The following is a 115,343-nucleotide window of genomic DNA, read 5'->3' as shown; positions in this document are numbered from 1 at the left end:
CCGAAAGCCATTAATGGAATCACCTTGGCTAAATTTTTTAATTAGCACTCTTATAATAGCACTGAGATAAAGTCCAAATCCCAAACTAAGCAAGACTAATGCAGCCAATGTTAACCAGTGATGAGCAAGAACAAAACTTAGCATCAAAGTAATAACACCAGCACAATATAAAACGTGGCTAGTGGTAGCGATGAGTCTAGGTTTGGCTATACCGATCCCGCCTATGACTGGCAATAATTGTAATAATGCCCCCATCATGACCATAGTCAAAAAACCTAAGGTAAAGCCATGAGTTAGCGCCAGCATATTCGGCTGCCACCGACTTAACCACAATGGCTCGCCAGAAAATAAAACTAACAACGCACATGCAATGATAAAAAGGGGCGCTGTTAAGAAAAAACGAAAAGGTAAATCGATAGGAGGTAATGCGTTAAATGACAAGCCAGACATGGAAAGCCCTTAATTTGATTGAAACATTTGACCGTCAAAAGCTTGCTCAAACAAGAGTTGTTCAGCCTGTCGGTAGATAAACAGTGAAATATGGTCATCATCATGAACTTGACAATGATACGCCCAACCCGCTTGAGCCAGTTTTTCATACAAAGGAAATGGTTGTCGTCGATGAGTAACTAATAAACAATAGCCTAATTTTAATCGGGCTAGGGCAGTTAATATCACTGTCATTGGCTCGGGAGGAGCAAGTTCACTAACATTAACAACCACAAGTTCCATAGCAGCTTAAACTACTGCGCTAGCTTTAAAACCCTCGATAAGCTGCTCGCCATCGCTGAGGTGTTGCGCCATCATAGGGTAAAGCATCATTTCTTCTTTCATATTATGCTGCTGCATCATTACCATCAAAGTTTCAGATAAACCTAAATATTCATCTTTTTCATTCGCGGCAAGGGCATTATCTAATGATTGTACTAAAGCACGCATTTGCTGGTGTTCCATACGCATCACTTGTGTTGGCCCTGCCGTCATGCCAGTAGCTTGTTCGAACTGAGGAAATAAAATCTCTTCTTCTTGCGCTAGGTGCTCAGTTAATTCACGAGCAAATACTTGCCATTTAGCTAAGGCTAATGGCCAGTTTTTATCGACAACAGCGGCTTCGGCTTCAGAAAAAAACTCATCACATTCTCTATGCTTTGCTGTCATGTACTCTGGGATTGAACTCATACCACTTCCTATTCTCTATTATCAATAGTGCTATAATAAAGTAGCTTCTTAGCATGAGTTTTGACCTACATTAATAAAAGCGCGACAAAGTAATATTTATCCAAGACAAATGATGAATAAAAAGTAGCCGCTCAACAGCAAGGTTCACAATTTAGCTACCAGTTTTCACCATTGATAACAGTTCGACTCTAACCTTTGAGGTAGGCTGAAGTCTTTCTATTATTCTACATGGTCCAAATTTATGACATTCAAGAAAACTTTATTAACACTATCGTTAACCTGCTCATCATTTTACAGTGTTGGCGCAGCCTTTCAGTTGGCTGAACACAGTGCTGCGGGTTTAGGGCGAGCCTTTGCTGGTGAAGCTGCAATTGCAGATGACGCTTCTGTTGTCGCGCGCAACCCTGCCCTTATGGCGCAATTTGATCAAATAGAATTATCAGTCACTGGCACTTATGTTATGCCAGATGTCAGCTTAACGGGCATTGATGCACCGACGGGCATTGACCCGGTAGCACTCAATGATAACAGTATTGCGCCAAGTGCCATTATTCCGGCCATGTACCTCGTTGTACCACTTAATGACAAGTTTGCGCTAGGTTTTGGCACCTTCTCTAATTTTGGTTTAGCGACAGAGTTTGATGATGATTATGCCGCAGGACAATTAGCGGGTGAAACATCAATTACAACCGTCAATTTTAACTCCAGCCTTTCTTATAAAGTGAATGATAACTTTGCCATAGCGGGTGGTTTTAATGTTATTTTTGCCGATGCTGCATTAGTCCGTAATTTTGGTGATAGTTCTATGCCTTTGCCGCCTCAAACTGAGGCAGCAAATTTGGCTGGTGATGATATCACTTACGGTTGGAATATCGGTTTATCGTATGATTTTGATAAAAACAATCGTTTAGGCTTTAGTTACCGTAGCGAAGTAAAATTAGAACTTGAAGGTGATTATAGTAATGATTTACCTACGGGACTTGGTTTAGATGGAGAAGTTGTCCCCGGAGCTATGGATATCAACCTACCCGCGATGATGGAGTTTTCCGGTCTGCATCAATTAAATGATAAACTCGCCGTGCATTACTCGGCCATGTGGACTGGTTGGAGTAGTTTCGATGAACTATCCGCCTATACCGATGGAGATGATCCTGTATTTTCAAAGCAAGAAAACTTTTCAGATTCTATGCGTTATGCCTTTGGCGCAACCTACCAGCTAAGCAGTAATATAAAGTTGAGAACCGGTATTGCTTACGACCAAACACCAACCGATGAAGACCATCGTTCTATCTCAATTCCTGATAGTGACCGACTTTGGATAAGTGGTGGCTTAAACTATAGTTTTGACAATCAATCATCCGTAGATTTTGGCGTTAGTATTATTCAAGGTCATACTGAAACCTTCACTGAAGCTGATGATTTAGGCCAACAGTGGACATTTGAATCACAAGGCGATGCTTATATCGTATCAGCACAATACAACCATGTTTTCTAATAGTTAGAGAAATGTATTAATACCAATTTGATTAAATTTCTTCCCAACTCAGAGCTCTGCTCGATGTTCAATAACAAGGCAAATTTGTTTCGGTTTAGTCATTCTAAATCAAATAAACTTAACGATGTTAATGAACATCGAGAAAGCTCCCAGAGGGCGAGTTTAAAAGGTTTACATGCTGCGTTATTGATTTTGAAAAGGGAATAACCATTCTCTTCAATCAATGCCTTGCCTCTAAGCCTTTTAATTCTCGCTGAGTGGGAAAGAACTTAATCAACTTGGTATAATACTCGTTGGCTAAGCATAACGGAGTAATTTATTGAAGAGAATCCTCGCTCAGTTTAGCGAGGATTTTATACCCGTTTCATTAAGTTTGTGAACGTGTTGTGCAGAGGGAAAATAAATCAGGTCAAGGTGCTCGATTGAACAATAGCTGACTATTGGGATTGAGGGTAACGCTGATATGGCGTATTTTAACCCGCACAAGTGAGCAATCATTTAATGAAATAGGTATTAACTTAACCATTAATTTAAAATAGCAAAGGTTAAGTCGGCAAGCGTTATGCTTACCGTTAAGATTTAAGGCTACTCTTTTACCGCTAACAAGTTACGAATTGAAATAGTAATTTCTTCAATTCTATTAACATTAACTGGCGCAATGAAAATAGTATCATCGCCAGCAAGTGTGCCTAAAATTCCGGCCGACTCACCCATACTATCTAACATACGAGAAATTAAGGGCGCTGCGCCAATACCTGTTTTTAATATGATTTGCATATTATTATGCTTAACACTCAATACTACGGATTCGATTGATTGCTTAGATTTTGGTACTGCCAACTCATCTGGCAAAATATAAATCATTTCACTATTAGTATTACGCGTTTTAACGGCGCCGAGTTTAGATAATAAGCGAGAGATTTTCGCTTGTGACATATCTTCGAAACCCTGTGCAGCAAGAGCTTCAGCTAACTGCCCCTGAGAGCCATAACATTGCTCTTTTAATAATTTTTTAAATGCATGAACTAATAAGGATTCTTTCTCTTTACGACTGCTAGTCATTTAGCTTCTTCATATAAGTAATTGGTATATACTAATTCTACACTATTGATACTGGCTTAGTGAATATTTATTCATTAATTAACGTGATTTTTAACCTAAAACAACCGTCATATCATCATCCCAACATAAATAATTTAAATCTGCCTTAACTTGATAACGTTTTAGTCAATTTTCAACCTAAATAATACGTGTCCGCCCTGTCGGTAAAATAAAGCTATCGGTAATTAACAGCACTCCTGTCACACCTTTAAGCTTATGGCTAAAGGCAATTAATGGGCTATAAGGCCGATTAATTGCCAATAAGTGTAATTTTTTACAGCCACTACAGTGACATAACAAAATCTAATAGTGCTTGCCTATCTGCTGGTGGCATAGCCATGAAGTCTTCTTTACTTTGATGCGCTTCGCCACCGTGCCATAAAATAGCTTCTTCAACTGTTGCTGCACGGCCATCATGTAAAAATCCTGCTGCAGGGTTCACCGTTTTAGTTAGCCCTATGCCCCATAAAGGCCTAGTTTTCCATTCAACTCCGGTAGCAGTGAAATCACGACGGTTATCAGCTAACCCTTCTCCTAAGTCATGTAATAACATATCCGTAAATGGATATATGTGCTGACCTTTCAGGCCTTCAGGCGCAGGTAAACCACCCACTAATAGCTCCCCCGTTGCGGTGGTAAAGTCAGGTTGATGACAGCCAGTACAATTGACTTGATCAAAAAATTGAGCTCCGGCAATCACAGATTCATTGTCAACGTTTCGTCTTGCTGGCACGGCTAACGTTTCAGCATAAAACACTACCTCATCTGAAAATTCCTGTGACGCTTCAGTATTGCCTTGTTCATCAACACCGGTATCAACAAAATTTGTTCGTGTTAAGTAACTTTCATGCAATGGCGTATTCGCAATACTTTCATCAGGAAATAATGGATTAGTCACCCCCATATCACCGCGTAAAGCACCAAGAGATTGCACACGTACACTTGGTGTACTGGCTTTCCAACCAAAGCGACCTAAAGATACCGGAATAGCATCATTACTTTGTGCCTTTACCGGATCAAATACCCAATTAGGACGCCCTGAGATACCATCATTATTTGAATCCTTTTCATCCATATTAGCCAAAATATCCGCGTCACTGATAAGTTCAAGTAAACCTAAACCGAAAACTGGCATACCGTTTCTCGGACTATATCGAACATCTGCTTGTAAAATAGCGCTATCTAAACGGTTTTCAGCACTAACATCATAAGGTTGTTCAATCGAAAATATCGGTTTTTTAAGTTTCACTGAACTGCCATCGGCATATTCCACCGTTGAATACTGATAAGCCAGATAAACATCCGCTTGACCAATGAAAGGCTTTTCTTGCCAATCTGCTCTGGCTTTTAATACCCCACGATGAAATAACTGCGTGCCAAAACCATCAACGCCAGCATTTTTACAGTAATTGTTCTCTACTGTTGGATAAGAGCATTCGCCGTCATCAATACTCATGCGTAAGAAAATTCCGGCTTCTGACCCCAATAAGATACGTTCTTGATCTTGTGCCAAGGTAATTGTTGAAGACCTGCCATCACGTTGATGACAAGAATTACAATCTTGGTTATTAAAAACAGGCCCTAAACCATCGAGTTCTGGATGTTCATTATTTGGTGCCGTAGTAAATGCTGTTTCAAAATGCGCATCACCAGCTAAATGTTTGTCTAACTGCTCATTAGTAAGATTAGGCATAGGTGTTGAAAAACCATGGCCCGAATCGCTCGCGCTGATCGCAGTGGCATCACCACCTAATTGACTTACGTGGGTATAAGCAACTTGAGATACTTCTTCTTTTTTATCTGAACTGCTTGAGTTACAACCAGAAATAATTATCGAACTCGCGATAACTAATCTGATACAAGGGTTGGTCAAGCTTGACCACTTTGCTCTGCTTAATTTTTTCATTGAGAATACTTCCAGGACATTACCCATCATACCCCAAGGTTCAGTTTCAGAACTAAGCTAGGAAGTCAGTTCAAGGCGCGTTACGCAGATAATGGTTGTTCCCTTATCAAGTATCGCAACGCTGAACTGATGATCTAGCTTAACTCCCTACGGGCAATGCAATAAAGGGTCATTTACGGCGTTATTGATTTAGGTAATAGAGTAACTATTTCCTTCAATCAATTCCTTGTACCTAACCCTTTCTCGACTTGCTGAAGTCTGCATATTGAGGTGTGATGGGTATATAAATAGGTGTGCATCCTTGCACTACATTCATCCTTGAAAAACACTCCTATTCGCTAGCTAAAAACTACTGCTGCCAATTTTTCAACAGCGTTAAAACATCATTATTTAATGAGGCTTGTAATGTTGATAACGCATCAATTGCCGCTTGAATTCTCACGCGAGCATCAGCATTATTAATCGCTTGCCTAAAAGGTAGATTATTGTCACCTGCAATGGCTTTAATGGCAGCAATAGCATCAACTATTTCAGTGTCTACGCGCGTTGCGATAGTTGCATCAGCAGCGCTAACAAAATCAATAATCCCTGCTTTATCTGCTTGCCCTAGGAACTCGCCACGATAAACATTTTGAACACCTTGAATATTGTCCGTAAAATCAGCGAGAGAGTTCCAGCTATATTGAGACTCTACTTTTGTCGTATCGATGTTATCGATACTGCTGCCAAAAGGTTCTGCAATTTTACCATTACCTACTTCATCCACTATACCAATCATGCCGTTAATTAATTCTTCTACTACACCTAACTGAGAAGCGTAAACCGCATTATCTGCAGTCAGTAATAAGTCTTTATAGGCTGGGGAATTGGCATCGTTTGCATCATTAGCAACAGTCCATGCATCAAACAGAGTTTGCGTATGCGTTTTAAATACTTCTGCAGCCGCAGATAAGTATTCACGCTCTAAAACGGTCATTTCATCAATAGCTTTTTCATTGTCGGCAACACCATTACCAAACAATAAAAATTCCATGGTATGGAAACCCTGTACATCGTCATTAAAGGCTTTTAACTCTGTAGCGTTAAAGCCTGATTGAGAGTCTAATAATGCTTGTAAGTCACTGGTATTTAATGGCCAAGTATCTAAATGAGGGTCAATAGAAAGTGCATCAACGGGACCGAATATATGAGACTCTCCTTGCTCCCAATGGACACGAACATCTTTCCAAGCTTGCTGAGCTAAGACTAAGTTTTCTTCAGTAGGCGTATTGACTAAGTTCTGAGTGGCTAAGAAGAAGATTGCCGCCTCATCATTAAGGTTTTTATAACCCGTTACAATCACATCATTAGTTAAATTGGTGATCATTTCAGTTGCCGAAAAAGTAAAACCTGTCGGTTCGATAACCGCAGAAGTATCTGATGAACTACTACCACAGCCAGTAAGAAATAAGCTAGAGATGGCTAAAGCCAGAAGTGATTTTGTTAACATTTTAAAGCGTTCCTTGTTTAAATATTTTATTGATTAATTGTTGCTAAACTTTTTATATTGAGAAGAAATAACCCATAGATAAGCTAAAGCTACTGCTGTTATTTAAATTACTTTGTGCATACATTTGTTGTGCTACTTGTGCTTTTAGGACGATATTTTTGATAGGAAAATAATTAATACCAAAAGCAACAGATTCTTTATTAAAACGATCGGTTGCATTGCCCTGATCGACTTTTTTAATTGGATTGGCATATTCATAAGTTGTATATAAATACAGAGGATTTTTTAAATTTAAAAGCGCTTGGCTGTTATAGGCTAACTCAACAAATGATGATTCAGCTTCACTGCCCAGCTGGGCGAAATTGCCTGGTTTAAGGCCTGGTGTGGTTTTATTGGCATTAGTGATCGCTTCACTATCATCTAAAGTACCAAAGAGGTATTGCCCCCTGACTTGCCAGTTTTCATAACTATAAGCGCCATGAAGTCCGAAAATTGTGAGATTTCCATCACCGACAACTTTAGTACTATTATTACGGTTTCCTGAGGTATTGCCGGTATAAAAACTAACACCAAACCCTTTACCCGCTTTGATATCGCCGTAATCTAAACGTAACGTTAGTGCTAAATCGTCAGCATTAACTTGCTCAAATCTTTTTTGATGTCCCGTAGCGACCCATTGATAAGTTCGAAAATATTCTGAATTAAGGCCTGTAGTTATCAGTGTTTGTGCGGTAAAACCTTGCCAAGAACTAATAAGGTTAATACCTGTTTCGTGCCACACTTGTGGAATAAGCGTCGCTTCACTCCAATAACGTTCCGTAGAAAAATACTGACCTGGTTTATGTAAATCAGTACCTAAACCAACAGGAACAAAGATATGGCCCATTTTAACGGTGAAATAATCATTCGCTTTATATTTTGCTTGTAGCTTTTCAACAATAACCTCGCCACCCGCTTCAATTTCTGTCTCAAATTCTCCAAACTCTTCAAAACCATCATATTCCAGCGTTGAACCCACACCACCATGTTCATATTCAAGTTCTATTTCTACTTGCCATTTAGCATCAAAATCGTAAACAAACTCTAAAACGACTCGCTCCAAATCAGTGGTCGCTTTTCGCTCAGGATTTGTGTCTTGGATATTACGGTAAACCTCTTCATTCTTATAAAGTACGCTACCGTAAGAGTTAATCTGCCAATTTTTAGCTTTAGCATGACTGCTTAATTTGTCACCTTGTCGCTGCTCTTCAGCTGTAATTAGGGTTGTTTTTAATTCAGCTAATTGTTTTTCAATCAGCTGAAGTTGATCTTTCTGCTTTAATATTTCTGCCTCTAACTCCACATCGCTCGCAGCAACGCTTTGATGATGAACGAAAAGAAGGACATTTACTGCTATAAATTTTACGATATTATTCATGAAATCACTCAAATAGAAACGAGAATCAATATTATTTATATGAATGATAATAACACTCAGTTACAATTACAAGTGAGAATTGTTTTTATTTGCAATTACTATGTACTAGCTTAATTTTGGTATGGATTTACCTCGCTTGCCAATTGACTTTAATCTTGGAGACATTATTAGATGATAATGGTGATTATTAGCGGGGACTTTTTAAAGCTATCTTTACAATTAACATTCATAATTTTCATTGTTTTTTTTGACTAAGACTTGTCGCTAGCGCACACTCTCCTGTCGACATTTTTCGTCAAAAAAATTAACAACTGAATAACATCAAAATTGCCTTCTAAAAAGCAATTCAATTCAGTTCAAAACTACATGAGAAAAGTAGGAAGCTATGAATAAAATAAAACAATTACTGAGCTTGTCGGTAATACTGCCAACTTTGGCTCTTAGCGCTGGCTCAGCAGTAGCTGATGAAGGTATGTGGCAACCAAACCAATTACCAACAATCGCTAAAGAATTAACGAAAGCGGGTTTAAAATTAAATCCAAATGATTTAACCGACCTCACTGGTTTCCCTATGGGTGCCATTGTTAGTCTTGGTGGCTGTACAGCTTCATTTGTGTCTGACCAAGGCTTAGTTGCCACTAACCATCACTGTGTCTATGGTTCAGTTCAATACAACTCAACCGCAGAAAACAACTTACTTAAAAATGGTTTTTTAGCTAAAAATTTCGCTGAAGAATTACCTGCAACACCAGGTAGCCGTATTTATGTAACCGAAGAAATTACCGAAGTAACGAAATTGGTAAAATCAGGCGTTTCGAGCAAAATGTCAGGGAGTGATCGTTATAAAGCCGTTGATACTAATTCAAAAAAATTAGTCGCTGAATGTGAAAATGATGATAGATACCGCTGTAGTGTGGTTAATTTTCACGGCGGTTTAGAATATTACTTATTCAAACAGCTTACCATTCGTGATGTACGTTTAGTCCATGCACCAGCAAGCAGTATTGGTAAATACGGCGGCGATATCGATAACTGGATGTGGCCACGTCACACTGGCGATTACGGTTTTTATCGTGCCTATGTTGGTAAAGATGGTCAACCTGCTGATTTTAGCAAAGACAATGTGCCATACAAGCCTAAGCATCATTTAAAAGTAAACAAAAGCAGTGTTGATGACGGTGATTACATCATGGTTCTTGGCTACCCAGGCAGAACTAACCGCTACCGCACCGCTTATGAAGTTGAAAATACGTTCTCTTGGACTTATCCACACGAGAAAGCTTACCGTGAAGAGATTATTGATTTAATCCATAGCCATTCTGAAGTCGGCAGTGAAGCGCGTATTAAATACGAAAGCACGTTAGCTGGTCTTGCTAACTATGCTAAAAACTATGGTTCAATGATCCACAGTTACAACAATGGCTCTTTTTTACAGCGTAAGCAAGAACTTGAAACAAACTTAACAACATGGTTAAACAGCAGTTCAAAGCGTAAAAGCCAGTACGGTGAAGCGTTATCTGGTTTAAACAACTTAGTTAAACAAGATGATAAGCAACAAGCTCGTGATTTAATTTTGGGTTACATGCGTTACAGTAAAATGTTATCAACCGCGAAATCACTACATCGTTTAGCCGTGGAAAATACCAAGCCAAACATTGAACGTGAACATGGTTATCAAGAACGTGATATCGCCCGTTTTGAACAAAGCATGAAGTCTGTTGATCGTCGTTATGATGAGAAAATTGATAACGAAATTCTTGTTGCTATGTTAACGCACTATGTTGCTTTACCTAAAGCTGAGCGACTTAAGTCATTTGACAAATACTTTGGTTTAACTAACACCACAGCTAAAAACTTTAACGAGAAAAAGCTACGTAAACAGTTAAAAAGAATGTACAAAAGCACTAAGCTTAATTCACAAGAGCAGCGTTTAGCCCTGATGAATAAATCAGTAGATGATTTTAACAAAAGCAAAGACCCGTTTATTCAATTAGCGGTTACTAGCTTTGAAGAGCGTAAAGTCATTGAAGATAAGTCAAAAGAGTTAGCGGGTGATATCCAAGCTTTCCGTCCTAAGTACATGGAAGCGCTTATTGCTTACTTCAACGATAACGACTTACCTGTATATGCCGATGCTAACAGCACCTTGCGTATTACTTACGGTAATGTAAAAGGTTATTCTCCTCAAGATGGTTTAACGGCTACACCTTATACTACCCTTGAAGGTATTGTTGCTAAAGATACTGGTGTTGCACCTTTTGATGCACCGCAAAAGCAATTAGACTTAATCAATAAAAAGCATTACGGCACGTACGCGAAAAAAGCACTTGGCTCAGTACCTGTAAACTACTTAGGTACGCTTGATATTACTGGCGGTAACTCAGGTTCACCAACACTTAACGACAAAGCCGAATTTGTTGGTTTAGTGTTTGACGGTGTTTATGAAAGCATTATTGGTGATTGGGATTACGATACTAAGTTAAATCGCTCAATTCACGTTGATGTTCGTTACATGCTTTGGGTTATGGAGCACGTAGATGGCGCCACTAACTTAATTGAAGAAATGGATATAGTTGAGTAAGTTTAGCTAACTAAACACTTACTCATTGATACTTTAAAATCCGGCCATGTGCCGGATTTTTTTATTTTGAAAATCACAGCAGAATCACACCTACCCATACACTTCACTCAATAATTTGCCAATTCCCCTTGAAAAATAAACTTCTGACCTTATCTCATAAGTAGCTGAAGATACCATTTACTCTACATGGCACATGGATTAATAAAGATAATAAAGGGAGGCATCATGCATAATTCTTTGACTAGTTTTTTGATTAAATTTTTATTATTACTTAGCGCTTCCCTGTCTTTACATTCAGCACTGGCAGTACCTTTATCCTCTCTATTAGCAAGCAAATACCACGCGGTCGCAGAGAGTACAGACCTTACCAACACATTAAACAATCATACTGATTCTATTGAGGACTATAATAGGCAAGCTGCACTATCAAAACGCAAAATAAGCCTACTGACCTTATTGCAACAAGACGATAACGACAACGACAACCTTGCTAGCACACTTTTTATCGCGACAATAAATGAACTTACTACAGACTTAGTTCTCTACGATGCACAATCACTCGCGCGACAATCTTATCAAGAACAACTCACCACCCACACACATATCCAAGGTACACAAAACGCTTTGTATGCCCAAAAGCCTTGTTACCAAGCAAAGTTACAATACCAACAAAACCTTTCTTAATTTTACTTTTACTCTATCGCCAAATTTAATGGTTATAGGAGCGATTAATTGTTTATTTTAGGAAAATCACATGGAAAACTTATTTTATACAATGCTAGCCCCGTGGTTAGTGTTTGTTGTACTCGCCATTATTGCTTGTTTGTTATTGAAATTCGCCAGAAAACGTAAAGGTATTGCCATTGCTTTTGGCATTTTTGTGCAGATGTTTACGCCTGACCCTCTAGTAGATCAAACCATTAAAATGGTGCAAGTTGATAAGCGCATAGTGACGCAAAAACAAAAGGAAAATCAGATGGGTAAAGGGAAATACAACATCAATTAGCGTTTTAGATCCACGCTTGATCAGAAGATGCCACCGTCACTTCACTAATATTTTCACCGGTATGAGCAGTGCTGGCTGGCTCTACCATTAAAAAGTGTGTATCTGGTAATGCTTTTGGGCAATGTTCTACTCCCTTGGGAACGATATACATTTCTCCGGGGTTTAGAATAATATCACCGGTTTTTAGCTGTAAGGTCAGCTGACCGGTAAAGACAATAAATAATTCATCTTCATTATCATGTTTATGCCAAACGAGTTCGCCATCGCCTTTCGCTATTTTTACTAATTGGCCATTAGACTCGGCAATCACTTTAGGTGACCATTTATCATCAAATAGTGTGAATTTTTCATTGATATTAATTTTAGTCATTATGTTTTCTTTAGTTAAGTATGGTGGGTAGTAGCTAGTTTTTATCCGGTTTTTTTCTGCTAATGCTAAAGCCAATGGCAATCAATAGTGCCGACAAAATAAGAAGGATACCAACATTAAGAAAATTTTCTTTTATTAAATTAAACACTACGCCAAATGAGATGAAAATTGAGGCCCAGTAATAATTTTTGGCCGTTGTTAATAACTTTGTCATACTGTCTCCTTTGATAAAATTACCGTGTAGCCTATAAATTTAAACTAAACGATAAACTGATTAAAGTAACTATAGCTAAGTTTTATGATCACATTCACTATGCTGTTTTTTTATTTCAGCTTTTAACTTGATGGTATTGATAAAAGCGCTACTATCATCAAGAGCCGCCATGGTACTTTTGCTGGGCAAACAATCGTCACTGACAAATTCAATAATGCTTGGCTCTGACGGACAAAACAAAATATCGAATGCTAAACGATCCATGCCATACAAACCTCGGTGGATCATATTGGCTGAGAATATCAACAAGTCGCCAGCGCACAGTTTTATGGTTTTTCCTTTGGAAAGTGGCTGATTATTCTTCCCGCCATTTTGTTCTAAACGCACATCAAACTCTTCAGCTGAATCCCAACGTTTATGGGTACCAGGAATCAATTCAACACCTGGTTCATCCAATGCAGGCAAACGAAAGTGAATAACATCAAAAGATGCTAAAGCCGCCTTTTGTTGCTCTATAGACAGATGATATTGTGGATCTCTATGCCAATAGTTACACTGTTTTTCATTTACTGGATTAAAGAATAACTGAGTATTTAAAAAGCATGGCTGCTGAGGGATCAACTCGTTGACAAGAGTCATCACTTTTTCTGAACCAATAAAGCGGAACAATCGATTTCGTTGCTCGTTATTTAAAAATTTGTTACTCGTTAGATAAGCCGAATTAACTGCTTTATCAGCATAAAAACTAGCATTTTCTTGCTGCCATAAATGATGAAATTCATTCAATATCGTACGTAGTTCAAGCACTTCATTATCACTAAGGAAGTGTCGAATAAGTACATAACCTTGTTTCTGATAACTTTCTTTCATCACTGCTCACTGATTACTGATTACTGACTTTACTTTTCACTCCGACTCTTCCCCCTACTTCTACTCTTACTTAGGCTTAGACTTAGACTTAGCCATAGAATCAGTTGAAGCGTTGCTATTACGCGTTAGCATTTTCTTCTCGCCTGCATAGTATTGATAAAAATTCAGATGTGCTGCTTTTGAGAAAGTATCGTTTCTTTGTTCATATTGTGAAATCCACGCTATCAACATCGCTAAATTAGCATCCTGCGCGCTTTTAGAGTCATATTTATGTGGCTCCCACGGACGATTTTTTGCATTGCTAATGCACTCATTCGTCGGTAAGTTCATAAATATAACCTCTGATGATTGTAACTCCGCAATAGTCAATAAGTCAGTGTAGCAACCTTCGATAACCCAGCTAGTATGCTGCTGCATAAAGTGTCCAATAGCTTGACTACATTCGCATAGAGGCGTTCTTGTCGGCGGATTAGTCGCTTGCCACGCTAACAAATCAAGATCTAAATGCGCTAGCTTTTCTGACTTAGCTAACTGTTTAGCGAGTGTAGACTTACCACTAGCCGAGTTACCAAAAATTAATATCTTTCTCAATATGCTACCTATTGCTCAAAAGTGTGTTGTTAACAAAATGGTTAATATCCCACACTTTCAAACTAATAAAAACGTTACTCAACATATTATTAAAAAACTACCTGGTTAATTTTTGCCATGCTTTTACAGCTTCAGTTTGACCATTTTGAGCTTTAATATAAAGGTTCAGTAGTTTCAATTCATTACTTTGTCTTGCTTCTATCGGCTTAGCAAGCACTTCAATTAAGGATATCCCCGTTTGCTGACTGCATGCTTTAAAATACGCTTTAAAGTCACTAACGCTAGTACATGTTTCGCTATGACCTTGATAAGCTTTAACTAAACTGTGCACATCAAATTCTGTATCATTACAGTGATAAATAGCGCCATCACCACTTTTCCCTAAATGAAAGACATTATTACGCATGTAAATGATGGTGACGTCTGATTTATCCTTTAAAAAATGGATGAGTTCATTTAACTGAAAATGAAAGCCACCGTCGCCAATGATTACCACTGCACGCTCGGCTATTTTTTGTGACTTTATCCGTTGAGCAACCACTCGAGCATAAGGCAATGCAGTGCCCATAGCGCCATACCAAGGATTAGTAAGCCATGAACGCCCCAGCGCGGATTGACGAACTTTCAAACTGTAACTGGCAAAGTATGAATTACCTACTTCAGGCAAATAAACGTAAGTGCTTTCATCTTGCCCTTGTAAATCATTGAGTGTTTGTGCCAAATTATTAAAATCAATGTCATCATCACCTTTAGCTAATGACTCATCGATCAAGTTCACTTCTGACGGCTCTGTAAACGTAAAAGCGGTGATATCTTGTTCCAATAAACGTTCAAAGATAACGAGAAGATCCTTTTCTAACAGTGATCCTCCTTTTAATAAGGTTTTATTATCAAAGCACTCAATTTTATGAGTACCCGTGCCAAAGGCAATATTACTGTCTTGCGGAAAAATACTGGTCGCCACATCAATAACATAATCAACTTGTTGCTCAATATATTCACGGCCAGCGGTTTGCGTGAAAATACCATTATAAGCACCTAAACACAGTGGTTTATATTCATCAAACAAGCCTTTAGCAAACCAAGTAGTGGCATAAGGAATATTAAATTTTTCAGCGAAGCTAATAATTAAGTCTTTAAGTTTTTCATTGTGCTTTAAGCGATCGCCTAAGTAGAGCAATGGAGCCTTAGCTTGGGCCAATTTATCCAGAATATTATCAACAATTAACTCGGTACCCGCTAAAATATTACTACCGCAACAAATATTATCTAAGGTTTTTGGTAACTTGATAGGTTGGGTTTTAGCAAAAACTTGATCCCGTGGTACTTCAATAAATACGGGCTGCTTATTCTTATAAGCTTCACTAACAATTTGATAGAAACGTTGTCCGGCAATATTAGGGTGACCTTCTACTCGCTGACCTTGTAGACGTTCTACTCGCATACCCAAGGCAGAAAAAGCTTCTAAAGCATTATCATACTCAGTTTTCCATGAAGCATTAGGGTGAATGGTATGGTGAATAGCAACTTGATTCACTTCGCTTTCAGCAGGAGCACCTGAAATAAAAACTACCGGTAAACCTTCAGTTACCGCCAATGCCGCAGCACTGGTACAAGGTAAACTACCAACCATATAAGTGGTTAAACAAAAACCCATGCCGTCGACTTCTGCCTGAGCACACGCTGAAAATCCTGCATGCATTTCATTACTTGAAGGGTTAATTTGAATACCTTCGCCTTGATCATTAGCACCAAGAGCAGCAATTAAATTTGCCGCAAAATCGCCACCAACACCATAAAGATGTTGCCCGCCAAAAAAGCGAATAACATCTTTCATGGTTTCGCCTAAGGTAGGTAATTGTTCATTGTAAGCTTTGCCAAAATTCATTTCATACGACATGTTGTTCTCTCCCTTAAAGTTTATCGCACTACTTTAAAGGGGCAGAAAACAAGCAACATGATTAAGATCATATTTTATGAGCTTTGGATCAAATCACTATCGAATCGTGTGTGCAGGCTTGTGTACAGTTTTTGTAAAGCTGTAATGTTGAGTGGTTATTAACTAAATTCAGATGAGGTCTCAGCGGGTAAATTGACACTGATGTAGGATGAAGAACAGCTAATAAGCATAAGAATGGGCAGTGATTAAATATAGCTTATTCACTAGGTAATCACTGCAACCATTATAATGTGCCGCGAGACTAAATTTTCTCAAACAGCATGACAAAGCGATCAGTCTTACGACGTAACTCGGGTATAAAAACTATCTTAGAATGATCATCGTTATGGTTTTCTAACAATTTGGAGGTTTTAATTAATTTAAAGCCACGCTTTTCTAGATCAGCTTTAACAAATGCACTATCAATTCTATGCAGTGATTTAACATCACGAATACCACTATTGTCAGCCGCATCATGATCAATAACTAATAATTTCCCGCCAGACTTTAGTGATTTAAACACTTGTGGCATCACTTCATCCGCGGTGAAATCCCAGCCTTCTTCTTTGAAGAACATGTCATGAAAACCTAATACCAAGAAAGCACTATCATAAGTATTTTCGCTAAGTTTTAAGTTCTCAGCTTCACTGAGTAAATAAGTCACATTTTTTAGTCTGTCATTAGCAAGTCTTACTTCCAACGATTTCTCTGCATATTTAAGGTAGGCTTTAGGAATTTGTAAGGTTACTGCGCCTTTATCACCTACTGCGCGCGATAATAATTCTGAGTAATAGCCACCGCCGGCTAATAAATCAAGTACCTTATCACCTTTTTTAACACCGACGAAGTCGATAACTTGTGCCGGTTTTCTTGTGCTATCTTGCTGACTATCGTCATCACTTCTACCTGATAAATCGAGCGAAGCAGCTAAAAGTGGCGCACTAAAAGCTAATAAACTAATGGCAGAAAGTGCCGCTAATTTAGCGGTAACTTTACCTTGAAAGGTCTTCATGATCATTGTTCTATCCCCTACGGTTATTAAAGCGTTTACCTTGCCTAAATTACTTATTTACAATTGCATAATTTGTGCAAATATCATTATTAGCTGAATGTATAACACTTAAAGTAAAGAGACAGTCTATAACAGAGTTAGCTTAGGGCAATAAGTAACTTGTTTCAAAATATGTAACAAGTCTGTAAGCGGTATTGTTGTGGGGATTACTTTAGTGCAGATTAGGAGCAGGAATAACTTCAATGCGATTGCGACCATTTTCCTTGGCTAGATACATAGCTTTATCAGCATCATTAATTAATTGGTCTAAGCTTTTGTGTCGTTCACTGAGCATAGAAATGCCAATACTTAAGGTCACACAGATTTCTTTACTGTCCACTTTCAAACAATTATTAGCTAATGAATGCTGTATTCGATTAGCCGTTTCAATACCGCCTGTTATATCGCAGTTTGGTAAAATAAGAATAAACTCTTCACCGCCATATCTTGCTAAAAAATCAATATCACGTATCTCTTGACGACAAATGTTGCAAATGTGTATTAATAACTCATCGCCAAATAAGTGCCCGTATTGGTCATTCACCTTTTTAAAGAAATCGCAATCTATCAGTAGTAATGTCAGTTTACTGTGACTTCTTATTGCGCGAGAAAACTCCATATCGGCTCGCTCAAACAGCGCGCGTCGATTAGCTACTTTAGTCAGCGGGTCAGTATTTGATAACTGCTCTAATACATGTGTTCTTTCCTCAACAATTTTTTCCATAGCCGTTAGGGATATAGTAGATTCACTGAGTTTTTTATTCATCGTATTGAATGCATCGGCAATACTATCAAACTCTTGAGAGTGATGAGAAAGCTTTATTTTTTGGAAGTGGCCACTATGATTTTTCTCAAAAGCACACTTAATTTCATTAAGTGATTTCCTGACGATGTAGGTCAAACTAAAAGCACCGAAGAACAAAGCGAGTATGCTGACTACCGAGACTACAATGAACATAAAAGCCTGATTTTTAATGGTGTTGTATATATCTTGTTGCGCAATGGCTGACAGCTGTAATGAATCAGAACGAATAGCCTCAAGCTGAATCATCAACCTTGCTTTTAGGTGGTTTTTTATTGTTTCACTGGCATTTTTTAGTTTATTTTGATTGATTAGGGTGAAAAGGCTTTTTAAGCTTTCATTTTGACTTTGAATACTAATTTGGATGATTTCTTGTTGCGCCGTTAATTTAGGCGATGATTTGAGCAGACGGGTTAATTTCACCTGTAAATTTTGCCAATCACTAAGACTGTAATCACTGTCATAAATATTATCATTCGCGACAAGTTGTTTTAGTGAGTTTGTTTGATTGGTTAGCTGTTCTGCGTAATTATCACGACTCAAAGCAAGCTCTATCGCTTGTGATGACCAAATGACGCTCGCGAATAACAGACCAAATAAAAAACAGCAGCTTAGCGTAAAAAATAATATCCTTTGTAAAAGGCTTATGTTCATATCAATGTCCTTATTTAGGGATATTCACTGCATTGGGCATAACTTGCAGCATGGCTCTGCTATCAATAAAATGTTCAACATTAGGTACTTCATTAAACTGGCTCATTTGAGTCGAAATAGCCCACATAGCCTGTGACTCAACACTTAATACTAAAGACTGATTTAATCCTAATTTGAAAATATAATCAGGCCAAACCCAGTCAATAAATTCTGCCGAAAGATTAAGCTCATTGATCACAATTTTTTTAGACTGAGTTGGATAGGATGCAATGTAGTCAATCGCAATACTCAAGCCCTGAATAAGACACTTTGCTTTTTCGACCAGTAAAGTATCTGCTGTTGCTGAAATTAAATTAAAAACCAAGGTATTCAAACCTTTAGTTTGATGTACTTTAACTTTATCTGCCAGTAATTGAATACTTTCAAATCCAAAGGGCTCCCAAGGAACAAACGCATCAATTTCATTGTTTATAAAACCATTCATTAACTGCTCTGGCTTGTAATGATAAAGTTTTACATCTTCAGTAGTTAAGCCTTCAAGTGCTAATAAATTACTTAAAAAGTATTCACTTGCGGTACCTTTAGTGACCCCTATTTTTTTACCTTGTAGGTCGATGGCTGAGTTGACTTTAGCTGAAGCTCTGCTAATGAGTTTGACATCGTTATCTGATTGAACAAACATAGCGTGGGTGACAAATGCTCTACCTGCGAGGCTTTTAAAAGCAATGACAGAGTCCGAACTGGTACCAAAATCAGCATCTCCATTCATTACCTTAGCAAAGGCCCTTTGCCCACCAAGCACTTCGTCAAACTCAACATCGACACAAGTACCATCAAAGGCGCCTATCGCCTTAGCAACATAAAATGGAGTTGATAACGGGGTTTTTGAAACAGCAATAACTACTGGGTATTTCGGTTGTTGCCAACGGGATTCAAAATTTAAATATAGCAGAATTGCACTGATACAAACTAGCAGTGTTACCAAAGACAAAATGAGCACGTTTTTAATTAAAATAATTAATACAACATAATATGATCCATTTAGTCTAGTATAGAAAAATTTAGAGTTTTTGGATCATTGTACTGCTATTTAATTTTTATCAAAGCCTCACTTAACAAAGTAATAACAAAATAACTTAGCCCATAACTAGAAAAATGCCTGTATACCCGTTTGTGCTCGACCTAATATAAGTGCATGCACATCATGAGTTCCCTCGTAGGTATTAACCGCTTCAAGGTTCATTACATGTCGAATGATATGAAACTCATCACTAATACCGTTACCGCCATGCATGTCACGCGCTTGCCTAGCAATATCGAGCGCTTTGCCGCAAGAATTCCGTTTAATCAAAGAGATAGCTTCAGGCGCTAGGTTATGACTGTCCATTAAGCGTCCTGCTTGCAAACAAGCCAACAACCCCAGGGTAATCTCTGTTTGCATATCAGCGAGCTTCTTTTGAATTAATTGAGTCGCCGCTAAAGGTTTACCAAATTGCTCTCGATCTAAAGTATATTGGCGAGCGCCATGCCAACAAAATTCAGCAGCACCTAATGCGCCCCAAGCAATACCATAGCGTGCCTTATTCAAGCAACCAAAAGGTCCTGACAAGCCACTCGCCTTGGGTAGCATATTTTCTGTTGGCACAAAAACATCTTCCATCACTATCTCACCGGTAATAGAGGCACGAAGCGAGAATTTACCTTCAATTTTTGGCGCTGATAAACCGGCCATGCCTTTTTCAAGAATAAATCCTTTAATAACACCTTCAAGTTTTGCCCAAACGATAAACACATCTGCTATGGGAGAATTGGTGATCCACATTTTACTGCCATTAAGCTGGTAACCACCAGCAACCACAACCGCTTTAGTCGCCATACTGGCGGGATCTGAACCTGAGTTTGGCTCAGTCAAACCAAAGCAACCTATGTACTCTCCTGTTGCAAGCTTAGGTAAATATTTCATTTTTTGTGCTTCACTGCCATAAGCATGAATGGGATGCATTACCAAGGAAGATTGCACACTCATGGCGCTGCGATAACCGCTATCAACCCTTTCTACTTCGCGAGCAATTAGACCGTAGCTAACATAATTAATACCCGCACAGCCGTATTTCTCTTCAATGGTTGCGCCGAGTAAACCTAAGGCGCCAAACTCCTTCATAATTTCAACATCAAAATTCTCATGGCGATTGGCTAATAGAATACGCGGCATGAGTTTTTCTTGGCAATATTGATGCGCCGTATCACGCAGTAAGCGTTCTTCTTCAGATAATAGAGAATCAAGCATTAAAGGATCTTGCCAATTGAAATGTACTTTGTTTACTTGGCCTGTTTTCAGTGGAGTACTGACGTTGTAATTTGACATGAAAATTTACCTGAAATGACTGTTCGATTTTATATATTGTCAAATAGTAATAGAAAGACTTCACAAGTCAATTTAATGCAAGCAGGAGTATGAGGTAGAACAATAAAATGCCTCAAATAGCCCCTTTATTAAGTCATTTTTCAGTACGTATGAAATGAAGAATTAAATAGAACTTACACTTTCTGACAGCTAGCAGACAGTTTTTCGACACTTAGGTTACTGATTTACACAACCGTGTGCGGCAAAATCAGTTCATATCAATAGCGGTTTAGACGCTACACAGAGAAAACAGACAGGGATCGCCCAAAATGAAAAAATCATCCGCCACTTGCATGGCCAGCTCACTTTTACTGTTAGTAACGGCAATGCCTATAACAGTATTCGCAGAAGAAAAGTCAGAAAAAAGTGATGCAGGTGCGACAAACAAAAAAGCAACAGAGCAAAATATCGAGGTGATTGAAGTTACCTCAAAACGTAATCAAGCTAATAGTGAGATGACCGAACAAACCGAACAGTTAATGAGTGTTGCCGGCATAGGTAATGACCCGTTAAGTGCCGTATATAGCTTACCTGGTATTGTTTATGCTGGCGGCGATACTGGCTCGCCGGCAGTGCGTGGCTCTTCTCCTGATGATAACGCTTTTTATATTGATGACATACAGGTTGGTTATATTTTCCACTTGTTTGGCGATAGTATTTTTAATGAAAACCTCATCCAAGACTTTAGCTTGCACCCTGCTGCTTTTGGCAGTGAATACGGCAATGCTACCGGTGGTGTTTTTGACGTGCAATTACGCGATCCTCGCCAGCAAGATATTGAAACAACCATTGACTTAAGCATGCTTAAAAGTGGCATTATGGTAGAGGGTGAAACCTTTGAAGATCAAGCGTTTTACTTGTCTTATCGTCGTAGTCAAATTCATTTGTTTTTACCTGAAGATGAAGAAGATGAGGGTTATACAATATTTAAAGCACCAATAAGTGAGGATTATCAAGGTAAATACCAGTGGCTAATAGGTGATGCTCACAAGCTTACCTTTAGCGCCTCTGGTGCTAGTGATACTGGCGGAGTTAATATTTCTGAAAATTCAGAAGAAGGTAAAATAGATCCCGATAGTGTCGGTGATCTAAAAATAACAACCAAGTTTGATAGCCAAAGCCTTTCTTGGCAGTATTATGGTGAGGAAGAAAAAATTATGCAGTTGGTTGCTGGTCATACGGTCAATAAAACCGATCAAATTTTTGGCCAAGGGCAATTCCTCAAAGTGGATGAAGAATTATACCACCTGCGTTTTTCATCTCAAATCACCTGGCTTGAAGGTCATAAATTAGGATTTGGCATTGATTACACTAAGGCAGACATTGATTACAGTTTTGATATTATTCCTTATTATTGCACTGAAAATGATGCCGATTGTAGCGAAAACAAAGGTGAACGTATTCAAGATGTTGCCAAGCTAACCGATGAAGATATTGCCATTTATATTCATGACATTTGGCAATTGAGTGATAGTTGGCAGTTAACCGCTGGTCTTCGAGGCGAACGTAATGATTATACTGACCAAGAGTTCATTCACCCTAGACTAGCCCTTGACTGGTTTGTTGCTGATGGCTTAACCATTAAAGCCAAAGCTGGTACCTATAGCCGTTTCCCTGATACAGATACCGCATTAAACAAATTGGGTAATCCAAAGATCAAATCCCCCCAAGCAACTCACTACTCATTAGGGGTTGATTATGATTTAAACGGTATTTGGTTTACCTCACTGGATGTCTATCATAAAGAGCTAACTGAATTGCCTCGCTCGGTTGATGAAAAATCGGCCGAGGAAGATTTTGATACTCACTACACCAATGATACTTCAGGTGATGCGCAGGGTGTTGAGTGGTTAGTGAGGCATGAACGTAATAATGGCTGGTTTGGTTGGGCATCGTTAAGTTGGTCGCAAAGCCAACGTACTGATGATTTAACTCATATTACTACTGACTACTACCTAGATACGCCTTTGGTGGCAAACGTTGTCGTTAACTATGAGCTAAACGAGCGCTGGGATTTTGGTTTACGTTTCACCCTGCGCAGTGGCGCAAAATATACGCCTATCGTTGGCTTACGTGAAAACCCGGACTATGAAGATCACTTCTTGCCTGATTACGGTGAGCTTAATGCGAAAACCTTACCTGTTTATCATCGTTTAGATTTAGAGGCTAATTACAAGACGACTTATTGGGGCTACGACGCAAAATGGACATGGGCTATTATCAACGCGATGGCGCAAAAAAATGTCTCAGGTTATTATTATGAGCCAAGTGATAATGATAGCTTAACTGAATATAATATTTCGGGTGAAGAAGATATTGGCGTATTCCCCTATGTCGGTTTAAAGATGACTTTTTAGTAAAATCTTAACTTAACATTAAGTTTACTTACACTTTTTAAACAATAAAAATGAGCGCCTAAGCACAAGTATCATTTACACCGTGGTAACATATAGTTACTTTTTGTAATGATTCTTTGTGCTCTGCTATGCCCTTTAAAAAAAATAATATCAGACGAATACACAATAAAAGCTTTTCTTGGTTACTTGTCCTGAGTTTATTGTTATTTAGTTCCTTAAGTTACGGGCAAGATACCAGCGAGATCCAAGACCATAATGACAACAAACCAGTCATTAAAGATGAATTTGAATGGCAATTTCTACTCGATCTCTCTTTTGTCTATGATCCTAAAATCATAGCAGGCATTGAGCAGGAAGAATTATTACATTATTTTATCCCTGGTTTGTTGATCGATATTTCTTATAAAGGTTTTTTTTTACAAACGAACCAAAGACGTTCTAGTGTTTTATTGGGTAGTACTGAATTTGGTTATCAGCTAGTTGTTGAAGATAACTGGCAACTTGATCTAATAGCCAAAGCTTACATGCAAGGTTACGATTCGGAATCACTCATTGAATATGGCGGTGGTGATGATGAGTTACTTAAAGGCTTAAGAGAACGTGACGCCACTATCGGCATTGCAGTACGTTACTCACACTATTTACAAGATTCATTATTCACCATTGATTTTGCTTATGGTAGTTCCAGCGATGATGTTAATGGCGACCATGTTGGTGGCCTAATCATTGATAGTTTCTACAGCTATTTATTACCCTATAAAAATTGGGATATTTATTTTGGCGCTGGTTTAACCTATTTTAATCAAGATATTGTTAATCACTATATTGGTGTTGGCAGTGATGAAGTCACTGACATTAGACCCGCATATACTGCAAGTGCCGGTTTTAGAGGACAAGCTGAACTTTATGCGCAATATCCTTTATCGGCAAGTTGGTCTTTTCAAGCTGGGATGACTCACAGCATTTTTTCAAATGATGTGAAAAAAAGTCCACTAGTAAACACCAACCAAGTAACCCAAGTTATGCTTGGAGTACTTTATGTATTCTAGTGTTGGCAAAGGAATTGCCATAGTACCGCTATTATTACTTTATAGCTTATTCGCTTGTCAGCACGTTAAAGCAAATGAGCTTAAAATAATTAAGGCTGAAGTAGCGTTTACCGCCCTACCCGAGCAATGTGTGACCTTAAGACAGGGTCGTGACTGTTTTGCAACGGTAGAGTTAGCATGGCAATCCCCTTCAAAGCAAAGTTTTTGTTTATACCAAGAAGGTAAAAAACAGCAGTTAGGCTGTTGGCAAGACAATGATAACGTTCAAATTAAAATTGAATTCGAATCAAACAAAAGTATTAAATATCAATTGCGTGCCGTGAGTGATAATAAAATAATAGCCGAAACTCAGGTCGAAGTAAGTTGGCAACATAAAAACACCACGCGCAAACGCCGGTGGCGATTATTTTAATTAATAACTATGTTGCCCCCAGAGACATTGTAGGAATAAAGAACATGCACAATATTTTATTAGTTGAAGATGATATTAGCCTTGCTGATTGGGTATGTGAATACTTAAGCGAACAAGGGTTTAATGTTACTCATGTTGCGCGAGGTGATCTCGTACTGGATGTAATCAAAAAAAACACCACTGATATTGTCTTGCTTGACGTTATGCTGCCAGGATTAAATGGCATCGAAGTATGCCGTCTTATTCGCCAACATGAAGCCAGTAAAACGGTTCCTATTATTATGTTAACCGCTCGCGCTGATGAGTTTGATGAAGTGATAGGCTTAGAAGCGGGCGCTGATGACTATGTAATAAAGCCTGTTCGCCCAAGAGCCTTATTAGCAAGAATTAACCGTCAACTAAGCCATAATGATAAAACGGATAACAGCCAAAATAATCATCTTGTGTTTGGTGATCTCACTATTAACCAAGAAGCAAAGCGCGTGCTTTATCAAGGTAAAGAGGTTGAGCTCTCAACAAGCTTATTTGCATTTCTCACCTATTTAGCGCAACACGCTGGCAATGTTGTCGATAGAGATTCAGTTTTTAAAGCGTTGAAAAAACGTGAGTATGATGGCCAAGATAGACGGTTTGACGTGATGTTATCTAGTTTACGTAAACTCTTTAATGATGATCCGCAAAAGCCACAAAAATTTAAAACAATATGGGGTAAAGGTTACTTATTTGTTAGTGATGCTTGGCAAGAAGATTCAACGCGAGACATTGAGTAACCAGCATGCGCAGTCTATTTATTAGCATTATATTTACTGTATTAGGCTCGCTATTTTTTATTGGTTGGGGATTAGATAAACTTGTCGAGTACTCAACCGAAGATAAAGTTACTGAAACACAAGGCACTACAGTTTATCGACATTTACTCGACGGTCTGTCGAGTGAACTAAGCTCACTTAACCGCTCGCAGTTAAGTGATAAAGTTGAACACTTTAAACAGAATTATCAAATAAACACCAGCCTAGCGTCGAGTAAAAAAATCGCCTTACCGAGTTCTTTGGTTGCAGAGTTAAAGCAACAAGGGGGGTTACTACTTGCCTCAAGCACCAATCAATACTTATTAAAGAACATTGCTAATCACCCCGACTTTCTCTTGCGTATTGAACTACCCGTTGAAACCGCAGAAGATAATAATTTTAATTTTATCCTCACCTTAATACTCTATGTAAGCATCTGCGGCATCTTGATTTTATGGCTAATTCCCTTAACAAGGCGTTTATACCTACTAAACAATGCCGCAGCAAAAATTGGCTCAGGACAGCTGGATGCACGTATCGCCAGCAGTAAGTTGTCCTATATAAAAGTGTTAGAGCAAAGCTTTAACACCATGGCCAGTAAAATAGAAAAACTCGTTGCCGATAATAAAATTTTGGCTCGCAGTTTATCTCATGATATTCGTACACCCATGGCCTGTTTACGTTTTGGCATAGAAGCCGCTCTTGATAGTAAATCTATTGAAAAAAAGAACAGCTATTTGACCCGTATGGATAATGAGTTAACGCGTATGGAAGAGATGACATCGCTATTCCTTGATTACGCATCAATGGAGCGACAAGCATTAAATCTAAAAAAACAACCCACCAATGTTCTGGCATTAATAACCTCCGCAATGACCGATTGCCAAGTGCTTGCCAAACAAAAAAACATTGAGATTAGTATCATTCATTCAGATGATTCATTTAGCTATAGACTAGATTATCATTGGTGCTATCGCGCTATAGTAAACTTAATTAGTAATGCCATCGGTTATGCCGAGAACCAAGTAAAAATCCAGCTAAAAGTTGACCAAAACTCAATGACGATTACCGTCGCTGATGATGGTAAAGGTATCAGTGAAGATAAGCTCGATATAATTTTCAGCCCCTTTGTAAAACTTGATGCAGATAGAACACGAGAGCAGGGTCACTTTGGTTTAGGGTTAGCGATTTGCAGTAAGGTGATGGATTGGCATCAAGGCAGTATTAGCGTTGATAACGGCACACAACTTTGTGGCGCTAATTTTACTTTGAAGTTCCCTTTAGATTAATCATTATCAATAGAGAAAAATAACGTTTTTATAGTTATCTCTTCACTATTTTTTAGCTGCCGATAGTAAGTGGGGAAATAGATACCACTTCTAATCAGAATAATTTTCCTATTCAATAATGGCTATATCCCTCCCATTTTACAGTTATCTCCTTTGCTATATAATAGCAAACTATCAATATTTTCAGCTCGTTTAACTTGGGCTGTTATTACACACTGTAGGAATATCAAATTAGATGACTAACCTGGTAATTTTAGCTGCAGGATTGGGATCCCGCTTTGGCGGAAATAAGCAACTAGCTGAGTTTGGCCCTCAGCAGTTAACCCTAATGGAGTACAACTTAATTAATGCTGTCGCTGCCGGATTTACCCGCGTAATTTTTGTTATTCGCCCAGAACTAGAACTGCTATTAAGGCAGCAAGTTATCACTAGATTGCCTGAAAATATTGATTATGCTTTTACCTATCAGTCATTTGACGATTTACCACAAAATTATAAGGTACCCACGCAACGTAGCAAACCACTTGGTACAGCGCATGCACTTTGGTGTTGTCGCAATTTACTCAAAGAGAGTTTTGCCGTGATCAACGCTGATGACTTCTATGGTAAACAAGTATTTAGTTTATTATTGCAACAAGCAAAAAAAACACCTCTAGACTATTTGATGGTGGCTTATCAATTACAAAATACCTTGTCAGATTTCGGCGGTGTCAATCGAGGTTTATGCCAGTTTGATAAACAAAAGTATTTAACGAGCATTGAGGAATGCGAGCAAATAAAGGCTGATAAACAGAAAATAACTGGCATCCTCAGTGCGAGCCAACAACAAATAGAGCTAGACGCTGAATGTTTAATATCGATGAACTGCTGGTTTTTCACTATCGATATATTTCAGGCATTAGAACATGCCGTTATAAACACAATTTCACTCGCAAATGAACAAGAAAGTGAGCTAAATAAAGAATGTTATTTACCCGCTGTGGTCATGCAGCAAATCCAACAAAACAACAAAAAGGTAAAAGTACTCAGTACTAATGACAGTTGGTTTGGCTTAACCTACCCGCAGGACAGCAAGCAAGTACATAAAAAAGTTACTGCACTATTTGCTAAAAAAGAGTAACATCTTGCGCTTATTTGTCACAGGTTAATTTGTCACAGGTTAAGGTATTAGCATAAGCCCGCTGGTAAGTACTTACTAGAAACACCACATTGCTAACAAGATAGTCACTACAATATAAGTAATAAAAGCAATGGATAATAAAAAAGCATCACTACACACTGATATTGATACGGTCCTAAATAACTACGACTTTGACTTTTCTAAAGCTGAGATTAATGTTTTAGGTAATGGTCACATTAACAATACCTACAAATTAACCACCCCTGAAGCTGAGTTTGTCTTACAGCAAATCAACCATGACATATTTACTAAAACTGTAGAGTTGAGCAGTAATGCCCAAAAAATCAATCAGCATTTATTACAGCAAAAAAACAACGGCAATTATCCATTAGCAGTACCACAACAACTACATACTAAAGCCGGTGAAACCTGCATTAAAATTGGCAATAATTACTGGCGTTTAATGGAGTTTATCAGCAACTCTTACACCCTAGAAGAAGTTGAATCTCCAGAGCAAGCTGCACTTGTTGCCACAGCCTTCGCTCAGTTCAGTTGTGCGTTGGCCGATTTCCCTGCAAATGACATCGCTGTCATTATCGAGGATTTTCATGATATTAGTTTTCGCATGCTACAACTTAAAGAAGCGGTAACTAATGATCTGCAAGATCGCTTAGCGGACTGCCAAGCCTTAGTCAATTTTTGCTTTGATCAACAAAGCTTTATTAATCATGTGGTCGACATCAGTAAGCAGTTACCGCTGCATGTAACTCACAACGATACTAAAATAAACAATCTCTTATTTACCTCAGGTGATAAGCCGTGTGCAGTTATCGACCTTGATACCTGTATGCCTGGGTTACTAATGCATGACTTTGGCGACATGGTTAGAACGTGTTGCAGTAACCTTGCAGAAGACGATACCAGCACAGATAAAATGGTTCTCAAGCTTGATATATTTGCAGCGCTTATTCAAAGCTATCAAAATGCTTTTGGCGATAAAATGACAAGACTTGAAAAAGAGAGTTTAATTGTTGGCGCTAAATTATTACCATTTATTATCGGCACACGTTTTTTAACAGATCATTTAAATGGCGATAACTATTTCCAAGTAAGCCGTGAAAATCACAACTTAGATCGTGCAATCAGCCAAGTTCAATTGTTTAGCCTAGTATGTGAAGCTGAGCCTGAGCTAGTAAAACTAGCTAAGTAATCATTGTTACTAGTAAGCCATCTAGTAACAAGTGCTCTATTGTAAAATACCTACTATCAATAAAACGTAAAGACGACATTCACTTTTCTGTTAGTAAGCTTTCAGATAAGTGGATGTAAAACCCCCTATAAGCACTTTCTATATTTCACGCTACTTCCTCCATACTTTATTAGCACCCTTATCTTTACCTCTTTGTCATTATTCTTTCTTGTGATACTTCTGTGATTAATTCTTCAACAAAATGTGATAAACATGTGATCTCCCAGCGATAATTCCACTTCATACTCTCTTTTAGTTAAACAAAACAACATAAATCTACCTACAAAGGAAAGTATCATGAAAGTAATCAAGCAATCGCCAATCAAGTCGGTATTAACTGTACTAGCACTCTCTCTTGCAAGTTCAACGACTATGGCACAAGAATTATCCATTACTGTCACAAACTTAACGCAAGGTTTGCATTTTACCCCTGTTATTACAGCAGCGCATGCTAGCGACAATCACATTTTTATGGCGAGTGAAATGGCCAGTACTGAACTACAAGCAATGGCCGAAGGTGGTGATATTTCAGGCTTAGTAAGTATGTTAAACAATGCCGACGCTAATATTAATGAAAATCCCGCTGCAGGTTTATTAGCTCCTGCGATGTCAACAAGTTTTACTTTAACCAATGACAGCACCAATACACATTTATCACTTGCCGCTATGGTATTACCTTCTAATGATGGTTTTGTCGGTTTAGATAGCTGGGTAATACCTGAAGCAGCCGGCACTTATACCGTATTTTTAAACGCTTATGATGCGGGTACTGAAGCGAATAATGAACTACGCGGCAGTGGCGCCCCTGGCGAAGCTGGCATGCCTGTACCACCACCGTTAGAAGCGGTCATCGGCATGAATGGTACCGGAGTTACCGATATGGAGTCTAACAGTAAAGTACATATTCACCGTGGCAGCTTAGGCGATAGTGATATGTCTGCCGGTACAAGTGATATTAACAATAGCGTGCAACGTTGGTTAAACCCTGTTGCTAAACTTACTATTACCGTGCAATAAGGGGGCAGCATGTTAACTTTTATCACTCAAAAAAAGAGTACCAACAAACTAACTGTGCAACTGCTTATAGCTGGCGTATTTACATTAGGGCTAGCCGCTTGTAATGATAACGACAATGTCGCTAAAGAAGTAGTGGTTGTGCCTGTCGTACCAGTAACGCCCGCTATGGAATATAGCTATTCAGTAACGCTAACTAATCTAACCTATGCACAACCTTTATCGCCTGTTGCGATAGCTTTGCACGGTGATGCTAAAATGTGGCAAGTGGGTCAATCTGCTTCTGTTGCTTTAGAAAAATTAGCCGAAGGTGGCGACAATGCTGACTTCATTGCATTGACAAGCAATATGGCGACGATGACCAGTGAAGGTGCAGTTCCGCCGGGTGCTAGCGTCACGTTAGACATCAGTACCACCGAGCCGATGGCAACTTATTTAACGGTTGCGACCATGTTAGTGAATACAAATGATGCTTTCTCGGGTCTTACTGGTGTAGACCTATCAACATTGACGCTTAACCAAGAAAAATCATGGCGATTAAATGTCTATGATGCAGGAACCGAGCAAAATAGCGAAGCCGTCGGTACTATTCCTGGCCCTGCTGATGGTGGGGTTGGTTATGATGCAACACGAAATGATATCGACCTAGTCGGCTATCACTCCGGTGTGGTTAGCAAAGATGATGGTCTATCAAGTTCAGTATTAACTCAGGCTCATCGTTTTGATAACCCTGCGGTTAAATTAACCATTACTCGAACTAAGTAGTACTAAGCCAATGGGTGGACTTAGTATTACTAAGCTCACTCATTGGCCAAAATATGAAAGATAAGATTCTAATTATTGAAGATGAAATTGATATTGCTAAGCTTATTAAAGTGCATTTATCCGAACTAGATTTACATTGCGATATTTGTACTCAAGGTAACGAAGCTTTACAACAGGCTTTGACAAAAGACTACCAACTTATTTTACTTGATGTGATGCTGCCCGGTATTAGCGGTTTAGATATTTGTCGACAAGTTAGACAAGAAAAACCCTTACAATCCATTATTATGCTGACTTCAAAAACGTCAGAAATAGACCGAATATTGGGACTTGAGTTAGGTGCTGACGACTATATGACTAAGCCATTTAGTATTCGAGAATTACAAGCCCGTGTAAGAAGTCAATTACGCAGGGTTCATGCGGTCATAGCTAAAAACTCAAGTGAAGTTAAGAGTCTAGCTGATGAAGAAAAAACACTTGAGAAATCCGAGATATTAGAGCAAACAGGCACATCAATAGGAGAGTTGCAGGTTGATCATAGATATCATCAGGTGACCTATAAAAATAAAGCGATTAACTTAACCGCTACCGAGTTTGAATTGATTGATTTTTTCTGTAAACACCCTGATCAGGTATTTTCACGGGCTCAATTACTTGATGGTGTGTGGGGTTATCATCACAATGGCTATGAACATACCGTTAATTCTCATATTAATCGTCTTAGAAATAAACTTGAAGAAAATTGTACCGAACCAAAGATAATCCAAACCGTTTGGGGAGTGGGTTATAAACTTAACTCCGCCGGCGTAATGCCCTCTGTAGCATTATAATTTAAAAAATAGTAAGGCTTTCTTTAATGAAAATATCACTTTACCAACGTTTAGCATTAACACTCTGTGCTGCTTTCATAATTATGGCCTCATTACTCGTTGCTTGGAGTAACTCTTTGGTACAGCAATCAAAGTACCAAGCCGAGCAAAAATTACACCTAAACCTCGCTGAACATTTAGCCCATGATAACCCCTTATTACAAGACGGTGTTTATGATAAAGCCGCCTTAGAAAACCTTTTTCATACTCTGATGTTACTAGGTCCTGCTTTTGAATTTTATTTTTTAGATGCTCAAGGTAATATTTTAACTTACTCCGCCGATCCGGCTAAAATCAAACGTAAGACTGTTTCATTAACACCACTCAAACAGTTAATTGCTAACCCACAAAAAGTCCCTGTTTTTGGTGATGATCCACGTGGATTTAGTAATAAAAAAATATTTTCAGCTTCCCCCGTTTATCAAGGTGATCTGCTACAGGGCTATTTATATATTATTATTGGCGGCGAAATTTATGATTCTATTTTTAGCCAAGTACAAGGGGATAAAGATTTACAGAAATACGGTGCCTTTGTTATCGCCAGCTTGTTATTACTTCTATTGGTTCTATTAGCGGTATTTCACTATTTTACTAACCCTGTAAGAGAGCTAGCAAAACAAATGCAAGCGCTTAAAGCTGTACAATTTGACCAAACAAAAATTCAATTAAAGGAATGGGGTACGGCCTCTAATCACAGTATTAATCATAATGAAGTACATTTCCTTGGTGCTACGTTTAACGACATGGTGGTACAAATTAATCAGCAATTTTCTTTATTGACTGAAAACGACCGAATACGTCGCGAGTTATTAGCTCATTTATCTCACGACCTACGTACACCGTTAGCGACAATGCAAGGTTATGTTGAAACACTAGTAATCAAAGCTGACTCAATTACAGATATTGAGCGTACACAATACTTAGCAACAGTACAGCGTAGTATCGCGCAATTAAAACGCCTAATTGACCAAATATTTGAATTAGCCCACTTAGAAAATGGTCAGGTAACCGTCAACCTAGAAGCTTTTGCCATAGGAGAGTTATTACATGACATCATGGCAAAGTTTGTACTCAAAGCGGATCAGAAGAATATTTCATTAACGTTGCAACCACCACAATGTCGTTTTATGGTTTATTCTGATATAGCCAAACTTGAGCGCATTATGACTAATTTAATTGAAAATGCGATTCGTCATACTAACGAGGGCGGGGAAATAATAATTAACGTCAGTCAAAGTGACACTAAGCAGAATAATAGGCAAAACGATAAGCAAAGTAGTAAAGTCCAAATTGAAGTTATTGATAATGGCAGCGGCATAAGTAAAGCGGATATAGCCTATATATTTGACGCTAGATATCGCGCAAGTAATGCTATTGAGGATAGTACCCATCATGCTGGTTTAGGTTTAGCTATTAGCCAAAAACTGACCTTGATTTTAAATTCAGAGTTGATGGTCAGCAGTGAATTAGGACATGGTTGTAAGTTTTCATTATCATTGAAAACCATATAATTAAACAATGTAATCTTGTAAAAGGAAGAGGTAAGCTTCGTTGGAAATCATTAACTATCGTTAACGGATTATATTTAAAAAATATTATCCGTTAACGATGAATAACTACTCTCGAAGATAACGACTAGTAATCCTTTTATATAACATCTACAAGGTTAAATAATTATCTTACAATCATTTCGATACCCAGCTTAAGCGCTGTATTTTCTAATACTTCCCCCCTACCGATATATAAATAATACAATAAGTAGTAATGAAATATATTGACCTTCAAAACTATCCAAGCTAAATTGAAAGCGCTTCCAGTTTCACGCAGGGGATTTTGGAAGCGCTACCAACAAAACTTAAACTACAGCAAATAAGTATTATAAATAACCATGAAAATATCTTTACCAAATGATTCCAAATTAACCTCCAAAGACTTTCTCTTCGGAGTCGCTACTGCTTCCTTTCAAATTGAAGGTGGAATAGCTCAGCGATTACCCTGCATTTGGGATTCGTTTTGTGCGGATGAAGGAAATATCGCCGATAATTCAAACGGGGACATTGCCTGCGATCATTATCACCTTTGGAAAAATGATATAGCAATGATCAAATCTTTAAATGTTGATGCTTATCGTCTTTCTATCTCGTGGGGTAGAGTAATTAATCAAGATGGTAGCCCTAATAATGAAGGCATTACGTTTTATATTAATTTATTAGATGAGTTAAAGGCCGCTAACATAAAAGCATTTGTTACCCTTTATCATTGGGACCTTCCTCAACATCTTGAGGATAAAGGTGGTTGGTTAAATAGAGAAACGGCTTATAAGTTTCAAGAATATACCGAAATAGTGGTGAAAGCATTTGGTGACCGTGTACATTCTTACGCAACACTCAACGAACCTTTTTGTAGTGCCTATTTAGGCTATGAAATAGGCATTCATGCGCCAGGTATTAAAGGTAAACAATTTGGTAAAAAAGCGGCTCATCACTTATTACTTGCCCATGGTTTAGCGATGCAAGTATTAAAAAAACACAGTCCAAACACCTTAAACGGCATAGTGCTTAACTTTACCCCTTGTTATCCGCTTTCTGAAAATTTAGCCGATATCAATGCTGCAAAATATGCAGATGACTATTTTAATCAATGGTATATAAAACCTATTATCGATGGCCAATACCCTGAAATATTATCACAACTGCCAGTTTCTCATCATCCAGAAATTCATCAAGGCGATTTACAAATAATATCTCACCCAATTGATTACTTGGGTGTAAATTATTACAGTAGAGCTGTTTATCAAGCCGATGAAAAAGATATATTTAGCGAAGTTGAGCCCAAAAATGTGCCATTGACCGATATGGGCTGGGAAATATATCCGCAAGGTTTTACTGACTTATTAGTCTCTTTAAATAAAACCTATACATTACCACCGGTTTATATCACCGAAAATGGCGCGGCGATGCCAGATACCATAGAAAATGATATCGTCGATGATCAACACAGAATTAATTACTATAACAGCCATTTAAATGCTGTTGATATGGCGATTAAAGCTGGGGTTGATATTCGAGGTTACTTCGCTTGGAGTTTAATGGACAATTTTGAATGGGCACTAGGTTACATGAAAAGGTTTGGTATTGTTTATGTCGATTATCAAACTCAAAAACGCACCATTAAAGCAAGTGGTTATGCTTATAGAGACTTTATTAATCAACGAAAATAATTTAGGTTAGATTAAAGAATATAAAAGAACAGCCTAACAGATGAGATATAAATGCTTAAAATAAAAGAAAAAATTGCCTACGGCTTAGGCGATACGGCTAGTAATATCATCTTCCAAACGGTGATGATGTTTCTGCTTATCTATTATACAGATGTCGTTGGTCTATCTCCGGCGTTAGTGGGTACTCTTTTTCTGGTTGTACGAATATTTGATGCAATAACCGACCCTTTAATGGGGGCTATGGCTGATCGCACCAAAACTAAATGGGGGCAATTTAGACCCTATTTACTTTGGTTAGCCATTCCTTTTGGTCTCATTAGTGTTTTAGCTTTTTCAACCTTTGATTTATCAGAAAATGGTAAAATCATCTACGCCTTTGCTACCTATAGTTTATTAATGATTGTTTATACTGCCATCAATATTCCATACTCGGCTTTGGGTGGCGTGCTAACCGCAGATCCAAAAGAACGCGTCAGTGTACAATCTTATCGATTTGTTTTTGGTATGCTCGGCGGCTTAATTGTTGCCGCAGGTACTATGCCATTAGTTGAATGGTTTGGCGCTGGTGACAAAGCGTTAGGTTATCAATACACGATGATCGCCATGAGTAGCTTAGGCGTTATACTTTTTCTACTTTGTTTTGCTGGAACAAAAGAAAGAGTCAGTCCCCCAGAAGATCAAGCTTCAACATTTAAAGAGAATTTTTCTCATCTGTGGCAAAACGATCAATGGCGAATACTGTGTGTTGCTGGTTTATTCCTATTAAGCGGTCAAGTTTTACGAGGAACCCTTGCGGTTTATTATGTGAAATACTACCTTGGTCAACCAGACCAAATTACCTTATTTATGACCTTAGGCATGATCGGCAGTATTCTTGGCGCCGGTTTATCACAAACGTTAGCGAAAAAAGTGTGCAAAATTAAAGCCTATATCGCTCTACAATCCATCGCTGCATTCATTTGTATTCTTAGCTACTTTGTCGGTAAAGAGCAAATCTTCATGGCTTTCACCCTATTTTTCTTCTGGAACTTTTTCTTACAAATGGCAACGCCACTGTTGTGGGCAAAAATGGCCGATACCATCGATTACGGTCACTGGAAAACAGGTATTCGTATTACTGGCATGATTTATTCGGCCGTAGTATTTTTTATCAAACTAGGGGTCGCTGTCGGCGGAGCATTAGCCGGTTGGTCATTAGCTTATTATGGTTATCAAGCGGATGTAGAACAAACAGAACTTACCCAACAGGGTATACTGCTATCATTTACTGTCTTTCCAGCCTTAGGCTCAATCTTAGTTGCCTGGGTAATGCGTTGGTACACCTTAGATGATAAAAAAGTTGATGAAATCCATCAAGCACTACAAAAACAAGCCTTATAATCCACTGATATAATGTCTATTTCAAAAGACTAATCACGTTCATATGTGATTAGTCTTCACTTGTTCAGTTTCAAAACACACCTTTCCTTGTACAAACATACATCAATATGTGCGCATTATATAAACACAGCTAATTCAATAATGTAGCATTTAAAACACAAAAAAATGAGTAGAAGCTCTAAATAATTTTTACATTATTTAACAAGTTTGTATTGACCTTGTAATGAAACTGCTTTAATTTGTGGAAGCGCTTCCAGATTACCATCATATTTTTTTTAAACTAAAGTGGAAGCGCTTCCAGAAAATATAAATATTATAAAATGAAATGCCTAGGGGAGATACATGAAGAAATCAAATTTTAAAAAGACTCAACTTGCTAAAAGCTTATCAATAATTTTAGGAGTAACGGCGATAGCACCCGTTTTTGCTGCTGAAGAAGAAAAAGAAAATAACATTGAAGTGATTGAAGTTACGGGGATCCGTAGCAGTATGATCAAGTCAATGGATATTAAACGCTCTTCAAGTGGTATTGTGGATGCGATTAATGCAGAGGACATAGGTAAATTTCCAGACTCTAACTTAGCAGAATCATTACAACGTATTACTGGTGTTTCAATTGACCGCTCTAATGGTGAAGGAAGTAAAGTATCTGTTCGTGGCTTTAGTGCAGACCGTAATTTAATCTTGTTAAATGGCCGTCAAATGCCTAATACAACAGGTGATCGTTCTTTTGACTTCTCAAACGTTGCAGCGGAAGGCATCAGTGGTGTTGAAGTTTACAAAACATCGATGGCAAGAATGTCTACAGGTGGCATTGGTGCAACAATTAATGTTAAAACGAATAGACCACTAGATAACCCTGGCATGCACGCAGTTGTTAGTGCACAAGCTTTACATGATACCTCAGCACAGACCGGTGGTACGACTCCTGAATTATCAGGTTTGTATTCAAATACGTTTGCTGATGATACTTTTGGTATTTCTCTTTCGGCAAGTTATTCAGAACGTGAAAGTGGTAATCAACAAGCAGGTGTAAGTACTGGTTGGAGAAGTTATGACCCTGATGGTCAAGACATCAACGGCAATAATCGTTTTGGTCCTATAGAAAACGGTCGAAGTGATCAGTTTAACCGTAATGAAAACCCAGGCGTTTATTCTGTTCCACAAACCACTTTTTATACTTTTGAAGAAGTACAACGTGAAAGAACTAACGCTCAGTTAGTATTACAGTACAGCCCGATGGAAAACATCACGGCGACATTAGATTATACCTACATTCAAAAAGAACAAGATACACAAGTAGCGAATGTTTCAGCTTGGTATGCCTCTCCTGGAAATGCTGTTGATGTATGGACATCAGGCAATGTAGCCTCACCATTATTACATTCTGAAGTTTATGATGATCCAACAGATTTAGCGATGGGCTCTGGTGATTATGGTATACGTGATAAAACCTCTTCAATAGGTTTTAACCTTGATTGGCAAGTTAACGATAGCTTGAACCTCTCGTACGATTATCATGATTCAGACGCTGAAAACACACCAAATAATGAGTATGGATCTAATAACAACTTAGCGGCACGAGCGCTTATTCGTACGGCATCAGCTACTGACTTTACAGGTGTTTTACCGACGCTTGCAGTACGTGGTGGTAATGCGGTAGTGGCGTCAGATATGCAAGTAACAGGTAGTGCTTTTAGTAATGAGCAAGATCATTCTCACATTGAGCAACATCAGTTTAATGGTGTTTTTGTCTTTGAAGAAGCGGGCAGTATAGACTTTGGCATAGCCATGACAACAGCTGAAAATCGTGACCAAAGAAGAACGGTACAACGTAATAACTGGGGTGGTGAAGGTGAACCTGGATCGTTTGGAGATGAAAACTTTACACGTAGAACTATTTTAGATCAGTTTGACGAAAGTGGTGGGGATTTCAGTGATTTTGTAGACGTTACTGGCACTGATTGGGCGCCGGATATTTTAAATACCTATTTTGAATTTGACTTTCTTGACGTAAGACAAATTGCTGAAGATACGTTATCCATACAACCGGGTATTATTGGTGATTGTGGTTCATCTTTTTGTCCTTCAACCGATTATGCACTTGGTACAGATCAATATACCAAAGAAGAAATGACCGCTGTTTACTTCCAATATAATTATGATGGTGAAATAGGATCCATGCCATTTGATGTACATTTAGGTGTACGTTATGAAGAAACAGAAATTGCAACCACATCAAATGTTCCTGGTTTTAACGCAACAACTTGGGTTGGCGATACTGAATTACCGTTAACTCTATCCGGTGGAACTGAATTTCAAACCAAAACTGGTAAATATGATCATGTATTACCAAGCATTAACTTCAATTTAGAAGTAACCGACGACATTATACTTCGTGCTGCTTTTAGTGAAACGATTGGTCGCCCAAGTTATGGTCAAATGATTGGCGGTACATCACTAGGTGGATTAGCGCGAGTAAATAGTCCTGGTGCTGGTAACTCAGGTGATGCAGGCTTATTACCCCTTGAAGCTACAAATTTCGACCTCTCGGCAGAATGGTATTATGGCGAAGGTAGCTATATTTCATTAGGTTATTTCCAAAAAGATATTACTAACGAAAGTATCCGTACAGAGACTGTTTATACCCAAGATAATCTTACTAACCCTGGCGCGCTGACCAGTCCGTTTGTACAACAGGCTATTGCAGCTGGTGTTGAAGCTGACGATCGTCCGGCTCAACGCTTGTGGATTTCTGAAAACATTACTGACCCATCGGTAAATGTTGTTGGTGGTAATGTAGAAATAAACGGTCGTCCGGAAGATCCATTAGTACAATTTAATATTGCATCATTTGCTAACTCTACCGAAAAATCAGGTTTTGACGGTGTTGAATTTGCCGTACAACATTTATTCGGTGATACAGGTTTTGGTACGATTGTTAACTATACCTTAGTTAACTCTGATAATTCGTATGATAATGCTTCTATTGGTAGCTCCGTTAATGAGAATGGCGTTAACTATGACTCTGATCAAGTCGCTGAAACTGGCATTAGTGATACGGCTAACGTGGTAGCTTTCTACGAGAAATATGGTTTTTCTATACGTATTGCCTACAACTGGCGTGATGAATACCTAACATCTCATTTCCAAGGAGATGTAGGGGCTTCTCCAGTGTATGTAGAAGAGTACAACCAAATTGATTTAGCGGTCAATTACGATGTATCGCTAGTTGAAGGCTTAACTTTATTCTTCAACGGTATTAACGTTACTGACGAAAAGAGACGTACACGCGGTCGTAGTAGCTATGAAGTATTAAATTACACTCAAACGGGTGCTCGTTTTGCTTTAGGCGCTCGCTATACGTTCTAATAATAACGTTGGTAATTTAGGAATAATAAAGCCGCTAAATTAATAATTTATGCGGCTTTTATTTTTATTACAAACAGGAATAAATTTTTCACAAAAAACTTAGGTGCATATATTGGCTATATTAACTATATTTGAAAATATTCAGCTATCTCAATATCATCTAAATAGCAGTAGTTAGACACATTAAGGCACGATATAGTTTAGTAAATCAAACCTAATTTTTAGTGAGCAATTTAAGAAACAAAATTTATGAATGAACCCTTAAAAAAAATAGTAATTGTTGGTGGTGGCTCTGCAGGTTGGCTAACAGCGGGTGTTATCGCTGCTGAACATTCTACTAACCAAGATTCAGGGATCGAGATTATACTAGTTGAATCGGCAGATGTTGCACCTCTAGGTGTTGGTGAAGGTACCTGGCCATCAATGCGTAGTACGTTGCAAAAAATGGGGATTTCTGAAACTGAATTTTTACTAGAATGCGATGCAAGCTTTAAACAAGGTTCGAAATTCACTAACTGGATGAACAATACTAACGAGCACTATTACCACCCTTTCACCTTGCCAAATGGTTTTAATGAGATAAATCTTTCATCATATTGGCAACCTTTCAGTGATAAAATTAGTTTTGCAGATGCCGTTTGTGAGCAAAGTCATTTAGGTGCTCATGGTTTAGCGCCAAAACAAATAACGACCGCTGAATATTCCTTTGCATCCAATTATGGCTACCATTTAGATGCAGGTAAATTTGGTCAATTTTTACAAAAACATTGCACCGTTAAGTTAGGTGTAAAACACGTTATTGATCATGTCACTAAAATAAACTCATCTGCAACAGGTGATATAGCGTCGATTACCACAAAAATGCAAGGGGATATATTCGGCGATCTGTTTATCGACTGCACTGGGACATCATCATTATTATTAGCTCAACATTATAAAATTCCCTTTATTAGTAAAAAACATATTTTATTTAATGATTCTGCAATGGCCGTACATGTGCCTTACGAAAATAGTGACAGTCCTATTGCATCATTTACTTCATCTACAGCCCAAACCGCAGGTTGGGTTTGGGATATAGGACTGCCATCACGACGAGGTGTTGGATATACCTATTCCAGTGTACATATATCACATGATAAAGCAGAACAAGAGTTACGTAATTATTTAGTCCCCTCAATGGGAGAAGATACTGCTAATTCAGTGATGATACGAAGAATACCTTTGAATCCGGGGCACAGAGAAAAATTTTGGCATAAAAACTGTGTCGCAATTGGTATGGCTGCGGGTTTCATTGAACCCTTAGAAGCCTCTGCTTTAGCATTAATTGAACTTTCGGCAAAAATGATCAGTGAGCAGTTGCCTGCAAATCGCCAGACCATGGATATTATAGCCAAACGTTTTAATGACAAGTTTTTGCATCGTTGGGAAAACGTAGTCGATTTTTTAAAGTTACATTATGTATTAAGTCAACGAACTGATTCAGCTTATTGGCTAGATAATAAAAATGAAAACAGTATACCTAAAAGTTTACAAGAACTTATAAAACTATGGCGTTATCAACCACCTTATAATTATGACGCAACGCACACTGAAGAAATGTTTCCGCCAGCTAGTTTTCAATACATTTTATATGGTATGAACTTCGTCACTGACCCATTAGGACACAAAAAAAGGGTGAGTCATGCTGAAAAAGCAGATAAATTATTTAATGATAATATAAAAAAAACACAGAAACTTTTATCCATTTTACCAACAAACCGTGAACTCATTAACAAAATTAAAAAGTATGGTTTACCCAAAATTTAGCATGACAAAAATACAGTAACTTTCTTTAACTGAAATAAATATAACCAATGTGTGGAATTAAAAATGACAAATTCTGTTTTACTAAATAACATCGATCACCAAAACTTAAAAATAATCACTGAACGGTCTGCATCCTATGGTGACAATCTATGGTATGTACAAACTTTTCCGATGGAGTTTAAAAGTGTACAAGCTTATTACCCCATTTTTTTTAATAAGAACCCAGATACAGGTAAATTCTTCCCACTTGCTTTGTTTGGCTTTGAACATAAAGAGAACTTATTCCTCTCTGACAATAAGTGGTCTGCGGATTATATTCCAGCGATGGTTGCTAGACAGCCGTTTTTAATCGGTATACAAACCCTAAATGAAGAAGGTGTTGAAAAGCAGCAAAGGATGCTAAATATTGATCTTGATAACCCCCGTGTTAATCAAGAACAAGGTGAATCTATATTTTTAGAACATGGTGGCAATAGTCCTTATTTAGATAAAGTTGCAGATCTACTTGAAGCTATTCACCATGGGGTCAACGATAGTAATGATTTTATTGATACTTTAAATGAACATCAATTGTTGGAATCAGTGACTTTAGATATCACTCTTAATGATCAATCAAAAAACCAAATGCTTGGTTTTTATACTATTAACGAAGAAAAACTAGATGAACTGAGTAGTGATGTTTTAAAGTCATTGCAGAAAAAAGGATATTTACAAGCAATCTATATGACAATTGCATCACAAGCGAATGTCAGAACATTAATCAGTAAGAAAAATGAAAGACTTGGCCTTTAATCCATTTAGACTCATCCTTTTTCATCGTAAATTTAAACTTGGTATGTGCAAATGTTGGCGATAGCAAATAAAGTTAAAGAGATAACAAATTGTCAACCGGGTGATATACCTGAATTTGTTTTATCATCAACACAGCCGCTTATTTTGAAAGGTTTTGGTGATAAGTGGCCGATGGTGGTTGAAAGTAAAAAGTCGCCTGAACATTCTGCGAATTATTTACGTAAACTTTATAATAACAAGCCTGTTTTTAGTGCTTATGGCGAGCCTGAAACGCAAGGGCGTGTTTTTTATAATGATGACATGAGTGGTTTTAATTTTAAAAACATTAGTGCAGATCTTAATATTGTCTTAGATAAATTGTTAGAACACGCAACAGATAATAAACCACCCACAATCTATGTTGCCTCAACAGAAATTAATGCTTGGCTGCCTGGTTATAATGATGAAAATAATGCTTCAATTGACCATCTAAAACCATTAACCAGTATTTGGATTGGTAATCAAAGTAAAATAGCCGCACATTATGATTTCCCAAATAACCTCGCATGTTGTGTTGCAGGTAAAAGAAGATTTACTTTATTCCCACCAGAGCAGATAGCTAACCTGTATATTGGGCCGATGGAAATATCACCAGGTGGTCGTGATATTAGTTTAATTGATTTTGAAAAACCTGATTTCAAAAGATTCCCTAAATTTAAACAAGCATTACAAGCCGCTCAAGTTGCAGATTTGCAAGCTGGCGATGCATTATTTCTTCCTGCTATGTGGTGGCATCATGTCAAAGCATTAAGTGCCTTTAATGTACTCGTAACGCATTGGTGGCGTGATAGTCCTGCGTTTATGGGACGACCAGAAAATGCATTGAAATTAGCGATATTAAGTTTGAGAAATCTTCCTTTAGAACAAAGACAGGCATGGAAAGCTATTTTTGATTATTATATTTTTGATCATCAAGAAAACGATTTAGATCATATTCCTGATTTTGTTAAGGGGATGTTATCTCTACCGTTAGACGTAAATTCAGCAAAAAAAATCAGGGCTGACTTACTTAATAAACTAAAAATATAATCTGAAAACATCTTCTTAAAACTAATCATTATATTTGTAAGGATAATTTAATGAATAACAAAGCCATAAAAAGAGTTGTTATTGCCGGTGGTGGTACTGCGGGTTGGATGACAGCAGCGGCATTATCCAAGCTGTTCGGTAAAAATTTAAACGTTGTCCTTGTTGAATCAGATGACATCCCTACCGTGGGAGTTGGTGAGGCAACCATACCTACTTTGCATATTTTTCACCGATTATTAGGCATTAATGAACAAGAGTTTATGGCAGCGACGAATGCTACGTTCAAGTTGGGTATTTCATTTGAAAATTGGCGTGATGTTAATAAAGACTATATTCACTCCTTTGGATTTTTAGGTCAAAATTGCTGGGCGGCTGATTTTCAACATTTTTGGTTGAAGGGAAAACAGCGTGGCATAGTTTCAGACATAGGTGATTACGTACCAGAACACTTAGGCGCTAGGGAAGGAAAGTTTGCCGTAGAAGCGGACCAAGCCTCTAACCATGCCTATCACCTTGATGCGGGTTTATATGCTGAATTTCTACAAAAAATAGCAGAAAAACATGGTTTAAAACGTATTGAAGGCCGTATTGATAAAGTGGTTCTAGATGAAGATAGTGGCTTTATTAGTTCACTGGAATTAGGTAATGGTAAGGTAGTTGAAGGTGACTTATTTATTGATTGCACTGGTTTTAGAGGCTTGTTAATTGAACAAGCACTCAATACTGGCTATGAGGATTGGTCACACATTTTACCCTGTGATAGCGCGATAGCGGTACAAACTAAAACGGTGACTAAACCTGTTCCTTATACACGTTCTATTGCAAGAGACGCTGGTTGGCAGTGGAAAATCCCCTTACAAAACCGAACCGGTAACGGTTTTGTTTTTTGCAGTAAATACATGTCTAACGAAGAGGCGACACAAACCTTATTAGCCAATATTGAAGGTGAGCTGCTAAATGAGCCGCGTGTTATAAAATATAAAACAGGTACACGTCGTAAACATTGGAATAAAAACTGTATTGCTATTGGATTATCTTCAGGCTTCATTGAACCGCTAGAATCTACGGGTATTCATTTATTTCAAAAAGCCATTATACGTTTAATGCAAATGTTTCCGTCGCAAGGGATTAAGCAAGCTGAAGTTGATGAATTTAATAGACAAAGTAAAGATGAAGTTAACAGCATTAAAGATTTCATTATTTTACATTATAATTTAACCGACCGTAAAGACACTGAGTTTTGGCGATACTGCAGCAATATGGATATCCCTGAAACGCTTAAACACCGTATGTCGTTATTTAAAGAAAGTGCTAATGTATTCAAAAAAGAAGAAGAACTTTTTGGAGAAACATCTTGGGTACAAGTCATGATGGGACAGGGTCTAATGCCTGAACAATACCACCCTATTGTTGATTTAATGGGTGATAATGAACTACAAAGCTTTTTAGATAACATTAAGTCAACAGTAAAACGTAAAGTTGATAATTGGCCTGATCACTTAGATTTTATTAAGCAATATTGTAAAGCAACAGCAAAATAGCCACCGGCATCTTAAACTTGCATATAAAATTAATAATTGTGTAGAAGAAACAGTATTTTCATACGAGGTCGAATTAAATTACTTCCGATTAACAGACAGATTCAATAGCCGGTTGAGTTTGTTACTTTATATACTGTTCCCCTTAAAAATTTACCGTCAATATATTAGTTGTAAATTTAAAAAAAGTGAAGAAATGTAAAAAAAGCCTTTGTTATAAGCATTACTGGTGGTATAAATGGAAGCGCTTCCAGAATAAGATTGTTGTGCTCCAAAATAAATTGGAAGCATTTCTATAAAAAATTGGTAGCGCTTCCAGTGGGATTAATAGCGATACCCATATAAATGGACTCGCTGCATCAGACGTTGCAATTGGACAAACAACATATTGTTTTTTCATCTTTTAAGCCGTGTGAGTGTGCAGTTCTAACAATATAATATCTAGGGGAATACTACATGATGAAAACTAAACATTTAAAAATTAAGCTGTCAACTTTAGCTTTAGCTATTGCACTGACTGGCTGTGGTGCTGATTTGGAGCCAGTAGATGGTGACTCTATTGGACCAAGATTTGCGGCTCCTGAGTTTACTAGTCCAGCTGCTGAAACAGCGGCTGCAGTAGATGAAGAATATAGTCATACCTTTACTGCAAGCGATGCTGATGGTGATGACTTAACTTTCTCAGCAATTCTTCCCGATGGTTCTTGGTTAAATTTTGATGCCAGCACAGGCGTTTTATCAGGTACTCCTGGATCAGGTGATAAGGGTCTTAGTTCTGTCACCGTAAACGTAACAGATGGCATGTTTAATACCTCTGAGAATGCTCTTATTTCAGTAGGCAGTGGTGGCAAGCCAGATACAGCAGGCAACTTATTAACAAATAGTTCATTTGATGCAGGACTTACCGATTGGTCTGAAGCGCCAGGTGTGTATGTGTATGAGCATGCTGTTCCAGAGCCAACTGCCAATGTATATGATACAGGTATCAGCCATCCTTTAACTTTAGTGACGGGTGAAGTTTATACGTTAAGTTATGATGCTAAAGCCTCTGCTCCTCGTCCTATGACCGCGGGTTTTGGTTTGTTTCATGACCCATGGACGAATAACACACATACAGTTGAGTTAACAACTGAATGGCAAACATATACGTTGATGGAAGCAGCTGCAGCTGGCGATGATAATAGTCGTACTATCTTTGATATGGGTGGTGCAATTCCGGGAGATATTTCATTACGTAATATCTCACTTATCGACTCTGCGGGCACTAATATTTTTGACACAACTCCTCCTGTAGGAAGCCACTACGAAGCTTATATAGCAAATGCTGGTAACCCATGGGATGTTAACTTAAGTCAAGTGATGACTATCATTCCTGATGCAATTTATGTCGTAGAATTTAAAGCGAAAGCTTCTGTTGCTCGTAATATTACTGTTGGCGTTGGTTTAGCACATGACCCGTGGACTAATGCGGTAGAATCTGTTGCTATAACGACTGAATGGGTAACCTATTTTATTGTTGTTCCTGCAACCGCTTTTGGTGATGACAATAGCCGTGTATTATTTGATATGGGTGATGAAGTCGGTGACGTTTCTCTAGACGACATCACTGTAGGCATTGCTCAGTAATTCATTAGTATTATTTAGCTGAAGAGTAGCGGTTAATTGCTCAAGCTTTATATAATGATATATTACTCCAATATTGATGGTATCTCTTTAGATATCATCAATATTTTTATTATTACACCTCAATTAATTTAACTAAAACACCTGATAAATGTTACGCATCAAGCGTTGACAACATACCTTAGTTAATACAAAAAATATAACTTTTATAACCTCCTAATACATTTTAAGTAACCAGCAATTATCATATCAGCGGTAATTCCATTATCAATGGCACTTAAAATCATACCGATTTACACCCACTAAATACCTATTTAAGCATATGAATTGGCCACGTTAGATATCGTAGAGAGAATAGCTATATGTTCAGGCTTATGAAAATATGGGTGGATTGTTAGACCATAGAGAGATTCATTTGTCGAATTATCAAATGAAAACCTCAAGGTTTTTTATCCATTTGATATATATCTTTATATTCAATATTATAAATAGATGACTAAGAAAATTAAGGAAAAACATGGTTAAATATTTGATTGTTTTACCGGTAATACTATCGCTTCCCTCATTAGCTAATGAGAAATTGCTTTGGCCCAATAATGCCAAAGCAGCGGTAAACCTTGCCTATGATGATGCTTTAAACAGTCAACTTGATCATGTTTTACCTGCCCTTAATAAGCTCAACCTTAAAGCGACTTTCTATTTAACACTTAATTCATCTACTGTGGCAGATCGTTTAACTGATTGGCGAAAAGCGGCTCAACAGGGCCATGAATTAGGAAATCATTCTATTAATCATGCTTGTCGAGGATCATTGCCCAATAGAGCATGGGTACCAAAACATAATGATTTAGATAAAAAGTACTTTGCTGAAATTATTCAAGAAGTGCATACAGCCAACTCATTTTTAAAAGCAATTGATGGTGAAACCGTCAGAACTTTTACGGTACCTTGTACCGATCAAATTGTAGAAAATAAAAACTACGTAGCTGCTCTTCATAACACTTTTGTTGGTATTAAGTCGCATGTAGGAAAAATCCCACAAAATCGTCGCTCAATAAATGTTATGGATGCGCCAGTTTGGACGCCGTCAGGAAACTCAGGCGCTGAACTAATAGCTTACGCACAAAAAGCGGCTCTGCATGGCACTATCGCTAACTTTACTTTTCATGGCGTTGGTAGCGATCACCTTTCGGTATCAAAACATGCTCATCAAGAGTTATTAGATTACCTAGTTAATAATAAAGCTATTTATTGGGTAGATACTTATCGAAATATAAGTTTATACGTAAAAAAAAATGCTAACTAATACCTTTTAAAGTCTTAATTAGCATTTAATCGTTCTATATATCCGTTATCAATCAATAAGCATTTTTCAGAGTACTTGAGCAATTACAGCGCTGGTGCTTGATGGCCTTCTACCAACGCAGCATCATCAGCAATCGCTTCACAACCTGCTCCTGTTGATGGCGAAACAGAACATTCATAGACTCGGACATAATCAATTTCTAATGATTGCGGAAAAACACTTTCATCAATGCCCTTGTTATTAACATTAGCTGCCCAAGCACCACCCACAGCAAAGTTTAACAATAAATGAAATTTTTGGTCAAAGGGGGCACCATCGTCACCATTAACTAATACGCCATCATTATTCATATATTGTGAGTACCATCCAGTATCCCGTTGCGTAGCAAAATGAATATCATCAACATACCAGCGAATCTCTCCGGCTTGCCATTCAACCGCGTATTCATGAAAATCATCTGCTGGGTTTATACCTCCAGGTAAATTAAATCCTTGACCCGAATACACATTCTCAGGCCATGCTCGTCCATAATGTAAGGTGCCATGAACTCTTGATTCTTCTTGATCTACTGAGGCACCACTTTCATCAGATTTTGCTTTTAAGTTAACCGCTTCCATAATATCGATTTCACCTGATCCAGCCCAGCCGCCGTAAGCCCAGTCTGTCGGTAACATCCAAATAGCAGGCCAAGTCCCTTGTCCTTGGGGTAATTTCGCGCGAATTTCAAAGCGACCAAATGTCCAATCGCCTTTGTTTTTACTGCGTAATCTAGCTGATGTATAAGGTAAAGTACGGGTATTACTCGGATTATAATTAGCATCATCATCTTGAGCCGCCGGACCGATAAAGTTTTCTTTCAAAGCGACTATCTTCAAAACGCCTTGCTCAATAAAGGCATTTTCAGCACGGTCGGTATAACATTGCTGCTCGTTATTGCCTCCGCCAAAACAATTCACTTCCAAAGACCACTTAGTTAAATTAATGATTTCATTATCAAACTCATCCTGCCAAACCAGTTGCCATTGGTCACTGATTAATACCATGTCGGTAGGATCTTGAGGATTTTCCGTTGTAGTATCCGTTATGGTATCAGGTGTTGCTGAATTATCTGGAGTTGTTGATTCTGCAACTGCTGTTGATTCAGCACTGCTTCCACCACAAGCAGTTAAGCCGATGGCAACACAAACTATAATCACCCCTTGTAAGAACTGTTTCATATTTTTATCTCTATTTTAGTTATTATTGTAGTTATATTCTTAAACGCCAGTAAACACCTGAGATGACTTTATAAAAGTCTATTATTCGTTCATTTTCATTAGGTAAATTTTTATAAAAAGCAGAGACTCTAGAATGTTAGAGGCGCTACTTTTTCAATAACCTGTCGAGTCTCCCTAGACAAAAATGAATTTTTTAGTTTTAATATTTTTCTTTGACCTAGTTTTGCTGTAGCCAGCATATTTTTCGTCACAGGATGATTATCAAATAGTCGTAGAAAACTTCCATTTTTTTCAGCTTTGATTAAACCTATTTCTATCCGTTTTTTTAGTTTCGGGTTGTCATTGCTGACAAAGAAATAATAGGGCGAAGGATAGTGTAGCGCCAGTGACGACTCTACTTGCAGTCCTTTAAACATAGCTACTTCATTCCAAGGCTCATGCAATGCTCTAGGCATATAATCAAAACGACCGTGCTGGAGCATATTAAATAAAGTTGTATGACCAGGACCGGTGATTAATCGGTATTGGTTATCGGTTAAAATATAAGAATCTGGCCAATCATACCCTTGTCCAGCATAGAGTTTTTTAAGTTGCTTAGCACTTTTGATTTTAGAAAATTTATCTTGTTGTCCCTCTTGTATCAAAAAAATGCGGTAGCCACCTAGACCTCTGAGTATCGGTATCCTGATAGCATTTAATTCTTGCTCACGCTTTTGCGACGTCATCGTCCAGATGACGCTTAAGTTTCGGTTATTTTTAATCTCTACTATCGCCCTATTTTGAAACATAGGTTGAATCGCTTTTTGCAACTGATATTCACCAAATTCCTCTTTAGAATTTTCAAGCGCCAGTTCAAGTAATGCTAAGTAATAACCATCCTCTTTGAACTTCCCTTCATCATACCAAGGATAAAATATAGTATCCGTAGCATGAGCTACACTGCTAATTGAGAAGAAAAGAACTATAAAAACACGATATAAATTATGCATTACGTAAACTTAGCCTATTTATTCATGACAAGAAACGTTTGCTGAATCAGCACTATTTGGCTTAATAAAAACATCCATAAAATCGATATTCAATTGTGCTTCCGTAGATAAAGCAAATGGACTCATAATTTTACTTAAGTCTGCGCCCGCTTTTTCAAAACACTGTAAATCAATAGTAAGCGTCTGCCATTGGTTAACTTTTAATGATGATAGTGCTTGAGCTATATTCACTTTACCTAAACATTGCTCACCACAGCCCATTGATACATACGTGCCTTGTTGCGCTAATACATCTTGCGTCTCAGGCAAGCGCACCGTTAGCTCAAGTATCGAGTTAGCCTTTTTATAAGCCGTTAAATCAATTGCATGTAAGCTGGTAAAAGCGACGCTACCCTTTGCTGAGCCCTTAAATACAACTCTTCTTGCATCTTCTTGAACATTTTTATCAATGGTTCGCAAATATACCGCTTTATTTTCAATAATACTGCTGGTCATAACACGCGACGAATCACTATCTGTTATCACCATTTTCCATGGTGCCTTAATAGCGCTTTCAAAGAGGGTGATTTTTTGTAAACTTGCGGTAGTTTGTTGGGATATAACGTCTAAGTCATCGGCTAATATATTTTTATCGCCATAGCTCAAACCAAAACCATAAGGCAGTAATGGCTGATATTCTTTATCAAAGCGATTTACCTTGGTTTGGTTAGCTGTTGAAGGCCAAGAGTATGATAATTTACCGGTGAAGTTATAATTGATTGCACCGTTTTTCTGAGTAAACAGCACATCAGCCACAGCAATACCTTCTGAACCTGGTAACCATAGGGCAACAAACGCATCTGACGCATTAAGCTCAGCATTAATCCATAGTGGACGGCCACTAATAAATAATGAAACAACAGGTATTCCCTCTGCTTTAAGCTTAGTTAATAATGCTAAATCTTGTTTAACACCTTGTTGGTATTCTAGGTTTTCAATATCACCTACGCCTTCTGCATAGGGTTCTTCACCAAAGACTACAATAGCCACATCGGGTTTAGTTTTATAAATACCATCAGCATTGAGTTCAACACTACCTCCCTGAGTCTTAATCTGCTGCTCAATGCCCTCATAAATAGAACTGCCACCGGGAAAGTCACCATTAACGTTATTCGTGCCTTGCCAAGTAATAGTCCAACCACCTGACTGCTTGCCAATATTATCGGCGCCATCACCCGCAACAAGAATATGCTGATTTGCTGATAGAGGTAATAAGTTGCCTTTGTTCTTCAATAAAACTAACGACTCTCTTACTGCTTGTCTGGCAACTTCTCTGTGCTCAATAGCACCAATAAGTTCTGTTTTTCCTGAAAGTGCTCTTTTGGCTGGGCTTGGTTTATCGAAAATTCCCGCTCTAAATTTAACACGTAATATTCGACTCACAGCATCATCGATACGAGTTTGCGCAATTTCACCTCTTTTCACTTGGGCAATAGTATTCTCATAAAGTGGCTTCCAAGCATCTGTTGGCACCATAAAAATATCTAACCCCGCATTTACCGCTTGTGCACAGCTTTCATTTGAGCAACCTTTAATTTGTCCATGACCATTCCAATCACCTACAACAAAGCCATCAAATCCCATACGATCTTTTAACACATCAGTAAGTAAGTATTTATTGCCATGGTTCTTTTTACCGTGCCAGCTATTGAACGATGCCATAACAGATTGAGCGCCAGCAGTTAAACCACCAACGTAACCTTGACCATGTACATCCAGTAACGCTTGCTCGGATGCAATATTATTTCCTTGGTCATCGCCGCCTTCAGTCCCGCCGTCGCCGATAAAGTGTTTTACCGTACTAATAACTCGCTTATCACCAAGAAAATCTTTATTAGCAGCGCCCTGCAGCCCTTCTACTATCGCTGATGAATATGTTCTAACTATTTCAGGATCTTCAGAGTAACCTTCATACGTTCTGCCCCAACGATCATCACGCACAACAGCAACTGTGGGTGCAAAAACCCAATCAATGCCGGTTACCATGACTTCTGTTGCGGTGATAGCAGCAATTTTTTCAATTAGCTCAGGATTATTTGTTGCCCCTAAACCAATATTGTGAGGAAACAAGGTAGCGCCGATAACATTGTTATGGCCATGAACTGCATCTGTGCCCCAGATAGTGGGAATACTATTGCCATCTAAGCTATCGTCGATTGATGCTTGGTACATGTCTTCAGCTAAATTGACCCAGTCATCCGGTGTTGCATGCTTATCATTATTTGGAAAAGCACCACCACCATTAAGGTAAGAGCCAAAGCCATATTTGCGCATATCTTCAACAGTAATATCTTTAATCTCTGGTTGAATCATTTGTGCCACTTTTTGTTCAAGCGTCATGGTAGCTAATAATGATGCGACTTTAGCTTCAATAACCGGATCTGCCTTTACTGCTATATCAAGTTTTGGCCAGATCTCCACATTGGTTGAGGCTTTTGTTTGTTGCAATGATGCGGGTTGAGCAAGCGTTATGGTAGGAGCAGTCTCTTGCTTTGTGCCATTACAGCCAACTAGCAGCGATGTTACAGCTAAGCATAGTATGCCGGCACTAGCTTTAGAACTTAGTAGGTTGTTTTTAATTATATGTTTCATAAAGTTGTTTCTTATTTACGTTAATAATTGACGCTAATTATTAATATTCCATAGGTGAAAAATCGTGAATATTATTTAGTTAGCGATCACTTTGACTTTACTGCCTGATAGACCGTAATAAGCGATAAAGAAATAGCACAATATTGGTAAGAAAAACGCTTGCTGAACACCAATAGTATCAGCTAAAAGCCCTTGAAAAAGAGGTATAATGGCTCCGCCAACAATCGCTAAACATAAAATACCCGACCCTTGGCTGGTATGTTTACCTAGACCATTAATCGCTAAACTAAAAATGGTTGGGAACATAATTGAATTGCATAATCCAACCAATAAAATGGCCACCATCGCAAGTGTGCCTGAGGATAAAATAGCCACTAAAATCAATATAACAGCCAGAGTAGCGTTAAAAAATAGCGCTTTACCCGCCGCTACCTTCTGCATAACAACAGCACCGACAAAACGGCCAACCATGGCTCCGCCCCAGTAATAAGCAATATACTTTGCCGCCTCAGATTCTTCCAGACCAGCGATAGTAGGGTCGGCTAAAAAGCTAACTAAAAAACTCCCTATTGCGACTTCGGCACCAACATAAACGAAGATACCAACAGCACCGAGTACTAAATGGCTATATTGCCATGCACTACCCGTGTCTTTAGATAAGTCTTTATCATCTATATCATCTGCAATCGATAAGTTAGGTAGTTTTAACCAAGCAAAAATAGCAGCAAGCCCTAATAACATTGCGGCAAGAAATACATAAGGCATTTGCACCGCTTCTGCTGACGCTTGAGCAGACATTGATTCTGAGGCATGGTTTAATATCAAAAATGCGCCAAAAAATGGTGCTACGGTAGTACCTAAAGCATTAAACGCTTGAGTCATGGTTAAACGAGATGAGGCTGTTTTAGCATCGCCTAACATACTGACATAAGGGTTAGCGGATACTTGCAATACAGTAATACCACTGGCAAGGATAAATAGTGCCATCAAGAAAACCGGATAACTGTGCATGTTGGCCGCGGGATAAAAACATAAACAACCAATGGCTGCGATGACCAAGCCTAAAACAATGCCCTTTTGATAACCAAGTTTTTTAACCAGTAAACCCGCAGGCAGAGAAACAATAAAGTAAGCACCAAAAAAGCAAAATTGTACCAACATAGCCTGACTATAAGATAAGTCGAAAACACCTTTTAAGTGCGGAATTAAAATATCATTTAAACAGGTAATAAAACCCCACATAAAAAATAAAGAGGTTAATGACGTTAGTGCAAAAGTATAATTTTCACTACCACCTTTCGTTGAATATTCAATATTCTGTGTCTGTATTGATGAGCTCGCCATCTTTTTCTCCCCGCGTAAGTTCTTTGTTTTATGTGTTAACTAATATGATTTTTAGTTTTTTTTTGCGCCTGCCATACAATTGGAAGCGCTTCCATTCTTGATCCATACGGTACAAATTGCAACACATTTCCCCAAAATACTGGAAGCGCTTTCATTTTATAAAGACCTATGGGATAGTAAACTTATGTTACATCAGGTATTCAGCCGGGTATGCCTTCTACTTTCATGTTAAAGTAACCAAAATATTTTTATTCAGTATCACGCTAAAGGACAGTAATGGCGACCATTTACGAAGTTTCAGCACTTGCAGGCGTATCACTATCTTCTGTATCAAGAGTTTTAAATGATCATGAACACGTTAGTGAAAAAACTAAAAAGAAAGTCATGGCGGCAATGGCTGAATTAGAGTATCGCCCAAATTCTGTTGCTCGCTCTTTAGCTTCCAGCCGTTCAGACAGTATCGGTGTTTTAGTTTCAGAACTTCACGGACCCTTTTTTGGTGACATGTTAAGTAGTATTGAATTAGCACTAAGAAATGCAGGCAAGCACGCTGTGATAACAGCAGGTCACAGTGATGAAGAAAGTGAAAAGGAGGGTTTAGATTTTTTAATAGACCGAAATTGCGATGCGCTTATATTATTAGTGGATGCAATGTCAGATGACGACTTAATTACACTCAGTCGAAAAAAAATACCTTTCGTTATTTTAAACCGTAATATCCCAGAAATAAGAGGAAACTGCTTTTATTTAGATAATGAATTAGGCGGCTATTTAGCCGCGAAACATTTAATAGAGTGTGGCCATAAAGATATCGCATATATCTCGGGTCCATTATCAAAACAAGATTCGACTGAACGTTTCACGGGTCATAAAAAAGCATTAATCGAAGCTAAAATTCCTTTTAACAAGGCTTTATTTTATGAAGGTGATTATCTGACCCAAAGTGGTAGAGACGGAATTAACGATTTTATCAAAAATAAAGTTTTATTCACTGCGGTAGCTTGTGCAAATGATGAAATGGCATCAGGAGCAATGAGAGGCGCAAGAGATAATAATATTGACATTCCTTCTGACTGCTCAATTATTGGTTTTGATAACGCTTATTTTACCGAGTATTTATTTCCTCAATTATCGACAATTAACAACCCGATTAAAGCAATGGCAAAAATGTCCACACAATGGATATTAAAAAATGTGTATAAGCAAAAAGACCTAGATATAAAGAATTTATTTTCCCCTGAACTCATTAAAAGAGAATCTGTGGTAAAAGTGCTTGCAGGGATAAAAAAATAATCGAATTTTTTTGGTCGCTTTAAAAAGCACAAATTAAATGACGGTCCTCCTACTGTATGTATACGCCTATTCATACAGTAGATTAGTGTAGCAGCAAGAATCTTGCCGTATAGTCAGCTCCGCGTCATTCTCGGTTGAATTATCAGTAGTCTGGGTTTTAAGCGAGAAGCTAAGCTAGTTTAACATTGCGTCTGCGCCGTTAACGCCAAGATATTTTGCTGCGCATCAATAAGTTGCTTACTTACTAGCTTTTGGTGCTTAATCGCCTCATCAAGAACGATGAGGTGCATGGCATTATTTTTCTCTGCCACCATGACATTAGTTTCACCACTAATAATAGCTTGAACAGCAGCCACGCCCATTTTTGTTGCTAATATTCTATCTTTAGCAATAGGTGAGCCACCTCGTTGAATATGCCCGAGAAGACAAGCGGTACATTCAATGTCAGCTTGTTTATTTAATTGTTTAGCCAGCTCAAAAGCGCCACCAGGCCAAAGGTTTTCTGCAATAACAATAATATAACTACCGTGACGATTTTTTTGTGCCGTTTTAATTTCGTTAGCTAACTGCAATAACCTCACTTGTTGATCATCGACAGGGAAATTCTCAAAAGAGAGCACTTGCTCAGCGGCACAGGCAATACCGACATTAAAGGTAATATGACCGCTGTGACGCCCCATCAATTCAACAATAAATATTCGCTCAAAAGCATCGGCGGTATCACGAATCTTATCAATCGCTTCTATGCCCGTATTAACGGCTGTAGCAAAGCCAATGGTGTAGTCAGTACCATCTAAGTCATTATCTATCGTCCCAGGAATACCAATCATCTGACCCGGCCAATATTGTTTAAGCGCCAGCAAGCCAGAAAAAGAGCCATCACCACCTATGACGACAAGGGCATCGATATTGTGTGCATTTAACGTGTTTGCCGCTAACTTTAAGCCTTTCTCTTCATGCATTAACTGACAGCGAGCACTCTTTAATATTGTGCCACCTAGGTGGATGATGCTATTTACCTTTACCAAGGTTAATGATTCAGCCATGGCAATATGCTCTTCACATACTAAGCCGTTAAAACCATGATAGAAACCAATCACCTCTATATGATGGTGGTGAGCTGCTAACACAACCGCACGAATAGCGGCGTTCATTCCTGGCGCATCACCACCACTGGTTAAAATACCAATTCGTTTGATTTTTATCGCTGTATTGCTAGTGATAACTCAGTCCTTCTAATCAATTATTCGATATATTTCCCACTTGGGCGTGCCAGAAACCACATGGGGCTCCAAGGTTTTACTCCAAGCTTTATGTTCTTCAATATCACCTAGTTTCTGCCAAGCATCATTGAGGTCGGTCAAACTTTCTATCGTTATTTCCGAAATAATACTCGACTCAAGCGCGCCAACAGAGCCTACTAAAATTCTAGAGTTATCTTTAGTCCAACCTATTTGAGAACCTATTTCTTCAAACCACTGAGTTAATGACTCTACTACTTCTGGTTTGTGGCCAAATTTAGCATCAATACACCATTTTGCGATCATCATAGTAATTCCTCCAATCTAATAAAAAACACTTATTAAGTTATGCATAGAAGCATAATTTCACCTCACAAGTATGATTCATCTGACTGGGATTTCCATTTTCACCCTGATTTAACGTTTGATAATTTGTAACAATAAAAACAAAATGAATATAACGAATCCCTAAGAAGAATAACTGACTCGAACGGGAATAGTTAACACCCGTTTGCCTTTATGTTTGAGCCAAAAATAAATCAGCACAAAGGTTAATAAAGCAAGGGCAATGGTGATACTAGAACTAACAGGAGTAACCAAAAGAGTACCAACTTGATAAGATAAGGTTGCTACTAAATAAGCAAAAGTAAAACTCCAAATCGCGGCAAATCCTGCCCAACGACTACCTACTTCATTTTTAATTGCTCCCATTGCCGCAACGCAAGGTGTATAAAGTAAGATGAATAATAAATAGCTAAAAGCGCCTAACTGACTGACAAAAGCTAACTGCATACGCTGATAAGTAGTTAATTCAACGCCTTGTTCTTGTGCTGCAAGATTTAAGTCACTGATTTCACCAACACTGAAACCTAAAGGATCATCTGGGGCAATACCTAATAAATTTTCTTTTATACTGGCAGTAGCATCCTGCCAACTTTGTGATAACGATGGCTCGGCTTCGCCCTCTGAAGCATGTGGGGAGTATAAATTATTAAAGGTAGCAACCAGCACTTCTTTGGCAAATATTCCGGTGATAATCCCTACGCCTGCTTGCCAGTTATCTTCTTGAACGCCCATAGGTGCGAGTAGGGGCATAACTATTTTTGCCCCTTGGCTTAATACCGAGTTTTCACTGTCTTGGTTACCAAATTGACCATCAGTGCTAATAGAATTCAAAAAGTTTAATAAACACACCACAATCACGATAGTTTTACCTGCACCAGTGACAAAACTACTGGTACGCTGCCACACTCGCTTACTTAGATTGCTAATTTTTGGCATCTCATAATTAGGTAATTCCATAATATTTAATGAGGTAGAGCCTGATAATACCGTTTTCTTTAATAAGAAGCCGGTAAATATAGCGGCGGCAATACCCACTAAATACAATAAAAACACTAAATTTTGACCGTTATCAGGAAAAAATGCTGCAGCAAATAGCGCATAAACAGGTAACCTTGCGCCACATGACATGAAGGGCGACATCATTACGGTGGTAATACGTTCTCGTTCACTATCAAGAATTCTTGCTGACATTACCGCTGGAACAGTACAGCCAAAGCCGACAATCAAAGGAACAAAAGCTTTACCGGGTAAGCCAATTTTTTGCATGACACTGTCTACCACAAAGGCAGCACGCGCTAAATAACCTGAACTTTCAAGTAGTGATAAACCAATAAATAAACAAGCAATTACCGGTATAAACGTCGCCACTGTTTGCAAACCACTACCAAAGCCTTCAACGATTGTCAGGATCCATTGCGGTAAATCTAACGGCGCGAGAAAGTGCAGCGGGTAAGCAACAAATAAGGTACCACTGAGAATATCGAAAAAATCGATAAAGGCACTACCAACATTGATGGCAAACATAAAGAGTAAGTACATCACGCCAAGAAATACCGGCACGCCCATTAATGGATGTAACACAACCGTATCAATTTTTTCTGAAAAGGGCTGATTGGCCGAAGCGGGATTGGCAAAAGCAGCGTTAGTTGCATCAACACTACTGACACGGGCAAGCATATCGCTGATGTAATCATAACGGGCTTGCATTGCCTTAACGCTTTTTTTAGGTTGTAGTTTTTGTTCTTGAGTTTCTTCTAAGCGAGCACTATCAACAATGTTTTGATGATTGGCAGATATCTTAGCTGTCATTTGACCTAATGCCAGTTGCACTTTTGCTAAGGCATCATTCTTTTGCGCGCTAATAGCAATAACAGGGCAACCTAATTCGGTTGCTAGCTGAGAGATATCAATATCTAAATGCTTTTGACGATCAGTTTTATTAAGTACCACTATCATAGGTACGCCCAACTCGAGCAACTGACTAGTTAAATAAAGTTGGCGACTCAACTGATTAATATCAACAACATTGACTAAGCAATCAATATCATTATCTTGTAAAAAGGATTGGGAAATAGTGAGGTCTTTACCTTGCTCTGCATGGCTTTCCAATGAACTTAAGCCAGGTAAATCGGATAAATAGGCTGCTTGCTTATTTAAGGTAAAACTCGTTTTTTTAGCGGCAACCGTTACACCAGACCAATTGCCTACGTTTTGCTTACTTTGCTTTTTATTACTTGGGTTATCGGATAATAACAGATTAAATAAAGTGCTTTTACCTGAGTTGGCAAAGCCAACCAGTGCGAAATGTTTTGATTGTTTCACGGAAAGATTCTTTTGAGGTTGCTTACTATTCATTAATTAATTAGAAATTAACGCCAATTTGCTCTGCGATAGTACGTTGAATACTAATTTTAGTATTGTGTAAACGAAACGCCATAGGACCATTAAAGGGAGCCTTGTGTGCTAATGATACGTGTGATCTGAGCGTAAATCCTTGTTCAATCAATTGAGCGGCGATAGCTTCATCTTTAGGCAAAGCACTAATTTTGGCTGGTTTATTAAGGGGAAGTTCGGCTAGGGTCATGATATAAATCCAAAAGATAAATCGATCTTACTCAAGGTCGTAACCTAAGAGCAAATGATAATTACTATTATTTAGATTGTAGCAGTTAGTCCACAAATACAAAAGTAAAAGCTGGGCTACTCACTTGATATTGATCAAGTTATATCATTTCTATTAAGTGTGTGATCTTGTTATGCGTAAAGAGCATAAATCAAGGCTGGCGCGGTAAGGATATTTTAACCTGCCCAAGTGGCTAATAATTAAATGTTGTGGTATTAATTTTTATAAAAAATCCAAGCGACACCAAATCCTAATGACCAGTTACTGTGTTGTTTTATTAGAGGACTCGCCTCATATTCAGCCCCAGATAAATAATAATAACGCGCAAAGCCGCCCAACCACCAATCATTAACTTTATAGGTTAAGCCAACTGAAATATCGCTACCCGCATAACCACCATCACTTTGATAAGTTTGCCGAGCTGTTTGTTGGTACTGTGGGGAGACGCCATAATAGTAATTAATATACTTACTATCGGAAAAATTGACATTAGCGCGCGTAGTAAACTCAAACTCGCCTTTGCCTTGATTGAGCCAAGGAGAAGAAAATGCCTGTTGATAGGTAATACTTGGTCCGTAGCGCCAACCAGCATTAGTGAAGGAGCTAAAATCGGTAGCGGTCGCTTTACGGGTAAAAAATTCCGCATAAAAGTAACTGCTTTGTTGTGGGTCACCGGTAAAGTAATACTTGATGGAGGGACCTAACTCAAACACCCAATCAAGATCGGGCATATCTTTTCGTGCTAGGTTGTCTTCACTGTTCACCTTTACTCCGCCCGACGCCGAAAGGTCTAAGTAAAAGTTATTATCCTGCCAAAGCTTACCGGTAAACTGATTACGGTCCACTTTAAAGTCATCATCTAGATAATAGAAATATGGAAGCGGTACAACATAACTATCAGATTGGTCTGAGCCGAGGTATTGCGGCAAATGCATAGCAAAAGCACCAATACCCACTTCAATTATCGCCTCGGATTTTGACTCTTCATTTTGCTTAGCCTGACTAGGATAAACAAATAAAAGTAATATGAATAATAAAAGGCTCACATGTTGAGACATAAACTTAATCTTCGGTATAACGTTTGAATATTAATGAGGTATTAATACCGCCAAAGGCAAAATTATTACTCATTACATAGTTTGTATTGATCTGACGTCCCTGCCCTTGAATATAATCTAAATCGCCACATTCGGTATCTATCGACGTTAAGTTGATAGTTGGCGCAAACCAATTATCCGTCATCATATTAATACTGGCCCACGCCTCAATACTGCCACAAGCACCTAACGTATGACCTAAGTAACTTTTTAATGAGCTGATGGGAACTTTGCCCATAACATTTGCTGTAGCAATTGTTTCGGCAATATCACCTTTTTCGGTGGCGGTACCATGGGCATTTACATAGCCAATAGCAGAGGCCTCGATATTTGCGTCGGCTAATGCTTGATCCATTGCGACTCTCATGGTCTGTGCTGTTGGTTGAGTCACATGAACGCCGTCTGAATTACAACCAAAACCGACTACTTCAGCCAATATCGTCGCACCGCGTGCTTTTGCATGTTCGTATTCTTCAAGGATCAACGTACCTGCACCTTCACCAATAACTAATCCATCACGGTCTTTATCAAAAGGCCTTGGTGTTAATTTTGGCGTGTCATTCTTAATACTCGTGGCATATAACGTATCAAAAACTGCTGCTTCGGTTACACAAAGCTCTTCAGCTCCGCCAGCAACCATCAGCTTCTGTCGACCAAACTTTATCGCTTCATACGCATAACCTATGCCTTGAGAGCCTGAGGTACACGCAGAGCTAGTGGTTATCACTCGCCCTTTCAAGCCAAAATAAACACCGACATTCACAGGCGCAGTATGTGACATCATTTTAATATAACTGGTCGCAGTAACGCCGGTCATATTACCATTTTCTAACATTTGACCAAAAGATATTAGTGGCTCTGTTGAACCAATAGAAGAGCCATAAGAAATACCCGTATTACCATCGGTTAGTGCAGGATCGTCAAGTAAATTAGCCTGTTCAAGCGCCAACTCTGTTGCGCGAGTTGCCATTAAAGAAACTCGCCCCATAGAGCGAACTTGTTTACGTTTATAATGCGCTGGTTTTTCAAAGTGATTAACAGGTGCTGCCACTTGGGTATTCAAGCCGTCCATCTTGCTCCATTGTGGCATTAGCTGTACAGCATTTTCGCCTTTAATTAAGGCCTCTTTAAATGTTGACCAATCATCACCTAATGCGGTGATTACTGACATACCTGTAACGACAACTCTGTTCATTTTCTTTCCTGCACGGTTATATTTTTCAATTAGTTTTCTAACTGATTTTTCTAACTAAAGCTAATATTTTAAAAGAAATACTTATCTTTAATACTATTATTCTCAACCAATAATGCCGACCTTTAAGTTGTAGGAGGTAATTCAAAGGCAAAAGCACGGAGTTGACGTTAGTCAATGAGTACTTTTAACGCATGAATTACCTTACTAAAACGACAAGGTCGAGATTATTATGCCATACCTCCGTTTACGGATATAACCTGTCTTGTTATGTAAGCTGCGCCATCAGACATTAAGAAGCTCACCGTATGAGCGACTTCTTCGGCTGTGCCTGCACGCTTTAACGGGATCATTTTTTTGATTTCATCCATAGGTAAGTCATCAGTCATACCGGTATCAATTAAACCCGGTGCTACGCAATTAACGGTAATCTTCCGTTTTGCCAACTCGAGTGATAACGCTTTAGTTGCGCCAATAACGCCAGCTTTTGAGGCACTGTAATTTACTTGACCGCGATTACCAATAACACCAGACACTGAAGCCATAGTAACAATTCTACCGCCACGTCTCGTTTGTACCATAGGCATCACTAGCGGGCGTAATACATTGTAAAAGCCATCTAAGTTAGTATGAATGACATTATCCCACTCATCATCAGTCATTGCAGGGAAAGCCGTATCCGCGGTAATACCGGCATTACATACTACGCCATAGAAGACTTCATTTTTTTCAACATACGATTCCAATGCAGCTTTGGTTGCTGCTCTATCGCTGACATCAAACTGTAATAGGTCGGCATTACCGCCTAGCGCGACAATTTCACTAATCGTTTGCTCTGCGTCTGCAACACCAGAGCGGCAATGTACGGTAATAGCGAAACCATCTTGTGCTAATTTCAAAGCAATTGCTTTGCCTATTCCTTTACTTGAACCTGTTACTAAAATGCGTCTAGACATTATTTTTCCATTTTTTTTTGTTTTATTAAACTGACTACTGCTTAACTTAATTTCGTATTACGAGGTACTACTTAAGATTGTTCTGCCAAAAAAGCATTAGCATCTTGCGGTTGAAATATGTTTATTTTCGCCTCAGCCACGCGTTTCCCGTCATGTTCAATAAAACAATCAAAAGCTGACAAGCCTGATTCTTCAGCATACAGTTGCTCAATTGATACTATAAGTTGCATGCCTAAGGTAAATTCACTGACAAATACTTTCAGTTTTCGGCTACTGACTAAAAAACCTATGGCGACTTTACCACCTTGATCTTTTTCATTGGCATTAGCAAAAGCGGCAATACTCTGCGCCATATATTCAATGGCAACATAACTTGGCACACTTTGCGTAGAGTCATTATAAAAATTACTTTTGCTCGTTATTTTCAGCGAACATTGGGCAATAAGATCACTGTACGCGACTAACTCATCGATGAGGATCATCGGGTGTTTGTGTGGTACAACGGCTTCAATCGGGTAACTATTTTTTTTCATGGTCATATAAAACTTATACTTTTATCGTATTTATAATTTAGCGTCTTTAGGCTTAACGCCCAATGAGTACACTGACGTTGTTACCACCAAAAGCAAATGAATTTGATAAACAACATCGAATCGGGCTAGTTTTCTTATCACCTATGGCAACAAGCTTAAGCGCTGGCATGCTCTCATCAATAACATGGTCCCAAACCTGTGGAGCATAGCTATAGTTTCCCTCGTCATCGCCCTCTTGACAAAGTAACAACCAACATAAGCCAACTTCGGTAGCGCCTGCAGCCCCAAGTGTATGACCAATAAGTCCTTTGCTTGAGCTACAAGGTATTTCTTTACCAAACACATGCGCAACTGCGGCCGCTTCCATAGCGTCATTTTTTGGTGTTGCCGTGCCATGCAAATTAATATAATCAACATCACTTGCCTTAATGCCAGCTTCGGCAAGTGCACTTTGCATCGCGACAATGGCCCCTTCACCTTCTGGGTGCGGTGCTGACATATGATGAGCATCACTTGATTCACCTACGCCCAATAATCTGACACTATGTGAAGAGCTTGCTTCATCTTTAGTTAAAATAGCTAAAGCAGCCGCCTCGCCAATGTTAATACCATCACGATTAGCACTTGAAGGCTGGCATGTTCCGCTAGCGGTAGAGTTAAGTGCATAAAAGCCGTTTACTGTCATACCACATAAAGTATCGACACCACCAACGATAGCGGCATCAGCCATACCGGCATCAATGATTTCGCTCGCCGTTTTAAAGGCTTTAGCGCTTGATGAACACGCAGTAGAAATGGTCAAACAGATGCCTGTTGTTGCCAGTTCTTCACTGATAAATTCAGCTAAGTTATAAATTTCTTGTTGACGATAATCATAGTGCTCAGGAAATTCACCTTGCTGTTGCAGCACTTGCATGGCTTGCTCACCTTCACTAATACCTGAAGTACTGGTACCAACGATAATAGCAACACGATCAGCGCCTAAACGTTCAATCAACGCTTGAGCTTGCGCTTTAATTTGATTAAGTGCCAACGCGGCTAATTGATTATTTCTACTTTGTAAATGTTTAGGCTTATCACTTAAGTCAGGTAATGACTCTGTTACGTCAGCTACGGTAATAGGTCCTTCAAGTAATAAATTTTCGACACAGCTCAAGCCAGATTGTGAACCAGCTAATAGCTTACTCTTAATCGTTTCTTTGTCGCTACCTAGCGCATTCACTAGTGCAAAATCATTAATGTATAACGTTTCTTTCATAAGCGTTTTCTTTCTACTTGTTTATTACTATTTGTTACGGCTTTAATACAGCCGTTAAATCATTATCAGTTAAACGAGTAATCAGTAAACTATAGCCCGCACTGAGTTGTTCAAAGCTGATTTCTTTTGCTTGATAGCGGATAATTATAATCACTTCACCTTGATGATAAAAGCGTCGCGTTTTAATTTTTATGCCTGTGATTGAATTTGGCACTATTTTTTCATCAACACTCATGTTCTTTGCCAAAGCTGGGGCAATGCTATTTATTGGCCAATTGACTATCTGCAGATCATGAAGTACCTGTTTAGCATCGAAGTGTTTCGCCACTGTCAGCTCACTTTTAACCGCTTGACTACCACCGTGCCAACTCGCTTGAGCAAGCGGTATACCATCAAAGCTCATCGCGGCAATATTAATACCTTGTTTAGAAAGCTCTGTTTGTAGCAGCATGCTTTGCTTAGCATAACCACTTACTTTATCTGTTGATGCTTTAGCTGAGTTTTGACTACTGCTTTTACTGCTAGTAGATTTATCAAATGAGAAGGTGAATTTTTCTAACCAAACCCTGTTTTGTAATGCATTAGGCACAGGCAATAACGGCATAATTTTTGAGTATACATTAGCATTATGACTAGGACTTCCTTGGGTCAATACACTACAAGCCGTTAAGAAAATCAAGCTAGAGACCATGATGAGTAATTTTATACTTTCATTAAACTTTACCAGCACTTTAGTACCTTCAATGGCTATGTTTACCCTTGCTAATAGCTGTATCGACATAAGTTACTCTATTTTGCCACGACGGTAGTTTGTTCATCTTGGCATATTTCTGCCAATACATTTAAACGACGTTTAGTATTACTCACATAAGGATTTTTTTCATCCCAAGCATAACCCGCTAATATTGAGCAAATCATAGGTTTAATATCGGTGTCTTCATCAGAGAAAAATATAACGTCTTGCAAGCTAGTATCATACCAAGACATAACAAAGTGCTTAAACGTTTCAATACCTTTAGATAAAGGTAAGCTGTAATCATTATCCCAATCTACTGTTTTATTGGATAATTGTTGATCTACTACTTCTGCCGCTAACATGGCTGAATGCATAGCAATAGTAACACCTGACGAAAATACTGGGTCGAGAAACTCACCAGCATTGCCTAATAAAGCAAAATTTTCACCATGCAAAGAACTGACATTGGCAGAGTAACCACCAATAGTTCGTACTGGCGCAATGATCTCTGCTTTAGCGAGTAATTTTGCTAGGTTGGCATCTTCATTAATATACTGCAAAAGTGTTACCGCTAATTGCTCGCTAGTCAGATCGGTTTGCTTGGTGTCATTAAAGTAATGATCTTCACCAACAACACCAATACTTGCTGTGCCATCACTAAAGGGTATTAGCCAATACCAAACATCCGCTTTAGTAGGATGCACTGTGATTAATATTTTATTACGATCGAAGTTTTCCCCAATCGATGTTTGAGCGATGTTATCTTTAAAATGGGTGAATATGGCTTTTCTATTGGTTAACACGCTATCTTTTTCTAGCTTTAAGAGTCGCGGTAATACGCGACCAAAACCACTGGCATCTAGAGTAAATTGGGCATTAATCTGATAATCCCCTTCCGGCCCTTTCACCGACAGCGAAGTACCTTTTTTAGTTGATTCAAAGGCAGTTACACTATGACCATAGCGAATTTCGGCGCCTTGCTTTTGTGCTTCATCAGCGAGTAGCTTGTCAAAATCAGCACGCTTAACTTGAAAAGTAGTACCTGTACCTTGAGTAAATTTTTTGGTGAAGTCAAAATGACAATCATCACCATCGCGATGAAAGGCCGCACCATTTTTAAATTGAAAACCCAATTTTTCGGCATTAGCTAATAGCGCATCAAGCATATTGGCTTGCTCAATCATTTCCATACAGTGCGGTAATAAGCTTTCGCCAATAGAAAAACGTGGGAAGTGCTCACGTTCAAGAATACACACCGACCAACCCTTTTGCATTAACAAACTAGCGGCAATGGCACCCGATGGACCCGCACCGATAATAGTAATATCGAACATATTGGCTTTACTCATGAATCATTCCCTTATTAATCTTCGACTGTCCGTTTGCGAGAGTAACAATTGGCGCTAAAATGAAGGTAAAAAACACGCCAATAAATACCGTTAAGCCAAAACTGCTTATCGCGGTCATACTACTAAGCATTAAAATAGCAAACACAAATACCGAGCTTAATGCCGACATTACAGTAGTTAAAGTCACTTTTTTATGTAATCCATGTTCTGCATAAAACACAGAATAATCAAGTCCTAACGCTAAAATCAAAATACCCGCAACTAAATTAAATATGGTTAACTGTTCTTGTAAATAAAAGCTAAATAATAAAGCTAGCATTAATGAAAACACCGGTGTTGCTACTGCTAATAGTGCGACTGGCAAGCCATAACGGGTGATAAACACCAGTAAAGCGGCAACCACAGCGGCCAATATCACCCAAATAAGGTGTTGACTAAATTGGGTCAGTTGCGCTGAGATACTGCCAGCTTTATCAATTAAGATCACTTGCCCTGCAGTGCTTTGTTCAATGTCCATTTGCGCAGCGATGTCGGTTAATACAGCCGTATTTTTCACACCCGCTAAGCGTACAACAGAGAAAAAGGCATTATCACGTTGTAGCCACTGATTTTTATACATTTTACCCAAGTGACTTTCTAGCCAGTCTGCGGGTAATAATGGCGTAAATGTTTGCTCAAATTGCCAATCACCTTGAATTAACATGCTTTGCAAATTCGCCATTTTACCCTGCTCGATAGCTTGGCTCAGCAAAAGTTTGTTAGACTCTTGCTTTGCTATTGAGGGTAACCATTGACTCACGGCGGAAAAGCCAGCTAACTGCGCTTGCTTCACTATCGGCGTTAGCTTAGTGACTAACTCCTCTTCTAAAACGAGGAGTGATTGCGATGAATTGGCTTGCAGTAAAAAGTATTGTAAATCCCACTTTTGCTTTAATACCGCTTTGACTTTTGTTTCACTGGCTTGTAATTGTGCATCTGCGGTGTAGTAACGGCGGATATCATTATCAAACTCTACTAAGGTCATTGCTAGCATAGCGCCAGCAAAGAGAGTAATAGCGAAAATTTTATAATGAGCCACTATAGCGACAAAGCGTTGTTGCAGTTTGTTTAGTCTTTTAGCGAATGAAGGGATAGCCGTATTATTTTCATTGTTGCTTTTAAGTAGCGGTAAAAATAAAGGATATAACAGTAACACCGTGATCAGAGCGCCCAATAAGCCAAACAAAGTAAAGACAGCAATATGTTGAAACAAGGCAAATGGCGCTAAGAGTAACAAAGAATAACCAGCTCCCGTAGTTAGGTAACTCATCAGTAAAGAGGACCGAATAATGGCCAGTGGTTGCTTATGAGTACTTGACGTAAATTGGGTGAACTTTAATTGTGTTAACGCATGAAAACTGTAATCCGCAGCAATACCAATAAGGGTAACGGAAAATATAAGCGCAATGACACTGATTTGCGCATAAAACAACGATAGCGCTAAATAACCATAAACAAAACTAATGCCAATGAGCGTGAACGTGGCCAACATAGCGGTAATATTACGATAGACTAAAGCGATGAGTAACAAGGTAGCAAATAACGAAATGCCACCATATAACATCATTTCACCTTGCCCAGTGCTACTGGCTTTACTGGTATAAAAAATAGCACCAGTGTACAGATACTCTACTTTATCATCGGCTATAGCTTGCTGGTCTAAGCTATTCTGGCCTAGGGCTTGCTCGGTTAGATTTTTCTCGTTAAGAGCTTTTTGACCTATGATTTTTTTAAACTGGCTGACAAATTGCTGAGACGTATTGATATTTATACCATCACTGTCAGTACTAAAAGAAACTAAAACATAGTGCTTATTTTGAAATTGACTGACCAAATGTTCATTTTTAAAACTAAGTGCAGAGCTACCAAACATAGGACGAGATAGATAATCAGCTAACGCTAGGTGTGGCGCTTGTTCAATGGTTAAGCTGACGGTTTGGTTTGCCACTTGATTCAACAAAGAAAATTGATAACTAAAAAGTTCTTCGTTAGATCCTTCGGTTAGCAGTCGCCTCATTTCTTGGCTAAGCAATTGCTGTTTAAAGGGTAAGTAGTCGTTACTGATATCGCTCAATTGCGCCATCTTTGAAAAGTTAACTTGTACAGATGAAACCAAAGGCAAACTGCTTAGCTTTTTAGCAAATAAGTCAGCCTGTTTAATTGCAATATCAAGACGTGAAGCGCCAACGAGCACAATGTTGCTCTTACTGGCTGCTTGGGAGATTTGCTCAGTCACCTGTTTTTGAACCACTACATCATTATCGCTACTATCACTAGCAAGAGAGCTATCAAAAAGTGAAGTTAAATCGGCATTGATCTTCAGCGGCGAGCCTAAGAAATTAGTGCTATTAAATTGACTAAGTATCAGTAAAAAAAGTACCAGTAAAAATTGTACTGTCCATAAAATGGCTTTGGTGGCAGTGCTAAGTGTCGGCAACTTAGCGAGCATTCATTGTTCCACTTTGACTTGTTGACCGCTTAAGTGCTTCGAGATCACTGGCAATGAACGCATCCTGACTTAACGTCATAGTGATAACGGTTTTATCGCCTTTACTGTCCGTTAAGGTGATCTGTCTTTGCTGTTGCGGGCTGCTAGATTCGGTAGCTTCATTAACTAAGCATAAATCTACTTGCCTGAATAACTGTTTAAGTTGCCCCGACTTAGGCGTTAACTCTAGACAACTAGCTTTTGCGCGGCTCTTCAGCTGCCAGTCATCTGTATTGACTTTTCCAGTAAAAATAGTCGATAAGATTGCTGAAAACTCGGCACTATCGGTGAGTAATTGATAATTTTCATCAAGGGATAAACGACGATAAATAGCGTCAGGGGTTAGCAATAATGCAGAAAATACTGGTTGCTGTGTTTGCCATAATGCAGACTCACCTTTAACAATAAAGTATCCCATTGAGGTTATAGGCACTGACATAAAGCTAAAGTGTTTTTGCTGAGTAAATTGGCCCTTGCCTTGATTAACAGCCAACTTTTTAAGTAGATCAACAATCTCTTTTGAGGGTTTGACCTTTACTTCGCTATCCGTTTGGAGCTCATCAGTACTGACTTCTTTAACCACTGATTGGGCATATGACTGCGCAGGCATGAAACTAAGCCATAACCACACTATTAAAGGCAAAAACCGACCGAGCTGCATCATAAAAACTTACTCACTTTGTTGCTTCTTTGTTTAGCTGCGCGATTACTTTATTAATAAAAACATCAGGGCTTTCAAATTGCATTTCTTCTGACTTTATATCGACAGCAACTTGTATGGTATGTGCCTTATTAAGCACCTTTCCTGTGGCTAAATCATAAATTTCATAAGCAATTTTCATTCTCGATTCATATTCAACCAAGAAAGCATAAACCCGAATATTATTGGCAAACTTAGCCGAAGCTACATACTTAAGACGCATATCAACAATAGGCCAAATATAACCTGACTCTTCCATGCTCAGGTAGTTATAACTTAATTTATCAAGTAATACACAACGGGCATCTTCAAGGTATTTCACATAATGCCCATGCCAAACAATACGCATAGAATCAACATCATAAAAGGGTACTTTAATATCAATATAACTTGATATCAAAGCCTTTTCAGCCGTTTTTCCCAAGACAATACTTGCTGCTTGGCTTAATGTTTTGCTTGAGGTATTGCCCTGTTCATTAGGCGTCATATAGCGACCAACGTTGTGATTGAATATAACTAATAGTTTGTCTAAGTAGTTTATCTGTTGGGCGATCTTCTTCAAGTAATTCAAAGAATCCGCTGATATCATTTAACATGTCGCGAATATCTGGTGTAAGTGATTTTTCATCTATTTCACCATTAATGATACGGATACGTATGCCTTGCACACTGGCTAATAACGTTGCCGCAAGTACTTGCTCGGTTAGTTCTAATATACGTAAACAATCACGAGCCGCTATGGTACCCATGCTTACTTTATCTTGGTTATGACATTCAGTAGAGCGCGAAAACACACTTGCCGGCATCGTTAATTTCAATGCTTCAGCAGTCCACGCTGAACAACCAATTTGAATCGCTTTAAAGCCGTGATTAATATAGCGACGTTCTGCTGTCGCTGCGCTTAGGTTAGATGGCAAACCATGATTCATTTTCACATCAACTAACGTCGCTATTTGTCTATCAGCCAAATCAGCTAAGTTCGCGATACAGTTTTTCATCGAATCCATTGCCATGGCAATGTGACCACCGTAGAAGTGTCCACCATGTAAAACATGTTCACCAATACCATCAATAATTGGATTATCGTTAGCAGAATTTAATTCGTTTTCAATCATGCTACGTAACCAAGGCAAGCTATCTTCGAGTACGCCAATAACATGGGGTGCACAACGAATCGAATATCTATCTTGTAAACGATGAGAGTTACGAGGATGCTCATGATGGTTTAAATCATTTTGAATACGTCGAGCAACTTCTATTTGTCCCGGGTGGGGTTTAACGCTAAATAAAATGTCGTCAAAGTGATGACTATTACCTTTCAAAGCCAAACTTGATAAGGCGGTAATACGTGTCATTAATTTACTGGCATATTGGCCACGGTCGAAGGCTTGACAAGCAAGTGCTGTCATAACAGCGGTACCGTTCATAATAGCTAACCCTTCTTTAGGTCTTAGCTTGATTGGTTTTAAACCTTCTTGTTCAAATGCTTGCGCAGAGTTGACGATTTCACCTTTATAGTAAGTATCACGTTCGCCAATAAGCGTGCCTGCAACATAAGAAAGTGGTGTTAAATCGCCACTAGCCCCAACAGAGCCTTCTTCTGGGATCACAGGGACTATTTCTCGGTTTACTAATTCGACGAGTAAATTAAGTAAATCCCAACTTACGCCTGAGAATCCCTGAGATAAGGAAGCTAAACGTGTCGCTAAAATCATTTTACCTTGTTCTATGGTAAAGAATCGTCCTAAACCACAACCGTGAAAACGGGTTAAATGTATCGGAAGCTCGTCGACTAGCGACATAGGCACTTCTACAGTACAAGAATCACCATAACCTGTGGTTACACCGTAAATGTGGCCTTCTTCTCTAAGAAGTTTATCTAAAAATGCTACACCTTTATCTACTTTTTCATGAAAATGGGCATCATCACTTAAGCTTACTTTGGCATCATCTTTCACTACGCTAACAATATCTTCGATAGTCAAACGACCATAACCAAATACAAGCTTATTTTGCGGTGCTTTACTCACGTACATCTCCATTTTGGCTTCATCAGCCAAATTATTCATTGTTTGTATTAGGCTTTTCTTGCGGCAGCTCTGCAGGCTTAGCCACTGTTTGCCAAAAATTAAAAAAGTTATACCACTGATATGGGGCTAACAGAACATGTTTTTCTAAACGTTGTGCAAAACGCTTAGTTAAGTCATTAAAATATTGCTGTCTTTCTTTACGCTTTACCTTAACAGGGTCGGCGAGTTTTTCGATGTAGGTCCGATAACGACCTTTTTCTTTAAGACAGAAAATAGTAAATACGGGACAGTCCATAATGGTGGCTAAGGCAAAAGGTCCTACAGCAAAGGGAGCGTCTTCCCCTAAAAATGGTGCGAAACTAACGGAATTGGGATTGTTGACAGACGTTCTATCGGCAAAAATAACCACCACTTCACCATCTTCAATTTTCTGCTTTAGCTTGATGCTATCATCTGGACCAAAGTTATTAATGTGAATAAAGTTAATGGCCGACTCAGCATTAACTTTTTTTAAGAAGTTATTAAATGAAGGGGTATGCTCGTTATAAGTAATGACATTCAGCGGCTTTTTATTGTCGCCATGGCTAAAAATAGCACGACATACTTCCATGTTACCTAAATGAGCACTAAAAATCACCGCGCCTTTATTACCCGAAGAGAGCATTTTATAACCCTCATCACCAACAATATCTATATCGTCAATACTGACCTTTCCAAGCCACGCATCAAATTTATCAATAATGGATAAACCAAAGGAGAAGAATACTTTAAAGCCCTCATTAAATTTAGCTAAACCTGTTTTTTTAGCTTGTCCCTGGCAGACATGATAATTATCTAAATAATACCAAACAGCCTGCCTTGCACTACGACCTGTTAGATAAAAATAAAACATCACTGGTGTAAGACATACTTTGAATAGACCTTTACCAAAGATTTTGTAAATAAATATTAAGGTTTCAATGCCGAACATAGAGCCACGTTCAGTCACTTTTGACCAATGCTGTTGCTTTTTCATTTAATTACTTACCGTAGGCTGATCCGTGAATTTTCTAAATATAATTCTCGGTAAGCGCCATAACATGCCAAAGAACAATCGGGTATGCATCAATGAAATTAACACATTGTCATCAAAAACATTAAAATGAGACAGACCATTTTCAGGATAAAGTACTTTCGTTTTGACAAAATGCATAGGCACACCTTGCCAATGTAACTTCACCATCACCTCAATATCAAAGTCCATTTTATTCCCTAAATGGCTCGATTGGGTAAGCTGATGATATGCCGCTAACGGATAAACACGAAAGCCGCACATTGAATCTTTAATATCGATTGAGAGTGTTTCAATATAAACCCAAAAATGGGTAATAAAACGCCCGTAATAACGGCCTTTTGAAATACTGTCATCATAAATTGGCTGACCGCTTAATAAAGCCTGCGGATTGGCAAGTGATAACTTAAGCATTCGGTCAACATCACTAAGATCGTGCTGTCCATCGGCATCCACTTGTAATGCATGACTCCAACCCGCTTGATAGGCGGCAGTTAAACCTGTTTTTACTGCAGCGCCTTTACCACCATTTTGTGCTCTGCGAATAAGGATAACTTGATGAAAGTTTGTATCAATAGCCGCTAACACTTGCTGAGTATCGTCATTGCTACCGTCATCGACCAAGATAATAGGTAAACCAAAAACCACTAACGCTTTAATCGTGTCAGCTATAACCAAGTGGTGATTGTAATTAGGAATAACAAAACCGTATGCTAATGTTTTTCCCTGTTGCTGAGTTACCGTTTGTTCAACTACTTGCGTCATTTTAGTCATTAAGCGAAAACCACTTTGCCTGAGGCATGTTGACCATGATCAGAGAGATAACTAAAGCTATATTTATTTGGCTTTATTTTTTCAAGCGTTAAGTTAACTTGATAACCCGGTCTAACAATGTGCTGAAATTTTAATGCATCAACACTAACAAGTGTGCTGATGTCGATAGCAAAATATTGCGCTAAATAGTTCATCACCCAATCAAGCTGAGTCACTCCGGGAAGAATTGGTGCTTCGGAGAAATGACCTTGAAAGTAATATAAATTTTCAGGAATAGTTAAGTTCAACTCAACACGGTTACTACTATGCTCAATTAACTCAAGCTCCGCTTGATAAACAAAATCAGTCAAACAAACTCTCCAAGTATTTTTTATTCAATTTACCCTGGCTGTTGTAGGGTAATTGTTCAAGGTATCTAAATTTTCTAGGCACAACAATCGCTTCAAAATATTGTTTAAGATACGCTTTTAATTGACGGTCGAAATTAAATTTTTTGTCTTCAGAAAAAGCGATTTCGCCTGCACTAGACAACTCAGCAACGACGGCTAAGCAGCGTCTTTTATCTGCTTGGTCGTGAACAAGTACATAAGCTTGTGCAATCCATTCGTGCTCAGTTAAGCGTGCGCCTAACTCATCTAATGAGCAGCGTTTTTCTTCAATTTTGACAATTCTATCAGCCCTACCTAAGAGTTTAAATCTTTGTTTATCGATTAACTCAACTCTGTCATCGGTTTGATACCATTGCTGGTTATCAACATAAGGGGATAATATAGCAAGCCGCTGCGTTTCAGAATCAGCAAGGCATTGTATTTCACTAAACACTTGCCAGCTTTCATCATCAAGTGAGACACGCTGTCGCCAAGCAATACCACCCGTTTCTGTACTACCAAAGACTTCTATTGGTCTGATATTTAATTCACTATACAAGGCAACAGATGCCGCTGCGTTAAGTGGACCCCCTGAAGAAAACAACATGTGTAACTGATCACGAACTTCAGCCAAGACATTATCGTTGAGTAAGCGGTGGTAGTACGCAGGACTTGAGATTAAACAGATATCACGATTAGGTAGTTGCTTAATTTTTTGCACTAAATGTTCAGGGTAAGCAAAGGCTTGTAGATACAGATCTCGTCCTGACCACAAAGGCCATAATAATTTAAACAACAGACCATAAATATGTTGATGCGAGACTGTCGCCATCACCAATGCAGCATCACTATCACCATTATCTAACTGCTTGGAGAATGTTTTTTCTAATTGCTCAACTTCAATAATGAGTTGATTAAATTTTTTATAAATTGCTTTAGCTTGTCCGCTTGAGCCTGAAGTAAAAAAAACAATATCACTCTCAGGGTTAAGTACTAGGTTTACATCATTTATAGCGGTATCGGTATTATGAGTTAATAAGTCATTTAAGGCGCTAATATCAAAATAAGGATATTCATCAACTAAGTCTCTATTATCAGGGTTTTGCGATTCATTACGATCCCCTAAAAAAATGTCGGCATGAACCATACATTGCTCAAGCTGCAAAGGTTGACCATTAGGTGGTAAAACAATGCGTTTATTGGCAGCAACTAAAGCAAAAAAATAGAGAGAAAAAAGATAACTATCCTGACAAAAAAGCAACCAAGTTTTTTGTGGTTGCTCACTAAATTTATCTTTCAAATAAATGACTTGCTGCTGCCACAGAGAAAAGCTGACACCTTGTTCGATAAAATGTGATGATTGCTTTGGAAACTTCATATTTGGCTAATTTTTTTAACGATTAAAAGTGATTTATTAAATAATTGATTATATGATTATATGATTATTTTGCTAAAAGTCATTTACATCTATCTATTGATTTACTGGTTTTATTCGCTAAATTACGCTTTGTTACCACAAAACGTACTCCAAACTCTCCTGCCATCAATAAGCCCATTAATACATAAGAAATCAAGCCATTATAAACGAGCCATACTTGTTCATTTTCATGAAAAATAGTGCCCGTAGCAATAAGCGCATTAAGTATAAAAAATCCACACCAAACTTGCGTTACTCGCCGAGTATAAGCGACACCGTGCTCATCAAGTTCCTCACGTAAACGAGCAATAATTTCAACAACACTCGGTGGTTTATATAAGGAGTAACCGAAAATAGCTAAAAAGCTCAGACTCATTACGACAGGGTAAAATTTTAGTGCAAGCGCTGAATTAGCAACCATACTAAAAGTGAGTAGCGATAATACGGTAACTAAGACAATATTTGCATGAGGAATTGTAACGCGTTTACCGGGAGAGTTGAGATGTCGTACAATAAAAAGGATGGCAAAAAATGCGGCAAGAATACCAGGTTCGATATATTGTAAGCCGAAATATACCGCGACAGGATAGGTTATGAGCAAAAGAGCCAGTAACGCGTTTTTCATAATTTTTAACTAGAGTGTTTCAAATAGGCAAGATTACCGCTAACGCATTGTTATAGTTAGCGGTTTAGCGAGCATTTAATCTAATAATTTTTTGATCGCAACGATGACATCTTCAACAGTACGGACTTGTTTAAAATCATCTGGTTCGATTTTTTTACCCGTTTGCTCTCTTAACTTAACCACAAGATCAACGGCATCAATACTGTCTAAATCAAGATCTTCATACAAATTTGCTTCGAGCGTTATATCTTCAGCTTCCACTTCAAAAGCTTCTTCTAAAATATTACTAAGCATGGTAAATAGTTGTTCATTTGTCATTGCATTACTCACTTAAGTACGACTCGCCGCAATAAATTCACATAAGGTTTTTACTGAATAAAAGTGTTTTTTACTATCATCAGAATTATTATCTATCTTTACTTCATAGGCTTTTTTGATTGCCACACCTAGCTCTAAGGCATCAATTGAGTCCAACCCTAAACCATCAACAAAAAGAGCATCTTCATCATCAATATCTGCCGGCTCTATGTCTTCGAGATCTAAGGTCTCAATAATTAACTGCTTTACTTCTTCACTTAAATTATTCATTTTCCAACAATTCCTTTAACAACTTTAAGTTAATGTGACTAGCTTACGGCTCGATTCAATTGCCATGAATGACGCTTACTTTTAACATTAACTTGTTTACTGTTACTGTAATAAAAATTTAAAAAATCTAAAACCTGCATGCGCTTATTTTCTATTTGCTGATGGTCTTCATTAGCTTGCAAAGTTAATGAATAGACTTCATCACCCTGCCCTGCAGGTGCTAATAAAAGTGCACAGGCTATAGCGACCTCATCTTGAGCAACATATTTTTTGTATATTTCAGGTACCAATATTTCGGTGAAAACCACTAATACTTGCGAGTACTCATTAGCTGAAAGCTTACATAAAGCATCAATTATAGCGGTAAAAAAGGTATCTTCACCTGCAGAAATTGCCGTTAACGGCGCTTTATTACCCGTATAAATACTAAACAAACCACCTACCGCATTATGAACAGACAAGCCAAACAGTGTTGGTGATAAGTCTTCTTTCGCGGCGACATCATTAATCAGCTTATTAGTTTTAATAAGGTCTCCATGGCGAGAAGCAAAAACACTTGGCACAGTAGTTATACACTCATCAGCAGCACTTAACGCACAATGTAAGGCCAATTTAGCAAAAGGACTTAAGCGACGACGCTGCATTGCAGGTATTTGCTTCAACGGTGGTAATTCTTGCGCATCACTCAGTGAAATTTCACCTTGAGCATAGCTTTGCCAATCTTGGATAGTGGTTAAACCTCCTCCCCAAGCAACACACTGTTTAATGGTAAAATCCACGCTAAAGCACTCTTTAAAACCGTGATAAAATATGGCTCAGAATTTTACCTAAGCATGCATACCTATTCAAGTTAAAAGCCACTTTTAGTGAAAGATAAATGCATATTCCGCAACTTTACTCACCATTAAAGCTAAATTCGTGCATTTAACTTACATTACCCTCGCTAAAAAACATGAAAAAAACACCATCATTCAGAGAAATTCATGGTCGAAAATGGCTCCAGATTAACAAGAAAGAAAAATATATCTCTCTTAAGTTAAACTACACTTAAAGTAAGCTTTATTTACTTGTAAATTTAAACAACACAAAGCATTATTAAAGATGAGAGTAATAATGATTAGAAATCTAGATATGCTTAATAAGATTGCCGTGTTCCCTAGGTATAGCCCCACTAACCAATCCTATTTGACGTTAGTTTTTCTACTCGTTTTTATGTTTTTTATTAGCGTGCAATCTTTTGCATTAACCGTTCACCCTGCTTGGCTGCAAGAATCTCTTGCTAAAGCAGACAAACTTAATGATAAAAATCCGGCTCTAGCACTTGAATTTACTCAAGACTTATTTAACCTGCACAACAATAAATTAACGTCATCGGCAAAATCGGCATTAATTTCTCGGCTAGCGGCATATCAATATTACTTAGGAAATATTGCAGAAAGCCTAAAACATATCGATCAGTTCTATGCATTATCTCCCGATTTAAGCAGTAGTGAGGGCATTTCATTATTGCTTATTCATGGTGGTGTTCTTGATGAATTAGGTAAATCAAAGCAAGCAATGGATTTATATTTACAAGCAGAAAAGAATGCAAAAGCCACAGAGAATAAAAAATTACTCGCTGAGTCTTATAGTTCAATAGCCATCTGGTACTCTGGTAACCATAACGACAGTGAGGCAATAAAATATTTTCATCAAGCCTATTTACACCTAAAAGAGTTAGGTGACGAATTAGAGCTAGCTTATTTAAAAATACAAATGTCTAGCGCATACTCCTATATTCATGACGATGAAAAAGCGATTAGCTTGGCAAAAGAAGCCATTGATTACTTCAACCAACATGAATATTATTTTGACGAACTATTTGCTCAAAATACCTTAGCCAGAAATTATATGGCAATGAAAGAATTCGATAATGCGATTAACACCTATCAACGCGTTATAGAGCTATCACAGTTAGAAGGTCAAGAGAATCTAATAGACGTCGCTTACTTAGGTTTAGCTAAAGCTTACCAGCGGAAAAAAGACAATAATAAGGCACGTCATTACTTTTCTTTATACCAAAAAGTACACGCCTACTCTGATAGCCCCTTTGCTCAAATTGATGACTTATTTCTCAGCGCATTAATTGCTTTCTCTGACAAAGATATTGTATTAGCTCAGCAGAATATAAAACAAGCCGAAGCTATTTTATCTCCCTTAGAAAAAGAAACCGTGCTCTCTTGGTACATTCAAATATTAGATCTAAAGGCTGATATCGCAGTATTTCACCAAGACTACCAAAACGCTTATCAATACCAAAAAGAAGCGCGTAAGTTGTTTCGCAGCTATCAAAATAACGAACGAGAAAAAGTACGTTCCAAATATAAAGTGATGTTTGATACCGACCAAGCACTGTTAAAAAACCAACTACTTGAGCGCGATAAACTATTAGATAAGGCGGAACTTGAAAGCGCGGCCCAACAACAGAAATTACAAACATTACTTACCGTTGTCATTTCCCTACTCGCTCTTGGTTTAATATTCTTTATTTACCGACAACGTATAAATAGTGAAAGACTACACAAACTAGCCAATACCGATATGCTAACTGAACTAGCTAACCGTCGTTGCACCTTTATCTATGCTGAAAGCATGTTAGCTCAAGCCAAGAAGTATAAACAAAACTTTGCCATTATCATTTTCGATATTGATCATTTTAAAAAAATTAATGATACCTATGGCCATCCCGCGGGGGATATTGCGTTGAAGGATATTGCCAGTATAGCTAATGAATATGTTAGAAAAAACGACATATTAGGTCGAATTGGTGGCGAAGAGTTTTTAGTCATACTGCCAAACACCTCTTCAAAACAGGCCTATGAAATCGCAGAACGAATCAGAAAAGCGATTGAGACCAAAGATATTACTCTGGGTACTCAGGTAGTCAATATCTCGGCAAGTTTTGGTATATCTCAGTTAGCCCAAAATCAGCCAAACTTTAATCAAATATTTCATGAAGCGGATATTGCTTTATACCAAGCTAAAAATAACGGTAGAAATCGTATATCGCTAGCGAGTTGATTAAATAAAATATCCCTTACTTATCAACATCACCTCACCAATATGCTGAAAAGTTCAGAGCCAATAAGGCCTTGCATTGTCAACGGTTATTTAAGCCAAAATCAGATTACCAAACAATTAATATAATAGATCCCGATAAGACAACTCGGGAATTACGGTAACTTGGATTGGGAGTAATTAAAATGATGACTCGTACTATTTATTTAATGTTTTATCAAATCGCTAAAACTCTCCTCTTTAACTAGCTTTTGTTTCGCTCCATACGCAATGCGATGTGTACCATGACAACGTGCACACGCTAAGACGGCTAAAGTACCAAGATCTCGCCCCTGTTGTTTCGCTGTACCTGACTCTAATGACTCATTTAAACTACTCAATGTTTTTTTCATCGCTTCATTAGGGTAAGGCTTGCGATCTTTTTTATGACAATCAACACAAGTTTCACCAAGCGTATTCATTCCATGATTGAGCTCAGCTAATGAAGTTAATGCCAGTGATTTATTACCATCTTGCGCTGATATTTTTATTTGATTGATTTGTCTTGTTAGTGTATCCATGTGATTAACAAAGCTAAGTTGGGGAGTGATCTGAATTTTTGAAAAATCTGGTGTTCTATAAGTCAAAGCCGTAAGGGCTTGATAGTCATCATGGCAAGAATCACAACTTTCCTGCAAAACTTTATGCTGAACTAATACTGAAGAGAAATCTTTTTTGTCACTAGCATTACTCAAATCCGCCATAGTACTCACTGCTAATTTTTTTTGCCAATTTGGCACCATTTCAGCAATTTTAAAGTAGTGCTTATCCAGCTGCACCACCCACTTTTGTAAATACTCTGCATTTTTTGTTTCTGCATAAAATGCTACAGCCTGCATTTCACGGCGCAGTTTAAACATATTATGCAGCCAAACTTGACGCTTATTTTCAGGTTTATACCATTGTGCCAATTCAGTTGGCGGTTTTTTAACTAACTTAACTTTATCTTGATGCTTATAAACGAGTCCTGATACTACTAACAGGATAATAGCTTGTAAAATAATGAAATAACGCCAACGCATATCTAAGCACTCTGTTTGGTTTAATGAGTATCAGTGTATTTCAAATAAAATTAATGGTTATTGATTTGGCATAAAAAAAGAGCCTTAAAGCTCTTTTATTTCATCGACACGTTAACCAAGGTAGGTTAAATAAATTAGAAGGCGAAACGCACACCAATTGCGGCATCCACACTGAATTTAAAGTCATCATCAAAATCAGCTACGGGTTGTACTTGTCCATATAAATCCCAGCCCTTTGCAAAGTACCAAGAAACTCCCACTGGCGCACGTACTCCAAAACCATGATCCCAGCCAGCCCAACCGCCGCCAGCAAAATACCAAGACAATGGTGTTGTGTTATCAAATCGTCCTTTTTTAACCAAGTAATCAACCGCAAAACCACTATCACCTAAGACAATATTATAGCGATCGATTTGAGCAACAAGACTTAAATCCATATCAAGCGCGACACCCAGCTTTACGTCTGCTTTAGCAATATTCGATAAAAATAATGAAAGCACTAGCATGCTTACTAATATGATATTTTTCATTTTAATCCTAAGTTAAAATTATTCTAATAAATTGGCGCTATTGTAACGATTTTAAATACCTAAACAAGGTTAGCGCGTTTGATTGACCAATAGTTAGCTAGTGGGCTTGGTATTATACCCAAGCTCCTTGATAATGCATTTTTCAGAGTTACTAACTTAAGTAATTTTTTATTATCATTCATTGTCTTCTGTTAACTAAGACCCGTTAATTATATAACTTGCGCTAATTGCGCCGCCTCTAAAATAGCGCGTTCAGCATCAACACTACTGGCGTTTTTAGCGCCACCAATTAAATGACAAGGCTTATCGGTAATCGTCTCAGCCAAGCTATTTTCTTCAAGCTGGCCTGTGCAGTTAATAATATGATCAACTACTAATAATCTAGGTTTACCGCGCACTAAAAGATGTAAACCTTGCTGGTCTATCTTTTCATAAGTCACACCAACGGTCATTTTCACTTTTTTATTTTTCAAATGCTGGCGATGAATCCAGCCAGTGGTTTTCCCTAAATCAGCCCCTGGTTTTCGTAAGCGCCGTTGTAACATAGTAATGGTACGCAACGCTGGCTCAATAGCTTTTTCCGTTAAACCACCAGCTTGTTTAAGGGAGAGGTCAATGCCCCATTCTTGCATAAATTTATTTTCGATGCTTGGTGCTCTATTGCTTGGATCGCCAGTCTCATTTACGAGGAAAAGCGCAACATCAAAGCCGATACCACCACCCCCGATAATAGCGACATGTTGACCCACTTGTTTTTTACTCAGCAATACATCTTGATAACTTAGTACTTTACCGCTATTTATCCCCTCGACTAAACCAGGAATATCAGGCACTCTAGCACGTACACCTGTGGCTAAAACAACTTCATCGTAATCTGCTAAATCACTACTGCTAACACGAACATTTAACTTAATTTCGACCCCTAACTTAGGTAGAATCGCTTTGAAATAACGTAAGGTATGTAAAAACTCTTCTTTGCCAGGCACTTTACTCGCTAAGTTAAATTGACCACCAATTTTATCATTGGCTTCAAAAAGGGTAACTTGATGACCACGTTGTGCCGCATATTTTGCAAAGGCTAATCCTGCAGGCCCAGCGCCAACCACAGCTAATTTTTTCACCTGTTTAGCCGCAGTAAAATTCAGGGTAGTTTCATTACAGGCTCTTGGATTAACCAAACATGAAGCTGTTTTGCGAACAAATATTTTATCTAAACAGCCTTGATTACAGGCAATGCAGGTATTAATTTCATCTGATTTTCCCGCCATGGCCTTGTTAACGAAATTACTATCAGCTAAAAAAGGCCGAGCCATTGAAACTAAGTCAGCTTGATTATTGGCAATTATTTGCTCCGCTTGCTCTGGCGTGTTGATGCGATTACTGGTGATCACCGGAATACTAATATGTTGTTTAATATTTTCACTTAACGGCACAAATAAACCACTGGGCACAGAAGCAGCAATGGTTGGCACTCTCGATTCATGCCAGCCAATACCGGTATTAATAATATTTACGCTATGGTGCTCTAGCAATTTAGCTAAAGTGATCACTTCTTTTGCTGAGCTACCTTGCTCAATTAAGTCAATCATGGATAAACGGAAAATTAATAAAAAGCCATTACCCACTGCTGCACGGGTGCGTTTAACTATTTCTAGTGCGAAACGAATACGGTTTTCAAAGCTGCCCCCCCAATTATCTGTGCGCTCGTTCGTTGCTTTAACAATAAATTGGTTAATGAGATAACCTTCTGAGCCCATAATTTCAACACCGTCATAGCCAGCTTGTTTAGCAAGAACGGCACTTTGTACAAAATCATGAATTTGGTTTTCTATTTCATTAACGGTTAACGCGCGAGGTGCGTATAAGCTGATAGGTGCTTGAATAGCTGATGGCGCAACTTGATTAGCGTGATAACCATAACGACCGGCATGGAGAATTTGCATACAAATTTTACAGTCAAATTCATGTACGGCATCAGTGATCACTTGATGATCTTTAACATCACTTTGCTGTTGCATAATAGCTCTATCTGGCGCAACAATACCACTTTGGTTAGGTGATATTCCTCCGGTGATAATCAAGCCGACACCACCTTTTGCGCGTTCACGATAAAAAGCAGCAACTCTAACAAAACCTTGATCGGTTTCTTCTAAGCTAGTATGCATAGAGCCCATCACCACACGATTTTTAAGTACGATGTTTGCTAAGGCGAGTGGCTTTAATAAATGGGGAAAGGACATAACATACTCAATAACCTAGTTAAATTGGCGAACACCTAAGAGCTAAACTGGATTACAACAGACAGAAAATTAGCGCTAGACTAGCAAAAATGAGTTTTTCTTGCAAAAAAATCATCTTGTTCTACTTGCTAAGAGCTACATTTATTATTAGCTAATTCAGACTCAACACTTGCCCACAATTAACTTTTGGCAATGGCCTCAACAAAAAAACTTTCCAGTCTTTGATTATACTGACGTACTTGCTTGCTGATATTATTGCTATCAAACGTACTATCAAAACTTGGTGGTCTCAGCGAATTATCAATTAACTCAGCACTAAATTGTGCCTTATATGCTGGTACTTTATACCAAGGCTCTGATTTGGTTAATGTGGTCGGTTTGACTTGAATGAGCACAGTACTTATACCGGATTCTTGATTAGTGAGATGTGCATTATCCGATAAACAGCGTAAAGCAATATTAGCAGCACCGCGTTGGAATTTAATGTCTTGTCCTGGTTTAGTGCGCGTTCCTTCAGGAAAAATTATCAAGTTATTACCAGCAGCTATAGATTTTTTACAATCAATCAATAGCCCTTCAGGCTCAGCATTACTGATATAACCGGTATTTTTAAAAACTCGACGTAAAAAGGGATTAGTAAATAAATGCGCTTTGACTACACAATCAGCATTAGGAATTATTGATATGAGTACCACAACATCTATCAATGATGGATGGTTAGCAAGCACCAACTGACCATTGATTTTACTTAACTTTTTAGCCCTGACCAAGTCAAAACTAAAAACGCCAGTAAAAGCCATCATACCGATAAAGAATTTAAAAATATAATGAACAGTTTTACGCGCTATTTTTTTTTGCTTAGCTACATCGTTAATAAATAGTTTTTGCAAAGGGAAAATAAAAAAGGATAAAAATACGCCACCTAGACCAAAAAATGCGAAACAAAAGCCTGTTGCTACAATCCGCCAAAGATGATTTAAAGATTTGAACATAAGGTATTTACTGCAGAGTATTTCTTATAATTATGTTCCGATATTATCACTATCACCAGCACTAACCTAGCAACAGATAAAGTTATTCTTTTAATCGAAGTTACTAAAGTGTAACTGCTACTTGTTAACGCCGATTACAGCATTTACTATGAGACATAATATAAAACCATTTACCGCAAAACTAGGTTGTCCATGTTTAATCAAATAACAAAGAAAAATACCCGAACGCTTCTTTCTCTTATCGGTATAGCGACTGCAAGTTTAACCCTTGCCAACACAGCTAATGCTACTATTGTTGAAATTAAAACATCACTCAGTACAGAAAGTATTAAAGTTAACTTGTTTGATACAACGACACCTGAGACGGTGAAAAATTTCCTCAACTATTTAAATGAAGGGCATTATACTAATTCAGTAATACATCGTGCTGTTCCTGACTTTATTGTTCAAGGCGGTGGCTTTGAATTTACTGGTGAATGGCCTTTAACCGCTTTAGTTTCTGATGCCCCTGTAATAAACGAGCCAGTTTATTCTAATGTCCAAGGCACCATCGCCATGGCGAAAAAAGGCAACAATGTTCATAGTGCTACCAACCAATGGTTTTTTAACTTAAAAGATAATAGCGACAACTTAGATAGACAAAATGGTGGTTTTACCGTTTTTGGCCAAGTAATTAGCGGTATGGATATTATAGAAAATATAACCCTACTTACGCTATGTACATCTGAAGGCCTAGAAGGCATTCCTATGGTGATGGATAACAGTCAAACATGTGGTGATATGAGTGCGCCTGGCATGGAAAATTTTGTTGTTATTGAATACGTAGGTATTTTTGATAATACAAAAGTAACTGACAGCGACTTAATCCCATTAAAATCAAAAGAACCTGATAGTGATGGTGATGGCGTGATAGACATAGCTGATGCTTTCCCAAGTGATGCTAATAAATATTTAAAGGAAGCTGAAGAAAGCGATGGTGGTTCTATTGCTTGGTTTTCAATTGTTATGTTAGCGCTAGTATCAACACGAAAACGTATTTTAAAGCGTTAAGTTAAGCAAAAAAAGTCAATAAAAAAGCAGCGTATCATCTAGTGATTTCGCTGCTTTTTTTGTTTAATTCTTAGCTATCAGTATTAATCTTCTAACTTCGAATATTATTAACCTTTGAAGTACTAACCTCGTGTGAACTCTGGGTAAGCTTCCATACCACAATCAGAGATATCAACACCTTCATACTCTTCTTCAGCACTAACTCGAATACCGATAATCTTCTTCAGAGCAAACCAAACAACAAAACTAGTACCAAATACCCAAACAAAGATAGTTGCTGCACCAATGAGCTGACCACTGAAGCTAGAGGCTGAGTTAGTGATTGGCACAATCATCAAACCAAAGAAGCCAACAACACCGTGTACAGAGATAGCACCTACAGGATCATCAATTTTAATTTTGTCTAATGCTAAAATGGACATCACTACAATAACGCCAGCGATAGCACCAAAGATTGTTGCTTGTAATGGTGATGGTGTCGAAGGCTCAGCAGTAATCGCTACTAAACCTGCTAAAGCACCGTTTAATGTCATGGTTAAATCTGCTTTTTTGAATAGTATTTTAGCGAAGATAAGTGCTGAAATTGCACCTGCTGCAGCTGCTGCGTTGGTATTTAAAAACACCATAGCTACTGAGTTAGCACTATTAATGTCAGCAAGTTTTAACACTGAACCACCATTAAAACCAAACCAACCCATCCATAAAATAAAGGTACCTAATGTTGCCATTGGTAAGTTAGCACCTGGAATGGCATTAACTTTGCCGTCTTTACCGTATTTTCCTTTACGAGCGCCAAGTAATAAAACACCCGCTAATGCTGCAGAAGCACCAGCCATATGAACAATACCTGAACCAGCAAAATCTGAGAACCCTAAGTCACCTAACGTATACAAACCAAAGACTGCCTCACCGTTCCAAGTCCAGCTACCTTCCATCGGATAGATAAAGCCAGTTAATACCACGGTAAATGCTAAGAAAGCCCATAATTTCATACGTTCTGCAACAGCACCTGAAACAATCGACATCGCCGTTGCAACAAAAACTACTTGGAAGAAGAAATCAGAAGCGTTTGAATAAACCGCACCACCATCAAAGCCGGCTTCAGCAGATTCAGCTAATACAGCACCAACAAGTGCTTCTGCATCACTAGCACCGTCAAGCGCTATACCATTTAAGAAAATACCACCGCCGTACATAATATCGTAACCGACGATAAGATACATGATGCAAGCGATTGCATATAACGCGACGTTTTTCGTCAAAATTTCGGTAGTGTTTTTAGCTCGTACCAAGCCAGCTTCAAGCATTGAGAAGCCCGCAGCCATCCACATAACCAAAGCACCACAAATAAGAAAATAAAAGGTATCTAAAGCGTACTGTAATTGAAATATATTTTGTTCCATAATCATTCTCCTTTAAAGTGCTTCAGAATCTAGCTCACCCGTACGAATACGGATAGCTTGCTCTAGGTTATAAACAAAAATCTTACCGTCACCAATTTTCCCGGTGTAAGCCGCTTTAGTAATGGTTTCAACTAAACGTTCAACAAGGTCTTCATTAACCGCAATTTCTAACTTTACCTTAGGTAGGAAATCGACTTGGTATTCAGCGCCGCGGTATAATTCGGTATGCCCTTTTTGACGGCCAAAACCTTTCACTTCACTGACAGTGATACCTTCGACGCCTATTTCAGAAATAGCCTCTCTGACATCATCTAATTTAAATGGTTTTATGATTGCGCTAATTAATTTCATGGTTAACCTCTAGTTATAGTTTTTATCTTTCTGATAACCAGATAATACAATTCATATGCCAACATGAATTTACGATATAAATTAACAACTTAAGCAGATGCTAAAATTTATAATTACTTTAATCGCACCAAGAACGTGCATAAAAGCACCCGACTGAGATCATCTGGTGCAATGTGGTGTTGATCACCGCCACTTAAGTTGAGAATTCACGGCAACATGAGAATTAATAATAACAGGATAATTTTTTGAGGCTTAAATAGTTAAATAAAATTCAAGGGTCTATATGTGTTGGTATATACAGACTGATAATAATCGCACTAGACGATTACGTATATATAGGTTCATATGTGTGGGTTCCAGTTTACTTCTGAATTTTGTCCGGCATAGTTAAATTCTGTAAAAGAGCCGTTAATAAAATATAGAGTTAGCCTACAGAAGCTGAGCAATCAAATATAAATAGGATTAGATGTGGGGATTACGTCTTCTTTTACTATATTGCGGATCAGATTTATGGTGATCAATTCACAATTAAATTTTCTCATCCGGTGACGAGTTTCTCATTATTTGTGACGATCCACATGTGAGCAGTTTATTAACCTTAAATTATAGGGGGGGGGCAGGCAGAAGCACATGGATTAAATTGTAGTGAATGCATGTCAACCCAATCTCTTAACGTAAATGAAGAGAAAGTTGAAATTTTAATAAGTTGATAGCTAATGGTGGGATTTAACTGGTGACTTTAAACCATTACATCAAATTAACTGTCTTTATGATAAGTAGGTTATTGATGTCGGTTGTGGTGGCGGTATATTAGACAATGATAAGTTTATTCGCCCTTCACCACTTCCACGAAAAATAGGGACGTTTTAGATATATTATATCTGTATTGTTATTACTAATGGTGGGTATGATAATAGGTGTATTCAATGACAGGAAATCATAAGTTAGCTGACTCACTGTGTGTTAATTATATATTGCGCTGTCGTAAGCTTTAAAAATAACTACCTTTACTTGTTCATAAAGTTCAAAACTTAGTAAATTCGATGGTTCAGATAGGAGTAAAATAATTGTTGTATAAACAATCAAGTTGTTTATACATTGCTCTGCACTTAGCTAGTAATAATAACCAACTGTAAAATATGAGTTTTATTTAATTTATGTTAATTTGCTATAGCGAAAATATATATTGACCAAAAATAATTTATAAAAATAATTAGCGTTAAAATAAATAAAATAATCGTTGCTTTTAGTAAATTCCAAAATCAAATAGTCTTACTAGGTTAGTCATCACTACCCCTTAAAACATGGCTAAAATAAAGACAAAGATCAACTTATTTTATCTCTTGCAAAACAGGTCAAACCTCACTATCTTGTGTCTAGAATTATAAAAAAACCTATATATACCAAATGGCTAATATATAGAATTATAAAAAGCTTAAGAGTTTCTCAGGCGCAAAGGCTTTTTAAATAAACATAACCGAAGTAAATCGAAAGATGACAAATGTATGCAAGCCACGATAATTTTTTAGTGGTACATGTTCACTTTTTTTGAACAGTTTCTCTTTCGTTTACTTCACTTTGAAGTAAAGGAGGATAACCATGATTGAATTTACATGTAAATATTTTAGCATCAAGCTAAATCTATCAAGTTTTATTATTACGTTCTGGATGATGTAATAGCAACTAAGACTTCATAATTAAAAAGCCATTCAATTTATTGAGTGGCTTTTTTATGCTTGTTTATTTATGTAGTTATCTTAAAGCTGGGTACATAAACCTCAAATAGAAAGTTATTAATATACAAATCAATTGGGCAAATACTTTTCGGGTTCAAAGGACTACTTAAGATTATTATACGAGCGTAACTCTCTTAACTTGATTCGCATTAAGCCTAAATTTCGTTGTTCTAAGGAAAGTAAACAGGCCGATTTTAGGCACAAAAAAACCTTAAGAGTTTCTCAGGCGCTTAAGGTTTTTTAAAGTCAACATAATCGAAGTAAATCGAAAGATGACAAATGTATGCAAAGCCACTATAAGTTTTTAGCGGTTCAGATTCAACATTTTTTTGGTGAATAGTTTATCTTTCGTTTACTTCATAATTTCAACTTTTAAGTAAACGGAGGATAAATCATGATCGAATTTGTATGTAAATATTTTTAGCATTAGGCTAAGGTTATCAAGCCTAATTTTTGTTATTCAGTTTTGGATAATGTAATAACAGCTAAGACTATTATTATGAGCCACTCAATTATTTAGCTTAATTATTTCAAATCAGCCACTATAATATTTTGATCCGCAACGTGTTCCGCAATTCTCATTTTCTATGACACCTCCACACACGTGAAGAGCTTCGAAAATTTCGAGAATGGATTATCTGGCTTGATAAGTCCTGTAAGTGGACATGTGAAATCATTTATGATTTTCGCGTCAAAACTACTAAGAAAAACAGTCATAACGTCACAAATCATCAGAAAATTATTATGTTTATTTTGATGGGCCAAAACAAATGAGAGTTTATGGGTTTTTTGTTCGATCATAATGTCTGATATTCAGTCAACAACCTTAATGATTACCTTGTGCGCTTTGTTGACGTTAGCTATTGGCTATTCTTTAGGTCAATAGTTACCACAAAGCCGACCCTTTTCATGAACCCAAATCATCGTTTATAAGGATCACTTTGATACGAAAGAAGACCTTAGCCTTGGCTTATCTAGCGACATTTGAACCGATACAAATCAGCTCTGCGTAGATAATATAGTTGTTCTAAATTTCATCAGGAATCTATAAAGTCAAAAATTTTAATTTGATTAAAAAATACCAAAGCGGACATTAGATTAATATGATTTTAAGTATTAAATTCTATGACGCTTCGGGGCACATTGCGCCATAGAATTGATTATCACTTAGTGTGCGCATTTCTGACTTTAGCTACTGGTTCTTCTTTAGGCCAACTGGTAGCCACTATATAGTCATTAATTTCTTGTGAATCCTTGATCTTATTTAGAAGAATATTAGCCAAGATTTAATATTCGGCTGTGTGACGTGTTTTGACTAAAACTAGTCGTTCGTAGTTTTTCTCTTGATGGGCTCAAAATAAATCATTCCTTATTTTACGATATGCCTGCCTTGGCAAATCCTATATGCTATTTACACACAAATTAGAGTATTAATTTAAGAAAATTATGAGGGTAAAGATTGAGATTATAGGATTCTGTCGTTTGATTTGAATATCGACTGTAACTAGACATTGCGATAGATATAATAATATTTGATATGCGACAATTAATTAAAAATATAACTATCCTCCTCCATTGTTTTGACTTAAGAGCTCTGAGTGTATACATTTAATTTATCTATGAATAGGATATTATAATGACTAAACCACTGCTTCTTGTAGTTGATGATGACCGGGATTTGGAAGAACCTCTATGTGAGCTTGCTGAAGATATGGGTTTTGAAGTGAAATTTGAAACGAGTGCAAAGAAATTTCAGGAGACATATCTTGCCACTAATCCAGTAGGTATTGTTATGGACATTGTCATGCCTGAAATGGATGGCAATGAACTACTAGAATGGGTAGGCCTACAAAATAGATTTACCCCAATTATTCTAATTAGTGGACATGATGGTAAATACATTCAAGTTGCAAAAATGTTAGGTAAAGCGAGTGGTAATATTATTATAGGAGGTATTACTAAGCCCATACGACTTGAGGATTTAGAGCTTCTGCTGCAGGAGATTTTAGATGCTGGATATCTCCCTCCTGAGTAAACCGCTCATAACTACCAGTATCAATACGTCATTTACAGAGATTTAAACTAAATTATTGTGCTGTATTCAGCGGTAATAAAAGTGTGTAGCTTTGTTCGCAGGAGAACCTAGCGACATCTAGCTAGTAATTTCCAAGGGCTAAAAAGTTTGGTGATGTTATCATCTGCACCATTGTTAGTAGCAAGAGTATTAAATCCTTCATCTTCAAGCGTTTCTAAAATTTCTTCCAGAATGATGTCATCATCGCGTCACACCATAAGTAAATAAAACACTAAAGAGTACAATGCTTTCAATGTGAGTATTCACTTTAATTAGTGCGTCGGTTCAAATACCTATTTATACCCGTTCGACCTGAAGATGCAGGATTCAGCTGGAATTATAAACACCTTTAAGCAAGGCATTGATTGAAGAGAATAGTTATTCTATTGAGGAAATCAATAACGCAGCATAAAGCGTTTATAAACCAGCCCTTTGGGGAAGTCTGAGCAAACCATACACATCGTTACATTTGTTTTTAAGGAGGCAACCATTAATAAAAAATATGCCTTGATTATGATTCGCTCAGATTTCCTGAAACGAGCATCTTCAAATGGAACGGGTATATACCAATTTGATTAAATTTCTTCCCAACTCAGAGTTATGCTTGATGTTTTGCAATTTGTAACGCAAAAAAGAGGCTTTTTGCATGATTCCTAATTAAAAATAAGGGTTGTGGCTCGCCAGTCTATATTTATTTATTTTTATACAACGAGTTACGGCACTTTCTTGTAAGGTGGTATGAATAATGTATTCTTTTATATGGAGCAAGGTTCAAGGAAATAATAGATGGTAGAGTTCTGATAAAACCTTACTATAAGAGTGACTATGTCGCAGGGTGACAACAACGAAATCAATAAAGTTGCGTCAGACTACTTGTCGCCTATAATTTTCATTAGGGTAGGAACGGTACTCTAGTCGTTGATAATATTAATGGTGCGCCCTATTGATGATCAATCTGCCGAGTGTTGGAGTAAGGTGAAGTGATGAGTTGGTATCATGAATAATTTACACCTACACTTAACGCATCACTAGGACATGTGAATAAAAGAGACTATGCCATGGGTGCTTCACTATTAATGCGCGCTGTTTAACAAAATGTTAGCTAGCGGTGGCGTGATGTGAGCGTTGAACAGACAGAGTAAGGTCGTTCAAGAAAGGAGATTAGTATTCTAAAATCTATAAACAATAGACTCGAAGACTGGCAGTCGGGTTATATATCAACCGCCCGCCTGACCATATGCATTGCCCTATCTTATCTGCTGCTAGGAGCCTTTGGACTTATGCTGGCTGTCGGTCCCGGATACGCAAGCCCGATATTTCCTGCCGCAGGTCTTTCGCTGGTGGTGGTTCTCTACTCCGGCCACCGGGCGTTACTAGGTGTTTGGTTGGGATCGGTTGTCTTGAATGTAATGGTTGCTTTGCTGCAACAAACACTCGATCCTATCACCGCAGTAATAGCGCTTCTGATAGCCAGTGGTTCAACCTTGCAAGCCTGGGTGGGAGCGTCGCTAGTGAACCACTGGCAGACATCCGATTGGCGCGATCTGGATCGGGGGTCGGATGCCTTTATATTTCTGCTCCTTGGTGGGCTTCTTCCCTGTCTGCTGGCATCAGCTGTTGGAGTTACCGGACTATATGTAGCCGGAGTGATACAACCGGGTGATTATATTTTTTCATATTTGAATTGGTATGTCGGTGATATTTTGGGTGTGCTGGTATTTTTACCACTGCTAATACACCTACTCAACAAAAAGAGCAGGATAAACTGGAAAATCAACCTATTGATGCCTATGCTGCTGATACTAGGTCTGCTCTGGCTGGCTTTTTACGGCGCAACTCATTGGATAATAAAAGAGCAGCAATATCAGCTGGAAAGCGATTCCCAAGCTCTTACAAAAAATATTGCCGACCGTCTGCTAACCCACCGAGAACTACTAACATCCCTGCGTAACTTTATTGAGGTAACCCCCGAATTCAGCTTCAAGCAGTTCAAGTTGTTTACCAGAATAACCCTGCAGGACAACCCTGATATTTTTGCTTTGAGTTTCAACGATCTGGTCACCATTGACCAGCGTTCGGTCTACGAACAACGGATCAGTGCATTGTCGCCGCTCGGTCAGTTCCAGATTACCGAACGAGATAGCCAAGGACATCTAAGCGCCGCGGCAGAACGAGGGGAATACGTACCTGTTCGTTACATAGTCCCACTGGAAAGTAATCTTCCAGCGGTGGGGTTCGACATCAATGCCGAACCGATTCGTCGTGATGCCATCAATCGAGCGATAACTACGAATAACATGGCTGTGACTGGGCCTATTCAGTTGATGCAGGAGCAGAAAAAACAGATTAGTGTGCTGGAGATTATGCCGGTTCTGGATAATCAGCTGGTTGCTGATAAGGAGCAAAATATACCGCGCTTACTTGGGTTTGCCGTATCGGTGGTCAAGATAGGCGAAATGATAGAAATATCCACCCGAGGAATAGTACCTTCGGGACTGCTATTTCGGATAACCGACCGAGCTGCACCTAAAGGAAAAGAGTTGCTCTACTTCTCAGAGAGTTGGAGTGACAGCGACAAGGTGTCAGAGCGCCAAGGCGACTTGACAACAGGGTTGCGCATGGGTGATCGCGACTGGTTACTTACCGTCCGTGCCACCGATGCATACTTGCAACAACATCGCCCTCTACTGGCCTGGTTTATGGGAGGGGTTGCAATCGTTATCACAGGACTGATTCAGCTTCTGCTCATCAGCATAAACGGACGTATGAGCGAAATAAGGTGGACGAATGAGGCTGTGAACGCCTCTCTAGATAATCTTTTCAACAACGCCAATGTACCGATCATCGTTTGGGATTCTACTAACAAGATCACCCATTTCAGCAAGCAGTTTGAATTACTCAGCGGACGGAGTGCCGAAGAGGTCCTCGCAAAGAATATAGTCATAATTTTCCGAGATAGCGATATCAACAGATACCCTAAGTTGTTCAAAACATCACTTAGAAGTGAACACAGGGAGTCCTTGGAATTGCCTATCTTGCATGTCAACGGAACGATTAGAACGGTTTTATGGAATGTCTCTTCAGTTCTTGGCGACAATGCTTCACCGATAGCGACTATTGCTCAAGGCTATGACATTACAGAGCTGAACAAAATACGGCTAGAACAGGAAAGCATTGCGCTGGACATGACACTGTTGGTTGATACTGCGAACGCACCGATTTTTGGTATCGATGCGCATGGACATATCAATGAATGGAATAAGCAATCAGAACAAATCACAGGCTATACTAAGGCAGAGGTTCTAGGTCAGGAGCTTGTGGCCAATTTCATTACCGATGACTATAAGGCTCCGGTAGGCGAGGTTCTGAACAAAGCACTTGAGGGCGAAGAAACAGCGAACTATGAATTTCCGTTGTACACCAAATCGGGAGAGCGCGTTGATGTGCTGCTTAATTCGACAACACGGCGTGATGCCAGCGGTAAAATCGTTGGAGTGGTTGGGGTTGGTCAAGACATTACAGAGCTGAACAAAATACGGCTAGAACAGGAAGGTGAACGCAAAGAAGCCACCGCCAAAATAATCCAAGCTTCAAAATTAGCAACACTGGGGGAAATGTCGACATCAATTGCACATGAATTGAATCAACCCCTGAACGTCATTCGCATGGCTGCAGGGAATAGCAGGCGGAAGATTTCTAAAGGCACGGCTGACTTAGAATATCTGAATGCCAAGCTGGAACGCATTGAAGAGCAGACTGTACGAGCAGCCGCAATCATTGATCATATGCGTATGTTCGGGCGCGAGGCTAAGGAAGAACTCAAAGCGATTAATGCTCGCGCAGTGGTTACCAATACGCTTGACCTGGTGGGTGAGCAATTTCGCCTGGCTGGTATTGATATTGTGACCGAATTTTCTGAAGACTGTCCCTCAGTTTTAGGTCATAGCATCCAAATGGAACAGGTAATTTTGAATTTACTTGCCAACGCCCGTGATGCCATGGCTGAAAGCGATGGCGATAAGAAGATTACATTGCGGGTATTTGAAGACGATAAATGTGTCCACATTACCGCTGATGATGCCGGTGGCGGTATTCCAGAAAATGTACTACCGCGTATCTTCGATCCGTTCTACACAACCAAAGAAATGGGTAAGGGTACGGGCTTAGGGTTGTCGGTCAGTTATGGTATTATCAATGATATGAACGGCACCCTCGTCGCTGAAAATATCGATGGTGGCGCCCGGTTCACGATCACTCTGCCGAGTGTGAGTTAATCATGATTATTGAAAGGAGAAATACTATTTCAATCAAAGTTCTTATAGTTGACGATGAAGAGATTATTCTTGAGGAAGCGTCAGAAACGTTAACTGAGGAAGGTTACGAATGTTTTGTTGCAATCGGCGTTAAAGCTGCAGTTGAAATCATTGAAACCACGCCCGGGATCAGTCTTATTCTCACAGATTTGAGAATGCCGGGGGAATCGGGTGCTGACTTGATCAAGATGGTTGAAGAAAAGTTTGGGCAAGACATAAAGTTTATCGTAATGTCAGGGCATGCTTTTCCCACTATTGAAACAGACGACATAGACCTTGACTTATATCCCTTTTTAAGAAAACCGCTAGATATTGAAAACCTGATAGAAATGGTCGATTCAGTGTTAGAGACTAAGGAATAATAATTGTGATTACAAAGATACTTATTGCTGAAGATGAGGACTAAATTCGCGAAGAGCTGGTCGAATGTCTAACTGATGGCAGCTTCGTTTACTTTGAAGAATCAAACGGTGAAGAAGGGCTCGATTTTCTTCGTAGGGATACTCAAAACAGTGTTGTTTTTAAGCGCTACTCTCGTTTATAGATAACTTACAAACCAAATATTTAGCCTGAACGCTAATAAATTCAGCCATATAAGGTTCATCATTAATTACAATAAGTAGTTAAGTCATTATGAGTATTATATTTTCAAATAGCTCAATTTAATGAATATTATTAGGGTCTGTAAATTAAGTTTTATCCCAATTATCTTTCCATGCTTCAATTTCTTCTGGCAACATCGGCTTTGCCATCCAGTAACCTTGTCCTTCGTCACATTTGAGTTCTCTCAATATATTCCAGACACTTTCAGTTTCTATTCCTTCTGCAACTACCGTCATACCAAGTTTATGGGCGAGCATGATTGATATTGCTGTAATTGTTTTGCATTCCTTATCCGTATCAATATTTTTAATAAATGCTTGATCAATTTTAAGTTCATTAAATGGCGCTCGAATCAGTTGTTGTAGTGATGAATAACCGGTTCCAAAATCATCAATTGATAGATTGAAGCCTTTCATTTTCAGTCGAGCTAGAATATCCATATAACGAACAACATCTGACATAAGCGCAGTTTCTGTTACCTCAATCACAATATTTTTAATGTTGGCACCCATTTCCTTTGCACAAGAAGATAATTTCTCAGGCATATCAAGATCGGTTAGTATTTTTGGTGACATGTTGATAGACATTCGTAGGTCAATACCATTTTTTAACCATTCTGCTTGTTGTCGAATAGATGTTTTAGTGACAAAAGTACTGATATCTTTAATTAAATTATTACCTTCGGCGATGGGGATAAAAATATCCGGAGGTATCAAGCCCCTTTCTGAATGTTTCCAGCGAACCAGAGCTTCAACACCAATTACTTTACGATTAGTGATGTTAATTTGTGGCTGATATACGACAAATAAATCTTTATTTACAATAGCCGAGCTAATTTCTTTTGCTGATGGTAAGAGAAATGAACCCAGTTTTCGTTGAGGTGATTCATCCACATATTTAGCCAAAATAACTTCTAACTGTTGTGCAAAAAATGGTTTTTGCAAAACGCCCAACACGGTAATATCTTGTTCTTCTGCAATTTTTTGTGCTGAATGCAATACGCCTTTATCTTTACCGCTCATAAGTACGATAGACGCGTTACTCTTAGATTTAGACAAGAGTCGCAGTAGTTCAATACCATCTATATTTGGCATGAAAAGATCGAGCACAATGATATTCAAATTTTGGAGGGAAAGTGTTTTGACCTCCGTTGGATCATCTGTCGATATTACATCAAAATCCATATTTTCAGCGACATCGGCAACGAATTCAGCGAAGTCTACTTCATCATCCACAACCAATAGTTTTAGTTTGCTCATAATAAAAGCCTAATTGTCCAACGCTTTTCTGATCGCCTCAGCAAGCTCCAGATCCCGGTATGGCTTGTTCAATAAATTGAGTGACCATTTTTGGTGAGCTTCCTGCTGTTTCATTTTACCTGTAAACCCTGAAGTTAATAATATTTTAATCTCTGGCTTTACTGCAACCACAGCTTCAGCTAAATCAAAGCCACTCAAGTACCCAGGCATCACAACATCTGAAAATATAATGTCAATTTTATTATTATGAGTTATTATTTCCAGAGCCTCATCTCCACTAGAGGCGCAGTATGTAGTATAGCCAAGATTCTCAAGCACACTTTTTGCTATGGCCACAAGATCTTCCTCGTCATCTACAATAAGAACCGTTTCATTACCCGTTGGCAGTATTTTGTCTATATCAGTACGCTTTTTATAAGAGTCTGCCGCACTCAGAGAACGGGGTAAATATACTTTAAAGGATGTACCTTCACCTTCTTCTGAGTAGACATTAATGCTGCCATTACATCTTTTGACAAAGCCGAATACCATTGCCAGACCCAGACCGGTTCCCTTACTCTTATCCTTGGTAGTAAAAAAAGGGTCAAAAATTTTATCCGCGGTTGCTTTTGTCATTCCCGTTCCTGAATCACTGACCGATATTTGCACATATTCACCTGCCTTTATGCCATATTTTAAGTCGGCCATATTATGATCCAAAATTATATTTCTAGCCTCAATGATTAAACGTCCACCTGAGGGCATGGCATCTCGTGCATTGAGGGTTAGGTTAATAATTGCATCCTGAAAGTCACCCGGGTTGAGGTCAACCAACCAGATATCCTTTTCAATATGTATCTCAAGGTTTATGCTGGCAGTGATTGATTTGCGAATGAAATCCTCAAATTCAGCGATTATTTTATCAATTTTCACTGGGCTATGTGCTTCTTCAGATTGTCTTGAGAAGTTAAGCAGTCGACGCGTTATCTCAGCGCCTCGTAGCGCTGCATTCTGTGCATTGTTTAATCTTTTTTGCTGCTTGCTTCCATCCTCAATTTCGCGTCGCATCAGATCATGGTTACCTATGATAATGCCGAGTAAATTATTGAAGTCATGGGAAATACCGCCTGTTAGTTCACCAATTGTCTCCATTTTCTGGGAACGTCGAAGTAATTCTTCTGTTCGCTTATGCTCGGTGATGTCACGGATGATGCCAATAAAAAGTCTTTCACCATTGATATAAGTTTCACTTATTGACAACACCATAGGAAAGGTTGTGCCATCCTTGTAGCGTCCTTTAACCTCTCGCTCGATCCCCATTACCTTTTTTTCGCCTGTTGTGATGTAGTTATCTAGATAACCATCATGTTCTTTATGATAAGGCTCTGGCATCAGCATCTTGATATTTTGACCTATGACTTCTTCTTCTGTGTAGCCGAACATTTTCGTTGCAGCCGGATTGAATATTTCAATAATTCCGCGCTCACTAATCGTAATCAGGGCATCCATAAGATTATTGATGATGGCAGAAAGACGCTTTCTATGTGCCGTAACTTGATTATTGGCGAAAATTAATTCCCAGGCCTGCTTTGCTTTCTCTTTCTCCGCCTGCTTACGCTCTGTCATGTCTAAGATTGTTGCAATATAAGCCTTTTGCTCAATATATTCTGATAGTTGCAAATGAATCTGAACATCATAAAGAGACTTGTCTTTTCTTTTGTGGGTTGTTGTAAAGACTAAATGATCCTTTGCACCTGTTCGAAGTGGTCGCGTCAACTCTGTAAACTTTTCTAATGTATATTCAGGTTTAATATCAACTGGAGTTCGAGATTTAAGCTCATCAATAGTATATCCAAGATTTTCCAGGGACCTATTATTTGCATATATAAATTCAAAAGACTCAGCATCGAATATAAAAATTTCATTAAGCGATTCTGTAATTATTTTGCCTAAACTTGCTACTGACTCTTCTGCTTGTCTGAGTTCGCTGATGTTCTTGTTGTGCTTCCTCAACTGAGTAATAATTGGCTGACCTAGTCGGAAGAATATAGCCGTAGCGCCAAGAATAAGTATAAAAGCAATGACGGTTGTTGTGAGAGCGGTTTGTATAAAAGGTTTACGGATTTCTTCTAAGTCAATTTTGACCACTAGCCCCATGTTTAGTATTGCAACCGGTTCGTAAGCTGCCATTACTATTTCACCATGATAATCAAGGCCAATGATTGTACCTGAGAGCCCCTTCAAGGCTAATCGCATTGGCTCTGCCAGCTCGGAGTTAAAAGGCACTGACTGAGGGGGGGCTGCTGAATCGGAACGATTTTGTATGATGAATTCGATTTTATCCCCGTCTAGCTGAGCTAATACAAATTCCCCCGTATCACCAAACCCTTTGTAATTTTTATGGGCATCGATAACTTGGCCTATAGTGGCCAAAGACGCTTCTTGTGTTTCTTTCTCATTAATTGCATCGTATCGCGCAACCGCTTCAATTAAGCGGGCTTGGCTTTGGACTGTATCCGTTAGAAGCATTCTGTGCTCCGTGATATTTTGACGATAGAGTATGACAATAGTGATGGTCATCACCATTAAAGATACTAGGACCATCACCATGGCCAATGAAAATAATCTTTTTCCTTCACTTATTTCAGCGCTAGTTCCAACGTTAATGGTGGAAGAGAGCCAACATAGAGGAATAGAGCCTTTCCCAGAAGCACCAACTATTGCAGCACCCAGCATGATAAAGGCCAATGCCGTCGTCAAGGCCATCGGAATAGTAGCACCTTGTCCGTATAGAAGATGGCTGCCAAAGAAATAGGTAAGACAGACAATGAAGGCTGTGCTAAATGTTAGAGCACCCAGTACGCCGATTAAGTCCGTCAGATTGATTTTGCTGTTATTTCCTCGGACGCGCCAAAGTAAGGCAAGTACAGCTAGACCGGAAAGCAAGAACAAGGCTCCTGTGTACACAGACATACGACCGATAGGTATCTCGCCGAGCTGTCCAGCAGCTGGAACCAAAGCATCCTCGAAGTTGAGGTCTAAGCCGGTGAAATAACCAACAACTTCAAGGGCTGCAAATAAGGTAACTACCATGGTTAGAGAAAAGGATACACGCAAGCTTGATTGTGATGAAGAACGCAGAGAAAGGGTAAATAAAATTCCAGACAGCACAATGAAACTGATAGCAGTACTCGGGGCCATAGGAATGTCAGACTCACTTATGCTAGCCAACACTCCAAGTCCTGGAAGATATCCAAGCAAACCAAAAATCGCAATTGCGCTTGCGCATATAGAGTAAATAACTATGGGGGATTTTATTTTACTATCCACACTCCACACTCCTATAGTAAGGTGTTATCGGAACTTTACCCTTCATTATTTTCTTGAACCATGTCAACTCCAGCATTAAAATTTCATGTCAGACAAGACCAAGCATTATTAATGCCAGCTTATAAAACCACTGTAACTCTTTGTATGTAGAGAGATAAATATAAATTGATGACCCACAGCCCTCTATTTATAAATCAGGGTTCATGCAGAACGCCTCTTTTTTTGCGTTGCAAGTAGCAAAACATCAACCATTTCTTTAAAACTAAATTCTTTTCACGTCTATGCTGTGATCAATGAAGATGCTTCATCACAACTATAGTAGTTGTGAGACAAAAAAAGAAAGAATACGTAGTGAATGCGTTGCTAAGGAAGACATGAGCTTCTAACAGAAATATGTTTTCAATTATTTGCACGCAGTCATTCGTTAAGCAAGGTAAGAGCGATTCATTGGTAAAAGAGCATTTTCAGCAAGTACCGCTCTCACCTTTGGGGAATGTCAGCTGTCGGGAAACTGCTAGAGGAATGTAATTGTTGAACTATCTCCGCTGTAGATCAAAATATACCAATTTCTTAGTCAATATTCTCAAATGCTAATGTCTTCAGTGTGGCATGACCTGAACTGTGTTGATGATTGCTCTACTTCCGCTTTTGGCTATATTTTGACCTAAACAACAGCCAGTAGCTAACGTCAACTAAGCGCACAGAGGAGTCTTTAGCGCTAATGGATTTAGTGCCTAAAGCTAGACCCTATATTTTTTGTATTCATATTGAGAGTGTATGCTTTTCTCCCACTCCACTCATCTTATTTAACTAAAACACCATTAGAACCACTGACTTTTCACTCCAGTCAAATGCTGATTGCCGCTATAGTAATCATTAAGTCGTTATGAACGATGCTGTTAATGCATTTATTACCTAGCTTGGTAAAATATCTCTTTTGGAATGAAAAAAATGCAAATAAATCTCTTTACGAATGAAGTAAATAAAAAAAGTAAAAATTCACATGTCAGATAGGGCTAGACTTCCGATGAAAGAGATTCTCTTGCCGAATGACGTTTCCCAGATTTGGCATACGTCACTCGATAAGAGGTTCTCTTGCATGGGTGGTAAAAGCATAAAGATTCAATTTCCCGCTCTCTAACCTTCATTATCAACGCATAATAATTGATAACTTTTTTGCTTCTTCAGGCAACCACTTTTTCCGATCGTCCGTCTAAACAGCTTTAAGCCAACAACAGAACAGGAAAACCAATGAAGCAAACAACAATTCGATCCAAGTTAACCTATTTACTCGTTATTTTTTTACTGATTAGCACTAGTTCAAATATCGCAAATGCTGACGAAAAAAAATCACTTCCACAAGCGTCAAATAAATTATTAATTAGTAAGACAGACGAAATAATTAAACAGTACACAGACCCTGGTTGGTTTTCTGGCAGTGTGGTGATATTTAAAGGTGACAAAGTTATTTATGATAAGAGCTTTGGTTTAGCTGATTTAGATAATACTGTAAAAAATACTTCTGCAACAAAAACCAGAATCGGTTCGATAAATAAAAGCTTTACTGCAACTTTAATAATGCAAAAAGTTCAGTCAGGAAAAATATCACTAGATGATACGTTAGAAAAGTTCGAGTTGGGCTTTCCAAAAGACGTTGCGAAGAAAATAACGGTGCGTCATTTACTGAAGCATACTTCAGGTTTTGCTGACATATTTAATAATGAATATTATAAAACATACCGCTCATTAAAAACTATCAATGACAAACTACCTTTATTATTAAACAAGCCTCTAATTTCTGAGCCAGGTAAACAATACAGCTATTCAAACTATGGTTATATTGTTTTGGGCGCTATTTTAGAGAAACTTGAAAAAAAGAGCTTTCAATCGATTATTGATGAAAATATTTTAAAAGTAATTAAGGCTGATAATACCCAATACGCCTTGACTGAAAACGTTAAAGATAAAGCTAAAAGTTATCAGTTCACTCCAATGGGGACAAAAATAGATAGAACGAGTCGTTTGGAGAATTTAACACCTGATGGTGGAATGTATTCAACGCCTTACGACCTGGCGATGTTTTTTTCAAAGCTTTATTATAGCAACCAGTTACTTAACGACCAATCAAAAGCAATGATGATAAATCATTACAAAAAATCAATCAAACCATGGTCTGAATTTTTAGATAATGATAAGACTAAAGTGATCTCTTATGGCGGAGGACCTGGAGTAAGTGCTGCTGTAGAGATATTAATAAAAGATAAGTTTATGGTGATCGCCTTAGCAAATACTGATGGAGTGGTAGCAGAGCGCATTACCCAAAGAGTGATTGAAGTTCATCAAGGCAAACAATATAAAAAGGTTCTGTTACCTATAGGGTTATTTGCGGCAAAGTTATTAGAAAATAAAGGAGATGCTTACTTTGTAGAAAATGCTAAACGTGAGTTCTCTCAAGCAGGATATGATCAATTTACAGCTAGACCTTTAAAATTTACTGCAAGACCTTTAAACAAATTAGGTTTTGCGCTTATTAATAACAATCAACTTGACCAAGCAATTAGTGCTTTTATTGTTAATACCGAGATATTCTCGGAAGATCCGAATACTTTTGACAGTTTGGCTTCTGCCTATGAAAAAGCAGGAAATAACAATAAAGCTTTATTGAATTATCAAAAAGCACTTTCATTGGATTCTGATTTTGAGTCTGCGAAAGAAGGTGTCTTGCGATTAAAGCAATAACCTCTTTAGTTAAAGGACGTGCTACAAATAGTTGATAACCAAATTTTTTGTAGCACCTTAGATTTTCAAATATGTGTCTAAGTGGATTAATTTATTATCTCAATTAACATTTTGGAAATAGAGTGCAAATATTTATACATTATCAGGCAACCGGTTTATCGGGTCGTCCGTCTAATGTATTTTAAACTAAACGCAAAACTGGAGTAACGCTATGAACACTATTTGGATTTTTATCATATCGCTAATCGCTTTATGGCTGGTCATTAGAAGTATCAACATTCACCTTAAACAACAGAAGTTTGTCAAAGTCAGAGAGATGTTACATATAGAACGAGTAAAAAGCCTAGAAACTGGTGCTGAACCGATTGATATTAACTTTGAACTGGAAACAATGGATCAGATGATGAGCCAATCGGTTACAACATCTACAACCTTTATGAGAATATGGCATCAAGTAAGCTTTAGACTAGGTGTATTTTTTATTGCACTCAGTTTAATGGGGTTGACCTTTGTATTGATAGCAGTGATAGCACAAGTTGAATTAAGGTTTGGCATGGTTCGTATGGCCATAGCTCCTCTATTGCTTGGTATTCCTCTGCTGGTTACTAACTTCATTAGTAATAGGTACTTGAAATAAACATGCCTGGGGAAATCGTACAGGGTGCTGATGAACTATTGGTCGCCGAGTTTCTTGAATCAGGTGATAATAATACTTTCTCTCGTTTGCTAAAACAGCACCAATCATCGATAAAGAGTATTGTTATCTCTACCCTTGGTATCCATTTTCGGAGTGAAGTTGATGATGCTTGCCAAGAAATCTATATAAAGCTCTATGAAAGAGCTAAAAGCTATACAGGAAAAAGTAAGTTTAGCACTTGGTTATATCGTTTAGTAAAAAATACCGCCATTGATTATCAGCGTAAAAATATACGTCATCTTGCAACCCATGCGTATGAAGATGAAGAAATGATTGATTGGAAGACTTCCAACGAAGAGATAAGTGAGTCAGTCAACCAGTCGATTAATGAATTTGTAGAACAATTGCCACTTCAATATCGCACGGTACTATATATGTATTACTGGCAGGGACAAACAACACAGGAAGTATCGAAACACCTGTTAATTACGCAAGGAACCATAAAGGGTTACTTGCACCGAATCAGACAACAAATTGCAATCATCATCAAAGATATTGATATTTAGCCTGCTAATATTCATTCCCAAGCGCCAATTGGTCTAAGTATTTCATCTGGTTTATGCCTATTAGACTCAAAGTTAACGTCAAGTGATGGAAGGCAATAATGTTATTTCAATAAAGGGTTATTTGGCGTTTAATTTGATAAGCAAACTCAATTAAAGTATTTTAGTATTAATACTTTATATAAATAAGTTTTCGACAATTAAGTTCATAATTCCTGTATAAACTGAAAAATCACTTATTAACCCTACTTTTATATAAATTTATCCCCCTAATATGTTCCGATAGTAATTATCACAACAAACATAACTAGATCTTGTTCATTCTTGCTAGCGTGCTTTTGTTTGTGTACTGTATGCAACCTCTTAATTTCTCGTTAAATACTTCCTACAGTAGTATCTACAAGATATTGAAATATTGTAATAAATCTCAAACTATAAGGCAGTAGTGTGAACCATTCTCAACTTAAGTGGTGGTGATCAGTGTTTAAAATAATGGGATGTTGAAAGGGGGGGAACAAGTTAAGGCGTAGACTAGGCGTTTCTTTAGTTATTATAAAGCGCAGTAAAATCCTTTATTGAAAAACCATTTAACAGTTGGTCTCCTACTTTTAAAACAGGCACGCCACGCAGCCCCGTGCCAGCGAACTCTCTTTGGCCTTTTGCTGTTTTAATATTACATAACCTAAATGCAATACCCTGTTGTTCTAGGTAACGTTTTGCTGTTTGACAATGTGGACATTTTTCCATGGTATATAAAACAACGCGTTTCATTTATAGCCTTTAATATTGGTGTGTTTCAACTAACAACTGAAAAATTTAATTGCGCACTTTAATATTCGGATGATGATCTATTTCGCCTTCATCATCAACCGTAATTGCGCCATCATCTAATTGTACAACCGCCAGTTTACCATTCGTTGTTGTTCGAACAAAAGACAACGTATAACCATAACTACTTATTTTACTTAAGGAGCATTGTTGGGCGACAGTTAATTCTCTCAATAGCTTTCCTATTCTTTCTTCTAATTTACGTCTTTCCTCTGGCACTATATCCACCCAGCATAAAATATAATCATCTGTATTAAAAATGGCTCACTATGCTAAATAATGCAACTTTTAGACAGGGGGGCTTTATGCCCTGTTTAATTTATCCTCAACTCTGTTTAAGCGTTAACTCCTTTTTAACCACTTAGTAAGCGAGTTGAGGTTATTGAACTTAAAATCGCGACAGAACTTGATGCAAATCAACTTATCGAAGCTATTCACTTATCCGTAGGAAACATATATTAACAACTTGATGTAAATCAAACAATTCAACTCGATGCAGTGCAAAAATCCCCCCTATCAGTTAACTATACTAATAATAAAGCTAACGTCCTTCTTATAAAACATAACAAATGAAATCAGGATATTATTATGAAAACAGTAGTAAATAAGTTTACCTTAACATTAATTAGTGCAGCAATTTTAGCTGCTCCTACCGCCTTTGCAGGTGAAACTGAACATGGCAATAGCATTACTAAAGCACTTAGCGAGAGTACTGTTAAAGTTAATTTACGTGCCCGTTATGAAAGTGTAGATCAAGATGGCATAGACAAAAATGCTTCCGCATTAACATTAAAAAGCCGTATCACGGTTGATACTGGTAGCTATAGCAATTTCTCTCTCGGTTTAGAAGTGGATAAAGTTGACGCTTTAGTTGATAACTATAACAACACACAAAATGGCCAAACAGAATATCCAGTCGTTGCTGATCCACAAGGTACTGATGTAAACCAAGCTTTTATCAAATATGCAAACGATGGTTTTAGCGCGATTGTTGGCCGTCAACGTGTTTTACACAACAACCAACGTTTTGTTGGTGGTGTTGGCTGGCGTCAAAATGAACAAACCTATGATGGTGTTCGTGCAGAATATAAAGCAGAGTCGTTTTCTGTAGATTATAGCTTGATTCACAATATCAACGGCATCACTTCTGGCAATACTAAAGGTGATTTCCACCTAGTTAACGGTATTTACAAAATTAACAATAGCCATAAAATATCAGGATTTGCATACCTTTTAGATTACGATACAGCCGTAGCTAACTCTAGCAGCACATTAGGCGCATTATATAACGGTAAGTTTGGTAAATTCCTAGTTAACGCTAGCTTAGCAAGTCAAAGTGATAATGGTGATAACCCTACTAGCTACTCTGCAATGTATGTAAATGCAGAAGCTGGTTATAACTTTGGTCCGGTAACTGTTTTAGGTGGTTATGAATTATTGGGCAGTGATGATGGTAAAGTTGCCTTTAACACGCCATTAGCAACTAAACATAAGTTTAACGGTTGGGCTGATAAATTCTTAGGTACACCAAAAGAAGGTCTACAAGATATTTATTTAACTGCCAAAGGTAAAGTTTCAGGCGTTAAATGGGCTGCAACTTACCATGATTTCTCATCTGATGAAGGTAGTATTGATTTTGGTAACGAGCTAGATTTAGTTGCCACTTACCAAATTAACAAAAACTACGGTGTTTTAGTTAAAGCTGCTAACTACAGCGAAGGTGATTCAGGTATAGCACCAACTGACACCAACAAAATATGGGTTCAAATGACCGCTAAGTTCTAAGCATTACTATTGTTAAATAGCTAGAAAATAACAAGATAAGTGCTTACATGATTATTCATAACAGTACTCCTTTAATTACTCTAGCTATAATAGAAAGTTAAACAATATATTAGGAAGCCAGTAAATACGCTGGCTTCTTACTTTTTAATCCCCTTACTGCATTGCCCCATTACAATAAAAGCATTAGAATAGCGGCGAATTTTATTAGCTGTTAGGCGACTTTTTTTGTTATTAATGATCGACAATTACGACTCATTTACTTTTAATTTAGTGCATTATTTTCAAGCGCTAGGTCAAGAGGTTGTTGTCTATAGAAATAATGAAATTAGCCTTAATGAAATTAAACAATTAAACCCCCAATATATTGTTATATCTCCTGGCCCCTGTGATCCTGACTCTGCAGGTATATCTCTTGGAGTGGTGAAAGAGTTTGCCGGTAAAATACCATTATTAGGTGTTTGCTTAGGGCATCAATGCATTGCGCAACATTTTGGCGCTCGTGTCGAAAAAGCAAAACAAGTGATGCACGGTAAAACATCCCAGATTATCCATAATCAACAAGGCTTATTTAGCCAATTGAATCTACCGCTGCAAGTCACTCGTTATCATTCATTAATTGTAAATAAACAATCATTACCCGCAGAACTCACCATGACGGCATGGAGTCAGAATGAACAAGGTGAAGTTGATGAAATTATGGCACTAGAGCATAAAACCCTAGCTATTAGCAGCGTACAATTTCATCCAGAATCGATACTCACGGAGCAAGGCCAAAATTTATTAGCAAATTTTATCAAGCAATTTAAAAATCATCCTATAAACTAATAACAAATAACAAATAACAAATAACAAATAACAAATAACAAATAACAAATATTTTTAGATTAAAGCCAGATAAAGTAGTAATTTAGTGCATTTAAGCGTTAGACTTACATATTCAATGCTGAATTTCATCCCCTAGGTAAGCAACAAAATCTCTATGCAAATTTTTGAAAACAATCAAGCTGTCGCCACTATATACCAACGTGCTATTAGCCTCTCTATCTGTAAAGATTTTGCGGAAAAGCAAAGTGGAAAAATCACTATGGTTGACCATCAAGGTAGCGAGCAAAAAAATCGTCGCCGAGAATTGTTATCTGTTGAAGTGCAAGCCCAACAAGAAAAAATTATTGCTGAACATGGTGAAGAGCATTTTCGTAAACAAACAGAACAGAGTTTTTTTAATCGGGTTCGCACGAAAATCAATAGTGATTTTGACAATAAAGAGCACCTTTACCATAACATTTTAGGTATTGAAGAGGCTTGCCCTGCTATTCTTGATATTTTATCTGCACGCGCAGCGTCAGTTAACCAAATCAAAAACCTTGCGGCTTCATTACCTTGGCTAACCATTGATTTAATAAACTTAGTAAATAAACCGCAATACCGAAAACGTGCTGATGTACAAATGACTGATGCTAAATTAGCGTTAAGTTATATTGGATTAGATAACTTAAAGTTAGTCATGCCTACCTTTACCCTTAAACATTGGTTACCAACAAGCACTGCGCCCTATGGTCTAATGAAAAGAAAGTTATGGAATGATAGTTTATCTATTGCACTCGCTTCTCGACTATTAGCCAAAGAGCAAGGGCTCGATGAGTTTACGGCCTTCACTACCGCTATGCTGTCAAATATAGGTAGACTTGCGGTCACTCGCTGTTATTTAACAACGTTTAGTGAGATGTATAAAAGAGAAGTACGCGAGGCTTTTGAAAGTAAAGACAAACGTTTGCATAATGTATTGTCAAAAATTGAAGCAAGTGAAGATTTACTTCTTGAACAACTTATTATGCGAAGCGCGCAACTGTCGGCTGATTTAATTGAAAAAATGCATTTTAGACGACTAAATATAACCGAGCCTATTTTTGATTTAGCCTATGCTGATAGTGCTGAAAAAATGCATCCTGTTGCACAAATTGTTGCTAAAGCTAAAGCTTATGTCGCATTTCGCGCCTTGGCAAAAGAAGAGCTTATTGACAGTGAGGAAAGTAAAACATTGCTCAGTGCGGTTAATTTAACACCCGAGGAAATAGCACTACTGAAAAAAAGCGATATTGATCACATTAAGCTCAATTTCAATTAGACGGTAAAACCCTGGTTAAAGATCAATATCCGCTATTTTTGTCGCTTATTTGCAACACTATTCAGCTTTTTCTGTGATTTTTTCTGATTAATTATTAAAAAATCACCTTGATGGTCTTTCATCAAGCAAGCGCTACTCCCTCACTTCTCCCCTTATTTCAACAAAACAATCTGTCTCTATAAATATTCACATTTTATGAATAAAAGTAGCTAAGCCTTTGTTTTGTCTGGGCTACAGGCTAGCAAAACAAGACAAGTAGTCTGTTTTCTGTCATACTATCGCTCTACTTTTAACGCGCTGTAATTATTTTTCGCAATATATTAAGTATTAATTAAGCTTTATCTATATTTTGCAGTAAGCTGTTAAAAAACATTACCCACTTATGAATGAGGATTTTAAAAATGTCAGAACATTTTTCAGTTGAACGCGGCTTATTTGATGATGTAATGGTGCCAAACTATGCACCTTCAGCGGTTATCCCTGTTCGCGGTCAAGGCTCTCGAGTGTGGGATCAACAAGACAAAGAATATATTGATTTCGCTGGCGGTATCGCCGTTAGTGCTTTAGGTCACTGTCACCCCGCTTTAGTTGGTGCTTTAAAAGAGCAAGGCGAAAAAATCTGGCATTTATCGAATGTTCAAACAAACGAACCAGCTTTACGCTTAGCTAAGAAATTAGTTGATAGTACTTTTGCTGAGAAAGTGTACTTTTGTAATTCAGGTGCTGAATCAAATGAAGCGGCACTTAAACTTGCTCGTCGTTGGGCATTAGACGTATATGGTGCTGATAAATCACAAATCATTGCTTTTAAACAAGGTTTCCACGGTCGTACTTTCTTTACCGTAACAGTTGGTGGTCAAGCTGCCTACTCAGATGGCTTTGGTCCTAAACCAGGTGACATCGACCATGCAGAATATAATAACCTTGATAGCTTAAAAGCATTAATCTCTGATAGAACTTGTGCTGTAATGATTGAACCATTACAAGGTGAAGGCGGTATTGTTTCACCAACAGATGAGTTCATTAAAGGTGTTCGCGCTTTATGTGATCAACACAATGCACTATTAATTTTTGATGAAGTACAAACAGGCGTTGGCCGTTTAGGTGAGTTATACGCTTATATGGATCTAGGTGTTACGCCTGACATTTTAACTTCAGCTAAAGGTTTAGGCGGTGGTTTCCCTATCGGCGCTATGCTTACTACTACTGAGATTGCTAAGCACCTTAAAATAGGTACGCACGGTAGTACTTATGGTGGTAACCCATTAGCTTGTGCTGTTTCTGAAGCAGTACTAGATACAGTAAATACGAAGGAAGTTTTAGCGGGCATCAAAGCTAAAGCTAAAATTTATGTTGCTGGCTTAAACGCAATTAATGCTAAATATAATGTTTTCTCTGAAATTCGTGGTAAAGGCTTATTAATTGGTGCGGTATTAAATGAAAAATACCAAGGCCAAGCTAAAGATTTTTTAAATGCGGCAATGGATGAAGGCGTGATGGTATTAGTTGCTGGCGCAAGCATTATTCGCTTTGCACCTTCACTTGTTATTCCAGATGAAGATATCACCCTTGGCTTAGCACGCTTTGAAAAAGCTATCGCTAGTTTAGTCTAGTCAATGCTAATAATTACCTGTTCTTGCCGCTAAGGCTTGAGCAGGTAAACACTCCCTTTGTTCGAGAGCATTTATGATCATTGTACGTCCTATTAAAAAAAGTGACTTGAAAGCCTTATATCGCATTGCGGTAGATTCTGGCCACGGTTTTACTTCACTTCCAGTAAATGAACAATTACTTGGCCAACGCATTAGCCACGCTGAAGAATCATTTTCTAAAGAAGTGAGCCAAGCAGGAAACGAAGGCTATCTGTTTGTTATGGAAGATACCGAAACCGGTGAAGTTGTCGGTACCAGTGGTATTGAGGCCGCAGTTGGTTTAGATGATGCTTTTTATCATTATCACTTAGGTAAAGTTGTCCATAGCTCACGCGAACTTAATATTTACAATACCGTAGAAACGTTATCGCTGTGTAATGACTACACTGGTGCTAGTGAGATTTGTACGTTATTTTTAAGTGACAGTCATCGTAAAAATAACAATGGCCGTTTTCTATCACGTTTTCGTTTTCTATTTATTGCAGAACATAAAGAACGTTTTTCTGACACCATTATCGCAGAAATGCGCGGTGTATCAGATGAGAATGGTAGCTCTCCATTTTGGAATTGGCTTGAAGAGCACTTTTTTTCGATGGACTTCCCTACCGCCGATTACTTAACCGGTATAGGTAAAAAAGAATTTATTGCTGAGTTAATGCCTAAATATCCAATTTACGTTAATTTATTGAGCAAAGATGCACAGGACGTTATCAACAAGGTTCACCCAAAAACAATGCCTGCACTTCGCTTATTAGAAGCTGAAGGTTTTGCAAGACGAGGTTACGTTGATATTTTTGATGCCGGCCCTACCGTTGAATCACATATCAACAGTATTAGAACCGTAAATCAAAGTAAGCGCTGCCAAGTAATTATAGCGGAAGTGCAATCAACAGATAATTACATTATTTGTAATAGTAAAGTTGATAACTTCAGAGCCACTCAAGCACCGCTTTCATTACGTGACACCGCGAATCAAGTTGTGATTAGTCAAGACGTTGCTGATGCTTTAATGGTTAATGAAGGCGATTGGGTTCGCTTAGTAGCAAACTAGTCTTTAGTTAGCTCCGACCTATTTGCCTTAGCACAACAACTTCACGATTTAGCGTGGCTAGCACTAGCCACTGATCAAATTACTAATGGTGACAGCAGAACCCCTCTGTCACCACTACCCATGAGAAGGAAATACCATGTCTCACACAAATCCAGTTCAATTTATTAATGGTCAATGGCAAGCCGGCTTAGGTCATGATGTTAGTTCATTTAACCCTGCTCGTAATGAAGTAATTTGGCAAGGTAAAACAGCCAGTGCGGATCAAGTAAACGATGCGGTATTAAGCGCTCGTCAAGCATTTGAAAGCTGGGCAAATATTAGCTTAGAAGAACGTGTTGCTGTAGTAACAAAATTCGCTGAGTTATTAGCTGAGAACAAAGATGCGTTAGCGACAACAATCGCCTTAGAAACAGGCAAGCCAAAGTGGGAAACGGTAGGTGAAGTAGGTGCAATGGTGGCTAAAATAGCTATTTCACTGAAAGCTTATAACGAACGTACCGGTACAGTTGAAAACCCGATGCCTGGCGCTAAAGCCTTTATCCGTCATAAGCCTCATGGTGTTGTTGCTATCTTTGGTCCTTACAACTTCCCTGGTCACTTACCAAATGGCCACATAGTGCCAGCACTAATTGCCGGTAATACTATTGTATTTAAGCCAAGTGAATTGACGCCTCGCGTTGCAGAAGAGATGTTAAAACTTTGGGAAAAGGCTGGTTTACCTAACGGTGTTATCAACCTAGTTCAAGGTGAAGTTGAAACAGGTAAAGCGCTTGCTAGCCATAAACTTATTGATGGTTTGTTTTTCACCGGTAGTTCTAATACAGGCCATATATTGCATGAACAATTTGCTGGTCAACCGGGTAAAATTCTTGCACTAGAAATGGGTGGTAATAACCCACTGGTTGTTAAAGATGTTAGCGATATTGATGCGGTTGTACACGACATTGTGCAATCTGCATTTGTGACTACAGGCCAACGTTGTACTTGTGCTCGTCGCTTATTCATTGAAGCTAATGAACAAGGTGATGCCATTTTAGCACGCCTTATCGAAGTGACTAAAAACTTAACCATTGGTTACTTTGATGATAAAGAACAGCCATTTATGGGCTCAATGATCTCAGAAAAAGCGGCTCTTAGCTTAGTTGATGCGCAAGCTAAATTACTCGCGCTTGGTGCAACGTCAATTTTAGAACTTAAGCACCTAGAAGTAGGTACTGGTTTTGTTTCTCCGGGAATGATTGATGTAAGTGATATTATTGCTGACATACCAGATGAAGAATATTTTGGTCCATTAGTTAAAGTATATCGTTACACCGACTTTGATAAAGCGATTGATGAAGCTAATAATACTGGCTTTGGTCTTTCAGCTGGTTTGTTATGTGATAGTGAAGCGTCTTACAACCACTTCTTTACGCGTATTCGTGCTGGTATCGTTAACTGGAACAAACCAATTACCGGCGCAAGTAGCGCGGCACCATTTGGTGGTATTGGTGCTAGTGGTAACCACAGAGCCAGCGCATTTTATGCCGCTGATTATTGTGCCTACCCTATCGCTTCAGTCGAAGCTGAAAAAGTAAGCTTACCTGAAACATTAACACCTGGTATGAAATTCTAAATGCAAAACAACAATACTCTTACGCCAGAAGCACAAGACCTTACCGACATTACGGCTGATAACTTTACCCAAGCTTATCGCCGCTTTGTTGAGCAAGGTGATTTTATCGCGTTAACGCGTCAATTTGAGCAAGGTTTTGTTCAAACTGGCACCGATAACCAATTAAGTTTTAAGGTCAAGCAAGCAAGAATGAGCTTACTTGATACTGGTGTTTTATTGGTAGAGCCTGAGCTAGTTAAAGAAAAGTCGGCAACGCCAAGTAAGAGTATTGTTATTTCATCGGGCATTCATGGAAATGAAACTGCCCCGATTGAAATAGTACAACAATTGATTAGCGACATTATTTCGCAAAAAATTCAAGTGAAGCACCGTACCCTTTTAATTATGGGTAACCCTGTTTCTATGAATATCGCAAAACGCTTTCAAACTGAAAATTTAAATCGATTATTTTGCGGTAAATACCAAGATATAGATCCTTGTTTTGAAAAGTATCGTGCAGAAAAGTTAGAAGGTTACGTTAGTGATTTCTTTAATGCTGGCACGGCTAAAGACACAAATAATAATACCAGTGATAGCAAAGTAACGAACTATCACTACGATTTACATACCGCCATTCGAAATTCTAAATATGAAAAATTTGCCATTTATCCTTACCAAGCGGGTAAACCATGGGATAAAGAACAGTTAAGCTTTATGGCAAGTTCTGGTGTTAACACTATTTTATTTGGTCATGGACCAAGTGGCACTTTCTCCTATTTCAGTAGTGCTAACTTTGCCGCACATGCTTTTACTGTCGAACTAGGTAAAGTCAGACCGTTTGGTGAAAACAACATGGCAAATTTTCAAGCCATGACAAATAATCTAAGCGCTCTTATTAGTGATGAACCAATACCGCTGAAAGATTTTGATAACAATGATTTCAATTTATTTAAAGCGTTAGGTGATATCACTAAGGTGTCTGATAAGTTTGAACTTTATGTTGCTGATGAAGCAAGTAACTTTACCGATTATCCAGTAGGTACGCTATTATCTACTGATATAAATCAAGAATACCGTACTACTCTTCCCGGCGAGAGCATTGTCTTTCCTAATGCCAATGTTGGTAATGGTCAGCGCGCTGTATTAATGGTTGTACCTACAATACTTTCATAAAATGTTGTTCTATACCCGCTCCACTTGAAGATGCTCGTTTCAGGAAACTTGAGCGAATCATAATCAAGGCACATTTTTTTGTTAAGGGTCACTCAGGAGAATGTGCTCCTGCATTCTCTAACAACACCATCCATGTAGCGTCCTTAAAAACAAATGTAACGACGAGTATGTTTTGCTCAGGCTTCCCCAAAGGGCTGGTTTATAAACGCTTTATGCTGCGTTATTAATTTCGACAATAGAATAACTAT

General features: G+C 38.2%; 93 protein-coding genes (1 of these 93 only partly in view). 40 read left to right on the top strand and 53 right to left on the bottom strand.

Going from position 1 to position 115,343, the window contains the following annotated elements; translation table 11 throughout:
* The 3 genes in view from CXF71_RS15115 to CXF71_RS15105 are tightly spaced (at most 9 nt apart) and all read right to left on the bottom strand, a layout consistent with a single transcriptional unit that may run on beyond the window.
* Positions 1-450, bottom strand: the 5' end (the start) of a protein-coding gene (locus CXF71_RS15115) for a hypothetical protein (protein WP_101233780.1). Its footprint begins 855 nt before the window's first position; the window shows 450 of its 1,305 coding nt (coding positions 1-450); its start codon is at positions 448-450; its stop codon lies off the left edge, out of view.
* A gap of 9 nt (positions 451-459) precedes the next feature.
* Positions 460-732 (bottom strand): DUF2249 domain-containing protein, encoded by a 273-nt coding sequence (locus CXF71_RS15110; protein WP_101233779.1) that lies wholly within the window; start codon positions 730-732, stop codon positions 460-462.
* A gap of 6 nt (positions 733-738) precedes the next feature.
* The gene (locus CXF71_RS15105) at positions 739-1,179 is read right to left on the bottom strand and encodes a hemerythrin domain-containing protein (protein ID WP_101233778.1); all 441 of its coding nucleotides are present in this window, start codon (positions 1,177-1,179) and stop codon (positions 739-741) included.
* A 241-nt stretch (positions 1,180-1,420) separates the two neighbouring features.
* Here CXF71_RS15105 and CXF71_RS15100 point away from each other — a divergent pair, with 241 nt between their 5' ends.
* Positions 1,421-2,674, top strand: a complete 1,254-nt coding sequence (locus CXF71_RS15100) for an outer membrane protein transport protein (RefSeq protein WP_101233777.1) — start codon at positions 1,421-1,423, stop codon at positions 2,672-2,674.
* A gap of 585 nt (positions 2,675-3,259) precedes the next feature.
* Here the strand turns inward: CXF71_RS15100 and argR are convergent.
* The 4 genes from argR to CXF71_RS15080 all read right to left on the bottom strand — a co-directional run bounded on the left by argR (position 3,260) and on the right by CXF71_RS15080 (position 8,587).
* On the bottom strand, positions 3,260-3,736 hold the full coding sequence (gene argR, locus CXF71_RS15095) for a transcriptional regulator ArgR (protein WP_101233776.1): 477 nt from the start codon (positions 3,734-3,736) through the stop codon (positions 3,260-3,262).
* 322 nt (positions 3,737-4,058) lie between these two features.
* Positions 4,059-5,681, bottom strand: coding sequence for a di-heme oxidoredictase family protein (locus tag CXF71_RS15090; RefSeq protein WP_101233775.1), 1,623 nt, complete (start codon positions 5,679-5,681; stop codon positions 4,059-4,061).
* A 349-nt stretch (positions 5,682-6,030) separates the two neighbouring features.
* Positions 6,031-7,170 carry an imelysin family protein gene (locus tag CXF71_RS15085; RefSeq protein WP_101233774.1) on the bottom strand — a complete coding sequence of 380 codons (1,140 nt, stop codon included), beginning with the start codon at positions 7,168-7,170 and terminating at the stop codon, positions 6,031-6,033.
* A gap of 52 nt (positions 7,171-7,222) precedes the next feature.
* Positions 7,223-8,587, bottom strand: coding sequence for a hypothetical protein (locus CXF71_RS15080; RefSeq protein ID WP_101233773.1), 1,365 nt, complete (start codon positions 8,585-8,587; stop codon positions 7,223-7,225).
* Between the two features lie 385 nt (positions 8,588-8,972).
* On the opposite strand from CXF71_RS15080, the gene CXF71_RS15075 reads away from it, so the two are divergent.
* The 3 genes from CXF71_RS15075 to CXF71_RS15065 all read left to right on the top strand — a co-directional run bounded on the left by CXF71_RS15075 (position 8,973) and on the right by CXF71_RS15065 (position 12,174).
* The gene (locus CXF71_RS15075) at positions 8,973-11,168 is read left to right on the top strand and encodes a S46 family peptidase (RefSeq protein ID WP_232771508.1); all 2,196 of its coding nucleotides are present in this window, start codon (positions 8,973-8,975) and stop codon (positions 11,166-11,168) included.
* A 225-nt stretch (positions 11,169-11,393) separates the two neighbouring features.
* Complete coding sequence (locus tag CXF71_RS15070) at positions 11,394-11,852, top strand: hypothetical protein (RefSeq protein ID WP_101233772.1); 459 nt, start codon at positions 11,394-11,396, stop codon at positions 11,850-11,852.
* 70 nt (positions 11,853-11,922) lie between these two features.
* Positions 11,923-12,174, top strand: a complete 252-nt coding sequence (locus CXF71_RS15065) for a hypothetical protein (protein ID WP_101233771.1) — start codon at positions 11,923-11,925, stop codon at positions 12,172-12,174.
* Between the two features lie 4 nt (positions 12,175-12,178).
* Here CXF71_RS15065 and CXF71_RS15060 read toward each other — a convergent pair whose 3' ends face one another.
* From CXF71_RS15060 to CXF71_RS15020, 9 genes are all read right to left on the bottom strand, one after another.
* Entirely contained in the window at positions 12,179-12,544 is a 366-nt protein-coding gene (locus CXF71_RS15060) for a cupin domain-containing protein (RefSeq protein WP_101233770.1), read from the bottom strand.
* A 34-nt stretch (positions 12,545-12,578) separates the two neighbouring features.
* A complete protein-coding gene (locus CXF71_RS15055; RefSeq protein WP_101233769.1) occupies positions 12,579-12,758 on the bottom strand; it encodes a hypothetical protein in 180 nt (59 codons plus the stop codon).
* Positions 12,759-12,833: 75 nt separating this feature from the next.
* Entirely contained in the window at positions 12,834-13,628 is a 795-nt protein-coding gene (locus CXF71_RS15050; protein ID WP_101233768.1) for a phytanoyl-CoA dioxygenase family protein, read from the bottom strand.
* A gap of 66 nt (positions 13,629-13,694) precedes the next feature.
* Entirely contained in the window at positions 13,695-14,219 is a 525-nt protein-coding gene (locus CXF71_RS15045) for an AAA family ATPase (RefSeq protein WP_101233767.1), read from the bottom strand.
* A gap of 97 nt (positions 14,220-14,316) precedes the next feature.
* Positions 14,317-16,119, bottom strand: coding sequence for a thiamine pyrophosphate-dependent enzyme (locus CXF71_RS15040; RefSeq protein ID WP_232771507.1), 1,803 nt, complete (start codon positions 16,117-16,119; stop codon positions 14,317-14,319).
* 301 nt (positions 16,120-16,420) lie between these two features.
* On the bottom strand, positions 16,421-17,176 hold the full coding sequence (locus CXF71_RS15035) for a class I SAM-dependent methyltransferase (RefSeq protein WP_232771506.1): 756 nt from the start codon (positions 17,174-17,176) through the stop codon (positions 16,421-16,423).
* Between the two features lie 205 nt (positions 17,177-17,381).
* Complete coding sequence (locus CXF71_RS15030) at positions 17,382-18,665, bottom strand: GGDEF domain-containing protein (protein ID WP_101233766.1); 1,284 nt, start codon at positions 18,663-18,665, stop codon at positions 17,382-17,384.
* 10 nt (positions 18,666-18,675) lie between these two features.
* Positions 18,676-19,665: an ABC transporter substrate-binding protein gene (locus tag CXF71_RS15025; RefSeq protein ID WP_232771505.1), complete on the bottom strand. Its 990-nt coding sequence runs from the start codon at positions 19,663-19,665 to the stop codon at positions 18,676-18,678.
* 147 nt (positions 19,666-19,812) lie between these two features.
* Complete coding sequence (locus tag CXF71_RS15020) at positions 19,813-21,030, bottom strand: acyl-CoA dehydrogenase (RefSeq protein ID WP_101233764.1); 1,218 nt, start codon at positions 21,028-21,030, stop codon at positions 19,813-19,815.
* 308 nt (positions 21,031-21,338) lie between these two features.
* On the opposite strand from CXF71_RS15020, the gene CXF71_RS15015 reads away from it, so the two are divergent.
* The 20 genes from CXF71_RS15015 to CXF71_RS14920 all read left to right on the top strand — a co-directional run bounded on the left by CXF71_RS15015 (position 21,339) and on the right by CXF71_RS14920 (position 48,086).
* On the top strand, positions 21,339-23,426 hold the full coding sequence (locus CXF71_RS15015) for a TonB-dependent receptor (RefSeq protein WP_101233763.1): 2,088 nt from the start codon (positions 21,339-21,341) through the stop codon (positions 23,424-23,426).
* A gap of 128 nt (positions 23,427-23,554) precedes the next feature.
* Complete coding sequence (locus CXF71_RS15010) at positions 23,555-24,475, top strand: MipA/OmpV family protein (protein WP_232771504.1); 921 nt, start codon at positions 23,555-23,557, stop codon at positions 24,473-24,475.
* A complete protein-coding gene (locus tag CXF71_RS15005; protein ID WP_101233761.1) occupies positions 24,465-24,887 on the top strand; it encodes a DUF3019 domain-containing protein in 423 nt (140 codons plus the stop codon). Before CXF71_RS15010 ends, CXF71_RS15005 begins: the two co-directional genes overlap by 11 nt.
* Before the next feature lie 35 nt (positions 24,888-24,922).
* Complete coding sequence (locus CXF71_RS15000; protein ID WP_442871940.1) at positions 24,923-25,657, top strand: response regulator transcription factor; 735 nt, start codon at positions 24,923-24,925, stop codon at positions 25,655-25,657.
* 5 nt (positions 25,658-25,662) lie between these two features.
* On the top strand, positions 25,663-26,964 hold the full coding sequence (locus tag CXF71_RS14995; RefSeq protein ID WP_101233759.1) for an ATP-binding protein: 1,302 nt from the start codon (positions 25,663-25,665) through the stop codon (positions 26,962-26,964).
* Between the two features lie 235 nt (positions 26,965-27,199).
* Positions 27,200-28,084, top strand: coding sequence for a nucleotidyltransferase family protein (locus tag CXF71_RS14990; RefSeq protein ID WP_101233758.1), 885 nt, complete (start codon positions 27,200-27,202; stop codon positions 28,082-28,084).
* 130 nt (positions 28,085-28,214) lie between these two features.
* On the top strand, positions 28,215-29,294 hold the full coding sequence (locus tag CXF71_RS14985) for a phosphotransferase enzyme family protein (RefSeq protein ID WP_101233757.1): 1,080 nt from the start codon (positions 28,215-28,217) through the stop codon (positions 29,292-29,294).
* Between the two features lie 336 nt (positions 29,295-29,630).
* Positions 29,631-30,350 carry a spondin domain-containing protein gene (locus tag CXF71_RS14980; protein ID WP_101233756.1) on the top strand — a complete coding sequence of 240 codons (720 nt, stop codon included), beginning with the start codon at positions 29,631-29,633 and terminating at the stop codon, positions 30,348-30,350.
* Positions 30,351-30,359: 9 nt separating this feature from the next.
* Complete coding sequence (locus CXF71_RS14975; protein ID WP_101233755.1) at positions 30,360-31,112, top strand: spondin domain-containing protein; 753 nt, start codon at positions 30,360-30,362, stop codon at positions 31,110-31,112.
* Between the two features lie 53 nt (positions 31,113-31,165).
* Complete coding sequence (locus CXF71_RS14970) at positions 31,166-31,942, top strand: response regulator transcription factor (protein ID WP_101234207.1); 777 nt, start codon at positions 31,166-31,168, stop codon at positions 31,940-31,942.
* 26 nt (positions 31,943-31,968) lie between these two features.
* The gene (locus CXF71_RS14965; RefSeq protein ID WP_101233754.1) at positions 31,969-33,492 is read left to right on the top strand and encodes a sensor histidine kinase; all 1,524 of its coding nucleotides are present in this window, start codon (positions 31,969-31,971) and stop codon (positions 33,490-33,492) included.
* A gap of 377 nt (positions 33,493-33,869) precedes the next feature.
* Complete coding sequence (locus CXF71_RS14960) at positions 33,870-35,201, top strand: GH1 family beta-glucosidase (protein WP_198559894.1); 1,332 nt, start codon at positions 33,870-33,872, stop codon at positions 35,199-35,201.
* 51 nt (positions 35,202-35,252) lie between these two features.
* A complete protein-coding gene (locus CXF71_RS14955; RefSeq protein WP_101233752.1) occupies positions 35,253-36,581 on the top strand; it encodes a glycoside-pentoside-hexuronide (GPH):cation symporter in 1,329 nt (442 codons plus the stop codon).
* 342 nt (positions 36,582-36,923) lie between these two features.
* Positions 36,924-39,953, top strand: coding sequence for a TonB-dependent receptor (locus CXF71_RS14950; protein ID WP_101233751.1), 3,030 nt, complete (start codon positions 36,924-36,926; stop codon positions 39,951-39,953).
* A 249-nt stretch (positions 39,954-40,202) separates the two neighbouring features.
* The gene (locus tag CXF71_RS14945; protein ID WP_101233750.1) at positions 40,203-41,759 is read left to right on the top strand and encodes a tryptophan halogenase family protein; all 1,557 of its coding nucleotides are present in this window, start codon (positions 40,203-40,205) and stop codon (positions 41,757-41,759) included.
* Between the two features lie 63 nt (positions 41,760-41,822).
* A complete protein-coding gene (locus CXF71_RS14940; protein ID WP_101233749.1) occupies positions 41,823-42,551 on the top strand; it encodes a SapC family protein in 729 nt (242 codons plus the stop codon).
* Between the two features lie 51 nt (positions 42,552-42,602).
* Complete coding sequence (locus CXF71_RS14935) at positions 42,603-43,619, top strand: cupin-like domain-containing protein (protein ID WP_101233748.1); 1,017 nt, start codon at positions 42,603-42,605, stop codon at positions 43,617-43,619.
* Positions 43,620-43,669: 50 nt separating this feature from the next.
* On the top strand, positions 43,670-45,160 hold the full coding sequence (locus tag CXF71_RS14930) for a tryptophan halogenase family protein (RefSeq protein WP_101233747.1): 1,491 nt from the start codon (positions 43,670-43,672) through the stop codon (positions 45,158-45,160).
* A 453-nt stretch (positions 45,161-45,613) separates the two neighbouring features.
* Positions 45,614-46,783 carry a carbohydrate binding domain-containing protein gene (locus CXF71_RS14925; protein ID WP_101233746.1) on the top strand — a complete coding sequence of 390 codons (1,170 nt, stop codon included), beginning with the start codon at positions 45,614-45,616 and terminating at the stop codon, positions 46,781-46,783.
* 514 nt (positions 46,784-47,297) lie between these two features.
* Positions 47,298-48,086 carry a polysaccharide deacetylase family protein gene (locus CXF71_RS14920; RefSeq protein ID WP_101233745.1) on the top strand — a complete coding sequence of 263 codons (789 nt, stop codon included), beginning with the start codon at positions 47,298-47,300 and terminating at the stop codon, positions 48,084-48,086.
* Positions 48,087-48,169: 83 nt separating this feature from the next.
* Here CXF71_RS14920 and CXF71_RS14915 read toward each other — a convergent pair whose 3' ends face one another.
* The 4 genes from CXF71_RS14915 to CXF71_RS14900 form a co-directional block, all read right to left on the bottom strand.
* Positions 48,170-49,303, bottom strand: coding sequence for a glycoside hydrolase family 16 protein (locus tag CXF71_RS14915; RefSeq protein ID WP_101233744.1), 1,134 nt, complete (start codon positions 49,301-49,303; stop codon positions 48,170-48,172).
* 128 nt (positions 49,304-49,431) lie between these two features.
* Complete coding sequence (locus CXF71_RS14910) at positions 49,432-50,292, bottom strand: hypothetical protein (RefSeq protein ID WP_101233743.1); 861 nt, start codon at positions 50,290-50,292, stop codon at positions 49,432-49,434.
* A gap of 18 nt (positions 50,293-50,310) precedes the next feature.
* On the bottom strand, positions 50,311-52,923 hold the full coding sequence (locus CXF71_RS14905) for a glycoside hydrolase family 3 protein (RefSeq protein WP_101233742.1): 2,613 nt from the start codon (positions 52,921-52,923) through the stop codon (positions 50,311-50,313).
* Positions 52,924-52,998: 75 nt separating this feature from the next.
* The gene (locus tag CXF71_RS14900) at positions 52,999-54,267 is read right to left on the bottom strand and encodes a sugar MFS transporter (protein ID WP_101233741.1); all 1,269 of its coding nucleotides are present in this window, start codon (positions 54,265-54,267) and stop codon (positions 52,999-53,001) included.
* A gap of 276 nt (positions 54,268-54,543) precedes the next feature.
* Between CXF71_RS14900 and CXF71_RS14895 the strand changes: the two genes are divergently transcribed.
* A complete protein-coding gene (locus CXF71_RS14895) occupies positions 54,544-55,560 on the top strand; it encodes a LacI family DNA-binding transcriptional regulator (protein ID WP_101233740.1) in 1,017 nt (338 codons plus the stop codon).
* A 179-nt stretch (positions 55,561-55,739) separates the two neighbouring features.
* Here CXF71_RS14895 and CXF71_RS14890 read toward each other — a convergent pair whose 3' ends face one another.
* The 23 genes from CXF71_RS14890 to CXF71_RS14780 form a co-directional block, all read right to left on the bottom strand.
* Positions 55,740-56,759, bottom strand: a complete 1,020-nt coding sequence (locus CXF71_RS14890) for a 6-phosphofructokinase (RefSeq protein ID WP_442871939.1) — start codon at positions 56,757-56,759, stop codon at positions 55,740-55,742.
* Between the two features lie 36 nt (positions 56,760-56,795).
* Positions 56,796-57,110: a hypothetical protein gene (locus tag CXF71_RS14885; protein ID WP_101233738.1), complete on the bottom strand. Its 315-nt coding sequence runs from the start codon at positions 57,108-57,110 to the stop codon at positions 56,796-56,798.
* A 159-nt stretch (positions 57,111-57,269) separates the two neighbouring features.
* Positions 57,270-59,468, bottom strand: coding sequence for a ferrous iron transport protein B (gene feoB, locus CXF71_RS14880; RefSeq protein ID WP_101233737.1), 2,199 nt, complete (start codon positions 59,466-59,468; stop codon positions 57,270-57,272).
* A gap of 40 nt (positions 59,469-59,508) precedes the next feature.
* Complete coding sequence (locus CXF71_RS14875; RefSeq protein ID WP_101233736.1) at positions 59,509-59,730, bottom strand: FeoA family protein; 222 nt, start codon at positions 59,728-59,730, stop codon at positions 59,509-59,511.
* 254 nt (positions 59,731-59,984) lie between these two features.
* Positions 59,985-60,827 (bottom strand): MipA/OmpV family protein, encoded by an 843-nt coding sequence (locus tag CXF71_RS14870; protein WP_101233735.1) that lies wholly within the window; start codon positions 60,825-60,827, stop codon positions 59,985-59,987.
* Between the two features lie 4 nt (positions 60,828-60,831).
* Entirely contained in the window at positions 60,832-62,061 is a 1,230-nt protein-coding gene (locus CXF71_RS14865; protein WP_101233734.1) for a beta-ketoacyl-ACP synthase, read from the bottom strand.
* A 227-nt stretch (positions 62,062-62,288) separates the two neighbouring features.
* On the bottom strand, positions 62,289-63,014 hold the full coding sequence (gene fabG / locus CXF71_RS14860; protein ID WP_101233733.1) for a 3-oxoacyl-ACP reductase FabG: 726 nt from the start codon (positions 63,012-63,014) through the stop codon (positions 62,289-62,291).
* A gap of 71 nt (positions 63,015-63,085) precedes the next feature.
* Positions 63,086-63,553 carry an ApeP family dehydratase gene (locus tag CXF71_RS14855; protein WP_232771503.1) on the bottom strand — a complete coding sequence of 156 codons (468 nt, stop codon included), beginning with the start codon at positions 63,551-63,553 and terminating at the stop codon, positions 63,086-63,088.
* Positions 63,554-63,599: 46 nt separating this feature from the next.
* Positions 63,600-64,805: a beta-ketoacyl-[acyl-carrier-protein] synthase family protein gene (locus CXF71_RS14850; protein WP_101233732.1), complete on the bottom strand. Its 1,206-nt coding sequence runs from the start codon at positions 64,803-64,805 to the stop codon at positions 63,600-63,602.
* 34 nt (positions 64,806-64,839) lie between these two features.
* Positions 64,840-65,586, bottom strand: a complete 747-nt coding sequence (locus CXF71_RS14845; protein WP_101233731.1) for a DUF3261 domain-containing protein — start codon at positions 65,584-65,586, stop codon at positions 64,840-64,842.
* An 8-nt stretch (positions 65,587-65,594) separates the two neighbouring features.
* The gene (locus CXF71_RS14840; protein ID WP_101233730.1) at positions 65,595-66,890 is read right to left on the bottom strand and encodes an NAD(P)/FAD-dependent oxidoreductase; all 1,296 of its coding nucleotides are present in this window, start codon (positions 66,888-66,890) and stop codon (positions 65,595-65,597) included.
* A complete protein-coding gene (locus CXF71_RS14835) occupies positions 66,883-69,378 on the bottom strand; it encodes a hypothetical protein (RefSeq protein WP_101233729.1) in 2,496 nt (831 codons plus the stop codon). The genes CXF71_RS14840 and CXF71_RS14835 overlap by 8 nt, the downstream gene beginning before the upstream one ends.
* The gene (locus CXF71_RS14830) at positions 69,368-70,027 is read right to left on the bottom strand and encodes a hypothetical protein (protein WP_157826775.1); all 660 of its coding nucleotides are present in this window, start codon (positions 70,025-70,027) and stop codon (positions 69,368-69,370) included. Before CXF71_RS14830 ends, CXF71_RS14835 begins: the two co-directional genes overlap by 11 nt.
* A 64-nt stretch (positions 70,028-70,091) precedes the next feature.
* Positions 70,092-70,604 (bottom strand): acyl-CoA thioesterase, encoded by a 513-nt coding sequence (locus tag CXF71_RS14825; protein WP_101233727.1) that lies wholly within the window; start codon positions 70,602-70,604, stop codon positions 70,092-70,094.
* Positions 70,594-72,153: an HAL/PAL/TAL family ammonia-lyase gene (locus CXF71_RS14820; RefSeq protein ID WP_101234205.1), complete on the bottom strand. Its 1,560-nt coding sequence runs from the start codon at positions 72,151-72,153 to the stop codon at positions 70,594-70,596. The genes CXF71_RS14825 and CXF71_RS14820 overlap by 11 nt, the downstream gene beginning before the upstream one ends.
* Before the next feature lie 25 nt (positions 72,154-72,178).
* Entirely contained in the window at positions 72,179-73,162 is a 984-nt protein-coding gene (locus CXF71_RS14815) for an LpxL/LpxP family acyltransferase (protein WP_101233726.1), read from the bottom strand.
* Positions 73,163-73,972, bottom strand: a complete 810-nt coding sequence (locus tag CXF71_RS14810) for a glycosyltransferase family 2 protein (RefSeq protein ID WP_232771502.1) — start codon at positions 73,970-73,972, stop codon at positions 73,163-73,165.
* Positions 73,972-74,322 (bottom strand): ApeI family dehydratase, encoded by a 351-nt coding sequence (locus CXF71_RS14805; protein WP_101233725.1) that lies wholly within the window; start codon positions 74,320-74,322, stop codon positions 73,972-73,974. The genes CXF71_RS14810 and CXF71_RS14805 overlap by 1 nt, the downstream gene beginning before the upstream one ends.
* The gene (locus CXF71_RS14800) at positions 74,315-75,718 is read right to left on the bottom strand and encodes an AMP-binding protein (protein WP_101233724.1); all 1,404 of its coding nucleotides are present in this window, start codon (positions 75,716-75,718) and stop codon (positions 74,315-74,317) included. Before CXF71_RS14800 ends, CXF71_RS14805 begins: the two co-directional genes overlap by 8 nt.
* Before the next feature lie 79 nt (positions 75,719-75,797).
* On the bottom strand, positions 75,798-76,382 hold the full coding sequence (locus CXF71_RS14795; protein ID WP_101233723.1) for a hypothetical protein: 585 nt from the start codon (positions 76,380-76,382) through the stop codon (positions 75,798-75,800).
* A 75-nt stretch (positions 76,383-76,457) separates the two neighbouring features.
* Complete coding sequence (locus tag CXF71_RS14790; protein WP_101233722.1) at positions 76,458-76,700, bottom strand: acyl carrier protein; 243 nt, start codon at positions 76,698-76,700, stop codon at positions 76,458-76,460.
* Between the two features lie 12 nt (positions 76,701-76,712).
* Complete coding sequence (locus CXF71_RS14785; RefSeq protein ID WP_101233721.1) at positions 76,713-76,970, bottom strand: phosphopantetheine-binding protein; 258 nt, start codon at positions 76,968-76,970, stop codon at positions 76,713-76,715.
* A 38-nt stretch (positions 76,971-77,008) separates the two neighbouring features.
* The gene (locus tag CXF71_RS14780; RefSeq protein WP_157826774.1) at positions 77,009-77,749 is read right to left on the bottom strand and encodes a beta-ketoacyl synthase chain length factor; all 741 of its coding nucleotides are present in this window, start codon (positions 77,747-77,749) and stop codon (positions 77,009-77,011) included.
* Between the two features lie 334 nt (positions 77,750-78,083).
* Between CXF71_RS14780 and CXF71_RS14775 the strand changes: the two genes are divergently transcribed.
* On the top strand, positions 78,084-80,030 hold the full coding sequence (locus CXF71_RS14775; protein ID WP_157826773.1) for a GGDEF domain-containing protein: 1,947 nt from the start codon (positions 78,084-78,086) through the stop codon (positions 80,028-80,030).
* A gap of 203 nt (positions 80,031-80,233) precedes the next feature.
* Here the strand turns inward: CXF71_RS14775 and CXF71_RS14770 are convergent, their stop codons facing one another.
* The 4 genes from CXF71_RS14770 to CXF71_RS14755 all read right to left on the bottom strand — a co-directional run bounded on the left by CXF71_RS14770 (position 80,234) and on the right by CXF71_RS14755 (position 84,850).
* The gene (locus CXF71_RS14770) at positions 80,234-81,088 is read right to left on the bottom strand and encodes a multiheme c-type cytochrome (protein ID WP_101233718.1); all 855 of its coding nucleotides are present in this window, start codon (positions 81,086-81,088) and stop codon (positions 80,234-80,236) included.
* A 134-nt stretch (positions 81,089-81,222) separates the two neighbouring features.
* A complete protein-coding gene (locus tag CXF71_RS14765; RefSeq protein ID WP_101233717.1) occupies positions 81,223-81,618 on the bottom strand; it encodes a hypothetical protein in 396 nt (131 codons plus the stop codon).
* Positions 81,619-81,827: 209 nt separating this feature from the next.
* Positions 81,828-83,858, bottom strand: a complete 2,031-nt coding sequence (locus CXF71_RS14760; protein WP_101233716.1) for a 2,4-dienoyl-CoA reductase FMN-binding domain-containing protein — start codon at positions 83,856-83,858, stop codon at positions 81,828-81,830.
* Between the two features lie 179 nt (positions 83,859-84,037).
* Complete coding sequence (locus tag CXF71_RS14755) at positions 84,038-84,850, bottom strand: lysophospholipid acyltransferase family protein (RefSeq protein ID WP_101233715.1); 813 nt, start codon at positions 84,848-84,850, stop codon at positions 84,038-84,040.
* Positions 84,851-85,042: 192 nt separating this feature from the next.
* Here CXF71_RS14755 and CXF71_RS14750 point away from each other — a divergent pair, with 192 nt between their 5' ends.
* Positions 85,043-85,900 carry a peptidylprolyl isomerase gene (locus CXF71_RS14750; RefSeq protein ID WP_101233714.1) on the top strand — a complete coding sequence of 286 codons (858 nt, stop codon included), beginning with the start codon at positions 85,043-85,045 and terminating at the stop codon, positions 85,898-85,900.
* 122 nt (positions 85,901-86,022) lie between these two features.
* On the opposite strand, the gene CXF71_RS14745 is transcribed toward CXF71_RS14750, so the two are convergent.
* On the bottom strand, positions 86,023-87,303 hold the full coding sequence (locus tag CXF71_RS14745) for an ammonium transporter (RefSeq protein WP_101233713.1): 1,281 nt from the start codon (positions 87,301-87,303) through the stop codon (positions 86,023-86,025).
* 12 nt (positions 87,304-87,315) lie between these two features.
* Positions 87,316-87,654, bottom strand: coding sequence for a P-II family nitrogen regulator (gene glnK, locus CXF71_RS14740; protein ID WP_101233712.1), 339 nt, complete (start codon positions 87,652-87,654; stop codon positions 87,316-87,318).
* Positions 87,655-91,026: 3,372 nt separating this feature from the next.
* On the opposite strand from glnK, the gene CXF71_RS14725 reads away from it, so the two are divergent.
* The 3 genes from CXF71_RS14725 to CXF71_RS14715 all read left to right on the top strand — a co-directional run bounded on the left by CXF71_RS14725 (position 91,027) and on the right by CXF71_RS14715 (position 96,139).
* Entirely contained in the window at positions 91,027-91,425 is a 399-nt protein-coding gene (locus tag CXF71_RS14725; protein ID WP_101233710.1) for a response regulator, read from the top strand.
* A 1,199-nt stretch (positions 91,426-92,624) separates the two neighbouring features.
* Positions 92,625-95,738 (top strand): PAS domain S-box protein, encoded by a 3,114-nt coding sequence (locus CXF71_RS14720; RefSeq protein ID WP_332871780.1) that lies wholly within the window; start codon positions 92,625-92,627, stop codon positions 95,736-95,738.
* A gap of 2 nt (positions 95,739-95,740) precedes the next feature.
* Positions 95,741-96,139: a response regulator gene (locus CXF71_RS14715; protein ID WP_101233708.1), complete on the top strand. Its 399-nt coding sequence runs from the start codon at positions 95,741-95,743 to the stop codon at positions 96,137-96,139.
* 327 nt (positions 96,140-96,466) lie between these two features.
* Here CXF71_RS14715 and CXF71_RS14710 read toward each other — a convergent pair whose 3' ends face one another.
* Together CXF71_RS14710 and CXF71_RS14705 are read right to left on the bottom strand one after the other, a co-directional pair.
* A complete protein-coding gene (locus CXF71_RS14710; RefSeq protein WP_101233707.1) occupies positions 96,467-97,639 on the bottom strand; it encodes a GGDEF/EAL domain-containing response regulator in 1,173 nt (390 codons plus the stop codon).
* Positions 97,640-97,648: 9 nt separating this feature from the next.
* Positions 97,649-100,948, bottom strand: a complete 3,300-nt coding sequence (locus CXF71_RS14705; protein ID WP_101233706.1) for a hybrid sensor histidine kinase/response regulator — start codon at positions 100,946-100,948, stop codon at positions 97,649-97,651.
* 1,251 nt (positions 100,949-102,199) lie between these two features.
* Between CXF71_RS14705 and CXF71_RS14700 the strand changes: the two genes are divergently transcribed.
* From CXF71_RS14700 to CXF71_RS14690, 3 genes are all read left to right on the top strand, one after another.
* The gene (locus CXF71_RS14700) at positions 102,200-103,687 is read left to right on the top strand and encodes a serine hydrolase domain-containing protein (RefSeq protein WP_101233705.1); all 1,488 of its coding nucleotides are present in this window, start codon (positions 102,200-102,202) and stop codon (positions 103,685-103,687) included.
* Between the two features lie 211 nt (positions 103,688-103,898).
* Entirely contained in the window at positions 103,899-104,324 is a 426-nt protein-coding gene (locus CXF71_RS14695; RefSeq protein WP_101233704.1) for a hypothetical protein, read from the top strand.
* A 2-nt stretch (positions 104,325-104,326) separates the two neighbouring features.
* Positions 104,327-104,890: an RNA polymerase sigma factor gene (locus tag CXF71_RS14690; protein WP_101233703.1), complete on the top strand. Its 564-nt coding sequence runs from the start codon at positions 104,327-104,329 to the stop codon at positions 104,888-104,890.
* Positions 104,891-105,430: 540 nt separating this feature from the next.
* Here CXF71_RS14690 and CXF71_RS14685 read toward each other — a convergent pair.
* Together CXF71_RS14685 and CXF71_RS14680 are read right to left on the bottom strand one after the other, a co-directional pair.
* Entirely contained in the window at positions 105,431-105,658 is a 228-nt protein-coding gene (locus CXF71_RS14685; RefSeq protein WP_101233702.1) for a glutaredoxin family protein, read from the bottom strand.
* Positions 105,659-105,703: 45 nt separating this feature from the next.
* Positions 105,704-105,934 (bottom strand): hypothetical protein, encoded by a 231-nt coding sequence (locus CXF71_RS14680; RefSeq protein ID WP_157826772.1) that lies wholly within the window; start codon positions 105,932-105,934, stop codon positions 105,704-105,706.
* Positions 105,935-106,303: 369 nt separating this feature from the next.
* On the opposite strand from CXF71_RS14680, the gene CXF71_RS14675 reads away from it, so the two are divergent.
* The 7 genes from CXF71_RS14675 to astE all read left to right on the top strand — a co-directional run bounded on the left by CXF71_RS14675 (position 106,304) and on the right by astE (position 115,095).
* Positions 106,304-107,500, top strand: a complete 1,197-nt coding sequence (locus CXF71_RS14675; protein WP_101233700.1) for an alginate export family protein — start codon at positions 106,304-106,306, stop codon at positions 107,498-107,500.
* Between the two features lie 225 nt (positions 107,501-107,725).
* Complete coding sequence (locus CXF71_RS14670; protein WP_101233699.1) at positions 107,726-108,325, top strand: anthranilate synthase component II; 600 nt, start codon at positions 107,726-107,728, stop codon at positions 108,323-108,325.
* A gap of 154 nt (positions 108,326-108,479) precedes the next feature.
* A complete protein-coding gene (locus CXF71_RS14665; protein WP_232771500.1) occupies positions 108,480-109,625 on the top strand; it encodes an HDOD domain-containing protein in 1,146 nt (381 codons plus the stop codon).
* 401 nt (positions 109,626-110,026) lie between these two features.
* Positions 110,027-111,238: an aspartate aminotransferase family protein gene (locus tag CXF71_RS14660; RefSeq protein ID WP_101233698.1), complete on the top strand. Its 1,212-nt coding sequence runs from the start codon at positions 110,027-110,029 to the stop codon at positions 111,236-111,238.
* 73 nt (positions 111,239-111,311) lie between these two features.
* Positions 111,312-112,328, top strand: coding sequence for an arginine N-succinyltransferase (gene astA / locus CXF71_RS14655; RefSeq protein ID WP_101233697.1), 1,017 nt, complete (start codon positions 111,312-111,314; stop codon positions 112,326-112,328).
* Between the two features lie 136 nt (positions 112,329-112,464).
* Positions 112,465-113,943: a succinylglutamate-semialdehyde dehydrogenase gene (gene astD, locus CXF71_RS14650; protein WP_101233696.1), complete on the top strand. Its 1,479-nt coding sequence runs from the start codon at positions 112,465-112,467 to the stop codon at positions 113,941-113,943.
* Positions 113,944-115,095: a succinylglutamate desuccinylase gene (gene astE / locus CXF71_RS14645; protein ID WP_101233695.1), complete on the top strand. Its 1,152-nt coding sequence runs from the start codon at positions 113,944-113,946 to the stop codon at positions 115,093-115,095.
* Positions 115,096-115,343 lie beyond the last annotated feature (248 nt).

The organism is Colwellia sp. 12G3 (assembly GCF_002836775.1).
GTDB lineage: Bacteria > Pseudomonadota > Gammaproteobacteria > Enterobacterales > Alteromonadaceae > Colwellia.
This window is presented reverse-complemented; position numbering and strand designations above follow the sequence as displayed.

Bases quoted from the DNA above. Each gene is read 5' to 3' on its own strand.
- CXF71_RS14925 (WP_101233746.1), top strand. From the start codon at position 45,614: ATGATGAAAACTAAACATTTAAAAATTAAGCTGTCAACTTTAGCTTTA.
- CXF71_RS14980 (WP_101233756.1), top strand. From the start codon at position 29,631: ATGAAAGTAATCAAGCAATCGCCAATCAAGTCGGTATTAACTGTACTA.
- CXF71_RS14930 (WP_101233747.1), top strand. From the start codon at position 43,670: ATGAATAACAAAGCCATAAAAAGAGTTGTTATTGCCGGTGGTGGTACT.
- CXF71_RS14690 (WP_101233703.1), top strand. From the start codon at position 104,327: ATGCCTGGGGAAATCGTACAGGGTGCTGATGAACTATTGGTCGCCGAG.
- CXF71_RS14775 (WP_157826773.1), top strand. From the start codon at position 78,084: ATGATTAGAAATCTAGATATGCTTAATAAGATTGCCGTGTTCCCTAGG.
- CXF71_RS15020 (WP_101233764.1), bottom strand. From the start codon at position 21,030: ATGTCAAATTACAACGTCAGTACTCCACTGAAAACAGGCCAAGTAAAC.
- CXF71_RS14725 (WP_101233710.1), top strand. From the start codon at position 91,027: ATGACTAAACCACTGCTTCTTGTAGTTGATGATGACCGGGATTTGGAA.
- CXF71_RS14870 (WP_101233735.1), bottom strand. From the start codon at position 60,827: ATGTCTCAACATGTGAGCCTTTTATTATTCATATTACTTTTATTTGTT.
- CXF71_RS14785 (WP_101233721.1), bottom strand. From the start codon at position 76,970: ATGAATAATTTAAGTGAAGAAGTAAAGCAGTTAATTATTGAGACCTTA.
- CXF71_RS14770 (WP_101233718.1), bottom strand. From the start codon at position 81,088: ATGCGTTGGCGTTATTTCATTATTTTACAAGCTATTATCCTGTTAGTA.
- CXF71_RS14715 (WP_101233708.1), top strand. From the start codon at position 95,741: ATGATTATTGAAAGGAGAAATACTATTTCAATCAAAGTTCTTATAGTT.
- CXF71_RS14840 (WP_101233730.1), bottom strand. From the start codon at position 66,890: ATGAGTAAAGCCAATATGTTCGATATTACTATTATCGGTGCGGGTCCA.
- CXF71_RS14765 (WP_101233717.1), bottom strand. From the start codon at position 81,618: ATGAAAAATATCATATTAGTAAGCATGCTAGTGCTTTCATTATTTTTA.
- CXF71_RS15055 (WP_101233769.1), bottom strand. From the start codon at position 12,758: ATGACAAAGTTATTAACAACGGCCAAAAATTATTACTGGGCCTCAATT.
- astD (WP_101233696.1), top strand. From the start codon at position 112,465: ATGTCTCACACAAATCCAGTTCAATTTATTAATGGTCAATGGCAAGCC.
- CXF71_RS15100 (WP_101233777.1), top strand. From the start codon at position 1,421: ATGACATTCAAGAAAACTTTATTAACACTATCGTTAACCTGCTCATCA.
- CXF71_RS15015 (WP_101233763.1), top strand. From the start codon at position 21,339: ATGAAAAAATCATCCGCCACTTGCATGGCCAGCTCACTTTTACTGTTA.
- CXF71_RS15090 (WP_101233775.1), bottom strand. From the start codon at position 5,681: ATGAAAAAATTAAGCAGAGCAAAGTGGTCAAGCTTGACCAACCCTTGT.
- CXF71_RS14815 (WP_101233726.1), bottom strand. From the start codon at position 73,162: ATGAAAAAGCAACAGCATTGGTCAAAAGTGACTGAACGTGGCTCTATG.
- CXF71_RS14845 (WP_101233731.1), bottom strand. From the start codon at position 65,586: ATGTCGATACAGCTATTAGCAAGGGTAAACATAGCCATTGAAGGTACT.
- CXF71_RS15005 (WP_101233761.1), top strand. From the start codon at position 24,465: ATGTATTCTAGTGTTGGCAAAGGAATTGCCATAGTACCGCTATTATTA.
- CXF71_RS14995 (WP_101233759.1), top strand. From the start codon at position 25,663: ATGCGCAGTCTATTTATTAGCATTATATTTACTGTATTAGGCTCGCTA.
- CXF71_RS14800 (WP_101233724.1), bottom strand. From the start codon at position 75,718: ATGAAGTTTCCAAAGCAATCATCACATTTTATCGAACAAGGTGTCAGC.
- CXF71_RS14945 (WP_101233750.1), top strand. From the start codon at position 40,203: ATGAATGAACCCTTAAAAAAAATAGTAATTGTTGGTGGTGGCTCTGCA.
- CXF71_RS15110 (WP_101233779.1), bottom strand. From the start codon at position 732: ATGGAACTTGTGGTTGTTAATGTTAGTGAACTTGCTCCTCCCGAGCCA.
- CXF71_RS14660 (WP_101233698.1), top strand. From the start codon at position 110,027: ATGTCAGAACATTTTTCAGTTGAACGCGGCTTATTTGATGATGTAATG.
- CXF71_RS15030 (WP_101233766.1), bottom strand. From the start codon at position 18,665: ATGAACATAAGCCTTTTACAAAGGATATTATTTTTTACGCTAAGCTGC.
- CXF71_RS14745 (WP_101233713.1), bottom strand. From the start codon at position 87,303: ATGGAACAAAATATATTTCAATTACAGTACGCTTTAGATACCTTTTAT.
- CXF71_RS14975 (WP_101233755.1), top strand. From the start codon at position 30,360: ATGTTAACTTTTATCACTCAAAAAAAGAGTACCAACAAACTAACTGTG.
- CXF71_RS14900 (WP_101233741.1), bottom strand. From the start codon at position 54,267: ATGGCGAGCTCATCAATACAGACACAGAATATTGAATATTCAACGAAA.
- CXF71_RS14965 (WP_101233754.1), top strand. From the start codon at position 31,969: ATGAAAATATCACTTTACCAACGTTTAGCATTAACACTCTGTGCTGCT.
- CXF71_RS14885 (WP_101233738.1), bottom strand. From the start codon at position 57,110: ATGATGATCGCAAAATGGTGTATTGATGCTAAATTTGGCCACAAACCA.
- glnK (WP_101233712.1), bottom strand. From the start codon at position 87,654: ATGAAATTAATTAGCGCAATCATAAAACCATTTAAATTAGATGATGTC.
- CXF71_RS15080 (WP_101233773.1), bottom strand. From the start codon at position 8,587: ATGAATAATATCGTAAAATTTATAGCAGTAAATGTCCTTCTTTTCGTT.
- CXF71_RS14750 (WP_101233714.1), top strand. From the start codon at position 85,043: ATGTTTAATCAAATAACAAAGAAAAATACCCGAACGCTTCTTTCTCTT.
- CXF71_RS14795 (WP_101233723.1), bottom strand. From the start codon at position 76,382: ATGAAAAACGCGTTACTGGCTCTTTTGCTCATAACCTATCCTGTCGCG.
- CXF71_RS14835 (WP_101233729.1), bottom strand. From the start codon at position 69,378: ATGCTCGCTAAGTTGCCGACACTTAGCACTGCCACCAAAGCCATTTTA.
- CXF71_RS14855 (WP_232771503.1), bottom strand. From the start codon at position 63,553: ATGACCATGAAAAAAAATAGTTACCCGATTGAAGCCGTTGTACCACAC.
- CXF71_RS14830 (WP_157826775.1), bottom strand. From the start codon at position 70,027: ATGCCTGCGCAGTCATATGCCCAATCAGTGGTTAAAGAAGTCAGTACT.
- CXF71_RS14955 (WP_101233752.1), top strand. From the start codon at position 35,253: ATGCTTAAAATAAAAGAAAAAATTGCCTACGGCTTAGGCGATACGGCT.
- CXF71_RS14685 (WP_101233702.1), bottom strand. From the start codon at position 105,658: ATGAAACGCGTTGTTTTATATACCATGGAAAAATGTCCACATTGTCAA.
- CXF71_RS15035 (WP_232771506.1), bottom strand. From the start codon at position 17,176: ATGATCATGAAGACCTTTCAAGGTAAAGTTACCGCTAAATTAGCGGCA.
- astA (WP_101233697.1), top strand. From the start codon at position 111,312: ATGATCATTGTACGTCCTATTAAAAAAAGTGACTTGAAAGCCTTATAT.
- CXF71_RS14905 (WP_101233742.1), bottom strand. From the start codon at position 52,923: ATGAAACATATAATTAAAAACAACCTACTAAGTTCTAAAGCTAGTGCC.
- CXF71_RS15060 (WP_101233770.1), bottom strand. From the start codon at position 12,544: ATGACTAAAATTAATATCAATGAAAAATTCACACTATTTGATGATAAA.
- CXF71_RS14850 (WP_101233732.1), bottom strand. From the start codon at position 64,805: ATGAAAGAAACGTTATACATTAATGATTTTGCACTAGTGAATGCGCTA.
- CXF71_RS14920 (WP_101233745.1), top strand. From the start codon at position 47,298: ATGGTTAAATATTTGATTGTTTTACCGGTAATACTATCGCTTCCCTCA.
- CXF71_RS14960 (WP_198559894.1), top strand. From the start codon at position 33,870: ATGAAAATATCTTTACCAAATGATTCCAAATTAACCTCCAAAGACTTT.
- CXF71_RS14915 (WP_101233744.1), bottom strand. From the start codon at position 49,303: ATGAAACAGTTCTTACAAGGGGTGATTATAGTTTGTGTTGCCATCGGC.
- CXF71_RS15040 (WP_232771507.1), bottom strand. From the start codon at position 16,119: ATGTCGTATGAAATGAATTTTGGCAAAGCTTACAATGAACAATTACCT.
- CXF71_RS14865 (WP_101233734.1), bottom strand. From the start codon at position 62,061: ATGAACAGAGTTGTCGTTACAGGTATGTCAGTAATCACCGCATTAGGT.
- CXF71_RS14675 (WP_101233700.1), top strand. From the start codon at position 106,304: ATGAAAACAGTAGTAAATAAGTTTACCTTAACATTAATTAGTGCAGCA.
- CXF71_RS15070 (WP_101233772.1), top strand. From the start codon at position 11,394: ATGCATAATTCTTTGACTAGTTTTTTGATTAAATTTTTATTATTACTT.
- fabG (WP_101233733.1), bottom strand. From the start codon at position 63,014: ATGTCTAGACGCATTTTAGTAACAGGTTCAAGTAAAGGAATAGGCAAA.
- CXF71_RS14695 (WP_101233704.1), top strand. From the start codon at position 103,899: ATGAACACTATTTGGATTTTTATCATATCGCTAATCGCTTTATGGCTG.
- CXF71_RS14665 (WP_232771500.1), top strand. From the start codon at position 108,480: ATGCAAATTTTTGAAAACAATCAAGCTGTCGCCACTATATACCAACGT.
- CXF71_RS15075 (WP_232771508.1), top strand. From the start codon at position 8,973: ATGAATAAAATAAAACAATTACTGAGCTTGTCGGTAATACTGCCAACT.
- CXF71_RS15010 (WP_232771504.1), top strand. From the start codon at position 23,555: ATGCCCTTTAAAAAAAATAATATCAGACGAATACACAATAAAAGCTTT.
- CXF71_RS14710 (WP_101233707.1), bottom strand. From the start codon at position 97,639: ATGAGCAAACTAAAACTATTGGTTGTGGATGATGAAGTAGACTTCGCT.
- CXF71_RS14935 (WP_101233748.1), top strand. From the start codon at position 42,603: ATGTTGGCGATAGCAAATAAAGTTAAAGAGATAACAAATTGTCAACCG.
- CXF71_RS14875 (WP_101233736.1), bottom strand. From the start codon at position 59,730: ATGACCCTAGCCGAACTTCCCCTTAATAAACCAGCCAAAATTAGTGCT.
- CXF71_RS14755 (WP_101233715.1), bottom strand. From the start codon at position 84,850: ATGTTCAAATCTTTAAATCATCTTTGGCGGATTGTAGCAACAGGCTTT.
- CXF71_RS14990 (WP_101233758.1), top strand. From the start codon at position 27,200: ATGACTAACCTGGTAATTTTAGCTGCAGGATTGGGATCCCGCTTTGGC.
- CXF71_RS14940 (WP_101233749.1), top strand. From the start codon at position 41,823: ATGACAAATTCTGTTTTACTAAATAACATCGATCACCAAAACTTAAAA.
- CXF71_RS14810 (WP_232771502.1), bottom strand. From the start codon at position 73,972: ATGACTAAAATGACGCAAGTAGTTGAACAAACGGTAACTCAGCAACAG.
- CXF71_RS15050 (WP_101233768.1), bottom strand. From the start codon at position 13,628: ATGAAAGAAAGTTATCAGAAACAAGGTTATGTACTTATTCGACACTTC.
- CXF71_RS14760 (WP_101233716.1), bottom strand. From the start codon at position 83,858: ATGTCCTTTCCCCATTTATTAAAGCCACTCGCCTTAGCAAACATCGTA.
- CXF71_RS15065 (WP_101233771.1), top strand. From the start codon at position 11,923: ATGGAAAACTTATTTTATACAATGCTAGCCCCGTGGTTAGTGTTTGTT.
- CXF71_RS14790 (WP_101233722.1), bottom strand. From the start codon at position 76,700: ATGACAAATGAACAACTATTTACCATGCTTAGTAATATTTTAGAAGAA.
- CXF71_RS14820 (WP_101234205.1), bottom strand. From the start codon at position 72,153: ATGTACGTGAGTAAAGCACCGCAAAATAAGCTTGTATTTGGTTATGGT.
- CXF71_RS14910 (WP_101233743.1), bottom strand. From the start codon at position 50,292: ATGCATAATTTATATCGTGTTTTTATAGTTCTTTTCTTCTCAATTAGC.
- CXF71_RS14950 (WP_101233751.1), top strand. From the start codon at position 36,924: ATGAAGAAATCAAATTTTAAAAAGACTCAACTTGCTAAAAGCTTATCA.
- argR (WP_101233776.1), bottom strand. From the start codon at position 3,736: ATGACTAGCAGTCGTAAAGAGAAAGAATCCTTATTAGTTCATGCATTT.
- astE (WP_101233695.1), top strand. From the start codon at position 113,944: ATGCAAAACAACAATACTCTTACGCCAGAAGCACAAGACCTTACCGAC.
- CXF71_RS14700 (WP_101233705.1), top strand. From the start codon at position 102,200: ATGAAGCAAACAACAATTCGATCCAAGTTAACCTATTTACTCGTTATT.
- CXF71_RS14895 (WP_101233740.1), top strand. From the start codon at position 54,544: ATGGCGACCATTTACGAAGTTTCAGCACTTGCAGGCGTATCACTATCT.
- CXF71_RS14825 (WP_101233727.1), bottom strand. From the start codon at position 70,604: ATGACGCCTAATGAACAGGGCAATACCTCAAGCAAAACATTAAGCCAA.
- CXF71_RS15085 (WP_101233774.1), bottom strand. From the start codon at position 7,170: ATGTTAACAAAATCACTTCTGGCTTTAGCCATCTCTAGCTTATTTCTT.
- CXF71_RS14985 (WP_101233757.1), top strand. From the start codon at position 28,215: ATGGATAATAAAAAAGCATCACTACACACTGATATTGATACGGTCCTA.
- CXF71_RS15105 (WP_101233778.1), bottom strand. From the start codon at position 1,179: ATGAGTTCAATCCCAGAGTACATGACAGCAAAGCATAGAGAATGTGAT.
- CXF71_RS14970 (WP_101234207.1), top strand. From the start codon at position 31,166: ATGAAAGATAAGATTCTAATTATTGAAGATGAAATTGATATTGCTAAG.